The sequence below is a fragment of the Massilia frigida genome, from assembly GCF_011682175.1.
GTDB classification, from domain to species: Bacteria; Pseudomonadota; Gammaproteobacteria; order Burkholderiales; family Burkholderiaceae_D; genus Telluria_A; species Telluria_A frigida.
Genome location: NZ_WHJG01000027.1, coordinates 1 through 108,503 on the forward strand (window position 1 = coordinate 1; position 108,503 = coordinate 108,503).

101 protein-coding genes and 1 pseudogene are annotated in these 108,503 nt (G+C 63.2%); 57 read left to right on the forward strand and 45 right to left on the reverse strand.

The window, feature by feature from the left end; genetic code table 11:
- On the reverse strand, positions 1–184 hold a 184-nt coding region (locus tag F2P44_RS22495), incomplete at its 3' end, for an IS4/Tn5 family transposase DNA-binding protein (protein WP_167089541.1).
- Positions 185–628: 444 nt separating this feature from the next.
- Positions 629–892 carry a helix-turn-helix domain-containing protein gene (locus tag F2P44_RS22500; RefSeq protein ID WP_167089543.1) on the reverse strand — a complete coding sequence of 88 codons (264 nt, stop codon included), beginning with the start codon at positions 890–892 and terminating at the stop codon, positions 629–631.
- A gap of 80 nt (positions 893–972) precedes the next feature.
- Between F2P44_RS22500 and F2P44_RS22505 the strand changes: the two genes are divergently transcribed.
- Positions 973–1,290, forward strand: coding sequence for a hypothetical protein (locus F2P44_RS22505; RefSeq protein ID WP_167089545.1), 318 nt, complete (start codon positions 973–975; stop codon positions 1,288–1,290).
- Between the two features lie 570 nt (positions 1,291–1,860).
- Here F2P44_RS22505 and F2P44_RS22510 read toward each other — a convergent pair.
- A pseudogene (locus tag F2P44_RS22510) lies at positions 1,861–2,721 on the reverse strand (YifB family Mg chelatase-like AAA ATPase); the annotation flags it as partial.
- Between the two features lie 173 nt (positions 2,722–2,894).
- Here F2P44_RS22510 and F2P44_RS22515 point away from each other — a divergent pair.
- Positions 2,895–3,728 carry a hypothetical protein gene (locus tag F2P44_RS22515; RefSeq protein WP_167089549.1) on the forward strand — a complete coding sequence of 278 codons (834 nt, stop codon included), beginning with the start codon at positions 2,895–2,897 and terminating at the stop codon, positions 3,726–3,728.
- A gap of 165 nt (positions 3,729–3,893) precedes the next feature.
- Here F2P44_RS22515 and F2P44_RS22520 read toward each other — a convergent pair whose 3' ends face one another.
- Positions 3,894–4,484, reverse strand: coding sequence for a hypothetical protein (locus F2P44_RS22520; protein ID WP_167089551.1), 591 nt, complete (start codon positions 4,482–4,484; stop codon positions 3,894–3,896).
- Positions 4,485–4,547: 63 nt separating this feature from the next.
- Here F2P44_RS22520 and F2P44_RS22525 point away from each other — a divergent pair, with 63 nt between their 5' ends.
- Positions 4,548–6,023, forward strand: a complete 1,476-nt coding sequence (locus F2P44_RS22525) for a DUF7832 domain-containing protein (RefSeq protein ID WP_167089553.1) — start codon at positions 4,548–4,550, stop codon at positions 6,021–6,023.
- 355 nt (positions 6,024–6,378) lie between these two features.
- On the forward strand, positions 6,379–8,985 hold the full coding sequence (locus F2P44_RS22530) for an alginate lyase family protein (protein ID WP_167089555.1): 2,607 nt from the start codon (positions 6,379–6,381) through the stop codon (positions 8,983–8,985).
- A gap of 208 nt (positions 8,986–9,193) precedes the next feature.
- Here F2P44_RS22530 and F2P44_RS22535 read toward each other — a convergent pair whose 3' ends face one another.
- The gene (locus tag F2P44_RS22535; protein ID WP_167089557.1) at positions 9,194–9,487 is read right to left on the reverse strand and encodes an antibiotic biosynthesis monooxygenase family protein; all 294 of its coding nucleotides are present in this window, start codon (positions 9,485–9,487) and stop codon (positions 9,194–9,196) included.
- A 190-nt stretch (positions 9,488–9,677) separates the two neighbouring features.
- On the opposite strand from F2P44_RS22535, the gene F2P44_RS22540 reads away from it, so the two are divergent.
- Positions 9,678–10,241, forward strand: coding sequence for a TetR/AcrR family transcriptional regulator (locus F2P44_RS22540; protein WP_167089559.1), 564 nt, complete (start codon positions 9,678–9,680; stop codon positions 10,239–10,241).
- A gap of 13 nt (positions 10,242–10,254) precedes the next feature.
- On the opposite strand, the gene F2P44_RS22545 is transcribed toward F2P44_RS22540, so the two are convergent.
- A complete protein-coding gene (locus F2P44_RS22545) occupies positions 10,255–10,509 on the reverse strand; it encodes an accessory factor UbiK family protein (protein ID WP_167089561.1) in 255 nt (84 codons plus the stop codon).
- Between the two features lie 263 nt (positions 10,510–10,772).
- Between F2P44_RS22545 and F2P44_RS22550 the strand changes: the two genes are divergently transcribed.
- The 12 genes from F2P44_RS22550 to F2P44_RS22605 all read left to right on the forward strand — a co-directional run bounded on the left by F2P44_RS22550 (position 10,773) and on the right by F2P44_RS22605 (position 22,469).
- Entirely contained in the window at positions 10,773–11,525 is a 753-nt protein-coding gene (locus F2P44_RS22550; RefSeq protein ID WP_167089563.1) for a TorF family putative porin, read from the forward strand.
- A 10-nt stretch (positions 11,526–11,535) separates the two neighbouring features.
- A complete protein-coding gene (locus F2P44_RS22555) occupies positions 11,536–11,874 on the forward strand; it encodes a P-II family nitrogen regulator (protein ID WP_054266216.1) in 339 nt (112 codons plus the stop codon).
- Between the two features lie 16 nt (positions 11,875–11,890).
- Positions 11,891–13,429, forward strand: coding sequence for an ammonium transporter (locus F2P44_RS22560; RefSeq protein WP_167089565.1), 1,539 nt, complete (start codon positions 11,891–11,893; stop codon positions 13,427–13,429).
- 160 nt (positions 13,430–13,589) lie between these two features.
- Positions 13,590–14,891, forward strand: coding sequence for a glutamate--cysteine ligase (gene gshA, locus F2P44_RS22565; protein WP_167089567.1), 1,302 nt, complete (start codon positions 13,590–13,592; stop codon positions 14,889–14,891).
- A 265-nt stretch (positions 14,892–15,156) separates the two neighbouring features.
- Positions 15,157–16,104, forward strand: a complete 948-nt coding sequence (gshB, locus tag F2P44_RS22570; protein WP_167089569.1) for a glutathione synthase — start codon at positions 15,157–15,159, stop codon at positions 16,102–16,104.
- 12 nt (positions 16,105–16,116) lie between these two features.
- A complete protein-coding gene (locus tag F2P44_RS22575; protein ID WP_167089571.1) occupies positions 16,117–16,524 on the forward strand; it encodes a PTS sugar transporter subunit IIA in 408 nt (135 codons plus the stop codon).
- Positions 16,525–16,595: 71 nt separating this feature from the next.
- Positions 16,596–16,865, forward strand: coding sequence for an HPr family phosphocarrier protein (locus F2P44_RS22580; RefSeq protein WP_166882345.1), 270 nt, complete (start codon positions 16,596–16,598; stop codon positions 16,863–16,865).
- A 32-nt stretch (positions 16,866–16,897) separates the two neighbouring features.
- A complete protein-coding gene (gene ptsP / locus F2P44_RS22585) occupies positions 16,898–18,649 on the forward strand; it encodes a phosphoenolpyruvate--protein phosphotransferase (RefSeq protein ID WP_167089710.1) in 1,752 nt (583 codons plus the stop codon).
- A 185-nt stretch (positions 18,650–18,834) separates the two neighbouring features.
- Positions 18,835–19,956 carry a homoserine O-succinyltransferase MetX gene (gene metX / locus F2P44_RS22590; protein ID WP_229423697.1) on the forward strand — a complete coding sequence of 374 codons (1,122 nt, stop codon included), beginning with the start codon at positions 18,835–18,837 and terminating at the stop codon, positions 19,954–19,956.
- Positions 19,953–20,570, forward strand: coding sequence for a methionine biosynthesis protein MetW (metW, locus tag F2P44_RS22595; protein ID WP_167089575.1), 618 nt, complete (start codon positions 19,953–19,955; stop codon positions 20,568–20,570). The genes metX and metW overlap by 4 nt, the downstream gene beginning before the upstream one ends.
- Before the next feature lie 84 nt (positions 20,571–20,654).
- Positions 20,655–21,560, forward strand: a complete 906-nt coding sequence (locus F2P44_RS22600; protein ID WP_167089576.1) for a M48 family metallopeptidase — start codon at positions 20,655–20,657, stop codon at positions 21,558–21,560.
- A complete protein-coding gene (locus F2P44_RS22605; RefSeq protein ID WP_167089578.1) occupies positions 21,561–22,469 on the forward strand; it encodes an RluA family pseudouridine synthase in 909 nt (302 codons plus the stop codon).
- Between the two features lie 123 nt (positions 22,470–22,592).
- Here F2P44_RS22605 and F2P44_RS22610 read toward each other — a convergent pair whose 3' ends face one another.
- Both F2P44_RS22610 and F2P44_RS22615 read right to left on the reverse strand, forming a co-directional pair.
- Positions 22,593–23,006 carry a VOC family protein gene (locus tag F2P44_RS22610; RefSeq protein ID WP_167089580.1) on the reverse strand — a complete coding sequence of 138 codons (414 nt, stop codon included), beginning with the start codon at positions 23,004–23,006 and terminating at the stop codon, positions 22,593–22,595.
- A gap of 318 nt (positions 23,007–23,324) precedes the next feature.
- Positions 23,325–24,095 carry an exodeoxyribonuclease III gene (locus F2P44_RS22615; RefSeq protein WP_167089582.1) on the reverse strand — a complete coding sequence of 257 codons (771 nt, stop codon included), beginning with the start codon at positions 24,093–24,095 and terminating at the stop codon, positions 23,325–23,327.
- A 67-nt stretch (positions 24,096–24,162) separates the two neighbouring features.
- On the opposite strand from F2P44_RS22615, the gene pyrE reads away from it, so the two are divergent.
- Positions 24,163–24,825: an orotate phosphoribosyltransferase gene (pyrE, locus tag F2P44_RS22620; protein WP_167089584.1), complete on the forward strand. Its 663-nt coding sequence runs from the start codon at positions 24,163–24,165 to the stop codon at positions 24,823–24,825.
- 34 nt (positions 24,826–24,859) lie between these two features.
- Here pyrE and F2P44_RS22625 read toward each other — a convergent pair whose 3' ends face one another.
- From F2P44_RS22625 to gatC, 5 genes are all read right to left on the reverse strand, one after another.
- The gene (locus tag F2P44_RS22625; RefSeq protein ID WP_167089586.1) at positions 24,860–25,300 is read right to left on the reverse strand and encodes a hypothetical protein; all 441 of its coding nucleotides are present in this window, start codon (positions 25,298–25,300) and stop codon (positions 24,860–24,862) included.
- Between the two features lie 465 nt (positions 25,301–25,765).
- On the reverse strand, positions 25,766–26,308 hold the full coding sequence (locus F2P44_RS22630; RefSeq protein ID WP_167089588.1) for an endonuclease V: 543 nt from the start codon (positions 26,306–26,308) through the stop codon (positions 25,766–25,768).
- A 125-nt stretch (positions 26,309–26,433) separates the two neighbouring features.
- Positions 26,434–27,894: an Asp-tRNA(Asn)/Glu-tRNA(Gln) amidotransferase subunit GatB gene (gatB, locus tag F2P44_RS22635; RefSeq protein WP_167089590.1), complete on the reverse strand. Its 1,461-nt coding sequence runs from the start codon at positions 27,892–27,894 to the stop codon at positions 26,434–26,436.
- Between the two features lie 51 nt (positions 27,895–27,945).
- Positions 27,946–29,421: an Asp-tRNA(Asn)/Glu-tRNA(Gln) amidotransferase subunit GatA gene (gatA, locus tag F2P44_RS22640; RefSeq protein ID WP_167089592.1), complete on the reverse strand. Its 1,476-nt coding sequence runs from the start codon at positions 29,419–29,421 to the stop codon at positions 27,946–27,948.
- A gap of 88 nt (positions 29,422–29,509) precedes the next feature.
- Positions 29,510–29,812, reverse strand: coding sequence for an Asp-tRNA(Asn)/Glu-tRNA(Gln) amidotransferase subunit GatC (gene gatC, locus F2P44_RS22645; RefSeq protein ID WP_167089594.1), 303 nt, complete (start codon positions 29,810–29,812; stop codon positions 29,510–29,512).
- Positions 29,813–30,139: 327 nt separating this feature from the next.
- On the opposite strand from gatC, the gene F2P44_RS22650 reads away from it, so the two are divergent.
- The 6 genes from F2P44_RS22650 to F2P44_RS22675 all read left to right on the forward strand — a co-directional run bounded on the left by F2P44_RS22650 (position 30,140) and on the right by F2P44_RS22675 (position 37,155).
- Positions 30,140–31,183, forward strand: a complete 1,044-nt coding sequence (locus F2P44_RS22650; protein ID WP_099874231.1) for a rod shape-determining protein — start codon at positions 30,140–30,142, stop codon at positions 31,181–31,183.
- A gap of 192 nt (positions 31,184–31,375) precedes the next feature.
- Positions 31,376–32,476: a rod shape-determining protein MreC gene (gene mreC, locus F2P44_RS22655; RefSeq protein ID WP_167089596.1), complete on the forward strand. Its 1,101-nt coding sequence runs from the start codon at positions 31,376–31,378 to the stop codon at positions 32,474–32,476.
- Complete coding sequence (gene mreD / locus F2P44_RS22660; protein ID WP_167089598.1) at positions 32,473–32,985, forward strand: rod shape-determining protein MreD; 513 nt, start codon at positions 32,473–32,475, stop codon at positions 32,983–32,985. Before mreC ends, mreD begins: the two co-directional genes overlap by 4 nt.
- Positions 32,986–33,000: 15 nt before the next feature.
- Positions 33,001–34,983 (forward strand): penicillin-binding protein 2, encoded by a 1,983-nt coding sequence (gene mrdA / locus F2P44_RS22665; protein ID WP_167089600.1) that lies wholly within the window; start codon positions 33,001–33,003, stop codon positions 34,981–34,983.
- A gap of 5 nt (positions 34,984–34,988) precedes the next feature.
- Entirely contained in the window at positions 34,989–36,101 is a 1,113-nt protein-coding gene (rodA, locus tag F2P44_RS22670; RefSeq protein WP_167089602.1) for a rod shape-determining protein RodA, read from the forward strand.
- Positions 36,102–36,210: 109 nt separating this feature from the next.
- Positions 36,211–37,155 carry a septal ring lytic transglycosylase RlpA family protein gene (locus F2P44_RS22675; protein ID WP_308610308.1) on the forward strand — a complete coding sequence of 315 codons (945 nt, stop codon included), beginning with the start codon at positions 36,211–36,213 and terminating at the stop codon, positions 37,153–37,155.
- 21 nt (positions 37,156–37,176) lie between these two features.
- Here F2P44_RS22675 and F2P44_RS22680 read toward each other — a convergent pair whose 3' ends face one another.
- Genes F2P44_RS22680 through argS form a run of 7 tightly spaced genes read right to left on the reverse strand, consistent with a single transcriptional unit; the run spans position 37,177 to position 43,425 of the window.
- Complete coding sequence (locus F2P44_RS22680; RefSeq protein ID WP_167089603.1) at positions 37,177–37,950, reverse strand: SPOR domain-containing protein; 774 nt, start codon at positions 37,948–37,950, stop codon at positions 37,177–37,179.
- Positions 37,944–38,696 (reverse strand): type III pantothenate kinase, encoded by a 753-nt coding sequence (locus F2P44_RS22685; protein WP_167089605.1) that lies wholly within the window; start codon positions 38,694–38,696, stop codon positions 37,944–37,946. The genes F2P44_RS22680 and F2P44_RS22685 overlap by 7 nt, the downstream gene beginning before the upstream one ends.
- Position 38,697: 1 nt before the next feature.
- Complete coding sequence (locus tag F2P44_RS22690; protein ID WP_167089607.1) at positions 38,698–39,513, reverse strand: biotin--[acetyl-CoA-carboxylase] ligase; 816 nt, start codon at positions 39,511–39,513, stop codon at positions 38,698–38,700.
- Positions 39,510–40,292, reverse strand: a complete 783-nt coding sequence (locus tag F2P44_RS22695; RefSeq protein ID WP_167089609.1) for an SDR family oxidoreductase — start codon at positions 40,290–40,292, stop codon at positions 39,510–39,512. Before F2P44_RS22695 ends, F2P44_RS22690 begins: the two co-directional genes overlap by 4 nt.
- Before the next feature lie 19 nt (positions 40,293–40,311).
- Complete coding sequence (locus F2P44_RS22700) at positions 40,312–40,980, reverse strand: thiol:disulfide interchange protein DsbA/DsbL (protein WP_167089611.1); 669 nt, start codon at positions 40,978–40,980, stop codon at positions 40,312–40,314.
- A 24-nt stretch (positions 40,981–41,004) separates the two neighbouring features.
- Complete coding sequence (locus F2P44_RS22705; protein WP_167089613.1) at positions 41,005–41,691, reverse strand: SPOR domain-containing protein; 687 nt, start codon at positions 41,689–41,691, stop codon at positions 41,005–41,007.
- Positions 41,692–41,715: 24 nt separating this feature from the next.
- A complete protein-coding gene (argS, locus tag F2P44_RS22710) occupies positions 41,716–43,425 on the reverse strand; it encodes an arginine--tRNA ligase (RefSeq protein WP_167089615.1) in 1,710 nt (569 codons plus the stop codon).
- A gap of 426 nt (positions 43,426–43,851) precedes the next feature.
- Between argS and rsmB the strand changes: the two genes are divergently transcribed.
- The 8 genes from rsmB (at position 43,852) to F2P44_RS22750 (ending at position 52,274) form a co-directional block, all read left to right on the forward strand.
- Entirely contained in the window at positions 43,852–45,273 is a 1,422-nt protein-coding gene (gene rsmB / locus F2P44_RS22715) for a 16S rRNA (cytosine(967)-C(5))-methyltransferase RsmB (protein ID WP_167089617.1), read from the forward strand.
- Between the two features lie 43 nt (positions 45,274–45,316).
- The gene (locus tag F2P44_RS22720; protein WP_370662738.1) at positions 45,317–45,892 is read left to right on the forward strand and encodes a DUF4390 domain-containing protein; all 576 of its coding nucleotides are present in this window, start codon (positions 45,317–45,319) and stop codon (positions 45,890–45,892) included.
- 3 nt (positions 45,893–45,895) lie between these two features.
- Complete coding sequence (locus F2P44_RS22725; protein WP_167089619.1) at positions 45,896–48,181, forward strand: sensor histidine kinase; 2,286 nt, start codon at positions 45,896–45,898, stop codon at positions 48,179–48,181.
- 83 nt (positions 48,182–48,264) lie between these two features.
- The gene (locus F2P44_RS22730) at positions 48,265–48,984 is read left to right on the forward strand and encodes a response regulator (protein WP_054266258.1); all 720 of its coding nucleotides are present in this window, start codon (positions 48,265–48,267) and stop codon (positions 48,982–48,984) included.
- On the forward strand, positions 48,981–49,361 hold the full coding sequence (locus F2P44_RS22735; protein WP_167089621.1) for a GTPase: 381 nt from the start codon (positions 48,981–48,983) through the stop codon (positions 49,359–49,361). Before F2P44_RS22730 ends, F2P44_RS22735 begins: the two co-directional genes overlap by 4 nt.
- Before the next feature lie 69 nt (positions 49,362–49,430).
- Positions 49,431–49,688, forward strand: a complete 258-nt coding sequence (locus F2P44_RS22740) for a BTH_I0359 family protein (protein WP_054266260.1) — start codon at positions 49,431–49,433, stop codon at positions 49,686–49,688.
- A 467-nt stretch (positions 49,689–50,155) separates the two neighbouring features.
- Positions 50,156–50,929 (forward strand): class II glutamine amidotransferase, encoded by a 774-nt coding sequence (locus F2P44_RS22745; RefSeq protein ID WP_167089623.1) that lies wholly within the window; start codon positions 50,156–50,158, stop codon positions 50,927–50,929.
- Positions 50,930–50,999: 70 nt separating this feature from the next.
- Positions 51,000–52,274 carry an EAL and HDOD domain-containing protein gene (locus tag F2P44_RS22750; protein WP_167089625.1) on the forward strand — a complete coding sequence of 425 codons (1,275 nt, stop codon included), beginning with the start codon at positions 51,000–51,002 and terminating at the stop codon, positions 52,272–52,274.
- 37 nt (positions 52,275–52,311) lie between these two features.
- On the opposite strand, the gene F2P44_RS22755 is transcribed toward F2P44_RS22750, so the two are convergent.
- The gene (locus F2P44_RS22755; RefSeq protein WP_167089627.1) at positions 52,312–52,680 is read right to left on the reverse strand and encodes an SPW repeat protein; all 369 of its coding nucleotides are present in this window, start codon (positions 52,678–52,680) and stop codon (positions 52,312–52,314) included.
- A 501-nt stretch (positions 52,681–53,181) separates the two neighbouring features.
- Positions 53,182–56,940, reverse strand: a complete 3,759-nt coding sequence (metH, locus tag F2P44_RS22760; RefSeq protein ID WP_167089716.1) for a methionine synthase — start codon at positions 56,938–56,940, stop codon at positions 53,182–53,184.
- A 261-nt stretch (positions 56,941–57,201) separates the two neighbouring features.
- Between metH and F2P44_RS36180 the strand changes: the two genes are divergently transcribed.
- Positions 57,202–57,438, forward strand: coding sequence for a BrnA antitoxin family protein (locus tag F2P44_RS36180; protein WP_167089629.1), 237 nt, complete (start codon positions 57,202–57,204; stop codon positions 57,436–57,438).
- A 14-nt stretch (positions 57,439–57,452) separates the two neighbouring features.
- On the opposite strand, the gene fmt is transcribed toward F2P44_RS36180, so the two are convergent.
- Together fmt and def are read right to left on the reverse strand one after the other, a co-directional pair.
- Entirely contained in the window at positions 57,453–58,415 is a 963-nt protein-coding gene (gene fmt / locus F2P44_RS22770; protein ID WP_167089631.1) for a methionyl-tRNA formyltransferase, read from the reverse strand.
- A gap of 338 nt (positions 58,416–58,753) precedes the next feature.
- Entirely contained in the window at positions 58,754–59,296 is a 543-nt protein-coding gene (gene def, locus F2P44_RS22775; protein WP_167089633.1) for a peptide deformylase, read from the reverse strand.
- A gap of 282 nt (positions 59,297–59,578) precedes the next feature.
- Between def and F2P44_RS22780 the strand changes: the two genes are divergently transcribed.
- The 5 genes from F2P44_RS22780 to F2P44_RS22800 all read left to right on the forward strand — a co-directional run bounded on the left by F2P44_RS22780 (position 59,579) and on the right by F2P44_RS22800 (position 66,148).
- Positions 59,579–60,682, forward strand: a complete 1,104-nt coding sequence (locus tag F2P44_RS22780; RefSeq protein ID WP_167089635.1) for a LysM peptidoglycan-binding domain-containing protein — start codon at positions 59,579–59,581, stop codon at positions 60,680–60,682.
- A 7-nt stretch (positions 60,683–60,689) separates the two neighbouring features.
- On the forward strand, positions 60,690–61,820 hold the full coding sequence (gene dprA / locus F2P44_RS22785) for a DNA-processing protein DprA (RefSeq protein WP_167089637.1): 1,131 nt from the start codon (positions 60,690–60,692) through the stop codon (positions 61,818–61,820).
- A 66-nt stretch (positions 61,821–61,886) separates the two neighbouring features.
- Positions 61,887–62,351, forward strand: a complete 465-nt coding sequence (locus F2P44_RS22790; RefSeq protein ID WP_099874256.1) for a Smg family protein — start codon at positions 61,887–61,889, stop codon at positions 62,349–62,351.
- A 258-nt stretch (positions 62,352–62,609) separates the two neighbouring features.
- Positions 62,610–65,282 carry a DNA topoisomerase III gene (locus tag F2P44_RS22795; RefSeq protein ID WP_167089639.1) on the forward strand — a complete coding sequence of 891 codons (2,673 nt, stop codon included), beginning with the start codon at positions 62,610–62,612 and terminating at the stop codon, positions 65,280–65,282.
- A 230-nt stretch (positions 65,283–65,512) separates the two neighbouring features.
- A complete protein-coding gene (locus F2P44_RS22800) occupies positions 65,513–66,148 on the forward strand; it encodes a GNAT family N-acetyltransferase (protein ID WP_167089641.1) in 636 nt (211 codons plus the stop codon).
- Positions 66,149–66,937: 789 nt separating this feature from the next.
- On the opposite strand, the gene coaD is transcribed toward F2P44_RS22800, so the two are convergent.
- Together coaD and coaE are read right to left on the reverse strand one after the other, a co-directional pair.
- Entirely contained in the window at positions 66,938–68,092 is a 1,155-nt protein-coding gene (coaD, locus tag F2P44_RS22805) for a pantetheine-phosphate adenylyltransferase (RefSeq protein ID WP_167089643.1), read from the reverse strand.
- 3 nt (positions 68,093–68,095) lie between these two features.
- A complete protein-coding gene (gene coaE / locus F2P44_RS22810) occupies positions 68,096–68,701 on the reverse strand; it encodes a dephospho-CoA kinase (protein WP_167089645.1) in 606 nt (201 codons plus the stop codon).
- A gap of 111 nt (positions 68,702–68,812) precedes the next feature.
- Between coaE and F2P44_RS22815 the strand changes: the two genes are divergently transcribed.
- Complete coding sequence (locus F2P44_RS22815; RefSeq protein ID WP_167089647.1) at positions 68,813–69,421, forward strand: TetR/AcrR family transcriptional regulator; 609 nt, start codon at positions 68,813–68,815, stop codon at positions 69,419–69,421.
- Here F2P44_RS22815 and F2P44_RS22820 read toward each other — a convergent pair.
- The 10 genes from F2P44_RS22820 to F2P44_RS22865 all read right to left on the reverse strand — a co-directional run bounded on the left by F2P44_RS22820 (position 69,418) and on the right by F2P44_RS22865 (position 83,732).
- Complete coding sequence (locus F2P44_RS22820) at positions 69,418–69,912, reverse strand: hypothetical protein (protein ID WP_167089649.1); 495 nt, start codon at positions 69,910–69,912, stop codon at positions 69,418–69,420. The two genes, F2P44_RS22815 and F2P44_RS22820, sit on opposite strands and share 4 nt — an antisense overlap.
- The gene (locus F2P44_RS22825; RefSeq protein WP_167089651.1) at positions 69,909–70,598 is read right to left on the reverse strand and encodes a hypothetical protein; all 690 of its coding nucleotides are present in this window, start codon (positions 70,596–70,598) and stop codon (positions 69,909–69,911) included. Before F2P44_RS22825 ends, F2P44_RS22820 begins: the two co-directional genes overlap by 4 nt.
- Positions 70,595–71,773, reverse strand: coding sequence for a hybrid sensor histidine kinase/response regulator (locus F2P44_RS22830; protein ID WP_167089653.1), 1,179 nt, complete (start codon positions 71,771–71,773; stop codon positions 70,595–70,597). Before F2P44_RS22830 ends, F2P44_RS22825 begins: the two co-directional genes overlap by 4 nt.
- On the reverse strand, positions 71,770–72,372 hold the full coding sequence (locus tag F2P44_RS22835; protein ID WP_167089655.1) for a chemotaxis protein CheB: 603 nt from the start codon (positions 72,370–72,372) through the stop codon (positions 71,770–71,772). The genes F2P44_RS22830 and F2P44_RS22835 overlap by 4 nt, the downstream gene beginning before the upstream one ends.
- On the reverse strand, positions 72,369–73,196 hold the full coding sequence (locus F2P44_RS22840) for a CheR family methyltransferase (RefSeq protein ID WP_167089657.1): 828 nt from the start codon (positions 73,194–73,196) through the stop codon (positions 72,369–72,371). The genes F2P44_RS22835 and F2P44_RS22840 overlap by 4 nt, the downstream gene beginning before the upstream one ends.
- Positions 73,196–76,654, reverse strand: a complete 3,459-nt coding sequence (locus tag F2P44_RS22845; protein ID WP_167089659.1) for a response regulator — start codon at positions 76,652–76,654, stop codon at positions 73,196–73,198. The genes F2P44_RS22840 and F2P44_RS22845 overlap by 1 nt, the downstream gene beginning before the upstream one ends.
- 203 nt (positions 76,655–76,857) lie before the next feature.
- Positions 76,858–80,424 carry an ABC transporter permease/M1 family aminopeptidase gene (locus tag F2P44_RS22850; RefSeq protein ID WP_167089661.1) on the reverse strand — a complete coding sequence of 1,189 codons (3,567 nt, stop codon included), beginning with the start codon at positions 80,422–80,424 and terminating at the stop codon, positions 76,858–76,860.
- 11 nt (positions 80,425–80,435) lie between these two features.
- Entirely contained in the window at positions 80,436–81,326 is an 891-nt protein-coding gene (locus F2P44_RS22855) for an ABC transporter ATP-binding protein (RefSeq protein ID WP_167089663.1), read from the reverse strand.
- A 426-nt stretch (positions 81,327–81,752) separates the two neighbouring features.
- On the reverse strand, positions 81,753–82,949 hold the full coding sequence (locus F2P44_RS22860) for an ABC transporter permease (protein WP_167089665.1): 1,197 nt from the start codon (positions 82,947–82,949) through the stop codon (positions 81,753–81,755).
- 3 nt (positions 82,950–82,952) lie between these two features.
- Positions 82,953–83,732 (reverse strand): ABC transporter ATP-binding protein, encoded by a 780-nt coding sequence (locus F2P44_RS22865; protein WP_167089667.1) that lies wholly within the window; start codon positions 83,730–83,732, stop codon positions 82,953–82,955.
- 99 nt (positions 83,733–83,831) lie between these two features.
- Between F2P44_RS22865 and F2P44_RS22870 the strand changes: the two genes are divergently transcribed.
- Together F2P44_RS22870 and coq7 are read left to right on the forward strand one after the other, a co-directional pair.
- The gene (locus F2P44_RS22870) at positions 83,832–84,320 is read left to right on the forward strand and encodes a hypothetical protein (RefSeq protein WP_229423695.1); all 489 of its coding nucleotides are present in this window, start codon (positions 83,832–83,834) and stop codon (positions 84,318–84,320) included.
- A 30-nt stretch (positions 84,321–84,350) separates the two neighbouring features.
- On the forward strand, positions 84,351–84,995 hold the full coding sequence (gene coq7 / locus F2P44_RS22875; RefSeq protein ID WP_167089669.1) for a 2-polyprenyl-3-methyl-6-methoxy-1,4-benzoquinone monooxygenase: 645 nt from the start codon (positions 84,351–84,353) through the stop codon (positions 84,993–84,995).
- A gap of 122 nt (positions 84,996–85,117) precedes the next feature.
- Here the strand turns inward: coq7 and F2P44_RS22880 are convergent, their stop codons facing one another.
- The 4 genes from F2P44_RS22880 to F2P44_RS22895 all read right to left on the reverse strand — a co-directional run bounded on the left by F2P44_RS22880 (position 85,118) and on the right by F2P44_RS22895 (position 88,972).
- On the reverse strand, positions 85,118–85,540 hold the full coding sequence (locus F2P44_RS22880) for an OsmC family protein (protein ID WP_099874279.1): 423 nt from the start codon (positions 85,538–85,540) through the stop codon (positions 85,118–85,120).
- A gap of 63 nt (positions 85,541–85,603) precedes the next feature.
- A complete protein-coding gene (locus F2P44_RS22885) occupies positions 85,604–86,788 on the reverse strand; it encodes an ABC transporter permease (RefSeq protein ID WP_167089671.1) in 1,185 nt (394 codons plus the stop codon).
- Positions 86,785–87,516, reverse strand: a complete 732-nt coding sequence (locus tag F2P44_RS22890) for an ABC transporter ATP-binding protein (protein WP_167089673.1) — start codon at positions 87,514–87,516, stop codon at positions 86,785–86,787. Before F2P44_RS22890 ends, F2P44_RS22885 begins: the two co-directional genes overlap by 4 nt.
- 16 nt (positions 87,517–87,532) lie before the next feature.
- Entirely contained in the window at positions 87,533–88,972 is a 1,440-nt protein-coding gene (locus F2P44_RS22895) for an alpha/beta hydrolase (RefSeq protein ID WP_370662739.1), read from the reverse strand.
- Positions 88,973–89,300: 328 nt separating this feature from the next.
- On the opposite strand from F2P44_RS22895, the gene rplM reads away from it, so the two are divergent.
- From rplM to erpA, 6 genes are all read left to right on the forward strand, one after another.
- Positions 89,301–89,735 (forward strand): 50S ribosomal protein L13, encoded by a 435-nt coding sequence (gene rplM / locus F2P44_RS22900; RefSeq protein ID WP_054266289.1) that lies wholly within the window; start codon positions 89,301–89,303, stop codon positions 89,733–89,735.
- A gap of 9 nt (positions 89,736–89,744) precedes the next feature.
- Positions 89,745–90,137: a 30S ribosomal protein S9 gene (gene rpsI / locus F2P44_RS22905; RefSeq protein WP_054266290.1), complete on the forward strand. Its 393-nt coding sequence runs from the start codon at positions 89,745–89,747 to the stop codon at positions 90,135–90,137.
- A gap of 586 nt (positions 90,138–90,723) precedes the next feature.
- The gene (argC, locus tag F2P44_RS22910) at positions 90,724–91,761 is read left to right on the forward strand and encodes an N-acetyl-gamma-glutamyl-phosphate reductase (protein ID WP_167089677.1); all 1,038 of its coding nucleotides are present in this window, start codon (positions 90,724–90,726) and stop codon (positions 91,759–91,761) included.
- A 125-nt stretch (positions 91,762–91,886) separates the two neighbouring features.
- Positions 91,887–93,011, forward strand: coding sequence for an FxDxF family PEP-CTERM protein (locus F2P44_RS22915; protein ID WP_167089679.1), 1,125 nt, complete (start codon positions 91,887–91,889; stop codon positions 93,009–93,011).
- Positions 93,012–93,202: 191 nt separating this feature from the next.
- Positions 93,203–94,474 (forward strand): PEP-CTERM sorting domain-containing protein, encoded by a 1,272-nt coding sequence (locus F2P44_RS22920; RefSeq protein ID WP_167089681.1) that lies wholly within the window; start codon positions 93,203–93,205, stop codon positions 94,472–94,474.
- A gap of 32 nt (positions 94,475–94,506) precedes the next feature.
- Positions 94,507–94,869 (forward strand): iron-sulfur cluster insertion protein ErpA, encoded by a 363-nt coding sequence (gene erpA / locus F2P44_RS22925; protein WP_167089683.1) that lies wholly within the window; start codon positions 94,507–94,509, stop codon positions 94,867–94,869.
- Positions 94,870–94,908: 39 nt separating this feature from the next.
- Here erpA and F2P44_RS22930 read toward each other — a convergent pair whose 3' ends face one another.
- Positions 94,909–96,009 (reverse strand): anhydro-N-acetylmuramic acid kinase, encoded by a 1,101-nt coding sequence (locus F2P44_RS22930; RefSeq protein ID WP_167089685.1) that lies wholly within the window; start codon positions 96,007–96,009, stop codon positions 94,909–94,911.
- A 90-nt stretch (positions 96,010–96,099) separates the two neighbouring features.
- Positions 96,100–97,464 (reverse strand): M23 family metallopeptidase, encoded by a 1,365-nt coding sequence (locus tag F2P44_RS22935; RefSeq protein WP_167089687.1) that lies wholly within the window; start codon positions 97,462–97,464, stop codon positions 96,100–96,102.
- A gap of 171 nt (positions 97,465–97,635) precedes the next feature.
- On the opposite strand from F2P44_RS22935, the gene tyrS reads away from it, so the two are divergent.
- The 10 genes from tyrS (at position 97,636) to ruvB (ending at position 106,251) form a co-directional block, all read left to right on the forward strand.
- Positions 97,636–98,901 carry a tyrosine--tRNA ligase gene (gene tyrS, locus F2P44_RS22940; protein WP_167089689.1) on the forward strand — a complete coding sequence of 422 codons (1,266 nt, stop codon included), beginning with the start codon at positions 97,636–97,638 and terminating at the stop codon, positions 98,899–98,901.
- Positions 98,898–99,344 carry a D-aminoacyl-tRNA deacylase gene (dtd, locus tag F2P44_RS22945; RefSeq protein ID WP_167089691.1) on the forward strand — a complete coding sequence of 149 codons (447 nt, stop codon included), beginning with the start codon at positions 98,898–98,900 and terminating at the stop codon, positions 99,342–99,344. Before tyrS ends, dtd begins: the two co-directional genes overlap by 4 nt.
- Positions 99,345–99,392: 48 nt before the next feature.
- Entirely contained in the window at positions 99,393–100,058 is a 666-nt protein-coding gene (locus F2P44_RS22950) for a YbhB/YbcL family Raf kinase inhibitor-like protein (protein WP_167089693.1), read from the forward strand.
- Positions 100,059–100,102: 44 nt separating this feature from the next.
- The gene (locus F2P44_RS22955) at positions 100,103–100,750 is read left to right on the forward strand and encodes a histidine phosphatase family protein (RefSeq protein WP_167089695.1); all 648 of its coding nucleotides are present in this window, start codon (positions 100,103–100,105) and stop codon (positions 100,748–100,750) included.
- Between the two features lie 128 nt (positions 100,751–100,878).
- Positions 100,879–101,904, forward strand: coding sequence for a tRNA dihydrouridine synthase DusB (gene dusB / locus F2P44_RS22960; RefSeq protein ID WP_167089697.1), 1,026 nt, complete (start codon positions 100,879–100,881; stop codon positions 101,902–101,904).
- 92 nt (positions 101,905–101,996) lie between these two features.
- Positions 101,997–102,230: a helix-turn-helix domain-containing protein gene (locus tag F2P44_RS22965; protein WP_054266301.1), complete on the forward strand. Its 234-nt coding sequence runs from the start codon at positions 101,997–101,999 to the stop codon at positions 102,228–102,230.
- Between the two features lie 109 nt (positions 102,231–102,339).
- Positions 102,340–103,911 (forward strand): bifunctional phosphoribosylaminoimidazolecarboxamide formyltransferase/IMP cyclohydrolase, encoded by a 1,572-nt coding sequence (purH, locus tag F2P44_RS22970; protein WP_167089699.1) that lies wholly within the window; start codon positions 102,340–102,342, stop codon positions 103,909–103,911.
- Positions 103,912–104,013: 102 nt separating this feature from the next.
- Positions 104,014–104,550 carry a crossover junction endodeoxyribonuclease RuvC gene (gene ruvC, locus F2P44_RS22975; protein WP_099874293.1) on the forward strand — a complete coding sequence of 179 codons (537 nt, stop codon included), beginning with the start codon at positions 104,014–104,016 and terminating at the stop codon, positions 104,548–104,550.
- Between the two features lie 21 nt (positions 104,551–104,571).
- On the forward strand, positions 104,572–105,150 hold the full coding sequence (gene ruvA, locus F2P44_RS22980; protein WP_167089701.1) for a Holliday junction branch migration protein RuvA: 579 nt from the start codon (positions 104,572–104,574) through the stop codon (positions 105,148–105,150).
- 36 nt (positions 105,151–105,186) lie between these two features.
- Positions 105,187–106,251 (forward strand): Holliday junction branch migration DNA helicase RuvB, encoded by a 1,065-nt coding sequence (ruvB, locus tag F2P44_RS22985; RefSeq protein WP_167089703.1) that lies wholly within the window; start codon positions 105,187–105,189, stop codon positions 106,249–106,251.
- Between the two features lie 9 nt (positions 106,252–106,260).
- Here the strand turns inward: ruvB and yidD are convergent, their stop codons facing one another.
- From yidD to F2P44_RS23000, 3 genes are all read right to left on the reverse strand, one after another.
- Complete coding sequence (gene yidD, locus F2P44_RS22990) at positions 106,261–106,743, reverse strand: membrane protein insertion efficiency factor YidD (RefSeq protein ID WP_229423696.1); 483 nt, start codon at positions 106,741–106,743, stop codon at positions 106,261–106,263.
- Positions 106,744–106,965: 222 nt separating this feature from the next.
- On the reverse strand, positions 106,966–107,490 hold the full coding sequence (locus tag F2P44_RS22995) for a hypothetical protein (protein ID WP_167089705.1): 525 nt from the start codon (positions 107,488–107,490) through the stop codon (positions 106,966–106,968).
- A gap of 12 nt (positions 107,491–107,502) precedes the next feature.
- A complete protein-coding gene (locus F2P44_RS23000) occupies positions 107,503–108,054 on the reverse strand; it encodes a hypothetical protein (protein ID WP_167089708.1) in 552 nt (183 codons plus the stop codon).
- Positions 108,055–108,503: the final 449 nt, after the last annotated feature.

A 108,503-nucleotide genomic window follows, 5' to 3' on the forward strand; every position in this document is an offset into this window, starting at 1 on the left:
TGTTGCTCAGAAAGCGGTAGGCCGCCACCGTCTCGCTCCAGCCCTCGCATGCCGCCGGAATGCTCGCTTGCGGGTTTGCCGCAAATCGTTCCATCAGTATCTTCGCCCTCTTGTTGAGACGACTGTCGCCAAGGTCGAGCCCAGCAAACTCATGATCGGTCCACCGCGTCACTGCCTTGCCCATGTCGTCGTCCAAAAGGCAAGAGTAAACGCCATTTCGCTACAGTTTACAAGTGGCGGCTGTAACTCCTTGAATGTTAACGGGTTTTCTCGTCATGGCGACAGGGAGTTCGGAGTTGTGTATAACGTGATGGGTAAAACTCAATAGAGTACTGCCCATCCCTAACTTATCTAAGCATCTTCGTTTCATGACAGAGCAGCGTGTCTGGCAAAGTTAAAATGCAGAAGTGAGACATATGTAGGTGGTTTCATTTCGAACGTGGATACTTATTTTATTGGAGCCATACCCTCGCACTCGCGTTGTTTTCGGCACCTCATTTTGGGAAGGGGCTCGATGAGAGTGGCGAACAGACTAAGCATGGCTAAGAGGTCCCGTTTTGAGCCTGTTTTGGAGCCACGCAAATCCAAGTTTATGGATCTTTTTCTATGCCTTACAAGCTTGCACTAGTTACCCAGCTGAAATTTTGCTATGGGTAGGATTCCACCACGGCACTTGAGCCATAAAGTCACTGGGAGCTAAGTTCATGGCAACCAGCCAATCTCTCGTCTCGACAACGTCAATCCGCCGGTCGAGATTTTCAACCTTCGCCACATAAGATTGCGGCCTACCGAGGAGATCAGCTAGTTGCATTTGAGTAATTTTCTGGCTCAGCCTAGCTGCGATGAGATACGCAATGAATTCGCAGTAGCGTGGGTCATGGATAGATTTCATCCTCTCATGGGACCACCATGTTACAAATATCCCAAAATGGGATAATATTCACTATCTATCCATCTCTAGTGAGTGTTCACATGGCCTTCCACCGCATTGGCGACTCGATCTACTCTGACGATGAGCTCAGGCACAGAAATGAAGAAGTGATGTCGATTCTTGTGCCTGCGATCGTCACAGCGATTGGAGTCTATTTTTTGCACGCGACTCTCAGTGTACTTCCATTTTTTGTTGTTCATACAACAATGGCGAAGCTCGCCTACATTTCTACCGGGATTGTACTTTTTTGTTTGGGATACACTTTCAGGAAGCTAATTGTGGTCTTGGTTGTTCTGGCTGTGGCCGGAACAATTTTCACCTTGTGCGGGATAGCGTTGTGGCATTGGCTGGTTCATTAAAGAAGAGGGGGTGTTCGTGGCGACATCTTTCCTAGTATTACCAGCTGACTGGCCTCATCGGTTAGCTCAGGCGGCAGACCTAGCGGCGCGAGGCGTCGAGTGTGTCATGTGCGGCGGGACCGGGGGGGGGCCGGGGATTCGGAATTTTGTCGAATGTAGGCCATGCCAAGGCAAAGGATTCGCGCAAGCCCCCGACAATATTCCTGAATAGCCAGTTGCCATTTCAGCGTAAGCCTCGGCGCACCGCCATCTTGAGCCAGCAGTCGAATTGACTGATCATAGCGTCACACCGCTGGGAAGCGGCGTGTTTTCAGAGAGGGGCCAGCTGCCCGGCGTGCCATAGGGGCGTTCCACTTTGCTAAAACGCCGTCGGTCGCATGGCTGCACAAGGGCCAGACGTAACCTCCCATTGAAACCAGCGAGCCACTGAATCGAATGCCACGTCGCTCACCTACGTTCTGAAACCGAACGCGCCAATTTACTGATTTCGTCCCAAGCCCTGGCACCAAAAACGCTCAGGCTCCAGTCGCGCTTACTAATGTATAGTCGCGTTATTTGATGGAATTGACAGCCGCCGCCCACCAGGGCCACGGCGGAGGTGGTGTGATGCGGGCTGCGGAAGGGGCGCACCTTCCAGTTGTCGGCTGAAAAGCCACCGGTGAGCGACTGCACCGCCGCCGATTCCAGCGCTTCCTGGTCCGTCATCGGCGGCAGCAGGCCGGGAAAGCGCGACGCCAGCATGGTCTTGCCGGCGCCGGGCGGCCCCACCATCAGTACGCTGTGCGCGCCGGCGGCGGCCACTTCGAGCGCGCGCTTGCTTGCGCGCTGGCCTTTCACATCGCAAAAATCCGGATAATCGGGCAGGCGCGTGAGCGCGCGCGGTTGATGGCGCGCCAGCCGGCATGGATCGTCGCAGGCGGCAAAATGGGCGCAGACCTGGAGCAGCGTGGCGGCCGGATAAATGACGGCGTCGGCCACCAGCGCCGCTTCGTCGGCATTCGCTTGCGGCAGGATGAAAGCGCGATGCGCGCCGGCTTCGCGCTGCATGGCGAAGGTGATCGCCAGCGCCCCCCGGATCGGGCGCAGCTCGCCCGACAGCGACAGTTCGCCGGCAAATTCGTAGCGCCCCAGTTCCCGCGATGGAATCTGGCCCGACGCGGCCAGGATGCCGATCGCGATCGGCAGGTCGAAGCGGCCCGACTCCTTGGGCAGGTCGGCCGGGGCCAGGTTGACGGTGATGCGGCGCGCCGGGATCTGGAACCCGGCATTTTGCAGCGCGGCTTGTACGCGGTCTTTCGATTCGCGCACTTCGGCGTCGGGCAAGCCGACGATGGTAAATTTGGGCAAGCCATTTGCCAGATGCACTTCGACGCTGACGGCGCGCGCTTCCATGCCGGCCAGGGCGCGGCTTCGCAATACGGCAAGGCTCATACGATTCCTGATCAGTGCGTGAAATTGTCGATGGTGCGGCCGGCCTGGCCTTGTCCGCTTGATGCGAGCCAAAGGTGTGTGCCAGGATAGTCAACATGGGGATGCTGGCAGGCATTTGCCGACCGGAGGTACAAATCCGTCCAGGGGATTGACGTTTTCGGTACCGGTCTCTTGTGGAATCCACCCCAGATGTAGTGCTGAGTCCGTGCCCGAATGCCGGCATCGGCCGCGTTACGCCCCTGACGCCGGTGTACTGGCTGACGGCCAGGAAGACGTTGGGCTTAATTGATGACACGTTCTTGTCGAAGAATCGCGCGTGGGTTGAGCAGAACCCATCCTTCAAAACGCGGCATCACGAGTCAACAATGGCGAGCTTATCGTTTTACGCCCTGGGCTCGGCCTGGCTGGTACTGGTCGTGCTTGCGGGGCGCGCAGGCGCAGCCATTCCTGCCTACTTGACGTTCGCGCCAACCATGGCATGGCTTGTCCTCATTCTCATTTACGCCGCCGTTGCCAACCAGCGCATCGGCCACAACATCCCGCTGCCTGCCAAACGCAGCGTGTTGTTCGCGCGGCGATCACTGCGCGATTTCGTGAGCCCGATGTGGACCACGGCGTGCTTCGTGCTTTTTGCTGTCGCGATCGCGTCCTATGCCGTCGGTTACGCACGCGGTCTTATCGCCACCGACGTCTTCGTCGGCCGAATGGCTGGATTTGCGATCATGTTGCCGACCGCCAGCGTGACCCTGCTTTACTGCTTGCGGCGAAAACAACAGCCGATTGACGACGCAAGGGGCCCCTCCCACCGGCGCATGGAGGTGCGAGGCAATATCGTGGTCCTGTATCTGTGCCTGGTGCTCGTTGCGTGGTGCATGCTGCAGGACTTTTTTGCCGCTCCACCCATCAGCGACGTGGCCTTCTTTTCGGGAGTGAACCTGATGATGCAAGCCGCCTGGCTGCGATTCTTCAACAGTCCGGCGGTAATACAGTTACTGCTTCGCGTTTGAATTTTTCCGCATCAGGTCTCTGCCCGGACAAGACGAGCCACCGAACGTGGCCGTATTCGCCCCAGCCGAAGTCTTCCATGCGAACCACGTCCAGCCTCGATGCCCGCGGCAGCAAGCGCCGGGAGCCGCCAGTTGGACATATCCTCGCCAAAGCGCCAGTCATGCTCAGCTTCCGCAATCGAGCCGGTACAGTGGAGGCGTCCCATTTTCCTGCTGGCTTGCCAAGGTCAGGAATTCGAAAAAATGATGGTCGATGTCATCGAGTTGCTCGACAACTGCATTGTGTAGCAGAAACATCAGCTCTCCTGCAGAGAACGCCACACCATCCGCCGCGGAGAGCGTCACGATGGGCTCGATCTGGTCATCGCCTTCCCAGCATTCGTATTGCACGCGGATCTGGGGGGCTTGCAATTCCAGATGGCCCGGGTCCCAGGATGCGATACCACGAATGTCCTTTTGATATGCTTCGAACTCCGCCTCAAATACCTTACGATCAGTAAAGATGGAACCGCTAAAGCTCCAGCAGCAGTCGCGCATCAGCGTCTTTGGATTCGCCATTTTCCGTCGTTCCCGGGAGGTTGAAAGAGGGCAGATTATGGCATCCCGATTTCCTCGCTCACATTTCTTTTTCCTATCCCATGGCTGGCCCAAGCGGCTCATCTTGCGAGCCGGGCCAACAGCAGCGGCAGCGACGCCCGCCCGGGTGGGGAACAAGATAAACAGTGCGCGCCGACTTAGCGCATACAATGCATCCATACACCCGCCGCCGCGACAGCGCGCGGCGGCGCTCGCACACGCTTTCAGAGAACAGGAATATCGATGGATTTTGACGTAGCGGCATGGGAACAGGAAATCGGCAGGCCAGTACCACCCCTCATGGCCAAATTCTTCACATGGCTCGCGCCCTATGAATACGGGGATCTTGGCTACTTCGAGCTGGCGCCGGCAAACCTGGCCGGCGGTACCGCCTGGGAAGGCATGGAGCGCTGGGGCGCCGACACTTGGGGCTTCATCAGCCTGCCCGATGGTTCCCTGATCGGCCTGTGTGAAGCGGTGCAGCCGCCCGCCGTCGTCCACATCGGTTCCGAAGGCGAACTGAGAACCCTCGCCGAATCGTTCGAAGCGTTCCTGCTGGCAATCGACGCGGGCGAAACCGAGACCGAGATCGACCTCGCCGACGATGACCTTGAACCGGAGCAAGTCGCAGCGCGCAAGGCATTCACCTCCTGGCTCAACAAGAGCAAGATCGCCGCGCCGGCCGTGAGCGGGCAATTCGACTTTTCCGCCTACGCCGCCGGCGACCCGCCCGAACGGCGCGCCCCGCCAACGCAACAGGGCGCCGCGCCCGCCCTGGACCCCGCCTACCTGGACCACATCGACGGCATGGGCGAGCGCCTCAGGATGCTGTGCAGCCTGGTGGGCCGCACGGCCGCCGATCCCGAACTGTGCGCCGTCGCCGAACAGGTCTTCGGCAAAGCGCCGCCCCAGTCCATCGGCAATGCCAAACACGATGACAGCATCTGGCTGACCGCGAAAAAGGCCGACGTCAGCTTTCTGTTCAGCCGCAAGGTATTGAACCCGAACTACGCGCCTGTACCGATCGGCAACAAGGCCATCTGCCCCTTCCTGGAGAGTGTGTTTCTCGGCGAAGCCTATAGCGAGCCAGTCCTGTTCGGCTTGCACGGCGACGCGCTGTGGGACGCCATTGCGCTCAAGCTGCCGCAACTGTACAAGGAAAGCGTCGACGAGGATGGCGAAGTGGAAAAGGCATGCACCTTGCCGCTCGATCCGGCGCGCGACACCGAACTGAGGCTGTGGATGAACAATGGCCGCACCAATGCCTGCGTGCAAATCGCACAGGGACGCGAACTGGCATGGCCCGAAGCAGCCAACCAGGTCCACAGCGGCGCGGGCCTGTTCCTGCAATGGGCACTGGAAAACGGCTGGCTCGAACGCAGCATGTTCCCCGGGCAGGACGAGCTCATCGACGCCATGCGCCGCAGGGAAGCGCGCCCCTCGCAACTGGTGCGGCTGGGCCTGACGCGCGGCTTGTGGGACACCCACCTGACCGACGAACCCGGCCTGCGCCAGTTCGCCTATGTGTACTTCCATAACATGGACGGTATCTGGATCAATGCCGACCTGAAGACCATGTTCGGCAAGCGCCAGGGCCAGTATGGTCATGACGAGCCCGTGCTCGACGACGATCCGGCCGAGATCTGCGACGCGCTGTTCGCTGTCTTCAGCACCCAGTTCGCTGGCTGGAAAAAGGCCAATCCGCAGGAACCGGCCTAAGTTTCGTCGGACCGCACCGGACTCGACATTTAAAGCCTGCCCTTGCGCGCAGGCCGCAATCTTGTCCTGCGGTAGCGATGACATCCCCCCTCCGGTGGGCCGCGACGATGTCATCGCCGCCGCTCACCGCCTTGCCCGGCTGGGGCCGGCAGGCCGCGCCATGCATGCAATGGAGCTATGCCGATAACGCGATTACCTATCCCAATTGCCTATATTGACATGCCGGAACACGGTTGTTATATTCGTCAAAAAATTACATTTGGATAACTTAAGGCATCGAGACACAGCGTGACCGCACACGACTCCGGGCTGATCCATCTATCCATTCATCCCCATTGTCCTGCCGGAGTTCGTAATGCCCCCCGTCATTCATCGCCCCGCCTTGTCCACCCTGGCGCTGTCCCTCGTTCTGGCAGCTTGCGGAGGATCCTCGACCTCGGGCACGCCCGTCTCGGTCAATCTGGCATCGATGATCACGGCGCCCGCGCCGGCCCCGGCAGTACCTGCCGTGCCGCCTCCTGTCGTAAACGATACCGCGCCGGCAGCCGGCCCACCGGAAACCGCGCCTGCCGCGCCGGACGCCGTACCGGTGGCCGATGGCGCCCCGGTTGGCGACGCCGTGGTCGGCAAACCGGGGCCCGTTCCGACACCGCCGGCTGTCCTCGTCCCGACGCCGCCGGCGGTCGTGCCGGTGCCCGCCGCTGTCGTTCCGGCGCCGCTCGTGCCCGTTCCATCGACGCCGCCGGTTGCCGCCGTGCCCGTGAAGCCCGTGCCGCAGCAGGGCGTTCCAGTCACTGTGCCTGTCGTTACCGTCCCGGTCGCCACACCGCCGGTTGCCACACCGCCAGTGATCGCGCCACCGGTCGTCACGCCGCCCGTGGTCGTCCCACCGGTCGTCACGCCGCCGGTGGTCGTTCCTCCGGTCGTCACGCCGCCCGTGGTCACCCCGCCGGCCATCACCCCACCGGCCGTGCCGGTCGCCGTGCCCGCTGCCTGGACCACCGGCGTGAGCAGTTTCGTTCACCCCGGCATTGGCTACAACGCGGCCGACCTGGCGCAATACAAGGCGCACGTGCTGGCCGGCGAAGAGCCATGGGCCAGCGGCTACCACTATCTCGGCGGGCGCACGCCCCTGAACTATGCGATGCTCGGTCCTTTCGCTATCGCCAACCGCAATATCGACTTGAACCGTGGCGCCTTCGAGCGCGACATGCAGATGGCCTACAACCACGCCCTGATGTGGTACGTCTCGGGCAACAGCGCGCATGCGGAAAAATCGATGTCGATCCTCGACGCCTGGGCCACCACCAACACCTCGCTCGATGGCGTCGAGGCGGCGCTGATGCTGGGTGACTATTCCGGCCGCGCCATCATCGCCGCCGATATCCTGCGTGGCCTGTATCCCGGCTGGACCGCAACCCACACCGCGCACATGAAGTCCTGGCTCGAGAACGTCTGGTGGCGCCGCCTGCAGGTCGGCGGCAGTTCCGCGCTCGGCACCGCGCTCGGCAACGGCAGCCTGCTCAAGCCGTGCAACCAGGGCGGGCTGGCGCTCAAGGCCGCGCTGGCGGTCGCGGTCTTCCTCGACAGCCCGCTCAAGTTCGACCAGGTCATCAACGCCTACCTCAGCGATCCGGGCGGACTCGATCAGATGACGTCGACTGGCGAGTTGGGTGACACCGGCCGCGACCAGGGACACGCGCACGGCCAGCTGGCCACCTACGGCGCGATTGCCGAAACCGCGTGGAAGCAGGGCATCGACCTGTATTCGCTGCACAACAACCGTTTGCTGACGGCCGGCGAATACTATGCCAACTACAACCTCGGCAAGCCGTTCACCTTCACCCCGGTCTCGTGCGGCTACGGCTACTACACCCAGATCGGTGCCCAGCCCCTCCAGAGCATGCCGGCCAACTTGTTCGAAACCCTGTACACGCACTACGTGGTGCGCAAGGGTTTGAAGGCGCCGAATGTCACGGAATACCGCGAACTGGCCAAATCGCGCGGCGAAGCCGGTCCGTACAGCGGTCCCTACTCGGGCCAGATTTACCGCCGCACCAAGGATGCCTCGACCGCGCGCGCGATCACGTTCCCGTTCACCGCGCCGGTGATGACGGCGGCGACCAGCTTCACCCAAGCCGACCTGGGCACCGTCAGGACGGCCGGCAGCGCCACCAACACGGGCGCCAACTGGAAGATGACGGCCTCCGGCGCCGGCGCGGAGAAGGGGTATCACTTCGCGTACAAGGAACTCAAGGGCGATGTCGAAGTCATCGCCACCGTCACCGATCCGGGGGCGCTCGCCAGCGGCGTGGCCGGCATCATGCTCCGCAGTTCGCTCGACGCGCGGCCAGCGACCGCTGCGGCGCAGATCTACGTGGCGCCGGCCAGTTCCGGCAACGGCACCCACCTGTTCTGGCGCGTCGGCACGCAGTACTACGGCGGCTACCATGCGGCGCGCCGGTTCCCGACGGCGGTGGCGCCGATGTCGCTCAAGCTGGTGCGGCACGGTCACTTCGTCTATGCCTACCTGTCGAGCAATGGCGGGACCGACTGGACGGCCATCGGCACCATCATTTATCCAGAGCTGTCGGACACCTTGTACGTCGGCATTTTCACGGCCTCGGGCGATCCGGTGGCCACCACCACGGCCACTTTCGAGAACGTGAAGATCGGATCGAAGCCCGGCAGCCTGGTGGCACCGCCCACCAAGGTCAGCGCCAGTGCGCGCAGCGGCGGCATCGGCGTGCAGTGGAGCGCCAGCCCGCTGGCGCGCAGCTACGACGTGTTGCGGGCGACCGCCGCCGCGGGTCCGTTCGAGCGGGTCGGCACCGAGCTGACCGGCACCAGTTTCGTGGACATGGGCGCCACCGCCAATACGGCCTACTTTTATACGGTCAAGGCATCGACTTACAGCGGCCTGAGCGCGCCATCGGCAGTGGCGAGCGTGCCGGCGCGCTAGCGCAGGCAAAAAAAGGCAGCCGGATGGTTTCCGGCTGCGTCGTGTCTGGTGCCGGTGTTCGAGGTCACCGGACTAACCTGTGGGAAATGCAGAGGCATGTCACCAACAGGGTCAGAATAATCCTCCCAGATGACCGGAGCATGACGTACAGCGAACGACAGCGCGCTGAACAACGCGTCGCGTTGCCGGACGCGTCATGCGGATTGCTTTACGCCAGGCTGATGGCGTCGAAACCCTGCGCTTCCGGCGGCCCCGCCAGCAGGGGCATGACCGCGACGATCGGGCCGCGCAAGGCGGGGGCGCTGTCGCCGGCGAGGCGGTCGGCTTCGGTCTCCCACAAGGTAATCGACATGCCTTTGCCGCTGCCCGGATCGGTCAGGAGAAAGGTCGCCTTGAAGCCTTGCAACTGTTGAAGAACCGGCAGCACCGAATCGTTGTACAGCGCGACGACTTCGCCGATTTTTTCCGGCTTGGCTTGAACATGGGTAACTCTTGCAAACATGATGTGCTCCTTGGGATGAAAAACGACCGGACGGGCTTGCTGCGCCCGAACCATACAGTGTGTATGGTTGAGCTATACACGATGTTTGCGCGCTGTCGGGTTTACTGGCGGTAAGCTATGATGCGGACGCATCGAACCGCATGCAGCGGCGCCTTCCCTGGCGCCGGCGTCGTATTTTTTCGGAGTCGCCATGCCGTCCCCCCGTTCCGCAGGACAAAATCGTTTATCGCGCGAGACCTGGCTCGACTTTGGCCTGGCTGTGTTGCGCGACGACGGTCCGCACGCCTTGAAGGCCGATCCGCTGTGCAAGCGCATGGGGGTAAGCAGGGGAAGTTTCTATTGGCATTTCGACAGCGCCGGCAGCTTTGCGCTGGCGGTGCTCGAGCGCTGGGAATCGATCGCCACCGACCAGATCATCCGCGCCATCGAAGAGGCCGAGGCCGATGCGCTGGCGCGGCTGCGTTGTCTGTTGACGAAGGTGGGGGAACTCGATATCGGCCTGTATCAGGCCATCAGCACGCTTGGTGCGCAAGACCCGGGCGCGGCCCAGGTGCTGCGCCGGGTGCACGAGCGCCGTGTCGCGTTCGTGGCGAGCCTGCTGGCGGCGCTCGGTTTCGACGCGGCCGAGGCAGCCACGCGGGCACAACTGATCTATGCCTGGGCCATGGGCGAACTGCTCACGCGCGAACCGGGCCGGAATGCCTTTTCGGCAGCCCAGATCGATGCGGTCGAGCGCCTGCTGATCCGGCGCTAGCCCAGGAGCAGGTTCAGAGCTGCGGTTTGGTGGTCACCAGGCGTTCTTCGAGTTCGGTGACGCGCTGTTCCAGTGCTTCGAGCTTGGCGCGGGTCTTGGCCAGTACCTGGGCCTGGATATCGAATTCCTCGCGCGTGACCAGGTCGAGCTTGGAAAAGCCCTGGGTCATCATGCTCTTGACGTTCTTCTCGATATCCTTGGCCGGCGAACTCTCGATGGCCTGGTTGATCTTGCCCTGCAAGTCGTTGAAAAAGCTGTTCATGTCCATCGCAATCCTCGTGAAATCGGTAGCGCACCGCAGCGGTGCGGCAGGTGGGCCAGTTTGGTGCATTCGTGCCGGCCGCGACCGGAATCGCGGTTGTTTTACTGTTTATTAACAGCAAGTTGGGGCCGCCGGGCGCGAAAACAAGTTGCGCCCTAGCGCAATCGTAGCTGGCATGACTTCTGCTACTGGATAAGCAGTGTGCATGCGCCAAGCTTCATTTTAAACCCCAACCGCCGTCTCTGTTAAAAAACCATAAGGGAACCGTCATGAATAAGCTGTCCACCCGATTGTCTCTCGCCGCCGCGCTGACCCTGGCGCTGGCTACCCTGGGAGCGCCGCTGGCCCAGGCTGCCGAAGAGCCCGTGCCCGACAATGTGGTGAGCTTCAACGCCGCCCTCACCAGCGACTACCGCTACCGCGGCCTGTCGCAAAGCCGCATGAAGCCGGCCGTGCAGGGCGGGGCCGACTACACCCACAATCCGAGCGGCGCCTATGCCGGCGTGTGGGCCTCGACCATCAAGTGGACCCGTGACCTGGGCGGCGACGGCAATGTCGAAATCGACCTGTACGGCGGCAAGAAGGGGGAAATTACCAAAGGCGTCAGCTATGACGTGGGCGGCCTGTACTACGGCTACCCGTCCAATGGCCTGCATCCGAACGCCAACACGTTCGAACTGTACGGGCAGGTCGGCATGGGGCCGGTCTCCCTGAAGTATTCGCATTCGGCCACCAATCTGTTCGGCACCACCGACAGCAAGGGCAGCGGCTACCTGGATTTGAGCGCCAATCTCGACCTGGCCACCGGCCTGGTGCTCAACCTGCACGTGGGACGCCAGCGCGTGGCCCACAACGATGCACTGAGCTACAACGACGCCAAGATCGGCCTGACCAAGGATGTCGGTTTTGCCACGGTCGCGCTGGCCGTCATCAGCGCCAATACCGACATGTATGTCAGCCCGGTCAACGGCAAGGACCTGGGCCGTTCCCGCGCCGTGCTGACCGTGTCAAAAACTTTCTAAGAGGCCAGGTATGAAAATGATCACCGCCATCATCAAACCCTTCAAGCTGGACGAAGTGCGCGAAGCGCTGTCGGCCATCAATGTGCAAGGGATTACCGTTACCGAAGTCAAGGGCTTCGGACGCCAGAAAGGCCATACCGAGCTGTACCGCGGCGCCGAGTATGTGGTCGACTTCCTGCCCAAGACCAAGATTGAAGCGGCCGTGGACGACGCCATCGTCGAACAAGCCATCGAAGCCATCGAAGGCGCGGCGCGCACCGGTAAGATTGGCGACGGCAAGATTTTTGTCTATAACCTGGAACAGGTGGTGCGGATCCGCACCGGCGAAACCGGTAACGAAGCACTTTAAGCTGAGGGGAACACTGATGAATAAAACGATAACAAAGTGGCTCGCCGGACTAGCCGTCCTGTGCGCAATTGGCGGCGTGTTGCCGGCCTCGGCCCAGGACGCGCCTAAGCCGGACACGACGGCAGCAGCCGTCGCGCCGGTCGAGGCACCCGCCACCGCGGTGGCCACGCCCGCCGCCAGCACGGCCAGCACGGCCAGCGTCGCCGCGCCCGCCGCCGCGCCGGCACCGGTGCCGCATAAAGGCGACACCACCTGGATGTTCATTTCCACCGTGCTCGTGATCCTGATGACGATTCCCGGGCTGGCGCTGTTTTACGGTGGCCTGGTGCGCACCAAGAACATGCTGTCGGTGCTGATGCAAGTGTTCGTGGTGTTTGCGCTGATCATCGTGCTGTGGTGCATCTACGGCTATTCCGTCGCCTTTACGCCGGGGAACGCCGTGATCGGCGGCTTCGACCGGGCTTTGCTGTCCGGAATCTATGATCCGGCCAAGGGGGCGTTTGCCTACGCCGCCACGTTCAGCAAGGGCGTGGTCATTCCGGAGTTCATTTATGTGGCCTTCCAGGGCACGTTTGCCGCGATTACCTGCTGCCTGATCGTCGGCGCCTTTGCCGAGCGCATCAAATTTGGCGCCGTGATCGCCTTCATGGTGCTGTGGTTCACCTTCGGTTACCTGCCGATCGCCCACATGGTCTGGTTCTGGACCGGTCCGGATGCCATCACCGACGCCGCCACCCTGGCATCGGAAACCGCGAAAGCCGGCTGGCTGTTCCAAAAAGGTGCGCTCGATTTCGCCGGCGGCACCGTGGTGCACATCAATGCGGCGGTCGCCGGCCTGATGGGCGCCATCCTGATCGGCAAGCGCGTCGGCTACGGCCGCGAAGCCATGGCCCCGCACTCGCTGACCATGACCATGATCGGCGCCTCGCTGCTGTGGGCCGGCTGGTTCGGCTTCAACGCCGGCTCGGCCCTGGAAGCGGGCGACATCGCCGCGCTGGCCTTCATCAACACCCTGCTGGCCACCGCCTGCGCCACCCTGTCGTGGGTATTCGGCGAGTGGATCACCAAGGGCAAGCCATCGATGCTGGGCGCCGCGTCCGGCGCGGTGGCCGGCCTGGTGGCGATCACCCCGGCGGCCGGCTTCGTCGGCCCGATGGGCGGCTTGGTCATTGGTTTGCTGGCTGGTATTATCTGCCTGTGGGGAGTGAACGGCCTCAAGCGCCTGATCGGCGCCGACGACTCGCTCGACGTGTTCGGCGTGCACGGCGTGGGCGGTATCCTGGGTGCCTTGCTGACCGGCGTGTTCGCGGCGCCGTCGCTGGGCGGACAAGGCGTTTTCGACTATGTTGCCAACAAGGCATCGGCGGACTATTCGATCGGCGGCCAGGTGCTCACGCAGCTGACCGCGGTCGGCACCACCATCCTGTGGTCGGCCGTGGTGTCCTTCGCTGCCTACAAACTGGTGGACCTGGTGATCGGTCTGCGCGTACCGGAAGAAGAAGAACGGGAAGGGCTCGACATCACGAGCCACGGCGAATCCGCCTACCATTCCTGATTCACATTTTTGCTCCGGCCCGCGCAAGCGGGTTGTTCCAGGCGCCCCGCGGGGCGCCTTTTTGCTTTCCAGGACACTGCCAGGGCTTTAAAACGCCGGTTCCGCCCCGACTTGTGCAGTTCATCATTTTCATCAAGCAGCCTTTAAGGACGTCTTATTCATGGTTCCCCACCTCGTCACAGCCCTGACCGGACCGCTGCTCGACCTCGAAAAGAAAATCCTGGCGGCAACGCCCGCCATTGAGCGCTGGTTCCGGATGGAGTGGCAGGAGCACACGCCGCCGTTCTATTGCTCGGTCGACTTGCGCAACGCCGGCTACAAGCTGGCCCCGGTCGATACCAACCTGTTCCCTGGTGGTTTTAATAATCTTGCCACCGAGATGCTGCCGCTGGCGGTGCAAGCCGCCATGGCCGCGATCGACAAGTATTGCCCGGACGCCCGCAACCTGCTGCTGGTGCCGGAAGGCCACACGCGCAATCCGCATTACCTGCAGAACGTGGCGCGCCTGATGCAGATTTTCCGCCAGACCGGACTGCACGTGCGCCTGGGTTCCCTGTCGCCCGAGATCACCCAGCCGACGCCGCTGGCGCTGCCTGACGGGAATATGCTGGTGGTCGAGCCGCTGGTGAGGTCAAGCAATGGCCGCCGCGTGGGGCTGAAGGATTTCGATCCCTGCACCATTTTGCTCAATAACGATCTGTCGGCCGGCATTCCTTCGATCCTGGAAAATATCCACGAGCAGTCGCTGCTGCCACCGCTGCACGCGGGCTGGGCGCTGCGCAGGAAGAGCAATCACCTGGCCGCCTACGATGAAGTGGCCAAGAAGTTCGGCAAGCTGATCGATGTCGATCCGTGGATGGTCAATCCCTTCCACAGCAAATGCGGCGCGATCAATGTCGACGAAGACCAGGGCGCGGAATGCCTGGCCGACAATGTGACCATGCTGCTGGCCAAGATCCGCAAGAAGTACAAGGAATACGGGATCAAGGAGCAAAAGCCGTTCGTGATCCTGAAACCCGATGCCGGAACGTATGGCATGGGCATTTTGACGATCAAGGATGCCAGCGAAGTGCGCGAACTGACGCGCGCCCAGCGCCAGAAGATGTCGGTGATCAAGGATGGCGTGGAAATCAGCGACGTCATCATCCAGGAAGGCGTGCCGACCTTCGAAAATATCAAGGATGCGGTGGCCGAGCCGGTCGTGTACATGATCGACCGCTATGTGGTGGGCGGGTTCTACCGGATTCACGCCGAGCGCGGGATCGACCAGAACCTGAACGCGCCGGGCTCGCAGTACGTGCCGCTGGCGTTTGCCCAGCAGCATGCCGTGCCGGACCTGAAGGCCAAGCCGGGGACGGCGGCGCCGAACCGCTTTTATGTGTATGGCGTGGTGGCGCGCCTCGGACTGCTGGCGGCATCGCTGGAGATGGAACGCACGGACCCGAATCCGGAAGTTTACTAGGCTGCGGTGCAAACTCAGGTTCCCGCCTGCGCGGGAACGACGATGTGAGCACCCGTAGCCTTATATCCGTCGTTCCTGCCATTGGCAGAAACGACTTCCCGCGCCAAGGCGGCACTCGGCGGGAACGCATGCGTTCCCCCCAAGTTCCGTGCACCGGCCAAGGATGCAACCGGAATTCCGACCTCCAGCACCCCATCGAGCCTCATCCCAAGCCAACATCGGCGTTTCCGGCTAAAATCAGTCATTACCCTCAATGGAATCGCCCATGAAAATCGCTTTCCTCGCCGATCCGCTGTCCGGCTTCAAGACGTACAAGGATTCGACCTTCGCCATGATGCGCGAGGCGGCCCGGCGCGGCCACGCGGTTTACGCCTTCGAGCAGCGCGACATGGCCCTGGAAGAGGGCGTGGTCAGCGCCGACATCGCCCAGATCACCCTGACCGGCGACGCCGACGACTGGTACCGCGCCGCGCCCAAGGCGGCCATGCGCCTGTCCGAGTTCGACGCCGTCATCCAGCGCAAGGACCCGCCGTTCGACATGGAGTACGTGTACGGCACCTACCTGCTCGAACTGGCCGAAAAACAGGGCGCGCGCATTTTCAACAAGCCGTCCGCGATCCGCGACCACAATGAAAAACTGGCCATCGCCCAGTTCACCGAATTCACCTCGCCCACCCTGGTTACATCGGACGCGGCGCGCCTGCGCGCCTTCCACGCCAAGCACGGCGACGTGATCTTCAAGCCGCTCGACGGCATGGGCGGGGCCGGCATCTTCCGCATCGGCGCCGACGGCATGAACCTAGGCTCGGTGATCGAAACGCTCACGCTCAATGGCGCCCAGACCATCATGGCGCAGCGCTATATTCCGGATATCGTCAAGGGCGACAAGCGCATCCTCGTCATCGATGGCAAGGCGGTGCCGTTCGCGCTGGCGCGCATCCCGCAGGGGACTGAAATTCGCGGCAACCTGGCTGCCGGCGGCATCGGCGTGGCCCAGCCCCTGACCGCGCACGATATCCACATCGCCGAATCGATCGGCCCCTTGCTGGCCGAGCGCGGCCTGTTGCTGGTAGGATTGGATGTGATCGGCGACTTCCTCACCGAAGTCAATGTCACCAGCCCGACCTGCTTCCAGGAGATCACCGACCAGGCAGGCTTCGACGTGGCGGCGATGTTCATCGACGCCGTCGAGCGGCGCAGCAAGGGAAAGTAAGGCAAACATATTATGGTAGGTATTCTGTTGATGACGCATGCACCGCTCGGGCAGGCCTTCGTGGCTGCGGTGGCGCACGTGTTCCGTGGCCCCACCGAGCATTTCGAGGCGATCGACGTCGCCGCCGACCAGGACCTGGCCGAAGTGCACGAGCTGGCGCGCGAAGCGATCTGCCGCCTCGACGACGGCGCCGGCGTGCTGGTGATCACCGACATCAAGGGCGGCACGCCGGCCAACTGCTGCAACTCGCTGGCCGATGCCGGACGCGTGGAAGTCATCGCCGGCATCAGCCTGCCGATGCTGCTGCGCGCGATCACCTACCGGCGCGACACGCTCGACGTGGTGGTGGAGATGGCGCTGGCCGGCGCGCAGAGCGGGGCGGTGCGGGTCGACAATCGTATCAGGGTAGGACCGGCGTAAAAAGCGATTGGGCGGTGGCTGCGGCCACCGGGTGTGCGAATGCAGGATCCGTGTGAAGAGACGACAAAAAAATGATTCAACAAGATCTGGAAATTATCAACAAGCTGGGTTTGCATGCGCGCGCCTCTGCCAAATTCACGCAGCTGGCCGCGAAATTTTCGAGCGATGTCTGGCTCACGCGTAACGCGCGCCGCATCAATGCCAAGTCCATCATGGGCGTGATGATGCTGGCGGCCGGGAAGGGCGCCAAGGTCACCCTGGAAGCCGATGGCGCCGATGAAAAGGAATGTGTCGAGGCGCTCACCGCGCTGATCAACGACAAGTTCGGCGAAGGCGAGTAATGCCGGTCGGACGCACCTCCAGCAGCTTGTCCATGGCATCGTTCACGCTGCACGGCATTCCTGTGTCGCGCGGTATCTCGATCGGCCGCGCGCACCTGCTTACGCCCGCCGCGCTCGACGTCAAGCATTACCTGGTGGCCGAAGAACACCTGGAGGCGGAAGTGCAGCGCCTGCAGAATGCCCTGGCCGAGGTGCATCGCGGCCTGCAGGCGCTGTGGACCGACCTGCCCAAGGATGCGCCGACGGAGCTGGGCGCGTTCATCGACGTGCACGCGCTGATTTTGTCGGACCCGATGATTTCGGAAGCGCCGCTCGACATCATCCGCACGCGCCATTACAACGCCGAGTGGGCGCTGGTGACGCAGATCGACGAATTGTCGGCGCAGTTCGACGAGATCGAAGACCCGTACCTGCGCGAGCGCAAGGCTGACATCCAGCAGGTGGCCGAACGGGTGCTCAAGGTCCTGATGGGCACCGCCCAGCTGGCGCCGGCGCCGCTCACCGACGATCAATTCCAGCCGCAGATGATCGTCGTCGCGCACGATATCTCGCCGGCCGACATGCTGCAGTTCCGCGACCGCTCGTTCATCGGTTTCGTGACCGACGTGGGCGGGCAGAACTCGCACACGGCGATCGTGGCGCGCAGCCTCGATATCCCGGCGGCGGTGGGCATGTCGCAGGCCTCGCAATTGATCGAGCAGGATGACTGGGTGATCATCGACGGCGACGCCGGGGTGGTGATCTGCAATCCGAGCACCCTGGTGCTGGAGCAGTACCGGGCGCGCCAGGCGGCCCAGCTCAAGGCGCGCAAGAAGCTCTCGAAGCTCAAGAAAACCCCGGCGATCACGCGCGACGGCACTGTGATCACGCTGCTGGCCAACATCGAGCTGCCGGACGACTGCCCGCACGCGCTCGAATGCGGGGCCGAAGGCGTGGGCCTGTTCCGTTCCGAGTTCCTGTTCATGGGCCGCAGCGGGCAAGCGCACAAGATTCCGAGCGAGGACGAACAGTTCGAGCAGTACCGCAAGGCGGTGGTGGCGATGAAGGGGCGGCCGGTGACGATCCGCACGCTCGACATCGGCGCCGACAAGCCGCTCGACCAGACCGAGCACACCGCGCTCAATCCCGCGCTGGGACTGCGCGCGATCCGCTATTGCCTGGCCGAGCCGCAGCTGTTCCTGACGCAGTTGCGCGCGATTCTGCGCGCGTCCGCGTTCGGCAAGGTGCGCTTGCTGATCCCGATGCTGTCGCACGTGTTCGAGATCGACCAGTGCCTGGCGATGGTGGAACAGGCCAAGGCGCAGCTGCGCGAGGCGGGGCAGAAGTATGATGTGGCGATCGACGTTGGCGCGATGATCGAGATTCCGGCGGCGGCGCTGGCGCTGCCGATGTTCGTCAAGCGCATGAACTTCCTGTCGATCGGCACCAACGACCTGATTCAGTACACCCTGGCGATCGACCGGGTCGATTACGAAGTGGCGCACTTGTACGATCCGTTGCACCCGGCGATTTTGCAGCTGATCGCGATGACCATCATGGCCGGCAAAAAAGCGGGAATCGACGTGGCGGTGTGCGGCGAGATGGCGGGCGATGTGAAGTTGACGCGCCTGTTGCTGGGCATGGGACTGCGCGAGTTCTCGATGCATCCGGCGCAGCTGCTGTCGGTCAAGCAGGAGATTTTGAATTGCGACCTGACCACCATCACGCCGCACACGCGCAAGATTTTACGCACCACCGAGCCGCATGCGATTGTGGAGGCGGTGCAGCAGTTGCAGGTGATTTGACAGGCGCCCGCTTAGGCCCCTTCGTTCCCGCGAGTCCCCGTCGTTCCCGCGAAGGCGGGAACCCAAGTGCTATCTGGTCAGCGAAATAACTTGGGTTCCCGCCTTCGCGGGAACGACGGACGTAGCGGCATTAACCCATTTTTTCGAATCTCATGTCATCCATTGGAATAGTCTCCCCGCAAGCGATGCGCTTTGCCGAACCGCTGCGGTTGCAGGGCGGTGGTGCGCTGGCCGAGTACACCCTGGTGTACGAAACCTACGGCACCCTCAACGCCGATAAATCAAACGCGGTGCTGGTCTGCCACGCCCTGAACGCTTCCCACCACGTGGCCGGTACCTACGAGGGCGACCCGAAAAACACCGGCTGGTGGAACAATATGGTCGGCCCGGGCAAACCGCTCGACACTGACCGCTTTTTCGTCATCGGCGTCAACAACCTCGGCTCCTGCTTCGGCTCCACCGGCCCGATGCACCTGAACCCCGCCACCGGCAAACCCTATGGCGCCTCCTTCCCGGTGGTGACGGTGGAAGACTGGGTCGCCGCGCAGGCGCGCCTGGCCGACGCCCTCGGCATCGCGCAGTTCGCCGCCGTGATGGGCGGCTCGCTGGGCGGCATGCAGGCGCTCGCGTGGAGCATCATGTTCCCCGACCGCCTGCGCCACTGCGTCGTCATCGCCTCCACGCCCAAGCTGTCGGCGCAAAACATCGCCTTCAACGACGTGGCGCGCCAGGCCATCCTGTCGGACCCGGATTACCACGGCGGCGACTTCTATGCGCACGGCGTGGTGCCCAAGAACGGCCTGCGCGTGGCGCGCATGGTCGGTCACATCACCTACCTGTCGAACGATGACATGGCCGAGAAATTCGGCCGTAAACTGCGTAACGCCGCCGAGAGCAACGACTACAAATTCGACTTCGGCATCGACTTCGAGATCGAGTCCTATCTGCGCTACCAGGGCGACAAATTCTCGGAATACTTCGACGCCAATACCTACCTCCTGATCACCAAGGCGCTCGACTACTTCGACCCGGCGCGCGAATTCGGCGGCTCGCTCACGCGCGCGCTGGCCGGCACCAAGGCCGACTTCTTCGTCGCCTCGTTCACCACCGACTGGCGCTTTTCGCCCGAGCGCTCGCGCGAGATCGTCGAGGCGCTGGTGTGCAACCGGCGCCGCGTGACCTACGCCGAAATCGACGCCCCGCACGGCCACGATGCCTTCCTGCTGGAGGACGAGCGTTACATGAACATGGTGCGCGCTTACTATCAGCGCATCTGGGAAGCCATGCCGGTGAAAGGGCAAGCATGAATTTTGAAGACCTCTCCAGCCTGCGTCCCGACCTGGCGTTCATCGCGCACTGGGTGCCGCAGCAGTCGCACGTGCTCGACGTGGGTTGCGGCGACGGCGCCATGCTGCGCTATCTCCAGAGCGGCAAGGGCTGCACCGGCTACGGCATCGAAATCGCCGACGGCTCGCTGCTGGCCAGCGCGCGGCGCGGCATCAACGTGATCCAGCAAGACATGGAAAAAGGCCTGGGCCTGTTCGGCGATAATTCCTTCGACACGGTGCTGTGCCTGTCGTCGCTGCAGATGATGCAGCACGTCGAGGCGCTGCTGCGCGATATCGTGCGGGTCGGCGCCGAGGCGATTGTCTCCTTTCCCAATTTCGCCTACTGGCCGCACCGCGTGGCGCTGCTCAAGGGCCGCATGCCGGTATCGAAGTCGCTGCCCTACCAGTGGTACGACACCCCCAACGTGCGCTGCGCCACGATTTACGATTTCGAGGAACTTGCGGAAGAATGCGGCCTCGAAGTACTGGAGCGGGTCGCGCTGGCCGACGGCAAGCCGGTTTCCTTCCTGCCCAACCTGCGCGGCAGCCTGGCCGTGTTCCGCCTGCGCAAAAAAACCCAAGCGGCGGTGTGAGCATGGCCGTCAGCCTTATCGTGTGCGACTTTCCGGGATTTCCTGCGATGATGGTGTTATCAAATACACAGCAGGAATTGAAACATGCATAAGATTAAACCCCTTCTCCTTGCCCTGACCTTGGGCGCCTGCACGCTCCTGGCCGGGGCCCAGCCCTTGCCGGCCCCGATCAAAGGCAAGGCGGCCGCGGTGCAGGATGGCATCCAGGTGCGGCCGATGCCGCGCTACCGCGTGCTGGCCTCGGCCGAGAGAATGGATCAGCAGGCGGCGCAGCAATATACGCAGCTGATGGGCCAGGCCCAGCAAAAGGGTGCGCTGGTGCCGGATGACCATCCGCAGGTGGTGCGCCTGCGCACCATCGCCAAACGCATCATTCCGTACGCCACGCGCTGGAATCCGGAAGCCGCCAAATGGAAATGGCAGGTCAATCTGCTCTCGTCCAAGCAAATTAACGCCTTTTGCATGCCGGGTGGACGCATCGCGTTTTTCAGCGGCATCCTCACCACCCTGAACCTGACCGACGATGAAGTGGCCGCCATCATGGGCCACGAAATTTCGCATGCCCTGCGCGAACACGGGCGCGAGCAGATGGTCAAGTCGACCGCGACCAACGTCGGCGCCCGGGTGGGCGGCGCGGTGCTCGCCGCGGTGCTCGGCATCGATCCCGGCATTACCGATACGGTGGCCCAGTATGGCGCGCAGTTCGCCTCGCTCAAATTTTCGCGCGACGACGAACGCGAAGCCGACCTGATCGGCCTGGACCTGGCCGCGCGCGCCGGTTACGACCCGCGCGCCGGCATCATCCTGTGGCAAAAAATGGCGGCGGCGGGCGGCGGGGCGCCGCCGGCGTGGCTGTCGACCCACCCGGGCGGCAAGGAACGCATCCGCCAGATGGAAGAGCACATGAACGTGCTGTTGCCGCTGTATGCGCGCAGCCAGAACACCGCGGTCGCGCAATTGCCGCCGTATCGTAGCAGCGCGTCCAGGTAAATGGGACGCCAGGCCGACGCCAATGCAGTTGTTCCGTTGCCGGTCCGCGATGGCGTCGCGCCCAGTTATTTATGGCTGGACGATAAGCCGCTTGACGGCGCGCTGGCGTTTCTCACGTACCATTTCGCCGACGTGGGCGAGGCGGTCTGGCGCGACCGCATGGCGCGGGGCGAGGTGGTCGACGGCAGCGGCGCGGTGCTCGGCCCCGACAGCGTGCTGCGGCGTGGCATGCGCATCTGGTATTACCGCGAGCTCGATGCCGAGACCCCGATTCCATTCGAGGAAGAAATCCTGTTCCGCGACGACCATCTGCTGGTGGTCGACAAGCCGCATTTCTTGCCGATGACGCCGGGCGGGCGCTTCCTGCATGAAACTTTGCTGGTACGGCTGAAGAGCAAGACCGGCCTGGCCCAGCTGACCCCGATTCACCGGCTCGACCGCGAAACGGCCGGGGTGGTGATGTTTTCGCACCAGGAAGCGACCCGTGGCGCCTACCAGTCGCTGTTCCAGAAACGCAGCGTGCACAAGGTGTACGAAGCGCTGGCCGCGCCCTTGCCCGAGCTCACCTTTCCGCTGGTGCACCGCAGCCGCATGGTCGAGGGAAACCCGTTTTTCCGCATGCAGGAAGTCGACGGCGAGCCGAATTCGGAAAGCGTGATCGATGTGATTGGCGCGCAGGGCGACGCCATGCTGTACCGCCTGCAACCGCATACGGGGCGCAAGCACCAGTTGCGGGTGCACATGGCCGCGCTGGGCGCGCCGATCATCAACGACGCGTTTTATCCCGAGGCGCTGCCGTGCAAGGGCGACGATTTCGCCAACCCGCTCAAGCTGCTGGCGCGCAGCATCGGTTTCGACGACCCCTTGAGCGGCCAGGCGCGCCGTTTCGAGAGCCGGCGCACCCTGTAACTGTCGCGTTCGTACCGCATTCGACGCCGGTTGTGGCGCGGCTTTATCGCGCCGGTTCTGCTTGCATGTAAATCCCGGCCGATGAACGCATCCCCGGCCATTCATGCGCAGGCTGTATGCGCGTCATTCTGGCTGGTGGCACACCGCTTCGATATTATTGCCTTCCGGGTCGATGAGGAAGGCGCCATAGTAATGAGCGTGATAATCCGGGCGCAGGCCTGGGGCACCATTGTCTTTTCCTCCGGCGCTGATCGCCGCATGGTAAAAAGCATCCACTTGCGCACGACTTTCGGCCCGCCACGCCAAGTGACAGCCGGTCGTCGCTGGCGGGCCCCCGTAGGGTGATGGGCCATCGATGAACCATACATCAGCCTTTTTGCCGTCAGGCTCAGAGGAGTCAGGGTAAGCAAACCCCACCATGTTCGCTCCATAGTTGCCTTCAAAGCATACGCTGTAGCCCAGTGGTGCGAGAGCCGCGCTGTAAAACGCTTTAGCGCGACCAATATCGCTAACGCGGAAAGTCATGTGATCAAGCATGGTGAGTCACTCCTGAGGTGGATTTATTGGGTTCGTCCTGCATATATCCACTGTATAGGTATACAGTGGATATTGCAAGAAGCCTAAGCTTGTCCATTCCTCAAGTCCTGCGCTGCGCGTATGCGAGCACGGGCAATCCACGCTCCGCTTCCTGTGCAAGGTGATGGGCGTCAAGACCGATCCCGCATTTCCATTCAAGGGCAGGGCGGCGTAGCGCGAGCGCCCCCCTGCGCTCATGGGCGGTCGATTCCGGCCGAAAGCGGCGTCAAATGCAAGCACCGCCAATCTGAAGCGCGGGGCGCCACAGCTAGCGACGTTCTAGACGCGGTAATCGATGATCAGCGGTGCATGATCCGAAAACCGCTCATCCTTGTAGATGGCCACTTCCTTGGCCTGGGCGGCGATGCCGGGGGTTGCCACGTGATAATCGATGCGCCATCCGACGTTCTTGGCGTAGGCCTGGCCGCGGTTGCTCCACCAGGTGTATTGCTCCGGGCGCTTGTCGATGCCACGGTGTACGTCCACAAAGCCGACTTCATCGAATACGCGCGTCAGCCAGGCGCGCTCTTCCGGCAGGAATCCCGAATTCTTCTTGTTGCCCTTGAAGTTCTTCAGGTCGATTTCATTGTGCGCAATATTCCAGTCGCCGCAAATGACCACTTCGCGGCCTTCGGCGCGCAATTCGAGCAGGTGCGGCAGGAACAATTCCATGAAACGGAACTTGGCTTCCTGGCGTTCCGGCGACGAGGAACCGGATGGGCAGTAAACCGAAATGATGGTCAGGTTGCCGAAATCGCAGCGCACGTAGCGGCCTTCGGCATCGAATTCCGGGCTGCCGAAGCCGATGCGCACGGCGTCCGGCTTGGTGCGGCTGTAGATGCCGGTGCCGGAGTAGCCTTTTTTCTCGGCGTAATGGAAATGGCCGTGATAGCCGCCCGGCGTCAGGAATTCCTCGGTCATGTCGGGCAACTGCGCCTTGAGCTCCTGGACGCAGACAAAATCGGCGGTCTGGGTGGCCATCCAGTTGAAAAAGCCCTTCTTGTGAGCGGAGCGGATCCCGTTCAGGTTCGCGGAAATAATTTTTGGCATGGTTCCAGGGGGTGTGGAGGGTGGCGTAAAATAGCGCCACTTTTCTATATGAACAAATGAGGTCGTCGTGAATAATTTGCGCCAACAGTTTATCGCGTTTTCGGTGTCGGCGGGCGTGTTGCGCTTCGGCGAGTTCAGCACCAAGGCTGGCCGCCTGTCGCCGTATTTCTTCAATGCCGGCCTGTTCCATGACGGCGCCACCCTGGCCCAGCTGGCGCAGTTTTACGCGCAGACCCTGATCGATTCGGGGATCGAGTTCGACATGCTGTTCGGGCCGGCGTACAAGGGCATCACCCTGGCGTCCGCCACGGCGGTGGCGCTGGCGGGCAAGGGGCACAATACCTCGTTCGCCTACAACCGCAAGGAAGCCAAGGACCATGGCGAGGGCGGCACCATTGTCGGCGCCAAGCTGGCGGGCAAGGTCGTGATTATCGACGACGTGATTTCGGCGGGCACGTCGGTGCGCGAATCGGTCGACATGATCCGCGCCGCTGGCGCCGAGCCGTGTGCCGTGCTGATCGCGCTCGACCGCATGGAGCGTTCGGGCAAGGATGGCGAGTTGTCGCCGAGTTCGGCGGTGCAGCAGGTCAGCCAGGAGTTCAATATTCCGGTGGTGTCGATCGGGAACCTGGAGGACTTGTTCACTTACCTGAATGCGGCCGGCGCCGATCCGGAGATGGCGCGGTTCAAGGATGCGGTGTCGGCGTACCGGACGCGCTACGGGGTATAAGGCGTGCGGGCCCGCAGCGCCCTGAGTGCCTTCGTCAGACGGGCTGGTCGGCAGCCCGCTCGCGCTCGGGCGGTGCCGCTTCCGCCGTGCGCCTCTTGCAGGTGAAAATATAGCCGCGCTCGAATTCCTTATCGAAATAGCGACTGTATTTCATTTTCACCATGCCGTGCTCGACGTCATAATCGTCCAGGATGTCATCGAGTTCGTCGTCGTCGGTGTCGATGATGCTGACGTGCGCAATCATCATCCGTTCGGGATTGCTGCACACGGCATAGTATTTATCGACGATATAGCCGATCGCCGCAGGTCCGTGGTCACGATCGGCCCAGTGCGCGGAAACGCTAAGTTCCCATGCTGGCTCTCGCCCGCCCCAAGGCAAAAGCATGGCGAAAAAGGTCAGCTCTCCTTTTTCTTGGGAAATCTCGCGTTCAATTACTGCCAGTTTGTTCAATAAAACCTTCAATTCCTCTTTCATATATTCCTCACTAGAAACGATGCTGAGGCGAGCCTGGCACGGACTTCTTTAGGCACAGCCCCGGATGGCCGATACCTTTCTTCTGCTGACCATTTACTGACATTCGACCAGTGGGAGTTATATTTGGTTCGCACTTTTTCCTGGCAACCGGTCAGGTCGAGCAGTATTTCAAGATCGTGCGTGCGAAGTGATGTCAAGCCTTCGAACTCTTCGCGATTCGGGATACCCATTCCAACGCAAGTTGACGCAAATTCTTGCTTTCAGAATCAGTTCGACGGCATACCCGCTCAGGTAGGCTGCCCCGTCGAACTGTTGTGCGATCAGGAGAGCGGTGGCCTCGTGCAGACGCGTGCGAGAGAGCTTTTCGAGTTCAGCGATGGTGAGCATGATGGGTGGTCGGGAGGATAGGCTCCAACTAGTCTGACCGGGAAAAACGAACGCTTCCCTGCGCCTTCTCAATCGCGCTCAGCTCTGCGGTAAATCCTGCTCAGTACCGGCCGAACCCGCCAGTGCCTGCTCGCGGCAAATCCGGTCGACCGTTTTCAGCAGCACCGGCATGCGGTGCGGCCCGCGCATGGCAGCGATGTGTTCCTTGGCCTCTGCCAGCTCAAGCCCGATGCAGGTGATGAACAACGGCTTGATGCTATCGCCGCGCAGCAGTTTGTAGTCGTCGCCGATGCCGGCATACGCCGTTTTTGCCACGCCGATGACCTTGGCCTTGCCGTCCAGCGCATCGTAAAGGTGCTTGCCCAAGCCCGCGTGTGAATGTCCGTCGAGGAACACGAAGCCGTCGATGACGACGACCTCGGGAAGCTGGCCGAGTTCCCCCAGCAGGGCCAGGATGCACGGCAGCTCGCGCTTGTAGAATTCCCCCGGAACATACTCGCCGACGCCGGCCTGCTGTTTGCTGACCGTCGCCACTGGCGCCACGTCATCCCAGCGCGCGAACAGCAAGCCGGCGGCGTAGCCGCAATCGGCATCGTATTGCACGTCGACTGCTAATATCATCGGGCATTTCTCCTTGGGGACAACGAAGCCGGCCGTCAATATCGCTGAACCGGGGTCTGACCCCGGTTGAGTAACATGGACGGCCGGCATGGATGCGAGCGTTGGCGCAGTGCCTGGGGCGGGTATCAGCCTGCCAGTTTTTTCTTGAGCAGCTCGGTCAGCTCGGCCGGGTTGGCCTTGCCTTTCGATGCCTTCATGGCCTGGCCGATCAGCGCGTTGATGGCCGCTTCCTTGCCGGCACGGTATTGCTCGACCGATTTGGCGTTGGCTGCCAGCACGTCGTCGACAATTTTTTCCAGTGCGCCGCTGTCGGACATGGTCACCAGGTCTTTTTCCTTGATGACGACATCGGCGATGTTTTCATCGTTCGATTTGGCTTCCCACATACCCGCAAACACTTCCTTGGCGCTCTTGTTGGAAATCGTGCCGTCGGCGATGCGCTTGATCATCACGGCCAGTTGCGACGCTTCCACCGGCGAATCGGCGATGTCGACGTTTTCGCGGTTCAGGGTCGAGGCCACGTCGCCCATCAGCCAGTTGGCCACGGTCTTGGCTTGCTCTTTGCCGGTCTTGGCGACCACGGCCTCGAAGTACGCCGCCATCTCTTTCGACGAGGTCAGGAACAGGCTGTCGTATTCCGGCAAGCCGTAGTCGCCCGCGAAGCGCGCGCGCATGGCGGCCGGCAGTTCCGGCATGTCGGCCTTGACGCGCGCGATCCACTCGTCGGAAATGAGCAGTGGCGGCAAGTCCGGATCGGGGAAGTAGCGGTAATCCTGGGCGTCTTCCTTCAGGCGCATCACCGTGGTTTTCTTGGCTTCCGGATCCCACAGCACCGTCGCTTGCTGCACTTTGCCGCCATCTTCGATCAGCTCGATCTGGCGCCGTACTTCATACGCGATCGCTTCTTCCATGAAGCGGAAGGAGTTCAGGTTCTTGATCTCGCAGCGCGTGCCCAGTTCGGTCGTACCAAACGGCCGCACCGAGACGTTGACGTCGCAGCGGAACGAGCCTTCCTGCATGTTGCCGTCGCACACACCCAGCCACACGACCAGGGTATGCAGCGCCTTGGCATATGCCACCGCTTCGGCCGCGCTGCGCATTTCCGGCTCCGAGACGATTTCCAGCAGCGGCGTGCCGGCGCGGTTCAGGTCGATGCCGGTCATGCCGGCGTAGTCTTCGTGCAGCGACTTGCCGGCGTCTTCTTCCAGGTGGGCGCGCGTCAGGTTGACGGTCTTGGTCTGGAACTGGCCATCTTTTTCAAAGCCGAAGGTGATCTTGCCGCCGATGACGACCGGATCGGCGAACTGGCTGATCTGGTAACCCTTGGGCAAATCCGGGTAAAAGTAGTTCTTGCGTGCAAACACCGATTCCGCTGCCACCTTGGCGTCCACCGCCAGGCCGAAGCGGATCGCGCGTTCCACCGCGCCGCGGTTCATCACCGGCAGCACGCCCGGCAACGCCAGGTCGACCGGGCTGGCCTGGGTGTTCGGCTCGGCGCCGAACTGAATCGAACTGCCGCTGAAAATCTTGGAGTTGGTCGTGAGTTGCACGTGGTTCTCAAGACCGATGACGACTTCCCATTGCATAGTGTTCTCTTTTCTTGTCAGGTTGCCGGTGCGCATGCGCACCCGGCGAAATCAGATGCCGGCCGGCGCGCGGGTGTGCCAGTCGGTGGCCAACTGGTACTGGTGGGCAATATTGAGCAGCTTGGCTTCGGCAAAGTAATTGCCGATGATTTGCAGGCCCACCGGGCGCTTGCTGTTTTTCTCGCCCTGGCCGAAGCCGCACGGCACCGACATGCCGGGCAAGCCGGCCAGGCTGGTCGACAGGGTAAAGATGTCGGCCAGGTAGTTGGCCACCGGGTCGTTGGTCTTGTCGCCCAGGTCCCAGGCGACGGTCGGCGCGACCGGGCCCATGATGACGTCGCAGGTCTTGCCCAGCGCGGCCTGGAAGTCGTCGGCGATCAGGCGCCGGATCTTCTGGGCTTGCAGGTAGTAGGCGTCATAGTAGCCGTGGCACAGCACATAGGTGCCGACCAGGATGCGGCGCTGCACTTCCGGGCCGAAGCCTTCGGCGCGCGACTTGCGGTACATCTCTTCCAGGTCCTTGTACTCGCTGGCGCGGTGGCCGTAGCGCACGCCATCGAAGCGCGACAGGTTGGACGAGGCTTCGGCCGGGGCGATGATGTAGTAAACCGGGATCGACAGTGCCGTCTTCGGCAGCGAAATGTCAACCAGGGTCGCGCCCAGTTTCACAAATTCGTCGAGCGCGGCGCGTACCGCCTGTTCGACGTCGGCCGCCAGGCCTTCGCCGAAGTATTCTTTTGGCAAACCGATGCGCAAGCCCTTGAGGGGCGCGTTCAGGTCGCGCGTGAAGTCTTCGCGCACATTGCCCTGTTCGGCGCTCAGGCTGGTCGAGTCGCGCGGGTCGAAGCCGACCATCTCGTTCAGTAACATGGCGCAGTCTTCGGCGCTCTGGGCGATCGGGCCGCCCTGGTCGAGCGAGGAGGCGAAGGCGATCATGCCGAAGCGCGATACGCGGCCATAGGTCGGCTTGATGCCGGTGACGCCGCAAAACGCGGCCGGCTGGCGGATCGAGCCGCCGGTATCGGTGGCGGTGGCGGCCGGCGCCAGGCGCGCCGCAATCGCCGCGGCCGAGCCGCCCGAGGAGCCGCCCGGCACGGCCAGGGTGTCCCACGGATTCTTGACGGCGCCGAAGGCCGAGTTTTCGTTCGACGAGCCCATCGCGAATTCGTCGCAATTGAGCTTGCCCAGGGTGACCATGCCGGCGTGCCTGAATTTGTCGACCACGGTGGCATCGAACGGACTGGTGTAGTTGCCCAGCATCCTGGAGCCGGCGGTCGAGCGCCAGCCCTTGGTGACGAAAATATCCTTGTGCGCGATCGGAATGCCGGCCAGCGGACCGGCATTGCCGGACGCGAGAAGCAGATCGGCAGCTTTGGCTTGTTCAAGCGACAAGGCTTCGTCGACTTGCAGGAAGGCGTTCAGGTCGCTCGCCTTGGCGCGTTGCAGGAAGTGGGTGGTCAGCTCGGTGGCTGAAACCTGTTTCGCGTGCAGGAGCGCGGACAGCTGTTGAAGGGTGTTTGTATGCATGGCGGGTGCTCGGCTGACGTAATTGCTCGGTTTGCTCGGTAAACGGTGGCGCGCTCGGCGCCGCCCGGACGAAGAGGGTGGGCGACCGTTATTCGATCACTTGCGGCACCAGATACAGGCCGTCCTGGGTCTTCGGCGCCGGTGCCTGGTAGGCTTCACGGGCGTTTTCCTCGGTCACGACATCGTCGCGCAGGCGCAGCGGCAGCTTGCCCAGGATGGCGGCCAGCGGGTGCGACAGCGGCTCCACGCCGCGCGTGTCGACGTCCTTCATCTGCTCGGCCAGGGCGAAAATGCCGTTCAATTCCACCAGGGCGGTCGCGGCGTGGGCCTCGTCCATCTCGAGCTGGGCCAGTTTGGCGATACGTACAACTTCTGAAAGTGTCAGGGACATGGAATTTGCGCGGCGCGGGCCGCGTTCAAAATAGTGTGGACGAATAGTGAAGTTTCGATAACAGAGCGCTAAAGCCGATAAAAGCTTCCTAAAGGCCCTGATCTCACAGGGGGAATAGGCGCGCAAAACACCGGTTTTTCAGCATTTAACGCGCAAATTATAAGGTAGAATGGCGGGCTAATGCGTTGTCGGCGCCGAATAGGAGTGGCCGCAGCATGCAAACGGCCGTGCCGGTGCGGGAAGGTAGCGCGCGGCGGCTGTTTATTTCGTAGCGTTTTTCTACTCATTTTAATGCTTACGCGCAGCCCGTTGCGCATCAGGACACTCATGTTTGGTTTTTTACGCAGCTACTTTTCCAGCGATCTGGCCATTGACCTCGGTACGGCGAACACCTTGATTTATGTACGTGGCGAAGGCATCGTCCTGGACGAACCCTCCGTTGTTGCGATCCGCCAGGAAGGCGGCCCGAACGGCAAGAAAACGATCCAGGCGGTCGGCAAACAGGCAAAGCAAATGCTCGGCAAGGTTCCGGGCAATATCGAGGCGATCCGCCCGATGAAAGACGGCGTGATCGCCGACTTCACCGTCACCGAACAGATGCTCAAGCAGTTCATCCGCATGGTGCACAACACCAAGGTATTCCGTCCTTCCCCCCGTATCATCATTTGCGTTCCCTGCGGTTCCACCCAGGTCGAGCGGCGCGCGATCCGCGAATCGGCGCTCGGCGCCGGCGCCTCCCAAGTGTACCTGATCGAAGAACCGATGGCCGCGGCCATCGGCGCCGGCCTGCCGGTGTCGGAAGCGACCGGCTCGATGGTGGTCGACATCGGCGGCGGCACCACCGAAGTGGGCATCATTTCGCTGGGCGGCATGGTCTACAAGGGTTCGGTACGGGTGGGCGGCGACAAGTTCGACGAAGCCATCGTCAACTACATCCGCCGCAACTACGGCATGCTGATCGGCGAACAGACGGCCGAAGCCATCAAGAAGGCCATCGGTTCGGCCTTCCCCGGTTCGGAAGTGAAGGAAATGGAAGTCAAGGGCCGCAACCTGTCCGAAGGCATCCCGCGTTCGTTTACCATCTCGTCCAACGAGATCCTCGAAGCGCTGACCGACCCGCTCAATAACATCGTCTCGGCCGTCAAGAACGCGCTTGAGCAGACCCCGCCGGAACTGGGCGCCGACATTGCCGAAAAAGGCATGATGCTCACCGGCGGCGGCGCCCTGCTGCGCGACCTCGACCGCCTGCTGATGGAAGAAACCGGCCTGCCGGTGCTGGTGGCCGAAGACCCGCTGACCTGCGTGGTGCGCGGCTCCGGCATGGCGCTCGAGCGGATGGACAAACTCGGCTCGATCTTCTCGTACGAGTAAGCCCGGGCGCGCCGCCCAGGCGAGCCGCGTGTGCGCGCTTGCACTGCCGGCGCGGCCGGCGTACCGTTCAGATCTTCGGCTTGCAATGCGTTGTACAACCAGGGACAGACCCGGTCGGACAATGCATGCAAGCCGCAGGTCTGACCCCCGTGCCGCAGCGGGACAGGCTCTTAGCACCGATTATTGGATTTCATGGAATACAGTCCTCCGCCACTCTTCAAGCAAGGCGCCCCTGCCCGGGTCAAGGTGACGGTGTTCGCGTTTATTTCGATCGTGCTGCTGATGGTCGATGCCCGCATCCAAGCGCTGGCAACGATGCGCCAGGTGGCCGGCACCATCCTCTATCCGCTGCAAAAGGCGGCCCTGATGCCGCGCGACGCGCTGGCCGAGATGGGCAGCTATTTCTCTTCCATTTCCTCGCTCAAGCAGGAAGTGCGCGACCTCAAGATCGCCCAGGTCGCCGTCGCCGAAAAACTCCAGCAAGCCCAGCTCCAGAGCGCCGAAAACGCCCAGTTGCGCAAACTGATGGGCGCGCGCGAGCATGTGCCGGTCAAGACCATGCTCAGCGAGATCCTGTACGACGCGCGCGACAGTTCCACCCGCAAGATCGTGCTCGACCGCGGCACCCGGCAAGGCGTGGCGCTCGGCCAGCCGGTGATCGATAACGCCGGCGTGGTCGGCCAGGTCACGCGCGTATTCCCGTTCACCGCCGAAGTGACGCTGCTGACCGACCGCGAACAGGCCATTCCCGTGCAGGTGCTGAGAAATGGCTTGCGCAGCGTGGCCTATGGGCGCGGCCAGTCCGGCACCCTCGACCTGCGCTTCGTGGCGCCGAACGCCGACATCCAGGTCGGCGACGTGCTGATCACCTCGGGCCTGGACGGGGTTTACCCGGCCGGGCTGGCCGTGGCCAAGGTCACCAAGGTCGAGAACAGCGCCGCCGGCGCCTTTGGCGGCGTGGTGTGCCAGCCGCTGGCCGGCATCGACCGCAACCGCCATGTGCTGATCCTGACCACGCTGCCGCAAGTACCGGCCCGCCCGCCTGAAGAGCCGCCGGTGCCGTCCAAGAAGCACCTTCCCAAGATGACACCGATCAAAGAGGGGGCTGTCCCGATTGCCGCCGACGCGCCGAAAGTGCCGGCGCCGGTGGCGCCGGCCGCCAAGACGCCGGCCACGCCGGCCCGCGCGCCGGCACCGGCGCTTCCCGCGCCAGCCGGCGCGGCGCGCCCGGTGAGCGCCGCGGCCGTGCCGGCACCGGCCGCACCCGCGCCCGCACCCAAGGAAGACCGATGAACCGCCCGCACTACATCCTGCTGCCCGTCAGTCCGCTGTTCATTACCTTCAGCCTGACCTGCGCCTTCATGCTCAATCTGCTGCCCTGGGGGCACTGGATCGGCGCGCCCGACTTCGTGGCGCTGTTCCTGGTCTTCTGGGGCATCCACCAGCCGCGCAAGGTCGGCATCGGCGTCGCCTTTTTCATGGGCCTGCTGATGGACGTGCACGACGCGACCCTGCTCGGCGAGAACGCGCTGGCCTATACGCTGCTATCCTACCTGGCCATCATGATTCACCGGCGCGTGCTGTGGTTTCCGGTGCTGACCCAGGCGCTGCACGTGTTTCCGCTGCTGCTCGCCACCCAGGCCATCCAGGTCATCGTGCGCGTGGTCGTCTCGGGCAAATTCCCCGGCTGGATGTACTTCATCGAGAGCGTGGTGGGCATCGCACTGTGGCCCGTGATTACCTGGATGCTGCTCGCGCCGCAGCGGCGCGCCGTCGACCGCGACCATACGCGCCCGATCTGATGGTGCGGCTGCGTCATGACTGAAATAACCAATAACGACCGCGAAATCCACCTGTTTCGCCTGCGCGTGGCGGCGCTGATCGCGCTCGTCTTCGTCTGCTTCGGCGCGCTGGCGGCGCGTCTGGTGTACCTGCAGGTGGTCAAGCACGACGATTTTGCGGCGCTGGCCGAAGACAACCGCATCGCCATCGTGCCGATCGTGCCCAACCGCGGCCTGATCGTCGACCGCAAGGGCGTAGTCCTGGCGCGCAACTACTCTGCCTACACGCTCGAAATCACCCAATCCAAGCTGCGCGCAACGCTCGATTCGGTGATCGACGAGTTGTCGACGCTGATCGAGATCGAGCCCAAGGACCGCAAGCGCTTCAAGACCCTGCTGGCCGAGTCGAAAAATTTCGAGAGCGTGCCGCTGCGCACCCGCCTGACCGACGACGAAGTGGCGCGCTTCGCCGCCCAGCGCTTCCGTTTTCCCGGGGTCGAGGTGCAGGCGCGCCTGTTCCGCCAGTACCCGCTGGGTGAAACCGCCTCGCACGTGATCGGCTATATCGGCCGCATCAACCAGAAGGAAGCCAAGGAGCTCGAAGAGCGGCCCGACAAGGCGAACTACAACGGCACCGACCATATCGGCAAGGAAGGGCTGGAAAAGAGCTACGAAGCGCAGCTGCACGGGCGCACCGGCTACCAGAAGATCATCCGCACCGCCAGCGGGCGCGCGGTCAGCATCCTGTCGCGCACGGAAGCGACCGCCGGCAGCAACCTGATTCTGTCGATCGACATCGAACTGCAAAAGATCATCGAGGAAGCCTTCGGCGAGTACCGCGGCGCGCTGGTCGCCATCGAACCGGAGACGGGCGACATCCTGGCCTACGTGTCGCGTCCCGGGTTCGATCCGAACCTGTTCGTCGACGGCATCGACACCCAGAGCTGGAACGAACTCAATACCTCGCTCGACCGCCCGCTGATGAACCGCCCGCTGCAGGGCACCTATCCGCCCGGATCGACCTTCAAGCCGTTCATGGCGCTGGCCGCGCTGGAACTGGGCAAGCGCACGCAGAACCACACGATTTCCGACGCCGGCTATTTCACCCTGGGCGGCCACACCTGGAAGGATGACAAGGTGGGCGGGCACGGCATGGTCAGCCTGACCGATTCGATCATCGTCTCGTGCAATACCTACTATTACCAGCTCGGCAACGATCTCGGCATCGATGCGATCCACGACTTCATGAAACCGTTCGGTTTCGGCCAGAAGACCGGGATCGACCTGGAGAACGAAAAAATTGGCGTGCTGCCGTCGAAAGACTGGAAGCGGGCGCGCTTCGCCAAAAACAAATTGATGCAGACCTGGGTCGGCGGCGACACCGTCAATATCGCCATCGGGCAGGGCTTCAACAGCTTCACCATCCTGCAGCTATCGCACGCAGTGGCCAACCTGGCCAACAACGGCGTGGTCATGAAGCCGCACCTGGTCAAGATTGTCGAAGACAGCAGCACGCGCGCGCGCGCCCTGACGGTGCCGAAGGAAAGCGCGCGCATCCGGCTAAGCCAGGGCAACATCGATTTCATCAAGCGCGCCATGGTCGGGGTGTCCGAGCGCGGCACCGGCAAGACCGCGTTTGCGAACGCCGGCTACATCGCCGCCGGCAAGACCGGCACCTCGCAAGCGGTCGGCCTGCGCCGCGGCGAAAAATACAACGCCAAGAACGTCAACGAGCGCCTGCGCGACAACTCGCTGTACATCACCTTCGCGCCGGCCGACAAGCCGCGCATCGCGCTGGCCCTGATCGTCGAAAACGCCGGCTTCGGCGGCGCTGTGGCGGCGCCGATCGCGCGCAAGGCGCTCGACTACTACCTGCTGGGCAAGCGCCCGGCGGGCAAGGATGGCACCAAGGTGCCCAAGGAAGACGTGGAACTGCTGCCGCTGGAAGAACTGAAGACCGATTCGGCCACCGAAATGCCATACAAGCCGGGCGCCGAAACGCCGGCACCGAAGGAGTGACGGCCATGCGCATCAACGAACGGCGCTCGCTGTGGCGGCGCGTCAAGCCTTACCTGCTGGTGTTCGACGCGCCGCTGGCCATGGTCATCTTCCTGCTGCTCGGTACCAGCCTGGTGACGATGTACTCGGCCGGCGCCGACTTCCCCGGCCGCGTTGAAGGCCAGCTGCGCAACATGATGATCGCCTTCCTGGTCATGTGGCTGGCGGCCCAGGTGCCGCCGCAAACGCTGATGCGGCTCGCCGTGCCGATCTACACGGTCGGCGTGACCTTGCTGGTGGCGGTGTTCATGTTTGGCGTGATCAAGAAAGGCGCGCGCCGCTGGCTGCACATCGGCTTCGACATCCAGCCGTCCGAGATCATGAAAATCGCCATGCCGCTGATGCTGGCCTGGTACTTCCACCAGAAGGCCGGGTTGGTGCGCTGGCATTCCTTCCTCATCGCCACCGTGCTGCTGGCGGTGCCGGTGGGCCTGATCCAGCTGCAGCCCGACCTGGGCACCTCGCTGCTGGTGCTGGCCTCCGGCTTTTATGTGATCTTCCTGGCCGGGCTGTCGTGGAAGGCGCTGCTTGGCCTGTTCGTGGCCGGCGCCGGCAGCCTGCCGGTGGCCTGGTCGCTGATGCACGACTACCAGCGCGAACGGGTGCTCACCCTGATCGATCCGAACGCCGACCCGCTGGGCAAGGGCTTCCACATCATCCAGTCGACCATCGCGATCGGCTCGGGCGGGATCAGCGGCAAGGGCTGGATGAAGGGCACCCAGGCCCACCTCGAATTCATCCCCGAGCGCACCACCGACTTCATTTTCTCGGTCTTTTCGGAGGAATTCGGGCTGATGGGCTTTCTCGGCCTGCTGCTCCTGTACCTGCTGCTGATCGGGCGCGGCCTGATGATCGCCGCCAATGCGCCGACCCTGTTCACGCGCCTGCTGGCCGGCGCGATCACGATGATCTTCTTTACCTACGCCTTTGTGAACATGAGCATGGTCAGCGGCATCCTGCCGGTGGTGGGCGTGCCGCTGCCGTTCATGAGCTATGGCGGGACCGCTTTTGTGACCCTCGGACTCGGGGCAGGTATACTCATGAGTATCCAGCGGCACCGCAAGCTGGTGCAAACCTGATCCCGGAGACACGATGGCGGTAACACGAACGCTTCCACCTTCCATTGCGCTCTGCGCACTGGCCTTATTACTGACTGCCTGCGGTACCGATTCGGAAGGCCACCGGCGCATGCTGCCAATGCCGGCCCCGGGTACGCCGGCGGCAAAGCATGGCGACATCGGCCAGGACTTGCCGCGCATGCCGCGCGCCGGTTCCGGGCGCGGCGGCTACTACCAGGACGATGGCCCGGGCGACAATCCGCCGCCCAACCTGCGCGACGTGCCGGACGCCGTGGTCAAGGACGAACCGTATGCGCGCTACGCCAACCGGCCCTACGTCGTGTTCGGCAAGACCTACACGCCGATGCTCAACGAGCAGGCCTTCAAGCAGCGCGGGGTGGGCAGCTGGTACGGCAAGAAATTCCATGGCCAGCGCACCTCGTCGGGGGAACTGTACGACATGTACAAGATGACGGCCGCCCATCCGACCCTGCCGATTCCCTCGTACGCGCGCATTACCAGCCTCGATAACGGCAAGCAGGTGGTGGTGCGGATCAACGACCGCGGGCCGTTCCATTCGAGCCGCGTGGTCGACGTGTCGTACACGGCCGCGCTCAAACTCGGCCTGCTCGGCAAGGGCAGCCACATGGTGGAGGTGGAACGGCTGCTGCCCAACGCGCAGGAGCGCATCGCCACCATCCGGCGCATGACGCCCGAGCCGGAAGGAGAAGTGAGCACGATGGCGGCGGACATGCCGCCGCCGGGCGAAAGCAGCGCAATCACGGTGACGGCCACCGCCTTGGCGCCGGCACCCGCGCCGGCGGCGGGCGCAGCGCCAGCTGCGGCGCCGGGGTTTTATCTGCAGCTCGGTGCTTTTGCCCGCGCCGACAAGGCGGCCGACGTGCGCGCGCAGATCGCGGCCACGGGCGGGGCGCTGTCCGCCGTCGAAGTGGTGCAGGGCGGTGCGCTGCACCGCCTGTTCAGCGGCCCGTTCCCGAGCCGGGCCGACGCCATGCAGGCGCTGCGCGACCTGCCGGCCACGCTGCGCCTCAAACCCATCGTCGTGCAGCGCTGATCCGGCCCGGGGCCGCCAGCCTTATTTGCAGCTGCGCGTTTCCTGGCCCGGAAAGCGCGCCACGATCGCATCGACCTTGGCTTTGGCGGCCGGTTCCAGCGCGCGGAAGCGGTAAGCCATCTTGGTCGCCTGGCTGGTGCGTCCGCTCACCTTGGCGCCGGCCACGCCCTGCTTGGTCAGCGTCGCCAGCAGGGTCTGGGCCGACGTCTCCGACTTGAACACGCCCAGCGAAATCGCATACTTCATCGGGCTGTTGTCGTTCATGATAAAGAAGCTGGTGATGCCGAGTTCCTTCAGTTCGGCGGCCTTGCGGTCGGCCGCTTCCTTGCTGCCGGGCGAAGGAATGAACACGATATGGCTGGTCACCTCGGGCACGGCGACGTTTTCCCGCGTCTGGCGCTGGCCCAGGGCCAGCGGCGCGAGCATGGCCTCGAAGCGGCGCGCATCGGCCTGCGCAAAATTCCCAACCGATGTGCAGGCAACCAGGTCCGGCTTCGGTTCCGGCTTGGGTTCCGGTTTGGGTTCCGGCTTCGGCTCGGCGGGCGCCGGCGCGGCCGGCTTGGCCATCACCAGCACCGGTGTCGGCGGCGCGACCACCGGCTCCGGGTCCGCGGCCGCTTCCGCGTCGGGCGCCGGCGGGCGGGCGGCGACCAGCTTGATGTTCTCGGTGCCGAGCTGGTTGCGCATGCGGCCCGGCTCGCGCTCGTTTTCCCTGAAGTTGCCGAGCATGCCCTGGCCGAACGCGAACAGCACGGCATTGATGGCAAGGAGGGTCCAAAATATGAATTTCAACACGGGCTATCCTGGAGTGGCGAAGACGTGACGGTGGAATGAAGGCCGATCAGGACGATATTATCGACGATCCGGTGTTCGATCGGGAGCCTGAGCACGGGAGCGATGTACTGGGCCGCGCCGCCCGAGACGATGCAGGCGCTGGCGCCATGCAGCGCGCAGGCGCGTTCGATGGCGCCGGCCTGCGCCGACAGGCAGCCGGACAGGATGGCGTCGGCGGTATTGTCGGCAAAGCCGGCCGGCAGGGTGGCGCCGGGCGCGACCTGGGGCAGCTGCGCCGTATTGCGCGCCAGCGAAGTGGCCATCAGGCCCAGCCCGGGCAGGATCATCCCGCCCAGGAACATGCCGTCGGCGCTGACCGCGTCGATGGTGGTGGCGGTGCCGCAGGTGGCGACGATGAGCGCCTGGCCGGGCGCCAGCGCACGCGCGCCGAGCGCCGCGGCGAAACGGTCGCACCCGAGCTGGGACGGATTGCGGTAGGCGTTGCGCATGCCGGCCAGTTGCGCGGTCGATGCGAACCAGCTGATCGCGGTGGTCGGAATCATCAGTTGCAGCTGGTCGTGCAGCTTGCTGCCGGCGACGTTCGACACCAGCGCGCGCGTGACGCCGTGCCGGGCCCAGCTGGCCGGCAGGTGATTCAGGTCGGCGTGGGCCACGGCGCCGCTGGCGAGCCAGGTGCCGGGCGCGGCGCCGTCCTCGGCCAGCGCCCATTTGATGCGCGTATTGCCGGCGTCGATCAGCAGCAGCATCTCAGTGCTCCCGCACGCGCAGCGACACGTCGCCGGCGACGATGGCGATGCGTCCGCCGGCCGTGTCGAGCAGCAGGCGCGCGCCATCGTCGACGCCGGCGGCCACGCCTTCATGCAGGGTGACGTCGCGATCGATGATGACGACCGCCAGGCCCTGGTAAGCATGCAGGCGGTTCCAGCGCGCGCAGAAAGGCGCAAAGCCGCCTTGCGCGAACTGGCCGAGGTTCGTGGCCAGCACGCCGAGCAGCTGCGCCATGAGCGCATTGCGCTCCATCTGCGCCAGCCATGGGGCCCCCGCCACGCTGCGCCCGATGCGCTGTTCCATTTCATCGGGCATGAGCAGATTGAGGCCGACCCCGATCACCGCCCACACGCCGCCAGCGGGTGCGGCCTGGGTTTCGATCAGCACGCCGGCCAGCTTGGCGCCGTCGCGCAGCACGTCGTTGGGCCACTTGAGCTGGACCGGCACGCCGAGCGCGCCGAGGGCGTCGGCCAGCGCCACGCCGACCGCCAGCGGCAAGCCGGCCAGCTCGCGCAACGGTCCGGCAAAATGCCAGGCCAGCGAAAACGTCAGCGCCGCACCGGGCGCCGACAGCCAGCTGCGTCCGGCGCGCCCGCGACCGGCCGTCTGGTGCACGGCCACGCGCAGCACGGGGCGTTGCAGACCGGCGGCACGTGCCAGCAGGTCGGCATTGGTCGATCCGGTTTCGGCCACGACTTCGATATCGATGCCGGCCAGCTCCGGCGCACTGGCGTGGAGGGCGATCGCGGCGGCATCCATGCCCAGGCTGGCCGGGGCGGCGAGGGTATCGTTCATGGCGTTTCCTTGCGGGCCTTGCGTGCCTTATGAGGCGCGTTGACGAAGGCCAGGTCGTACAGGGAGTTCGGCAAAAGCCGCAGCAGCTTGGCCACCACGCCCATCTGCCACGGGATCACGCGGTAGCTGGTGCCGGCGGCGATGGCGCGCGCGGCCCTGGCGGCAAAGCGCGCCGGCGACATCAGGAAGGGCATCGGATAGGCGTTATGTCTGGTCATGGGTGTATCGATGTAGCCGGGCGCGATGGTCACCACTTTGACGCCGTGCGGCTTGAGTTCGAGCCGCAGCGATTCGCAATACACGCGCAGCGCCGCCTTGGAGGCGCTGTAGGCGCCGGCGCCGGGCAGGCCGCGCACACCGGCCACGCTGCCGATGCCGACCAGGCGGCACGGCGTGGACTGCGCTTTCATGGTGGCGATGAAGGGCGCAAAGGTGGCCACGGTGGCGCTGACGTTGGTGGCGAGGATGGCGTCGAACACCGGCAGGTCTTCGGCAAATTCGGTCAGGGTGCCGACCGAAATGCCGGCGCAGGCGATGACGATATCGGCGCCGCCCTGGCGTTCGATGAAATCAAGGGCGGCCGCCGTCAGCGCGGCGCGGTCGGTGACGTCGAGCGCATATACCAGATGGCGTTCGGGGTGCGGCAATTGCGCGCGCAGGGCGTCGAGCGCGTCGCGGCGGCGCGCCACCAGGCCCACGCTCGCGCCGCGCGCGGCGTACTCGCGCGCCAGCGCCGCACCGAGTCCGCTCGACGCGCCGGTGATGAACACGCGGTTCATTGGGCGCGCGCCGGCATGCTTATTTCTTTTCCGCTGCCGCTTTGGCGACCAGGTGATCCATCACTTGCAGCGCCATTTGCTGTTGCTGCGCTTCGGTCGCGGCGGTCGCGCTGGCGCCGGCCAGGTTGGGCGAGGTCATGTACTTGCCGCCGATGGCCACCTGCGGCCACTCTTTGATCTGGTACGACGCCACCATGCCGTTGGCGCGCGAGAGCTTGGCCTGGACCCCGAACGAGCGGTAGGCGTCGGTGAATTTGGCGCGCTCGATGCCGGCGCTGGCGGCCCAGTCGAACACCTGTTCGTCGTTGCCGAAGCGCTTGCCCTGTTCGTGCATGGCGCTGAATACCTTGGCGTGGTACTGCGGCGCCAGGCCCATCGATTCGAGCGTGTAGTACAGGCGCTGCTGCGGCACCACGGCCGGGGTGTGGCCGAGGTGGACGCGCTTGAACACGATCTTGTTGCCCTGCTTCCTGACCCACTCGGCCAGCGCCGGCTCGAAGCTGGCGCAGTGAGGGCAGTAGTAGGCGAAAAATTCGGTGACTTCGACTTTCTGGCCGGCGTCGGTGTTCTGCGCCTCGGGCAGGGTCACGTAGTCGGTGCCGCTGACAGGTGCCTCGGGCGACGCCGTTGCGTGGGCGCCGGCGCTGCACAGGGCCAGCGCGAGCATGATCTTGAAGAGAGTAGGCATGCGGGTTTTCCGTGGTGTCGTGGGTTATTTCTGGTTGCGCACGATGGCGACGTCGATGCCGGCGTCGACCAGTTTGGCGCGCGCCTTGTTCATCGCTTCGACCTGGCCGTAGGGGCCGATGCGGACCCGGTGCAGCACGCCGCTGTCGTTGGCGCGCTCGCTGATGACGGCCTCGAAGCCGAGCAGGGCGAGCTTGGCGCGCGTGTTTTCGGCGTCCGCCACTTCGCGGAAGGCACCGGCCTGCAGGTAATAGGTGATCTTTTCCTCGGCCGCTTCGGCAGGCGCGGACGGGACCACGTTCTGGGCTGGCGCGTGGGGGGCGGCGGCCACCTGGGTTGGCGCCGGTGCCGGTGCGGGGGCCGGCTTCTCCGGCTTTTCCTTCATGTTGGCGATGGCCGCGCCCAGCGGATCGGCTTCGGCCGGGGTGGCGGCCTTGGGCTTGTCGGTGATCTGCTTGTTGGCGGCGCGCGCCGCTTCCTTGTTCCCGTACAGCGGCTTGTTCGGATCGGCCGCCTGGCCGGCGGTCGGCTCGCCCATCTTGCCGGCCTTGCCGGTTTTATCGGTGAACGGCGTGGCGCCCTTGGTGATCGCCAGCGCGACCGCGACAGCGATCACCAGGCCCACGATCAGGCCGATGACGATGCCGGTGAGGGTATTGCCTTGCTGGTGCTTGAGCGGTAGTTTGAGCCGAGGGCGGGAATCGCGTGTCATTGGAGCTTTCAATCGAAGTGGCGGTTACATTTTTTCCGGCGCCGACACGCCGATCATGGCCAGGCCGTTGCGCAGTACCTGGCGCGTGGCGACCATCAGCGCCAGGCGCGCCAGTTTGAGCGCTTGGTCGTCGACCAGCACGCGCTCGGCGAAGTAGAAGCTGTGCAGGTTGGCGGCCAGGTCGCGCAGGTAGAACGCCACCTGGTGCGGACCGAGCTCGGTCTGGGCGCGCGCCAGCGTTTCCGGGTAGGCGGCCAGGGTCGCCAGCAGGGTCATCTCGGTCGGCGCGGTGAGCGGCGCCAGGTCGGCCGATGCCAGCGACGCCAGCTCGCCCGTGAACTGTTCGAGCATGCGGCAGATGCGCGCGTGCGCGTACTGCACGTAATACACCGGGTTCTCGTCCGACGTTTTCAGGGCGACGTCGACATCGAATACGAATTCGGTATCGGCCTTGCGCGAGATGAGGAAGAAGCGCACCGCATCGCGGCCCCTGGCGATGTCGCCGTCGCCCGACCATTCGATCAGGTCGCGCACCGTCACGTAGGAACCGGCGCGCTTGGAGATCTTGACCTCGGCGCCGTCTTTCATGACGGTGACCATCTTGTGCAGCACGTAGTCCGGGTAGCCCTGCGGGATCTCCAGGCCGACCGCCTGCAGGCCGGCGCGCACGCGCGCGATGGTGCCGTGGTGGTCGCTGCCCTGGATGTTGATGGCCTGGGTGAAGCCGCGCTGCCATTTGACGACGTGGTACGCCACGTCCGGCACGAAATAGGTGAAGCCGCCTTCGGACTTGCGCATCACGCGGTCCTTGTCGTCGCCGTAGTCGGTGGTGCGCAGCCACAGCGCGCCATCCTGTTCGTAGGTCTTGCCGGCCTTGATCAGGGCCTCGACGGTTTTTTCCACCTTGCCGTCGGCGTACAGCGACGATTCGAGGTAGTAGTTATCGAACTTGACGCCGAAGGCTTGCAGGTCGATATCCTGCTCGTTGCGCAGGTAGGTGACGGCGAACGGGCGGATCGAGTCGAGGTCGTCGACCTTGCCGCTGGCGGTGGCGGGCAGGCCGTCGCTGGCCGAGACGGTTTTGCCGGCCAGGTAATCGGTGGCGATATCGGCGATGTAGTCACCGTTGTAGGCCGACTCCGGCCATTCGGCGTCGCCCGGCTTGAAGCCGCGCGCGCGCGCCTGGACCGAATTGGCCAGGGTGGCGATCTGCACGCCGGCGTCGTTGTAATAGAACTCGCGGGTGACCGCGAAGCCTTGCGAATCGAACAGCGCGGCGAGGGCGTCGCCCAGCGCGGCCTGGCGGCCATGGCCCACGTGCAGCGGGCCGGTCGGATTGGCCGACACGAATTCGAGGATCACTTTCTTGCCGGCGCCGGCATCGCTGCGGCCGTAGGCCTGGCCTTCGGCGAGGATGGTCTTGACCACCGACTGCTTGGCGGCGGCGGCCACGCGCAGGTTGATGAAACCGGGGCCGGCGATGTCGGCGCTGTCGATGAGCGTCTTGCCGGCCGGGTTGTCGAGCAGCGCGGCGACGATTTTCTGGGCCAGCTCGCGTGGATTCATCTTGAGCTGCTTGGCCAGCTGCATGGCGATATTGCAGGCGATGTCGCCGTGCGACGGATCGCGCGGGCGCTCCAGGACGACAGACGGCGCGATGCCGGTACCGTCGAGGACAGGGGCGAGGGCGGCCTGGAACAGGGCGGCGATTTCTTGTTTTTGTGAGGCGAGCATGAGCGGTGATCTGTAGAGTAGTCGAGCGGTGGCGGTGCCACGGGCAATAGTAGCTCAATTATACTGGTTTGCCGCCCCTCTGAGTCCGCCCTCGCAAGCCATCGATAGCGCCCCCACACTCCCAAAAAATCCCCGAACCGGGGTCTGACCTCTGATTAGCAATGAAAACGTTGTCTGTTACATCCTTGGCAGCAATAAGCCGACTTGGCCGCAGCGCACGAGGCGGACACGCCCGAGAGGTCTTTTTTTACATGCAAAAGTGTTGATTCACGGAAAAATATTTCGAATCAGAGGTCAGACCCCGGTTGTGGTGGGAAATCGTTGGACGTTGGAAGAATGTGTTGTCATAAAGGATCGTTTAAGCCTGTGCGGGGGCTAACCCGGTACAATTGCACCTTTATAAAGTAGCGCAAAGCAGACCTGACCATGACCAACAAGCGCCCGACGCTCTCCATCAAACCCGCCGCGCCCAAGGCGGATAAAGCGGCGGCGCCGCGCATGCGCTCCAGTTTCGAGGTCAAGCCCGTGCTGCAGCCCGGCTATCGCCCCGATCTGAAGCCCGATTCGCTCGCGCTGTGCCTGCTCGGGGCGGCGAATGCCGTGGCCCAGGTGCGCGGCGGCGCTGCCTTGCCGCAGGCGTTGCTGACCGCGTTCGGCGTGACCGCCGCCGCGCCCCAGGCGCGCGGGGCGATCCAGGATATCGCTTACCGCACCATGCGCCAGCTCGGCCGCAGCGAGACCCTGCTCGGCCTGATGACGTCGAAGGCGCCGGAACCGCCGATGCTGGCCAGCCTGCTGTGTTGCGCCCTGACCCTGATCGATACCCCGGACGGCGCCGAGCCGCCCTATGAAGTATTTACCGTCGTCGACCAGGCCGTCACCGTGGCCAGTTCGCACCCGGACATGGCGCACGCCAAGGGCATGGTCAACGCCGTGCTGCGCCGCTTCCTGCGCGAACGCGAGGAGTTGCTCGAGACGGCGCTGAGGCAGCCGGTGGCGCAATGGAATTATCCGCAGTGGTGGATCGACGCCGCCAAGGCTGCCTATCCAGGCAACTGGCAAGCGATCCTCGCGGCCGGCAACGCCCAGCCGCCATTGACCTTGCGCGTGAACGTGCGCAAGACCACGGTCGCGGCATACATACAATTGCTGGCCGACGCAGGCATGGCCGCCGCGCAAATCGGGCCGTCCGCCGTGCGCCTCGACAAGGCGCTCGGCGTGGCCCTGATCCCCGGTTTCGACCAGGGCCTGGCCTCGGTGCAGGACGCCGGCGCGCAGCTGGCCGCGCCGCTGCTCGATGTGCAGGACGGCATGCGCGTGCTGGACGCCTGCGCCGCGCCCGGCGGCAAGACGTGCCACCTGCTGGAACTGGCGCAGCTGGACCTGACCGCGCTCGATTCGGACCCCAAACGCCTTGAGCGCGTGGGCGAAAATCTGGAACGCTTAGGCTTGAGCGCGACGCTCAAAGCCTTCGAGGCGCAGACCAACGTGTGGTGGGACGGCCAGCAGTACGACCGCATCCTGGCCGATGTGCCGTGCACGGCGTCGGGCATCGTGCGGCGCCACCCGGACATCCGCTGGCTGCGGCGCAAGGGCGATGCACTCCAACTTGCAACACTTTCGGCCAAAATTCTCGACAACCTTTGGCAGATGCTGCGCCCGAATGGTAAATTGCTGTTCGTGACATGTTCGCTCTGGCCCCAGGAATCGGAGGCGCAGGCCGCCGCATTCGAGGTGCGCCACAATGCGACCCGCCTCGCCGCGCCGGGACAGTTGCTTCCGACCGGTACCGCCGTGCAGGATCATGACGGATTGTTCTACGCCCTGTTTCAAAAAAACGCGACGTAAGGGGTCCTTCGACTATGCGAACCTTTAAGATTCTGGCCCCCCTGTGACACAACGATTTTTCCGCCTTCTTGCCTGCCAGCTGCTGCTGATGTTCGCGTCCGCGTGCGCGTGCGTGCCGGCGTGGGCGGCGGACGTGGTCGACATCACGCATGCGCATATCGAGGCAAGCGACGAGGGCTACCGCCTGGCGGCCAGCTATGCCTTCGAGTTGAACGAGGGGCTGGAAGACGCCATCAAGCATGGCGTGCAACTGTACTTCACCACCGAAATCGAACTGACCCGCCCGCGCTGGTACTGGTATGACGACAAGGCGGTGTCGGCGCGCCAGACCATCCGCATCTGGTACAACGTGCTCACGCGCCAGTACCATGTGTCGGCCCTGGGCAGCATGGCGCAGAGTTTTCTCACCCTGGAAGATGCGATGGTGCTGATCCGCCGCCCCAGCCGCTGGGTGATCGCGCCGAAGGGGGCGCTCAAGCGCGGCGAGACCTACAACGCCACCGTGCGCATGTTCATGGACCGCGAACTGCTGCCCAAGCCGATGCAGGTCAATGCGCTGAATAATTCCGACTGGCGCCTCGCTTCCAAGAACAAGACCTTCCCCTACACGGCGGAATAAGCGGTGAATCAAGCCTTGCGCTATGCAGTGATGGTCGGCGCCGCCGTCGTCAGCATCCTGCTGTTCCTGCTCGCCTCGGCGTCCGACAATTCCGGCTTCTTCGACCGGTACTACACCTGGCTGCTCGGCCTGAACGCGGCGGTGGCCGGGGCGCTGCTGATATTCGTGGTGGTGGCGCTGGCGCGCCTGTATTCGCGCTACAAGAGCGGCAAGTTCGGCTCGCGCCTGATGGCGCGCCTGGTGATCCTGTTCGCCGGCATCGGCATCCTGCCCGGCCTGGTCATCTTCCTGGTGTCGGTGCAGTTCGTGTCCAATTCGATCGAGTCCTGGTTCAACGTGAAGATCGAGGCGGCGCTGGAGTCGGGCGTGAGCCTGGGCGTGGCCGCGCTCGACCAGGCGCGCAGTGAACTGGGGGCCATCGGCGAGATCAGCGCGGCCACCATCGCCGGCCAGGATGTGGTGGCTTCGCACGATATCCTCACGCGCCTGGTTCAGGAGCAGGAGGGCATGCTCAGCGCCGTCATCGTGGGCCAGGATGGCCGCATGGTCACCAGCGCGGCCGAAGGGCGGCGCGACCTGAAAGCCGACTTGCCGACGCCGGCCATGCTGCTGCAGGCGGTGATGCCGGGCGGGTATTCGGTGGCCGAGGGCGGGGTCGAGCGCGACTTCAAGGATGTCAATGGCATCCACGGCGGCAGTGCCAATGCGCTCGACGGCGCCACCAGCCTGCGCCTGCGCGTGGTGCTGGCCATTCCCGAGCCGCCGGGCGCCGCGCCGCGCTTTTTGCAGCTGATGCAGGCGGTGCCGGTCAAGCTGGCGCTCAACGCCGAGGTGCTGCGCAACGCCTACAGCGAGTACCAGGAGCGCTTCGTGGCGCGCACCGGCTTGCGCAAGATGTATATCGAGACGCTCACGTTGACGCTGCTGCTGGCGATCTTCGGGGCGATCGCCAGTGCGTTTGTGATCGCCGGCAAACTGGCGCAGCCGCTGCTGGTGCTGGCCGAGGGCACGCGCGCGGTGGCCGAGGGCGACCTGTCGCCGCGCCCGATCGTGGCCACCTCCGACGAACTGGGCACGCTGACGCAATCGTTCAACACCATGACCGGCCAGCTGTTCGAGGCGCGCAGCGCGGTCGAGCGCAACCGCGCCGCCCTGCAAAGCGCCAAGGCGCACCTGGAGTCGGTGCTGGACAATATGTCGGCCGGGGTGATCGTGCTCGACGCCGACTCGCACGTGGTCAGTTCCAACGAGGCGGTCGAGCGCATCCTGCAGCACGACGTGGCCGGCCACATGGGCACGGCGCTGGCCGCCATCGACGGGCTGGAAGCGTTCGGGGCCGCCATCGCCAAGGCGTTTTCGACCCAGAGCGCGCAGAGCGCGGCCGGCTCGCCGCGAAAGCAGACCCACTGGCAGCAGCAGATCGAAATCCCGCGCCGGCTCGGCACCAGCGACGACCATGACATCACCCTGCTGGCGCGCGGCTCGCGCCTGCCGGTGGGCGCCGGCAGCGGCTACATCGTGGTATTCGATGATATTTCGGATGTGATTTCGGCGCAGCGCTCGATGGCCTGGGGCGAGGTGGCGCGGCGCCTGGCGCACGAGATCAAAAACCCGCTCACGCCGATCCAGCTGTCGGCCGAGCGCATGCAGATGAAGCTCGAATCGCGCCTGCAAGGCACAGACCGCGACCTGCTCAACAAGGGCACGGCGACCATCGTCAACCAGGTCGATGCCATGAAGCGCATGGTCGATGACTTCCGCGACTATGCCAAGGCGCCGCCGGCGGTGCTCGACAAGCTCGACCTGAATGCCCTGGTCGGCGAAATCCTGCATATGTACCTATCCGGCGACGAAAGCGATATTATTCATGCTGAGCTTGCCGCCGGCCTGCCATCGGTGATGGGCGATGCGACGCAATTGCGCCAGGTGATCCACAATCTGCTGCAAAATGCCCAGGACGCGATGAGCGAGCGCGCTCCCGACACGGCGCCGGCGCGCATCGATATCACGACCGAGGCGATTCATTACCAGGGCGCGAACGGGGCCGGCACCGCGGTACGGCTGGCGATTGTCGATAACGGGCCGGGATTCGCTCCTAAAATCCTGTCGCGCGCATTCGAGCCGTATGTCACGTCGAAGGTGCGCGGGACCGGGCTGGGACTGCCGATGGTGAAGAAAATCGTCGATGAACACGGCGGCAAGATCGAGATACAGAACCGCAGTGACGGAACTGGCGCGTCGGTGTTGATTTTACTGTTAAAGTTAGCACCGGCCAGCGTTGTGGCGTAAGCGTTGAACTAAGAATAAAATCGCGGCTGTGAGCGGTATGCGCTGCATGCCATTGGAGCGGGCAAAAAGAGGAAGGCAAACACATGGCAAACATTCTCGTAGTTGATGATGAAATGGGCATCCGCGAGTTACTCTCGGAAATCTTGGGCGACGAAGGCCATGCAATCACGCTCGCTGAAAACGCGCAGCAGGCCCGTGACGCGCGCGCGGCGGGGGCACCGGATCTGGTACTGCTGGATATCTGGATGCCCGATACCGATGGCGTCACCCTGCTCAAGGAGTGGCAGCGCGACGGCTTGCTGACCATGCCGGTCATCATGATGTCGGGGCACGCGACCATCGATACGGCGGTCGAGGCGACCCGGATCGGGGCGCTCAACTTCCTCGAAAAGCCGATTGCGCTGCAAAAGCTGCTCAAGGCGGTGCAGCAGGGCCTCACGCGGGCCCAGGAAGTGGTGCGCGCGCCGGTGATCGCGCCGCGCCCGATGCTGGCCCCCCAGCCCGAGGAAAGCCCGATGACGGCCTCGGCCATGTTTTCGGCGCAAACCCCGCAATCGGCCATCGCGCCGCGCATGGGCGGTTTGCCGAACGGGGAAGGGCATGGCTTCAACCTGAGTTTCGACTTGCCGCTGCGCGAGGCGCGCGATGCCTTCGAACGCATGTATTTCGAGCATCATCTGGGGCGCGAGGGCGGCAGCATGACCCGCGTGGCTGAAAAAACCGGTCTCGAACGCACCCACCTGTACCGCAAGCTCAAGCAACTCGGCGTCGAGCCGGGCAAGCTGGCTAAAAAGAACGGATGACCGCAGCGCCTGCGCGCAGGGCTGCCCTGACCCTGGTCACGGGCGGCTCGGCGCCGCAGCGCGAGGCCGCCATCGCGGCGCGCCTTGCGTCATCGCCGGCTGCCGGCCTGTGCGCCGTGCTGCTCGAAGGGTTGGCGTCCGGCCAGACCCTGCTATCCCCCTCCCACGCGCTGCAAGTGCAGCGGATCGCGCCCGGCTGCCTGTGCTGCACCGGTAATCTCGTTTTGCGTGTAACATTAAATCGGATCCTGCGTCTGCGACCCGAGCGACTGTTCATCGGGCTGGCCGCCACGGACCACCTTGATCAGTTGCGATCGTGGCTGCAAGACCCGCCATACGATCAGCTGTTGGAACTGACAGCGGACCTGCACACTTGAAATCGGTCCGCATAGCCCCACCTGCCCTGATGAGCACAGTGGAACGTCTGATCGAGTGAAGGAGCAAACATGAACATGATCTACAACAGTGAACAGTACAGCGTGGTCGAGTTCGGCGTCGATCACAATCTCGAAGCCTTGCGCTTCGGCGGATATGAAATCGTCGACAAATCCGGTCGCCGTGAAGCATTTATCGGCGGCAAACTTGCGCAATCATTCAGGCGCGACGTCAACAACCTGATCGCCAGCGAACCCACCATGGAAGAAATCGATGATTTCCTCGGTTCGTATGACTCGCTGATGAGCCAACCGGTGTTGTTGCACTAATATTGGGCTGGTGCTGGGACAGTCGCTGGCGGTCTCGCTAGCGCAGCGCTGTTACCGGCAAAAGCCCGTTCCCGCGCGGGGCAGGCTGTCTGGCGCGGGAATGCCAGGAAGAGGCCATGCGACGGCGTAGCGCCTCGTTCCCACTCCTTCGCGCCACCTTGATACGCGCCGATCCCGCCACCGGCCGAGCCAAAGGCTTCAGTCAGGCGTCCCTCCCGCTACGGCCCGAGCCAACCGGGTTCAGTCAGGCATCCCTCCCGCCACGGCCCGAGTCAACCGGGTTCAGTCAGGCATCCCTCCCGCCAGCGGCCAAGCCAAAGGGTTGAGCCAGGCGCCCGCAACAATCGCGCCGTGTAAAACGCATCCCGGCCTGGACCGGAACGCAAGGCGGATTGCCGCTTGCCGCGCAGCCACCGCAGGCGCTTGCCAGGTCTCAGGCTTGCACCCGAACATGGTATTCTGGCGTCATGTGCCAACTCCTTGGAATGAACTGCAATGTCCCTACCGACATTGTTTTTAGCTTTACCGGCTTCGCCATGCGCGGCGGCCGCACCGATACCCACCACGATGGCTGGGGCATCGCCTTTTTCGAGGGCGCCGGCGTGCGCCATTTCGTCGATCACCTGGCTGCCGTCGAGTCGCCTGTCGCCGAACTGATCAAGCGCTATCCCATCAAGTCGAAAAACGTCATTGCCCATATTCGCAAGGCAACCCAAGGCCACGTGGCGCTGGAAAACTGCCATCCCTTCGTGCGCGAGCTGTGGGGCCGCTACTGGGTGTTTGCACATAACGGCGACCTCAAGGAGTTTGCGCCGACCCTGAACGGGCCGTATCGCCCGGTCGGCAGCACCGACAGCGAAAAAGCCTTCTGTTTCCTGCTGCAGGAATTGCGCAAGCGCTTCGGCGACACGCCGCCCGCAATGCCCTTGCTGCGCGCGGCGCTCAAGGAACTGGTGGCCGCCGTTGCCGTGCATGGGACCTTTAATCTGATGCTGTCGGACGGCTCGGCCCTGTTCGTCCATTGCTCGACCAAGCTGCATTATGTGGTGCGCCAGCATCCCTTTGTCACGGCCAGCCTGTCCGACGAAGATGTCAGCGTTGATTTTTCTCAAGTCACCACACCGCAAGACCGGGTAGCCATTATCGTCACCGAACCGTTGACGACCAACGAACAGTGGACCGCCTTCGCGCCCGGCGAATTCAACGTGTTCGTGGACGGGATGTCAATACAAGAGCGCTAAGTATTTCCTCCACGCACTGGTATTAATTAGGTTACATTACCGGCTGTTATTATCCATATTTACAGGACAGATGAGCCACGACTCCGACCTAATGGCGCAGCAGATGCCAGTGCGGGATTTCTATCTGGGGCGCCAGCCAATCCTCGACCGTCAGCAAGGGCTGTACGGTTACGAAATGCTTTTTCGCAACGCGCCGGGTGACGTGGCCGAGATCGACAGCGACGTCGCCGCCACCGCCACGGTGATTGCCCACACCGCCCAGCTGGGGCTGGAAAAAGTCATCGGTGATGCGCTCGGCTTCCTGAATGTGGACGCCGAAGTGCTGATGAGCGACATTTTCGTGTTCCTGCCGCGCGAACGGGTGGTGCTGGAACTCGTCGAGAGCATGGTAGTCACCAAATCCGTGCTCGACCGCATTGCCGACCTGAGCGCGCATGGCTTCCACTTTGCGCTCGACGACGTACGCGTCGACGCCCCCGACGTGCAACTGCTGTTGCCGATGGTCGAATACGTCAAGCTCGACGTGCGCGCCATGCCGCTCGCCTCGCTGACGCAGCTTGCGCCACGCTTCAAGCGCCAGCACAAGAAGCTGATCGCGGAAAAGGTCGAAACCCGCGAGGAATTCGATGCCTGCCTCGGGCTGGGCTTCGACTATTTCCAGGGCTACTATTTCGCCCGGCCGGCGGTGATCAGCGGGCGCAAGCTGTCGCCGTCGCAGCTGACGGTGCTCGAACTGATGAGTCTGGTAACCTCGGATGCCGACAATATCGAGATCGAACGTGCCGTCAAGCGCGATGTGACCCTGGCTTTCAACCTGCTGCGGCTGGTCAACACTCCGGCGATCGGCATGCGCCACCGCATCGATTCGATCAGCCAGGCGGTCACCATTCTCGGCCGCCGCCAGTTGCAGCGCTGGCTGCAAATCATGCTGTACGCCGAACCCACGCGCCGGGGCAGCAGCATGTCGCCGCTGCTGCTGCTGGCCACCACGCGCGGCCGCCTGCTCGAACTGCTGGCGCAACGCTTGCGCCCGGGCCAGCGCAACGTGGCCGAAATCGCCTTCACGGTCGGCATCATGTCGCTGATGGATGCCCTGTTCGGGATGTCGATGACGGTCATCGTCGAGCAGATTCCCGTCATCGACGAGGTGGCGCACGCGCTGCTGCAGCGCACCGGCTTCTTCGGCGACCTGCTGCACCTTGCCGAGTGCATCGAGCGCATGGAAGAATGCGACGACCAGGTGCTGCCCGCATTGCGCGAACTGGCTATTTCCAGCGAAGAACTGATCGAGCTGGAAGTAGCCGCTTTCGAGTGGAGCGACAAGGTGGTGCGTTTCGCCATTTGAGTGCGGGCGGGGCCGCTGGCTCCGCCCGTGGCACGTGCTATGTGCCGCCCGCCCATTGCTTGTGCAGGTCCGGATCGCTGCGCAACTCCCACAAGGCCAGGACGATGACGGCGATGCCCACGATGAGGCTATTGTTCATCATGGGTCCGCGGTCGGCCACGGCCGGAATCCACGGTGAGACGGCTACCCACACACCCGCCAGCAGGTTGACGACGACGGCCCAGACGTAGGTTTTGACCAGGTCGAACGCGGCGAGCACGGCGATGACCGCGCCCGCGATCCAGGCATTCATGGCCTGCGGAGTGTTGGCTGGGTAGGCCAGCACCCAGGGTGAGACGAACAGCCAGAGTCCGAGCAGCAGGATCGCCTGATCCTGCCACCGCCTGGCGGGGCGTTGGATTTCCATATTACCTCCTGAACGCGATGTCCGGCGCGGAAAAACATGACCAGGGAGATGCGCCGCTACTCCCGGGCGTACAGGGAGTTAGGCAGGAAATGCGGGGGAAAGTTCATTTGTGGGGAGGCCGGCGACAGCGTTGCCGTGGCCACTGCCCCCCGTCGTCTCTGGCATTGCCGGAACCGACTTCCCGCGCAGCCTCCGGTTTCTAAGAAACTCCTCCAATTCCGTGGAACCGGGCCAGTCCAGAGCTTCATACCGATAACTTACGCTCCGTCATTCCCGCGCAGGCGGGAATCCAAGTCCGACGCTCAGCCGACGGCTACGGAACAAAATTGGATTGCCGTGGGGCGTCTAGCCCTCCGCGGGAAGTCATTTCTGCCAGTGGCAGGAAGACGGAGGCCAATTCCTGGAGAGGCGGGAACGACGGTGACTTGGGTTCCCGCCAAGTGCCGCCACGGCGTGGTAAGTCGTTTCTGGCAATGCCAGGAACGACAGAGGCGCTGCGTTTTACGACAGATTCGGCGCCAGCCAGCGTTCCAGGTCTTCTTTCGGCACACCACGGCGCGCCGTCATATCGTTCAACTGGTCTTCGCCGATCTTTCCGACCACGAAATACTTCGCTTCCGGATGGGCGAAATAGAATCCCGACACCGCCGCGCCCGGGAACATGGCGAACGACTCGGTCAGTTCCATGCCGATTTCCTGCGCCTGCAATACCTTGAACATATCGGCTTTCACCGTATGCTCCGGACAGGCCGGATAACCCGGCGCCGGACGAATACCCGCGTAACGCTCGCCGATCATGTCTTCATTCGACAGATTCTCGCCCGCCGCATACCCCCACAAATCGGTGCGCACGCGCTCGTGCATATATTCGGCGAATGCTTCGGCCAGGCGGTCGGCCAGCGACTTGAGCATGATCGACGAGTAATCGTCGTGCGCATCCTCAAAGCGCTTCTCGTATTTTTCAATTCCCAGCCCGCTGGTCACCGCGAACATGCCGATATAATCCTTGATGCCCGATGCTTTCGGCGCGATAAAATCGGCCAGGCACTGGTTCGGCCGCTGCACGCCATCGACCAGCGGCTTGACGCCCTGCTGGCGCAAACCGTAATACGTGAATGCCACCGTGGCGCGGGTCTCGTCGGTATAAACCTCGATATCGTCGTCGTTCACGCTATTGGCCGGCAGCAGCGAAATGACGCCATTGGCGGTCAGCCAGCGCCCTTCGATGATTTTCTTGAGCAGCGCCTGGCCTTCCTCGAACACCTTCGATGCCGCTTCGCCGACCACCTCGTCAGTCAGGATCGCGGGGAAGGGGCCGGCCAGGTCCCAGGTCTGGAAGAACGGACCCCAGTCGATATACCTGGCCAGCGTGCCCAGGTCGACGTTCTTGAATTCGCGCCGGCCGATGAATTTCGGGCGCACCGGCTCGAACGCCAGCGCCATCTTGTTGGCGCGCGCGGCGGCCAGCGACAAGATCGGCAGCGCCTTCTTGTTGGCGTGCTGCTCGCGGATGCGCACATAATCCTGGGCGATGTCGTCGATGTACTGGTCGCGGCTTTCCGGCGTGAGCAGCGACTGCGCCACCGATACCGAACGCGATGCGTCCGGCACGTACACCACCGGGCCGTCGTAGTTGTGGGCGATCTTCACCGCCGTGTGGGCGCGGCTGGTGGTGGCGCCGCCGATCAGCAGCGGGATCTTGAGCATGCGGAAGTGCGGGTCGCGCTGCATTTCCTTGGCCACGTGCGCCATCTCCTCCAGCGAGGGCGTGATCAGGCCAGAGAGGCCGATCATGTCGGCGTTTTCGACCTTGGCGCGCGCCAGGATTTCGGAGCAGGGCACCATCACGCCCATGTTCACGACCTCGAAGTTATTACACTGCAGGACCACCGACACGATGTTCTTGCCGATGTCGTGGACGTCGCCCTTGACGGTGGCGATGACGATCTTGCCTTTCGGTTTGGCGACGATGCCGGTGCGTTTTTCTTCCAGCAGTTTTTCTTCTTCGATGAAGGGAATCAGGTGGGCCACGGCCTGCTTCATCACGCGCGCCGATTTGACCACCTGCGGCAAGAACATTTTCCCTTGTCCGAACAGGTCGCCGACCACGTTCATGCCATCCATCAGCGGGCCTTCGATCACGTGGATCGGTCGCCCGCCGTTGTGCAGCAGTTCCTGGCGCGCTTCCTCGGTGTCTTCCACGATCCACTGGGTGATGCCATGCACCAGCGCGTGCGAGAGGCGCTGCTGCACCGTGCCTTCGCGCCAGGCCAGGGTCTGCACGTCCTGCTTGTCGCCGGCTTTCAGGGTGCCGGCGATCTCGATCATGCGTTCGGTGGCGTCGTCGCGGCGGTTGAGCACCACGTCTTCGACGCGCTCGCGCAATTCGGGTGCGATGTCGTCGTACACGCCCATCATGCCGGCGTTGACGATCCCCATGGTCATGCCTGCCTTGATCGCGTGGTACAGGAACACGGTGTGGATCGCTTCGCGCGCCGGGTCGTTGCCGCGGAAGCTGAATGAGACGTTCGAGACGCCGCCCGAGATTTTCGCGTGCGGCAGGTTATCCTTGATCCAGCGCGTGGCGTTGATGAAGTCGACCGCGTAGTTATTGTGTTCTTCGATGCCGGTGGCAATCGCGAAGATGTTCGGGTCGAAGATGATGTCTTCCGGCGGGAAGCCCACCTGTTCGGTCAGCACCTTGTAGGCGCGCGCGCAGATTTCCGTCTTGCGCGCGAAGGTGTCGGCCTGGCCCTGTTCGTCGAAGGCCATCACGATTACGGCGGCGCCGTAGCGGCGGCACAGGCGCGCCTGGCGGATGAATTCTTCCTCGCCTTCCTTCATCGAGATGGAATTGACGATGGCCTTGCCCTGCACGCATTTGAGGCCCGCTTCGATCACCGACCACTTGGACGAGTCGATCATGATCGGCACGCGCGAAATGTCCGGCTCGGAGGCGATCAGGTTCAGGAAGCGTTCCATCGCCGCCTTGGAGTCGAGCATCGCCTCGTCCATGTTGATGTCGATGACCTGGGCGCCGTTTTCCACCTGCTGGCGCGCCACCGACAGCGCTTCGTCGTACTGCTCATTCAAAATCATGCGCGCAAACGCCTTGGAACCGGTCACGTTGGTGCGCTCGCCGACGTTCACAAAAAGAGAGTCGCCGTCGATGGTGAAGGGTTCCAGGCCCGACAGGCGCTGCGCCACCGGGATCTGCGGGATCGCGCGCGGCTTGGTGGTGGCCAGCATGTCGGCAATCGCCTTGATGTGGTCGGGCGTGGTGCCGCAGCAGCCGCCGGCAATGTTGATAAAGCCGCTGTCGGCAAATTCGCGCAGCAGAGACGAGGTGTCAAGCGGCAGTTCGTCGAAGCCCGTGTCGCTCATCGGGTTGGGCAGGCCGGCGTTCGGGTAGATGCAGACAAAGGTGTCGGCGATCTGCGACAGTTCCTCGGCGTAGGGGCGCATCAGGGCCGCGCCCAGCGCGCAGTTCAGGCCAATGGTCAGCGGCTTGGCGTGGCGCACCGAGTTCCAGAAGGCGGGCACGGTCTGGCCCGACAAGATGCGGCCCGAGGCGTCGGTCACGGTCCCGGAAATCATGATCGGCAAGCGTTCGATGGCCGGGTGTTCGGTGAAATACAGGTCGATCGCGAACAGCGCCGCCTTGCAGTTCAAGGTATCGAAGATGGTTTCGACCAGCAGCACGTCGGAGCCGCCTTCGACCAGGCCGCCCACCTGCTGGTGGTAGGCCGTCACCAACTGGTCGAAGGTCACGTTGCGCGCGGCCGGGTCGTTCACGTCGGGCGAGATCGAGGCTGTTTTCGGGGTCGGTCCGAGCGCGCCGGCCACGAATCGCGGCTTGTCCGGGGTGCTGTACTTGTCGCAGGCGGCGCGCGCCAGCTTGGCGGCGGCCACGTTCATCTCGTAGGCCAGGTGGCCCATGTGATAGTCGTCCTGGGCGATGGTGGTGGCGCCGAAGGTGTTCGTTTCGATCAGGTCGGCACCGGCCGCGAGGTAGCGCTCGTGGATTTCCTGGATGATGTGCGGCTGGGTCAGGGTCAGCAATTCGTTGTTGCCCTTGACGAACAGTTCGCGCGCGCCGCTCCCGGCCGGGGCGGCGAAGCTGGCGAAGCGCCCGTCCGGGCCGCCGCGGTAGGCCGTTTCATCGAGTTTGTACTGCTGGATGATGGTGCCCATCGCGCCATCGAGGATCATGATCCGGCGCGACAGGATGTCGCGCAGCCGGGTTTCAGTCTTGGACATGGCGGGATGGGCGGTAGTCATGGTTGTGCTTTCGTTGGGCGGGTCAGGAGCCGGCCGGGACCGGGTCTAAAATTATACGTCATCGTGCCCTTTTGGTTTTCCGGGGGCTTAATGATCAGTTCGCTTTGTATCGTTTTGTATTTAAACAGGTGCTTGATACAAGTTGATACAAAATGTAGCGTGTCTGCAATCTTTACGTTACATGGGCAAACGACAATCGCTCCGATGACGCCGCAGTGCGTCTTTACGGGGAATACAAAAATGAACGATGATTTTCAAACCAGCTGGTCCGAGCCAGTATCCACGCAGCAGGGTGACACCAGCACCGTGCAGCGCCCGCCAGTTGCCGCACCGCTCAAGCAGATCGTCACGATCCGCCTCGACGTCGACATGCTGAAATGGTTCAAGGCTGCGGGTCCGGGCTACCAGACCCGCATCAACCAGATCCTGCGTGAACATATGGAAGCGCAGCAGGCCGAGCGCGACGCGGCTCAGTAAGCTGGCGGAAGGGCTCAGTCGAGGCTGAGTCCTTCCAGAGGGAAACCCTTGAGAAACTCGGCCGCAGGCAGACGCTTGCCGCCGGGTTTTTGCAGTTCCGTCAGGCGCAGGGTGCCTTGTTTGCAGGCGATGACGATGCCGTGCTGGGCATCGGCGGCCAGCACCTGGCCGGGGGCGGCGTCGCTGCCGGCTTGCAGCGCCTCGGCGCCCCAGATCTTGATGACCACGCCGTTGACCTCGGCGTGGGCGCCGGGGAAGGGGTTGAAGGCGCGGATCTTGCGGCCCAGTTCGGCCGAGGAGAGGGAAAAGTCGAGTGCCGCTTCTTCCTTGCTGATCTTGGCGGCGTAGGTGACGCCCGCTTCGGGCTGGGGCTGGGGCACCGGGTGCAGCGTCCCGGCCGCGCGCGCGCGCAGGGCGTCGACGATCATGCGCGCGCCCAGGGCGGCCAGGGTGTCGTGCAGGGTTCCGGTGGTGTCGGTGGGGGCGATCGGCACCCGTTCCATCATCAGCATGGGGCCGGTGTCGAGGCCTTCTTCCATTTCCATGATGGTCACGCCGGTCTCCAGGTCGCCCGTTTCGATGGCGCGGTGGATCGGCGCGGCGCCGCGCCAGCGTGGCAGCAGGGAGCCGTGGATGTTGATGCAGGGCTTGATGTCGAGGGTGCTGCGCGGCAGGATCAGGCCGTAGGCGGCGACCACCATCACGTCGTAGTCGGTGGCCAGCAGGCGCGCGTGGGCGGCGGCGGCCTGGGCGGCGCGTTCGGGGTCCTTGCTGTCGAGGCGCAGGGAGAGCGGCTGCAGCACTTCGATGTCGTGGGCCAGGGCGAATTGCTTGACGGCGGAGGCGTGCAGCTGCATGCCACGGCCGGCGGGACGGTCGGGCTGGGTCAGGACGAGTGGAATCTCGAAGCCGGCAACATGGAGGGCCTGGAGGGCGACGGCGGCAAACTCCGGCGTGCCGGCAAAGATGATTTTCATGGGATTCCTGGGTTAAAACAGTTCAAAGTACAGGTGGACTGTATGTCGAGAGCAACACTAAAAATTGGCGGCAACGCTAAAACCGGCAGCGACGCTAAAACCGGCAGCAACGCTAAAACCCGGCAGCAACGCTAAAAACCGTCGTTCCCGCGAAGGCGGGAACCCAAGTCCGTTGCTCAGTTCTCGACTGCGCTGATAACTTGGGTTCCCGCCTTCGCGGGAACGACGGCTCTACGGTTCTACGGTCGTATGGTTCTACGGTTCCAACGGGCACGGGCGACGGCGGATGACTAACGGTCTGTCACCTGCGTACAAACCTACCTGCCGGCAGCCTGCGATCAGTGGCGGCGACCCGATGCCCGCAGCGCCGCTTCGCGTTCCATCCCGCGCTCTTCCTTGAGCATCTTGGCCTTGATCCGGTTGCGCTTGAGCGGCGACAGGTATTCCACGAACACCTTGCCCATCAAATGGTCCATTTCATGCTGGATGCACACGGCCATCAAGCCATCCGCGCTCAGCTCGAACGGCTTGCCCTCGGCATCGAGCGCGCTGACCTTGATCTGGGCAGGGCGCTCCACACCGTCGTAAATGCCCGGTACCGACAGGCAGCCTTCATCGTAGACTTGCTTCTCAGCACTTGCCCAAACGATTTTAGGATTGATGAACACGCGCAGATCGTCCTTGGTCTCGGACGTGTCGACGATGATCAGTTGTTCATGCACATCAACCTGGCTCGCAGCCAGGCCCACGCCGGGCGCGTCGTACATGGTCTCGGCCATGTCGGCCACCAGCTTGGTGAGGCGCTCGCCGAATTCGGTGACCGGCTTGGCCACCTTGTGAAGACGTGCGTCCGGGTAGCGGAGAATATTCAGTATTGCCATAGGTCTAGTAATTTCGATAACAATTCGGTGATAATTTCAAGTCCTCATACGCATAAGATTCTAAAACACAACAAAAACACAACAGACCCGCAACCGGGTTGAGTATGGTTTTTCTTGCTAGTTCAAGGATTTATGTGCAGAATTTGATCCAGTTCGGCAAGCCTTATCATCGATATCGTCGATAGGGTAGCGTTAAATCGCGCTGTCTCTTGCGCTGTGGCTGGCAAGGTGACGTGTCCAGCTAGCAATTCCGTGTTAATGCCGCACTTTACGGACATCTCAATGAAAAATTTTAGCACAGTCGGCGTCCGCGTAGCGGTTGTGGCGCTTTTTGCGGGACTGCTCGCAGCCCCGACCCAAGCGGCCACCTGCGAATTCCGGCCCAATGCCCCTGACCAGCATCTGGTGGTCAAGGGTGATACCTTGTGGGATATTTCCGGCAAGTTTCTGGAGCACCCATGGTGCTGGCCCCAGGTATGGGGACTGAACAAGGAAGAGATCCGCAATCCGCACTGGATTTATCCGGGGCAGGTGATCTACTTCGACCGCAAGAACAACCGCTTGTCGCTGACCCGTCCGGGTAGCGGCGATGGCTCCGGCAGCGCCAATGGCGTGCTGCGCCTGTCGCCGCAGGTGCGTACCGAAGGCTTGGGCAAGGATGCGATCCAGGCCATTCCGTCGGGCGTGATCGAACCGTTCCTGTCGCAGCCGCTGATCGTCGACGCCGACGAGCTGAAAGGCTCGCCGCGCATCGCGGCCGCCCAGGAAGGCCACGTTTATCTCGGCAAGGACGACAAGATCTACGTCCGCGGCAACCTCAAGGGTGGCAGCTCGTTCCAGGTGTTCCGTCCGGGCACCCCGCTCAAGGATCCGGAAACCGGCAAGCTGGTCGCCTATGAAGCGGTGTACCTGGGCACGGCCAAGCTGTTTGCCGAAGCCAAGCCGGGCGTCGACGCGCACACCTTCGTGGTGGCCACGTCCAAGCAGGAAATCGGCGTGGGCGACCTGCTGATTCCGGCGCCGCCGACCGTCATGCGCAACTACATGCCGCATCCGCCCGATCAAAAGGTCGACGCGCGCATCATGGGCGTGTATTCGGGCGTGACCCATGCCGGCCAGAACCAGGTGGTCAGCATTAACCGCGGTACGCTTGACGGGGTCGATGTCGGCACCGTGCTCCAACTGTACAATATCGGCAAAGTGGTGGCCGATCCGGGTGCGCCGAAACGCGGCATCCTGGGCACCAAGAAAACGATGATCAAGCTGCCGGACGAACAATCGGGCACGCTGTTCATTTTCCGCACGTTCAAGCGCGTGTCGTACGGCTTGATCATGCAGGTAACCGAGCCGGTTGAAATCGGCGACGTGGCCAGATCACCGGAGTAAAACCGCCGTGCAAGACACGGACCCCGCCAACCCCGCCAGCCCGGCCGCACGCCTGGCTGCCTGGGTACGCCTGGAGCAAACCCCGGGCGTGGGGTCCGCGACGGCGCACCACCTGCTGTCCCGCTTCGGCACCCCGCAGTCCATCTTTTCCGCTTCCCACCTGGCCTTGCGCGAGTTCGTCTCCGACAGCGTTGCGCGCGCCCTGTGCGGGCCCATGCCGGACGCTTGCGCCGCCTACCTCGATAGCGTGCACGACTGGCTGGCCCAGCCCGGTCACACTCTTCTCACTCCCGACCACGCCGCTTTTCCGCCGCTGCTGCGCCAGCTGGCCATGCCGCCCCTGCTGCTGTATGCCGCCGGCAGGATCGCGCTGCTGTCGGTCCCGGCCGTGGCCGTGGTCGGCAGCCGCAATGCGACCGGGCAGGGCGTGGCCAATGCGCGCGCTTTCGCCGCTGCGCTCAGCGCCGCCGGCCTGACCGTCGTCTCCGGGCTGGCGCTGGGCATCGATGCCGCCGCGCACGACGGCGGCTTGCGCGGCCGCGGCTCGACCGTGGCCGTGACCGGCACCGGCGCCGACCGCATCTATCCGCGCCGCAACGAAGCCCTGGCCAGACGGATCGCCGAAGAGGGTTGCCTCGTCAGTGAGTACCCACTCGGCACCGGCCCTTCGCCCGGCAATTTCCCGCGCCGCAACCGCCTGATCAGCGGCCTGTGCTGCGCCGTGCTGGTGGTCGAGGCCGCCGCTGGCTCGGGTTCGCTGATCACCGCCAAGCTTGCCGCCGATCAGGGGCGCGATGTGTTCGCCATTCCCGGATCGATCCATGCGCCGCTGTCCAAGGGCTGCCATAGCTTGATCCGCGACGGCGCCACCCTGGTCGATTGCGTCGACGACATCCTCATTCCCCTGCAGGTGGCGCCCCTGGCCAGCCTGGCCGTGGCGGTGCCCGAATGCGGCGGCTGCGACGCCGGCCAGCTGGCGCTGCTCGACGCGCTGGCGTACGAACCGGTCGGCGCCGATGCGCTGGCCGTGCTGGCCGGAAGCGAGCCGGGTGTGCTGGCTGGCCAGCTGCTGGCGCTGGAACTTGCCGGCCATGTCGAACGATTGCCGGGGGGATTGTTCCAGCGTGTAAAGCGGTAAGAAAGCGCGCAAGAGGCGCGTGGACGGGGCTTGTGTCATAGCGAGCTTAACTGATAGAGTAGAGCCATGTTCGATATCCTGGTCTACCTTTACGAGACGTACTACCGCCCCGATGCCTGCCCCGAGCCGGCTGCGTTGGCGCGTAAACTGTCCGCTGTCGGTTTCGACGATGTCGAAATTTCGGAAGCGCTCGTGTGGCTGACCGACCTGACTGAAATGGCGGGCGACGAAACCAATCTGTCGTTCACTTCCAGCGGTACCCGTTTTTACGTGCAGCAAGAATACGATGCCCTCGGCAGCGCCGCGGTCGGCTTCATCCAGTTCCTCGAAAGCGCGAGCGTGCTCAGCCCTGTGCAGCGCGAAATCGTGATCGAGCGCGCGCTGGCGCTGGAAGAGTCGCCGGTAGGCCTGGGCAAGCTGAAGATCATCGTGCTGATGCTGCTGTGGAGCCAGGGCAAGGAACCGGACGCGCTGATGTTCGACGACCTGTTCGGCTCCGACGACGAGCAAGCTCCCCGCCTGCTGCATTGAGCCAGGCCCGCGCCGCCCGCGTTGAGCCCGGCGGCGTCCCGTTTTCCCTTCCACGCAACGGTTTTGCCCCACTCGCGGCACGATTGTGGCCTTTGGCATGCAGTGGCTACTTGCGGATTTCCCGACAACCCGCTTATCATTGGCCGCTCTATCGGCTTGTTACAATTTCGATATCGGGTTGGCAAAACGCCGCCTGCTGCGGCCAAGCATGTATGATGCGCGAGCCCAACCACTTAATATAGTACGACGAGAAAACCTATGACCAAAACCCTCATCATCGCCGAGAAGCCCTCCGTCGCGAACGATATCGCCAAGACGCTGGGCGGCTTCACCAAGCACGATGAGTACTTCGAATCGGACGAATACGTCCTGTCGTCGGCCGTCGGCCACCTGCTGGAAATCGCGGTGCCGGAAGAGCACGACGTCAAGCGCGGCAAGTGGAGCTTTGCCCACCTGCCCATGATTCCCCCGTATTTCGCGCTCAACCCGATCGCCAAGACCGAGGCGCGCCTCAAGGTCTTGAACAAGCTGATCAAGCGCAAGGATGTCACCCAGCTCATCAACGCATGCGATGCCGGGCGCGAAGGCGAGCTGATTTTCCGCCTGATCGCGCAAAACGCCAAGGCCAAGCAGCCGATCAAGCGCCTGTGGCTGCAATCGATGACGCCGGGCGCGATCCGCGACGGTTTCACGCAACTGCGCAGCGACGAAGAAATGCTGCCGCTGGCCGACGCCGCGCGCTGCCGTTCGGAAGCGGACTGGCTGATCGGCATCAACGGCACCCGCGCCATGACCGCCTTCAACTCCAAGGAAGGCGGCTTCTACCTGACCACCGTGGGCCGCGTGCAAACGCCGACCCTGTCGATCGTGGTCGAGCGCGAAGACAAGATCAAGAAATTCGTCTCGCGCGATTACTGGGAAGTGCGCGCCGAGTTCGTGTGCGCCGCCGGCGTGTATGAAGGGCGCTGGCTCGACCAGGCCTTCAAGAAGGACGAGAACGACCCTGAGAAGCGCGCCGAGCGCCTGTGGAGCAAGGCGGCGGCCGACAGCATCGCCATGGCCTGCAAGGGCCGCCAGGGCAATGTAACGGAAGAATCGAAGCCGACCACCTCGATGGCGCCGGCCCTGTTCGACCTGACCAGCCTGCAGCGCGAAGCCAACGGCCGTTTCGGCTTTTCGGCCAAGAACACGCTCGGCCTGGCCCAGGCGCTGTACGAAAAGCACAAGGTATTGACCTACCCGCGTACCGATTCGCGCCATCTGCCGGAAGACTACGTGAGCACCGTCAAGGACACCATGGTGAGCCTGGCGGAAAACAATAATTACCACCAGTTCGCCAAGCAGATCACCGACAAGGGCTGGGTCAAGCCGAACAAGCGCATTTTCGATAACACCAAGATCTCGGATCACTTCGCGATCATCCCGACCACGCTGGCGCCGAAGAATCTGTCGGAGCCGGAACAGAAGCTGTACGACCTGGTGACGCGCCGCTTCATGGCCGTGTTCTTCCCGCCTGCGGAATTCCAGGTCACCACCCGCTTTACCGAAGTGTCCGGCCATCAGTTCAAGACTGAAGGCAAGGTCATGACCAATCCGGGCTGGCTGGCGATCTACGGCAAGGAAGCGTCGACCGACAGCGACAAGGACGACAACACCGGCGGCAACCTGGTGCCTGTGGCCAAGGGCGAAAAAGTGCAGACCGAAAAAGTCAGCCCGAACGCCCTGGTCACCAAGCCGCCGGCGCGCTATTCGGAAGCGACCTTGCTGTCGGCCATGGAAGGCGCCGGCAAGCTGATCGACGACGATGAATTGCGCGACGCCATGGCCGGCAAGGGCCTGGGCACGCCAGCGACGCGCGCGGCCATCATCGAAGGCTTGCTGGGCGAGCGCTACCTGCTGCGCGAAGGACGCGAACTGATTCCGACCGCCAAGGCATCGCAACTGATGACTTTGCTGCGCGGCCTCGGGGTGAACGAACTGACCGCGCCGGAACTGACAGGCGAATGGGAATACAAGCTGTCGCAAATGGAAAAGGGCAAGATTTCGCGCGAAGAGTTCATGCGTGAAATTGCCCAGATGACGCAAATCATCGTCAAGCGCGCCAAGGAATACAACAACGACACGATTCCGGGCGATTACGCGACCTTGCACACGCCGTGTCCGAACTGCGGCGGCGTGGTCAAGGAAAACTACCGTCGTTTCGCCTGCACCAAATGCGAATTCAACATGAGCAAGACGCCTGGCAGCCGCCAGTTCGAGATTGCCGAAGTTGAAGAGTTGCTGGAAAAACGCACGATTGGTCCGATGCAGGGATTCCGCTCGAAGATGGGGCGTCCGTTTGCCGCGATTCTGCGTATCGTGCGCGATGAAGAGATCAAGAATTGCAAGCTGGAGTTCGATTTCGGCCAGAACGATGAAGGCGGCGAAGATGGCGAAGGCGTCGACTTCACGGGCCAGACCGCGCTCGGACCGTGCCCGAAATGCGCCGCCGGCGTGTTCGAAATGGGCCTGGCGTATGTGTGCGAGCACAGCGTGGCCAAACCGAAAACGTGCGACTTCCGCAGCGGACGCATCATCTTGCAGCAGGAAATTTTGCCTGAGCAAATGGTCAAGCTGCTCAACGACGGCAAGACCGACCTGATGCCGGGCTTTGTGTCGCAGCGTACGCGTCGTCCGTTCAAGGCTTTCCTGGTCAAGGGCAAGGATGGCAAGATCAGCTTCGAGTTCGAGGAGCGCAAGGCCAAGGCGCCGGCCAAGGGCAAGGTTGCGGCGGTAGCCGATCCCGAGGGCGACGAGGCGGCACCGGCCACGGCGAAGAAAGCCGCACCGGCCAAAAAAGCGGCGGCCAAGAAGGCGCCTGCCAAGAAGGCTGCTGCGAAGAAGCCGGCAGCGAAGAAAGCCGCTGTCAAGAAAGCTGTCGCGGAAGAATAATCCGCTGTACCGCTTGGTGCCAGGTCTGCCATCCGGATACGGGCCCGTCTGTAGAAACCGCATTGCGGCTTTTATGGCCGGGCCCGTGTTCGTTTGTCAATGTCAGTTTTTTTGAGGCGGTCACAGATTGTGACCACCTCCTGGTCTTCCGCGCCCGTCTACTGGAACGTGAATCGGACGGGAAGCGTCGTGCTGTACTGGCACCCATCACCATGTTGGAGACACAATTCATGATCGTCGATTTGAGCCTTCTTGAACGCTGGCTGACTGGCTGGAGCCTGGCCCGCGGTGTGCCGCTTCCCAGGCACCACGGGGGAGGATTGGCAGTGGACGTCGGTTGGCCCGACCAGTGGCGCCGTCACGTCTTTGTCGATGCGGGTGAAGCGCTTCAAGAATGTGCATCGCACATCCACGAGCCCTTCGTCTATCTGAAGGCACCGGTCGACCCCGATCATATGCGCCGCGCGCTTCCCGCCCGCTGGACGATCGAAACTCCCCACTATCTCATGTACCGGTCCACGCCGATATCCGCATCGGCCGCACCGCCAGCAGGCTACACGGCCAACATGGAAGAGGAAAATGGGGCATCCCTGATCCGCCTGCTTGACGCGGCAGGGCAGACGGCGGCAATAGGGCGCGTGGTGCTGAACCATGGAACTGCCGTATTCGACCGCATCGAAACCGTCGAGTCCCATCGCAGAAAGGGCCTTGCCCGCGCACTGATGATCGCGCTCGACGCCCTGGCCGAACAAGCCGCAACCACAGAGCGCCTGCTAGTGGCCACCGAGGCCGGACGTGCGCTGTATCTCTCCCTGGGCTGGCGCGTGCTGGCGCCGTATTCCACGGCCGTGCTTGCGGCGCCATAGCTGTAGCAGCTGGCGTTTCAGATCGACCGTGCTCGCATTCGACGCCGATGTCGGTTGGAATTTACTGCAAACGAAGGCAGGTCCGTGCTCACTCTATCTACAAATGCGCTTGCAATCGACGGCGCCGGCTCGCATTCCATGACCGCCGGCCACGCTAACTGCAAATGATGGCCCGTATCGCCCCCCTTTCGGTCTGCGCGAAGGGGTTGCCGTCGACCCCATACCAGACACTTGCTCTTGGCAGCAGGATTGGAACAGTGACGTTGTGATTTTTCGACCGACAGCCTTAACTGTCGATCACAGCGTTCTTTGGGAGGGCATCAACGATTGAGCCGTTGTGCGAACAGGTTGCCCCTTGAGAACTTGCGACATACGGGGGGAGTGAAAGGAAATGAAACTGTCAAAAGGCGAATTGAGTTCGATTTTCCATGCGAATGAGGAGTATCCGTTCGGAAAGGTAAATATTTCTCGACGAAGCTCTTGAATCGTCATAGGTTGGAGGGATGCAGAGCATGAGGCGTAATCGATAGAGATTACTAAATCTGTAACCTCAAGGAAGACGAGTTCAGCGGACACCACAACGAACGAAAATTGCCCTTCTTGACCCGTTGGCGGAATCCATTCGAGGATGTAGTCGATGTCTAGTGTCAGTTGACACAGGGGGACCACTGCAACCGTCGTCTCCCTCAGTGATACGAAATGCATGGATAGCGTTGTCATGAGCCGAAAGGGCCAGCGCTCGTTTTCGCCCCTACTGGGCATCTCGAATTACCAGTAAATTCGGCGTCATCACGGGCACTCGCCCGCAAACGACTGGCGCTCGCGCAGCGTTTCCAGTTCGCGTGCCAGGTTCTCGCGCGCGCGCTCGTTGTACAGGTCCGCGAAATACCCATTCGGATACAGCGTGCCCGCTTTTGCCTGCGCATGAAAATGCGCCAGGATGCGTTCGCGCCCGGCCAGGTAGTCGGTTTCCTCGACGTGCTGGTACTCGGCCCGCACCGAGCGCGCATAGCCGTCATAGACATCCGCAGCCTGGCCCAGGATCGCCAGGTCCACGCCCTGCATCACATCCTGCAGCGCATGCCGCGCCGCCACCGGCGCCAGATGTTCGGTGGCGCGAATCAGGCTGGCCACCTCAATCGCCACGTCGCCGCTGTCGAGGCTTGAGGCAAGCCACAGCTGCGCGCTCTGTTCTTCGTTCGATCCCGTCCCCGTGCCGCCGCCATACACCGCGTCGTGGAACCAGAAGGCTTTTTTGAGCGTCGCCATCTGCGCCGCGCTGGCGCCGGCGTTGGCCGCCCACACGGTGATTTCGGTCAGCCCGTGCACCAGATGATCGAGGTTGTGATACGGGCGCGCGCCGGAGCCGTAGGCGCTCTCGCTGGTGAGCCGCGCGAACCAGGCCGCCGCGTTGGCGTCGTCGGCCCGCCACAGGCTGTCCCAGTCCTTGCGCAGCCAGTCCAGGATCCACGCGGCGTAGGCCGGCGCCGGCATGAACTGGCGCGTGGTCCAGTGCCAGCCGACCGGTCCCTGCAAGCCGCGCACGAAACTCGAACTGACCGAGCCCAGATCGCGCGGCGGCATCACGAACAGCGTTTTCGCACCGTGCAGCACGTCGACATTGGCTTGCTGGATCAGGTTCTCGTAATCGAAGTCGGAGGTGTTGCGGATGCCGCGGATCAGGAAGTCGATGCCCAGCCGCTTGGCCGCGCGCGCCGTGTAGTCGCCGCGCACCAGCACCACGCTGACATTGGTCCAGCCCTGCGCGGCCACGCTGCGTTCGACGATGTCCTTGCGCGAGGCGGCATGGAACTGCGGCTTCTTGAACGGGTTTTCTGAAATCAGCACAACGACTTCGTCGGCCAGTTCGCGCGCTTCGCCGATTACCCACAAATGGCCGTTGGTGATCGGGTCGAGCGTGCCGGAGAATGCGATTTTTTTCAAGGTTCAGCTCCACAAGTCGGTGTATCGATGATGCAGTTGCAAGGCCAGTGCGCGCACCTCGTCGAGCGTGCCGTCGTTCTGCACCACGTCGTCGGCACGTGCCAGGTAATCGGCACGGGGCAGTTGCAGGGCGATGATGCTGGCCACCTGCCCGCGCGTCCAGTCGGGATTGCGCAAGGCGATGCGCGCCGCCCGGCTGCGGTCGGACGTATCGACCACCAGCACCCGCGTCGCGGGTAGCGCCTGGTCCATCGCCAGCGCCGATTCCCACACCACATAAGGCGACTGCTGCCTGCGCGTCCAGTCGTCGGCCAGCGCCAGCACGGCCGGGCGCAGGATGCGCTTCAATTCCTCGTTGGCGGCCGGGTCGAGCGCGAACACGCTGCGCAGGGTGCCGCGCGCCAGGCTGCCATCGGGCGCCATCGCTTGCGGAAAGGCGCGGCCGATTTGCACGGTGGCCGGATGCGCCGGATCCTGGTGCACGGTGCGCGCCAGCGCATCGGCGTCGAGGCAGGGCACGCCGAGCGCTTCAAAGGCCCGCGCGAAGGTCGACTTGCCGCTGCCGATCCCGCCGGTCAGCACCAATACCTTGGGAGGAGTGAAGCTCATCGTGTGGTCCGTTCAATTGTTTGGTTGAGCATCCAATATTGTCAGGTTAGCGAAAGACGCAAGGGAAAACAAGTATAATTTGGTCATTCAACCAATTTAAGTGATGCACGCATGTCGAGGAAGCCCAATTCGGAACAGCGCCGCGCGCAGATCGTGCAAGCCTTGCTGGACACGATGGCCGAGCATGGCTACGACAAGGCCACCATTGTGCTGATCGCCCGCCGCGCGGGACTGACTCCGGGCCTGCTGCACTACCATTTTCACAGCAAAGCCGATATCTTGCTGGCGCTGGTGAAGGCGCTCGCCGCAGCGGCGCAGCAGCGCTACCTTGCGTTCGCGCAGAACGCGGTCAATGCCGACCAGCGTTTGAATGCCTACATCGATGCGCGTCTTGGTTTGGGTGAGGGCGCCGATGCGGGCGCGGTCGCGGCCTGGGTGGTGATCGGTGCCGAAGCCGTGCGCCAGCCCGAGGTACGCGCCGCCTACCAGCACGCGATCGATACCGAGCTGGCGCTGCTGCGCGAACTGCTTGCGGCCAGCCTGGCCGCGCAGGGGAGAAGCACCGGCAACGTGCACGCGCTGGCCGCCGCCTTGCTGGCCATGATGGAGGGGACCTTCCAGCTGGCCAGCGCGGCCCAGGCCAGCATGCCGATCGGGTACGCGGCGCCAATGGCCGCGCAACTGGTGCGCCGCTTTATCGACGCCGAGCCGCCGGCCTAGCCGTCGGTGGCGCTCACGTGCCAGCCGCTTCCGGCCTCCGGCGGCAGCGCCGCCGTCTCGCCCCGGGCGATGCTGAACTGCGCCATGCCGCCGGGATGGCCGTGCGCCCACGCCATCCACTCGGCGCCGGTGATCAGCCAGGCCAGCGCGCCACCGTCGCGCTGGAGCCGCTGCGCGCGCACCGGGCCGGCGTCGATGCGCACCCACAGTTCGCGGTAGCTGCCGTCGATGCCGGTTTCTTCGACCTTGTCCACGCCGTCAAAGCGCATCGTTCCCGCATCGATACCGGGGCCGAGCGCGGGGAAGGCAATCTCGGGATGCCATTCGCAGCGTGCACCTTCCACCACGGTGCTGCCGGCAAAGCCGCGCGAGTCGATGTGCCAGCGCGCCGACTGGAACCACAGCACCTGCGTCGTGGTGTCGCTGCTGCCGTCGCTGCGCCAGATGCCTTCGCGCCGCCACAGGCCGTGGTATTGAAGGGGCACCGTCATGCCAGGTCGGCCTTGTCGAAATAGATGGTGCCGAGGACGCGCGCTCCACCCAACTGACGCGCCAGGGCGGCGGCAGGGGTTTGTTCAAGCGCCTTTTTCGGCACCTCGACCGGATCGGCAGGCGCACCCGGGCGCGTGCGGAACGCGACGATATGGTCGAAGTCGGGGCGGCTGTCGATCTGCTTGACCAGGAAGCGCGTGCCGCCGCCGCCCACTTGCAAGTAGCGTGCCGTGGCGCTGGCCGCGAAGACGGACAGCAGGGGACGGAACGCCAGCACCTTCTCGACCAGCACCGTCGCGGCTGTGTGGCGGGTGGTGCCGCCGCGCTCGAAGTGGCCCTGCACCAGGTCGGCCTTGAAGGCGCGTAGCGGGTCATCGCTGTCGGGTGCGAGCCGGTCCAGGTCGAAATTTTCGGGGGCGATGGTCCACAGCGCTGTCTTTCCATCGAGACGGCGCCGCAGCGCCGCATCGAGTGCCATGTCGGCCAGCCGGATTTGCAGGATCACCTGGCGGTCGTGCGGCGCATGCAGCATTGGCAGGTGCGAAGCATACAAGCCATCGGCGCCGCCAAACAGCACCATGCCATGCTGGCCAAGGTGCGGCTTGATGCACGCAGCGGCGCGGCCGACACAGGCCAGCAGCGCCACGGCGCCAACCCCACGCAGGACGAGACGGCGCCCGTTCATGCGTGCGATCCGCAGAGCGGCAGGGTAAGGCGGAAGGCCGCACCCTGGTTCGGCGCGCTGTCGACATCGAGCGTGCCGTCGTGCGACTCGGCCAGCTGGCGCGCGATGTACAGGCCAAGGCCGAGGCCCTCGCGCACGTCCTTGGTGCCGGCCCGCTCGAATGGGGCGAAGATGCGCAGCTGGTCTTCCGGCGCGATGCCCACGCCCTGGTCGCGCACCACGATGATGGCGTAGCCGTCGCGCGCGTCCAGGCTGATTTTCACAGGTTTGCTGCCGCCGTAGCGCAGCGCGTTGGTAAGCAGGTTGATGATGATCTGCTCGACCCGGAACTCATCCCACACACCCGCCACCGGCTCCGGCGCATGCAGCTCGACGGTGCAGCCGGCCGCCTCGGTGCGCTGCGCCAGGTCGCTGACGATGCGCGCCAGCAGCGCCGACAGCTCGGTTTCGGCCGGGCGGATCGACAGCTTGCCGCTGCGGATGCGCGACACGTCGACCATGTCGTTAATCAGCCGGATCATGCTCTGGATCTGGCGGCCGTCGCGCGCCACCATCTTGCGCATGTTCTCTTCGTTGAAGACGGCCATGTTGCCCTTGTCGAGCTGCATGCCGCGCAGCTGGGTTTCCAGGAACAGGGTGTTGAGCGGCGTGCGCAGTTCGTGCGCGACCATCGACATGAAGTCGTCGCGCATCTTGAGCGAGCGTTCCAGTTCGACCTGGGTGGCGCGCAGCTCGCGCCGGCTCTCTTCCAGTTCGGCCACCTGGCGCTTGACCTCATTGCGCTGCTGGCACAGGGCCACGAACACATTCACCTTGCTCTTGACGGCCGCGATGTCGAGCGGCTTGTAGAGGAAATCGACGGCGCCCGTCTCGTAGCCCTTGAAGGCGTAATTGAGTTCGCGCCCGGCCGCGCTGACGAACACGATCGGCACGTTGCGCGTGCGCTCGGTGCCGCGCATCAGTTCCGCCAGTTCGATGCCGTCCATCCCCGGCATCATGACGTCCAGGATGGCCAGTGCGAAGTCGTGTTCGAGCAGCAGCGACAGCGCCGCCTCGCCCGAACTGGCCTGGTAGACGATGCGGTCATCCTGTTCGATGATCTTGCTCAGCGCGAGCAGGTTCTCGGGCAGGTCGTCGACGATCAGGAGCTTGATTTTTTGTTGGTCGCTCGTCATTGGATCTCCTTCATCGCGGCCATCAGCGCGCCGATGGCGGGCACGGACAGCACCGCGTCTGGTGCGCGCAGCCGGATCGCGGCCAGGGGCATGGTCGCAATCTCGGCGTCGAGCGGGTCCTGCACCACGGTCAGGCCGCCGCAGGCGGCAATGCGCGCCATGCCGGCGGCGCCATCGGCGCTGGCGCCGGTGAGCAGGATGCCGGCCAGGCGCTTGCCGTAGGCGTCGGCGGCGGACTCCATCAACACATCGATGGCGGGGCGCGAAAAATGCACCGGGTCTTCCTGGCTCAGCGAAAAACTGAAGTCGCGTTCGATCGACAGGTGGTAGCCGGGCGGGGCGAAATAGACGCTGCCCGCTTCCAGCGGCATCTTGTCGTCGGCCTGGCGCACCGGCATCGCCAGTCGCTGCTGGAAGACTTCGGCCAGGCGGCTGTCGCGGTCGTCCGGCAGGTGCAGCACCACGGTCACCGAAAAGCCGAATTGCCGTGGCAGCGCCGGCAAAAGGCGCAGCAGGGCGTCGATGCCGCCGGCCGAGGCGCCGATCACCACGGCGTCGATCCTGCGCCCGGCCAGCAGTGCGTCATGGACGGCGCTCATGGCGCCACCTTGCGAAACACGCGCTCGGCCTTGACCAGCGGTTCAAAGGCGTCGGCATGCGCCGAGAAATCGAGGCTTTCCTTGCTGCCCAGGCCAAGAAAGCCGCGGTAGCACAGGGATTCGTGGAACAGGCCAAGCGCGCGGTCCTGCAGCTTGCGGTTAAAGTAGATCATCACGTTGCGGCAGCTGATTAGATGGGTTTCGGAGAACACGCTATCGGTCGCCAGGCTATGGTCGGCGAAGATGACATTGTCCACCAGGCTGCGGTCGAACAGGGCGCCGTCGTAGGCGGCCGTGTAGTAGTCGGAAAAGGCGGCCCGGCCGCCCGCCATCTGGTAGCTGGCGGTGTAGGCGCGCATGCGCTCGAGCGCGAACACGCCCTTGCGCGCGCGGTCGAGCGAATGCGGGTTGATGTCGGTGGCGTAGATGATCGAGCGTTCCAGCAGCCCTTCTTCCTTGAGCAATATCGCCATCGAGTAGATTTCCTCGCCGGTGCTGCAGCCGGCGATCCAGATCTTCAGCGACGGGTAGGTGGAGAGGTGCGGCATCACGTGCTCGCGCAGCGCCTGGAAGTACGAGGGGTCGCGGAACATCTCGCTGGTCGGAATCGTCAGGTACTGCAGCAGCTGCATGAAGGCGTCCGGGTCGTGCAGCACGCGCGATTGCAGCTCGGAGATGCTGGCGCAATCCATCTGGTGCAGCGCATGCAGTACGCGGCGCTTTTGCGAGGCTCCCGAGTAGTCGCGGAAGTCGTAGCTGTATTTCAGGTAGATCGCCTCCATCAGCAGGCGCAGCTCGATGCTGATGCTGTCCGGTGCATTCATCAGAGCCGCTCCATGCTCGGCAGCCAGACGCGCAGCAGGGAGTACAGGCGGTCAAGGTCGATCGGCTTGGCCAGGTAGTCCGACGCGCCGGCTTTCATGCACTGTTCCTGGTCGTCCTTCATGGCCTTGGCCGTGATGGCGATCACCGGCAGCTTGGCGAAGCGCGGGTCGGCGCGCAGGCGGCGCGTCGCTTCCAGGCCATCCATCCCGGGCATCATCACGTCCATCAGCACCAAGTCCATGTCGGGGATCTGGTCGAGCCGTTCGAGCGCCTCGAAGCCGTTGCGGCCCACTTCGACCGTGATGCCTTTCTGTTCCAGCGCGCTGGTGAGCGAGAAGATGTTGCGCACGTCGTCGTCCACCAGCAGGATGCGGCGTCCGTCGAACACGCGGTCGCGGCTGCGCACCGTCTTGAGCATGCTCTGGCGCTCGGCCGACATCTGCGACTCGACCTTGTGCAGGAACAGGGTCACTTCGTCGAGCAGGCGCTCGGGCGAGCGCGCGCCCTTGATGATGATCGAGCGCGAATATTTCAGCAGCTCGGCTTCCTCGGTACGGGTCAGGTTGCGCCCGGTGTAGACGATCACCGGCGGGAACGAGACGATTTCCTCGGCCGCCATCTTGCGCAGCAGTTCGTGGCCCTGCATGTCGGGCAGTTTCAGGTCGATGATCATGCAATCGTAGACGCTGGCCTGCAGCAGCGCAATGGCTTCGCCGCCGCTGGCCACCGCAGTGATCTCGACGTCGGCGTCGTCGATCAGCTGGACCACGCTCTGGCGCTGGCGCTCGTCGTCTTCGACCAGCAGCACGCGTTTGAGCTTCTGGGTGAATTTGCCTTCGAGCGTGCGGAATACCTGCTTGAGGCGGTCGCGCGTGGCCGGCTTGATCACGTAGCCGATCGCGCCCAGTTGCAGGGCGGCCTCGGCGCGGTCGTTGGCCGAGACGATATGCACCGGGATGTGGCGCGCGCGCGGATTGTCCTTGAGCTTTTGCAGCACGTCCAGGCCCGAGCCGTCGGGCAGGCCAAGGTCGAGCAGGATGGCGTCGGGCAGGAAGTCGTTGGCGGCCTGCAGGCCGTCGGCGGCGCTGTGCGCGACCAGGCAGCGGTAGTGCATTTCGTGCGCCAGGTCGAACAGGATGCGCGCGAACGCGGCGTCGTCTTCGATCACCAGCACGCTGCGGCCGGTCGCCACGTCGTGGCCGCGGTCGTCGGCAAACACCGGCGCGCGCAGGACAGATGCAGGCGCTGGCGGTGGCGCCAGGGTAGCGCGCGGGGCTTCCGGTGCGGCGGAGACGGGCAGGCCCGGGGTGCCGGCCGGCAGCATGGCCGGCATCAGCAGGGTAAAGGTGCTGCCCTTGCCGGGCGCGCTGGCAATCGCGATCGAGCCGCCCAGCAGGGCCGCCAGGTCGCGCGAGATCGACAGGCCCAGGCCCGTGCCGCCGTAGCGCCGGCTGGTGGTGCCATCGGCCTGGCGGAACGCCTCGAAGATGATCGCGTGCTGGTCGGGCGCGATGCCGATGCCCGAGTCGCGCACGACGAAGGCCAGCTTGCCGTCCGGGCGCGCTTCGATGGTCAGCGAGACCTGGCCGGCATCGGTAAACTTGATCGCGTTCGACAGCAGGTTCCTGAGAATTTGCTGCAGGCGCTGGCCGTCGCTGTGCAGCGTGAGCGGAGCGCCCGCTTCCACGGCGCAGGTGAAGGTGAGCTGTTTCTGGCCGGCCAGCGGCCCGAAGGTGTGGCGCATGGTGTCGGCCAGCTCGGACAGGGCGATGTCTTCGGGCGACAGTTCGAGCTTGCCCGCTTCGACCTTGGAGATGTCGAGGATATCGTTGATCAGGTTGAGCAGGTCGTTGCCGGCCGCGTAGATGGTGTTGGCGAACTGGATCTGCTCCGGTTCGAGGTTGCCCCTGGCGTTCTCGGACAGCAGCTTGGACAGGATCAGGGAGCTGTTCAGGGGCGTGCGCAGTTCGTGCGACATATTGGCCAGGAACTCGGATTTGTATTTGCTGGCGCGCTGCAGGTCGAGGGCGCGCTCTTCCAGCTCGTGCTGGATCACGCCCAGGGCGCTGTTTTTTTCATCGAGCGCATTGGCCTGTTCGGCCAGGCGTTCGTTGGTCTGCTCCAGTTCCGCCTTCTGGTTTTCCAGGATGGTCTGTGATTCTTCCAGCACGCGCGATTGTTCTTCGAGTTCCTCGTTGGCGGTGCGCAGCTCTTCCTGCTGCACCTGGAGTTCTTCGTTGAGCTGCTGGGTTTCGGCCAGCGCATCGTGCAGGCGGCGGCGCGCCAGGGCCGCTTCGATGGCGCGGCCGATGTTCGGCGCGACCAGTTCCAGGAATTCCAGGTCGCGCTTGCGCGGTTCGTTCAGGAAGCCCAATTCGATGACGCCGTTGGCCACGCCGTCATTGTCGACCGGGATCAGGACCAGGTGGCGCGGGCTGCCGCTGCCGATGCCGGAGCTGACCTTCAGGTAATGGTCGGGCAGGTTGCCCAGCACGATAGGGCGTTTGGACAGCAGCGCCTGGCCGACCAGGGTGTCGGCGCCGTTGAAGCGCACTTCGCGCTCGGCTTCTTCGCGGCTCATGCCGTAACCGGCGATGCGGCGCAGGCTGCCGTCTTCGTCGCGCGCGTACAGGGCGGCGACAGCCGCGCCGGTGTATTCGGCCATGAAGTCGAGCGCGGCGCGGCCGAGGCTGGAAAGACTGTTGTGGCCGATGCTGCGTTCGGCCAGCTGGGTCTGGCCGCTGCGCTGCCAGGCCTGGCGTTCCAGCGCTTCGCCGTGGGTGCGGTGCTGGTCGATGGCGTCGCCGAATACCCCCGACAGGTGCACCAGTTCGCGGCGGCCGAAATAGGCCAGCAGGCCCGATAGCAGCAGGCTGACCAGCAGGTACAGGCCGACGCCCCAGCGCGTGACGCTTTGGGCCGACTCGTTACGCTGTTGCAGCAGGCGCTGTTCGACCGCGAGAAACTCGTTGAAGGTGGTGCGGATTTCGTCGAAGGCGACCCTGCCGCGCCCGCTGCGTACCAGCGTGATGACATCATTATTGGCGCGCCGCAGCGCGATGGCGTTGTTGGCGTAAATGTTCCACTGCTCCTGCATCGCCATGATCTGGCGCAGGCGCTCGACCTGGGGTGGGTTGTCCGACACCAGCTTGGTCAGCGCTTCCATGGTCGCGGAGGTTTTGCCTTTTGAGAGCGTATAGGGGGCGAGAAAAGCCTCGTCATTGCTCAGAAGATAGCCGCGCAGGCCGGATTCCTGGTCGACCGACAGCTTGGCCGCTTCGTTGGCATGGCCGATCACCTTTTCGCTGTGTTCCACCATGCTCAGCACCGACAGCAGGTAAGTGATGACGGCCACGAAAATGAGCGCACTGCCCACGCCGATTGCCAGCGGTAACGCGACGTTGCGGGCGAGGATGCGGCGAAATCCTGTCTGATCCATCGTTTTGGCGCTGGGCATGCGATCTTCCACGTAAAAGGTGGAAGTTTATACGAAAAGAAATATTTGCCGCGCAAGATTCGGGGCGGACCTTGTATAAGTGTTAGGGCACCGTTCCCGGGTGCAGTTCAGGGTCGACTGGCGTCTAGAGGCCAGCATCAGCCGTGCGGGGACAGCGTTGCGCTGTGCGCTACGCCATCCCATGTCTCCCGCCCCACGCTGCCCTACTGCTCCACCTCGATCATATTGTCTCCCGGCTTGCGGTCGATCAGCTTGTTGTCCGGATCGATCCCGGCCTTGTATGGTCGCGCGCTCACCACCATCGTCACGCTCATGGTATTGCTGTCGACAACGCGCCGCTCGCGCAGCAGCGGCTTGCCATCCTTGTCGTCGACGCCGAACTCGATCACGTCTTTCAAGGGAACTTCCGTCTCGTCGCCCAATTTTCCCGCACGCATTTTGACGCTGCTGGCGCGCAGCGTCACCTCATATTTGCCATCCGCGCGCCTGGTCGCCATGGCCGACGTGGCCCGGTTCTCGTACAGGACGATGTGCTCGAACAGGTCGTCGATCAGGTAGGCATGTTCGGGCGGCGTGGCGAGGCGCAAGGCATCGGTCAGCACCAGCACGCTCGGATACGGCGCGCCGTGGAAGGCGTGGCGCGTCAGCAGCTCGTGCAGCACGGTGTTGATCTTGTCCTCGCCCAGCACGTCCTGCAGCCAGTACATGGCCAGCGCACCCTTGCGATAGTGGATGTAGCCCTGGTTTTCGTTCAGCGCCAGCGGCAGCTCGTACTTGGTTTCCAGCGCCCGTCCCATCAGATACTTGTCCAGGTTGTAGCGCAGGAAGCGGCGCATGCGCTCCGGGCCGACCTGCTGCTTCATCACCATCAGGGCCGCATATTCGGACAGGGTTTCGCTCAGCACCGTGCTGCCGCGCGTGTTCGACCCTACCAGCTGGTGGCCCCACCACTGGTGCGCCACTTCATGGGCCGCCACGTAGAAGGGGTAATCGATATCCTTGGGATTGTTGTCGTCGACCCGCGCGATGAAGCCGATGCTCTCCGAAAACGGCACCGTGCCGGGAAACGATTGCGCGTACGCGTCGTAGCGCGGAAACTCGACCACGCGCAGCACCTTGTGCTGGTAAGGGCTGAAATGCTTCGAGTTGTATTCCAGGGCGGCCTTGACTCCGCGGATCATGCGCTCGACGTTGAAGTCGTGGCCCGGATGGTAATACACGTCGATCATCACATCCTGCCAGCGGTCGTGCCGCACTTCGTAGCGGGCCGACTGGAAGGCGTAGAAATTCAGGATCGGCTTGTCCATGCGGTAATGGAAGTAGCGCCGTCCGGCCGACATCCATTCCTTTTCCAGGGTGCCGGGGGCAATCGCCAGCTGGTCCGGACTGGTGCTGATGACGGCATTGAAGTTGATCCAGTCGGCGTCCACGCTGAGCGCATTATTCGCCTGTCCGGCCGGGTCAATGGGCGAGCGCAGCGGCGCATGCGGCGCCAGGCCGTGGCGCCTGCGGTCGCGGTCGTTTTCCAGTTCGAGCGCCGGCTGGTAGCCGATGCGCGGCAACTGGCCATTGTTGAAGAAGCTGCCGTTGCTCAGCACCGGGGTGTCCGATTCCAGTCCGAGCACGCCGCGCGCCTCGAATTCCACGTCGAATTCGAGCGGCATGCTTTGTCCCGGCGGCAACGGTGTGCTCAGCTGGTAGCCATAGAAGCCGTGCTCGCGGTCGCTGACCAGGGGCGTGATTTTCTGGCCGAAGCGCACCTTGAGGCTGGCCAGCCGGTCCTGGCTGATGAATACCTGGGTGATCGGGGCCGTGCCCTTGTTGTCGAGCTGGTAGACGCCGGTGACGGTCAGGCGGCGCTGTTCGGGCACGATCGCCACTTTCAGGTCGACGCCGCTCACGCGCGGCTGCGCCAGCGCCGCGTATTTCTTGTAGCGCAGCTCGTACTCGGCGCGCGTGCGGTCCTTCTGCCACGCGGTCTGGTAGTCGCCTTCGATGTGCAGGTTGTAGTAGAGCAGGGCGCCGCTGCCGGCGAAGATCGCCAGCCCGGCCGCGAAGGTGGCCATGACCGGCAGGCTCAGGTTGCGGCGCGCCAGCTGGATGCGGCTGCCCAGTTCGGCGTTGCAGCCGCGCGGCCAGAACACCAGCGACGCGACCATCAGCATCAGCGCCGCGCCGGCCCAGTACAGCTCGAACCAGCGTTCGCGCACCAGGAAGTGGCCGTAGCCGTTCATGTCGGAATACATGAAGGAGGGCGAGGTGCCGTACAGCAGCATCGGATGGTCGAGGCCGAGCGAACTGAAGGTGAGCGTGGCGAAGTAATACACGATCATCGCGAAGTAGGCCAGGTACTTGTGGTTGATCAGCACTTGCAGCGCGATTGCCAGCACCGCCACCAGCGCGTACTGGGGCAGGTGGATCAGGAACAGGGTTTGCAGGTACAGGCCGACATCGATGGCGAAGTAGCCGCGGAACAGCTGGATCAGCATGCCGGCGATCATCACCAGCACCAGCATCAGCACTTGCAGGCCGATCAGGGCAAACAGCTTGGCCAGCATCGGCAGCCAGCTCGGCAGCGGCAAGGCGTCGAGCATCTGGCCCACGCGCGCTTCGCGTTCGCGCCAGACCAGTTCGCCCGCGTAAAAGGTGGTCACGACCAGCATGAACAGCGCGAAGGCCTCGCTGATCAGTTCAAGCACCTGGTAGGTGACCGGATAGGTATTGGTGCCGTACATGGAACCGAGCTTGAGCGAGGCGCCGAACACGGCCAGTACGCCGGCCAGGGCGATCACGGCGAAGTAGACATCCTTGACCGATTCGCGCCAGTTGAGCCAGGTCGACCTGAACAGCAGCAGGGCCAGGCTGCGGCGCAGGAAATCCGGCGTTTCCTGGGAATCGATGGCGCTGTGCGACAGTTGTTGCGGGACGTCGCCCTCGGCGCGTCCGGCCGGGCGGCTGGCGGCGCTGGCGCTGAACTGGAAGCGCCAGTAGCCGAGCATCAGCACCACCAGCGCGAAGCCGCACCACAGGACGCGGTTGTACAGAACCACGCCGTCGAAGGGAATGGCGCGGCCGTTGCGCTCGGCGATGGTCCAGTATTCGGTGATGCGGATCAGGGCGGTGGTGCCGAAGGGATCGATCAGCGCGGCCAGGGTCTTGTAGTCGAGGTCGCGCGCCAGCGAGGGCGCCACGATGTAGCCGATCATCATCACCACGCTAGCTACGTACACCGGCAGCATGCGCCGCGTCAGGGCCGCCAGCACGAAGAAAATCGCGCCGAAGATGACGATGTTGGGCAGGGTCAGGAGCAGGTAGGGCCACAGGTACATCCAGGCCCCGGACGGGCCCAGGCGGTCGGCTTCGATGCCGGGGATGTAGGTGCCCAGCCAGGCGCCCAGCACGATGCTGGAAAACACCACCGCCAGGGTCAGCGCGGCGCCGAGAAAGCGCCCGAACACATAGTCGTGCTTGGCGATCGGCGCGCTGAAGAAGAAATGGTGCATATCGTATTCAAAATCCTGCTGCACCGAGCGCCCCATCATGGCGGCCATCACCACCACGCCCAGGCAGCCGAGGAAGGCCACCGTCAGCGCAATCGAGCGCGGGGAGTTGATGAACAGGCGCCCGCCGAAGGTGACGTAGGCATCCTTGAACACGCCGCCGGCGGCCGCCATCCACAGCATGGCCAGCGCGAAGAACATGCCGAAGTAGACCCAGGTCGAGAGTAGCTTGAGCCGCTGGCGCGCTTCAAACAGGGCGATTGCCAACATGGAGGCCACCTTCAGCAGTTGCTGGCCGCGACGTGGCGTCCGGCGATGGTGGCGAAGTAGACATCTTCGAGGTCGCCGGCGGCCGGCTCGAAGCCATCGCCAGGATCTTGTTCGGAGTACACGTGGATCAGGGTGCGGCCGGTCAGCAGGCGGGTCGAGATCACCGCGTGCTCTTTCTGGAAATGGGCCAGCTCGTGCTTGGCGACGAAACGCGCCCAGATGTGGCCGTCGATATCGTCGATCAGCTTTTGCGGCTCGCCGCACAGCAGCACGTGGCCCTTGTTGATGATGGCCATGTTGGCGCACAGATCGGACACGTCCGACACGATGTGGGTCGACAGCACAACCGTCTTGTCGTCGCCGATGTCGGACAGCAGGTTGTGGAAGCGCACCCGTTCCTGCGGGTCGAGGCCGGCGGTCGGTTCATCGACGATGATCAGTTGCGGGTCGCCCAGCAGGGCCTGGGCGATGCCGAAGCGCTGGCGCATGCCGCCCGAAAAGGTGCCGAGGCGCTGGTTGCGCACTTCGAACAGATTGGTTTGCTGCAATAGGCCGTCGACCACTTCGCGGCGCCGGCCGCGATGCGACAAGCCCTTGAGCACGGCAAAATGGTCGAGCAGTTCGTAGGCGGTGACCTTGGGGTACAGGCCGAAGTCCTGGGGCAGGTAGCCGAGCAGGCGGCGGATGTCGTCCTTGTCGTCGAGCACGTCGAGGTCGCCGAAGAAGACTGAACCAGCGTCGCACTCCTGCAAGGTGGCGAGGGTGCGCATCAGGGTCGACTTGCCCGCCCCGTTCGGGCCGAGCAGGCCGAACATCCCGCTGGGGATGGTGAGGGTAACTTTATCCAAGGCAACTACGCCATTGGCATAGGTCTTGGATAAATTCCTGATGCGTAATTCCATGCCTGACTCCTGATACGGTCGCAGTACGTACGTTTGGCGGGTAGCCGGGCGCACTTCTAGAGTTGCATTGTATAAAATTTGACCGCGCCACGGCCGCCTGTTGCGACGTACCGCAATTTGACGTGCTCAGATTGCACAAATAGGGGAGTAGATGAGTGGCCTCCATCGCCTGCCGCCCGCTCCGCCATCGCCCGCCAACCGCCGCCCGCTGCCCGCTGCCCGCTCCGCCGTCGCCCCCGCGCAGGCGGGAACGCATGCGTTCCCGCCAAGTTCGCTCCGCAGCCGACGACTGAGCTGACAACTTGGGCCCCCGCCTGCGCGGGGGCGACGGTGGTGAGGCCTGCGACGGTGGTGAGGCCTGCGACGTTGGTGATACTGATAGCGGTTCAACGGCGGCTGCGACGATGTCGAGGTGAGCAGTCAACCTTAACTCCGAAACAACACATCCTCCCGGTTGAACCACCACCTGCACCACGCCAGCAGCGCCCCGGCGATCAGGGTGGTGGACAGCAAAATGGCCGAAAACATGCGGTAATCCATGGTCCCCTTCACCAGTTCCTTCATCGCCAGCGAGACATTTGTCAGCGGCACCATCGACCAGAACCAGTTCAGCTCTACCCCGGGCAGCATGGCCACGACAATCGGCACGATCAGCAGCATCATCAGCGGCGAAATCATGCCCGACGCTTCCTTGTAGCTCTTGGCGTAAATCGAAATCGACAGCAGGATCGAGGCGAAGATGGCGGCCGTCGGCACCAGCATCAGCGCCACCATGGCCAGGTCGCGGGCGCCGATTGCGCGCACCATCTGGGCCAGGCCGCCTTCGAACGAGCCGCCGAACAAGGCCAGCAGCAAACCCATGCTGGCCACCATCAGCAGCGCCGAGGTCAGGCCCACGGTAAACAGCACCAGGAACTTGGCCAGCACCAGCGCGGTGCGCGAAATTGGCGCCAGCAGCAAGGTTTCGAGCGTGCCGCGCTCCTTCTCGCCGGCGCCCAGGTCAATCGCCGGGTACATGGCCGCCATCAGGCATACCATCAGCAAAATGTAGGGCAAAAATCCCCCCACCAAAGCCCCCATGCGCTCGCGCGTGCCGGCGGTCGACAATTCTTCCAGCTCGATCGGATTGAGGGCAAAGCGCAGCTCGGCGCGGCTCATGTTCATGGCCGACAAGGCTTGCTCGCGCAGCGCGCCGTTATGCGCGTCGATCACGGCCGCCACCCGCTTGTGGGTCATGTCCAGCGCCACCGCATTGTTGTAGTGCAGCGTGACGCGCGTCTGGCGGTGCGCCGCCATCGCTTGTTCGAATCCGGGCGGAATGACGATGGCAAAATGGATGCGGTCGGCGTCGATGGCGGCCTTGATCGCGCCTTCATCGGCCAGCGCCACCTCGCGCAAGCCTTTCTCGCGCGCGAAGCGCTCGCTCAGCCCGGGCGCGTTGTCCTTGCCGAACAGGGCGTAGGTCAGCTCCTTGTGCTGGGCTTTCTTGAAAATGGTCGAGGACAGGTAGCCCAGGCCGCCGAAGATCATCGGCATGGCGATGATCGGCAGCAGCAGGGTAAAGATGAAGGTCTTGCGGTCGCGCAGCAGTTCCAGCAATTCCTTGAGATACACGGTCCACATGGCTCAGCCTTCCTGATTGATGACGTGCACGAAGGCGTCGTACAGGTCGTGGCTGCCGCCCAGCTCGCGCAGCTCGGCGACGCTGCCATTGAAGGCGCTGCGGCCGCGGTTGATGATGCAGACCCGGTCGCACAGCTTGTCGACCTCGTGCAGATGGTGGGTCGAGAAAATCAGGGGAATGCGCAGGGCCTTGTAGCTGGCGATGAATTCGAGCAGCACGCGCGCCGACATCACATCGAGCCCAGTGGTCGGTTCGTCCAGGATCACCACCTGCGGCTCGTGCACGACGGTGCGCGCGATGGCGCACTTCTGCTTCATGCCGGTCGACAGGTCGTCGGCGCGCTTGTGGGCGTAGGCGTGCATGTCGAGCTGCTCGAACAGGTCGTCGCAGCGCTGCTTGAGGCGGGCCGGGGCCATGCCGTGCAGGCGCCCGAAATACTCGACGTTCTCGCGCGCGCTCAGGCGCCCGTACAGGCCGGTCGAGCCGGACAGGAAGCCGACCCGCTGGCGCGCCCGGATCGGGGCGGCCACGATATCGATATCGTCGATGAAGGCGCTGCCGGCGTCCGGACGCAGCGCGGTCGAGAGAATGCGCAGGGTGGTGGTCTTGCCGGCGCCGTTCGGTCCCAGCAGGCCCAGCACTTCGCCAGGCGCGCAGGAAAAACTGACATCGCGCACTGCATGGAACCAGCCATCGCTCTCGCGCACGTCGCGCTGGCGGGCGCGCCGCTCCTTGTGCACCGTCGCGGCGAAGCGCTTGGCCAGGTGTTTCACCTCGATCATCGGGTTCCTTCTCTCAAAGCGTGTGGGTAGCACGCACAAATTCACGGCCGCAAGCACGGCAGGCCGCCACAGCGGGCCGGAAATGTGGATAATGGGTCCATGGACAGTGCCATCAAAGAAAAAGTACTCGCCGTCGCCGGCAGCGGGCGCAATGCGGCCGAATGGACCGCGTACTTCCGCGTCACCCTCGGCCTGTACTACCTGGCCGGGCTGATGACGTCCGACACCATCGATTTCAAGAAGGTCGACCGCGCCTTCAACCAGTTCATCTACCATACCATCGGCAAGGGGCACACGATCACCAGCGTGCTGCAGTTCATGAGCGGGGCGAAAGTGGTGCCGGTGGTGTCCGCGCCGCGCTTCATCGCCGCGTTCACCGAACATTGCCCGGATGTGCCGTCCGACACCATTCCATTTTTGCTGCAGCTGAACCTGGGGGTGGCGAAAAACATTTCCGGCATCGATGTCGCCGGTCCGCTGCTCGACTGGATCGAACGCCAGACGGCCTTGGCCACGGCCGGGGGCACGGACGACGGCGCGGCGGCCATGCGGGCAGCGGGCGACCCGCCCGGGCCGGACGTCCTATAATGGCGTTTTATCGCTACCGGGACAGCGCGTATGCCAGCACAACGATCCATCAATCCACTCGACCAGCTGATCGTCAGCATGGACAAGGCCCTGCGCGTGATCGCGGGCGTGGCATCGGCATCGCGGCCGACCCCGGCGGCGCATGCCGATGACGGCCAGCTCGACGAAGCCGAACAGCGCCACAGCGCCGGCCTGATGCGGGTCAACCACGTGGGCGAAGTGTGCGCGCAGGCGCTGTACAACTCGCAATCGCGCTTTGCCCGGACCGAGGAGATGCGGCAGCAGTTCGCCGAGGCCGGGCGCGAGGAAGAGGATCACCTGGCGTGGACGGCCCAGCGGCTGGCCGAGCTGGGTTCGCGGCCGAGTTTGCTTAATCCCTTGTGGTATGCGGGGGCGTACGCGCTGGGCACGGTGGCGGCGCAGCTGGGCGATGCGCGCAGCCTGGGGTTTGTGGTCGAGACCGAGCGCCAGGTGGAGGCGCATCTGAACAGCCACCTCGATTTGCTGCCGGTGCAGGATAGCAAATCGCGCGCGATCGTGGACCAGATGCGGCTCGACGAGATCGCGCACGGGGCGGCGGCACAGGCGCTGGGCGCGGTGGAAGTGCCGCTGCCGGTGCGCGGCGTGATGAGTGCGATGGCCAAGGTGATGACGACGACCGCGTATTACGTTTGATGCTGCCGTAAGCGCTGCCGCTGGCACTCGCCGTTTACCGTCACTCCGTTGCCGTCGTTCCTGCCACTGGCAGAAACGACTCCCCGCGCCGAGTGCCGCCTTGGCGCGGGGACGACGCGGCTTTACCCTTCGATAATCTCGAACGAATGCGTGATCTCGGCCATCTTGGCCAGCATGATCGACGCTGAGCAGTATTTGTCGTGCGACAGGCTCACCGCGCGCTCCACCGCGCCCGGCTTCAGGTTCTTCCCCGTCACAGTGAAGTGAAAATGGATCTTGGTAAACACCTTGGGATCGGTTTCCGCGCGCTCGGCCTTCAGGCTCACGTCGCAGCCGCGCACATCCTCGCGGCCGCGCTTGAGAATGAGCACCACGTCATAGGCCGTGCATCCGCCGGTACCGAGCAGTACCATTTCCATCGGCCGCGGCGCCAGGTTGTGGCCGCCGCCTTCGGGCGCGCCATCCATGCTGACCATGTGGCCCGACCCTGTCTGCGCCCGAAAACTCATGCCCGAGGGACCGTTCCAGCTGACTGTGACTTCCATTGCATTCTCCGATGATTGTGTCGGCCTATTGTAATGGAGCCCGCGCGCCCGCGCTGGCGGCAGCTACACCGACAGCACGTAGCGCTCGCTCTTCATGCGCCAGCTGGCGAACGCCACCGCCGCCAGGGCCGGCAGCATCGAACTGAGAAAGGTCAGCACGAACGGCAGCGCGCCCAGGTCCTGGCCCTTGGCCAGTTCGCGCAAGAGGGTCTGGTTCGACAGCATCGGCACCACATACATCCAGGTCGCCGTCTTCAGGTCCAGCACCGACACCGCCACCCCCGGCAGCATCGGCACCAGGATCACCATGCTGAGCATGCTCTGGGCTTCCTTGAACGATTTGGCATTCATCGCCAGCGCGATGTGCAGGCCGGCCGCGAACAGCGACAGCGGAATGGTGGCCACGCACACCAGGGCCAGCTGGGCCGAGGTAAGGCGCCAGCTCATGCCGATTTCTTCCAGCGGCAGCCAGGACAGCACGGCATGGGCCAGCGCCAGTTCCAGCGTGATGCCGATCACGGCCAGCGAGCCGGCCGCCAGCCACTTGCCAGTGATCAGCGACCACGGACTTGCCGGCTGGGCCATCAGCACTTCGAGCGAGCGCCGCTCGCGTTCGCCGGCGGTGCTGTCGACCGCCGCCGACAAGCCGCAAATAAACGCGGGGAAAAACAGAAAGCCGAGAATGGCGCCGATCAGGCCGGCCGAGCGTGCCGCCGTGCTGCCGGTATCGAAACGCTGCAGGCGCACCGGCGCCATGGTGGCCGGCGAGACCCCGTGCGCCAGCAGGCGCGCGCTGCTGATGTTCGAACTGTAGCTATGCAGGACCTCTTCGACGTCGCGCTGGCGCTGGCTGTTGTCGCTGGCCGAGTCGTACCACAGCTCGATGCCGGCCGGCCGCATGGCCTGGTAGTGTTCGCCAAACTTGGGATCGAGGCGCAGCAGGGCCACCACCTTGCGTCCGCGCAGCAGCTCGGCGATGGCGTCTTCCTTCATCTCGCCCATCGGCACGATGGTGATGTTCTTTTGCTTGAGCTGGGCCATCAGGTTGGGCGCCTGGGCGGCATTGACCACGGCCAGTTCCATGCCTTCGCGCTCGGAGCGGGTGGCGCGTCCGATCTGCTGGTTGAGCATGTAGCCGAGCATGAGCGGGTACATCAAGGTGAACAGGGCCAGCAGCACCAGGGCGCGCCGGTCGCGCAGCGTTTCCTTGAATTCCTTGAGAAAAACGACCAGGAAGGCCGGCTTCATGCTGCGATTCCTTCTTCGCCGACCAGGCTGACGAAGGCGTCTTCGAGATTGGCGATGCCGGTGCGCCGGCACAGTTCCTGGGGCGAACCCTGGGCCACGGTATGGCCCTTGGCGATGACGATCACGTCGTCGCACAGGTGCGTCACTTCCTGCATCACGTGGGTGGCCATGATCACGCAGCAGCCGTCGCGCCGCAGGGCGGTGAGGGCGGTGCGCAGGGCGCGCGTGCTCATCACGTCCAGCCCGCGGCTCGGTTCGTCGAGCAGCAGGTGGCGCGGCTTGTGCAGCAGGGTGCGCGCCAGCGCGACCTTGATGCGCTGGCCTTGCGAAAAGCCCTTGGCGCGCCGCTCCAGGATGTCTTGCATGGCCAGCAGGTCGGCCACTTCATCGATGCGGCGCTGCACCGTGGCCATGCTCATGCCGTTCAGCTCGCCGAAATAGGCCAGGTATTCGCGCGTGCTCAGGCGCTCGTACAGGCCGAACTGGTCGGTCAGGAAGCCGATATCCTTGCGCACCGCCATCGGATCGATGGCCGGGTCGATGCCGCCGATGCTGATGCTGCCCTGGTCGCGCTTGAGCAAGCCGACCAGCAGGCGCAGCAGGGTGGTCTTGCCGGCCCCGTTCGGACCGAGCAGGGCCGTGATCTGGCCGTCGGCGGCCGTGAAGCTGACGCCGCCCAGCGCTTGCAAGGTGCCGAACTGTTTGCGTACATCGTTTACTACAATCATCGTGGCCTCGGGCTATTCAAGGATGCGGACCGGCGCTGCCGATCTGGAAGTTGGCGGCCGGAATGTCATTCAGGCAATGGGCGATCACTGGTTTCTGCGGCGCGTCGAGAAATTCGCGCAGCAGGCGCGGCGCGCAGCCGAGCGCGGAAATGCCGTGGCCGGCGTTGGCCACCACCAAGTGCTGGGCCTTGGGAATGTGGCGCGCGGCGGCCTCGGCGCGGCGCGGGGGCGTCACCGGATCGAGCGCGCCCGACAGCAGCAAGGCCGGCGCCAGGATCGGGCTGGGCGCGCGCCAGACGACCGCCGGGACCTTGATCGACTTGCACAGCGCGATCAATTGCCCCACGCGGCCACCGCCGAGGAAGGAATTGCGGGCATCCTCGGCCAGCAATTGCGGCGTCATGCGTGGATAATCCTCGGCACAGATCACGGCCATGTGCAGCACCAGCGCGGTACCGCCTTCGCCCGCCAGGTCGGTGGCGACGTTGCGGCGCGCTACAAACGGCGCCCAGCGACCCAGATGGGCGCTGTGGATCAGGAACGGCAGGCGGCGTGCGTCCAGCGCCGAATACAGCACATTGTGCACGGTGCTCAGGAAGCGCTCCTTGGTCAGGTTCATCTGCAAGGGCTCGGCGGTGCGCGGATTGGACAGGGTCAGCGGCACCGGAGCGGCGCTGACCTTGGCCAGCAAGCCGTCGAACTCGGCGCGCAGCGCGGGGTAAGCCTTGTTGCAGTCGGCGTCGGCCGTGCATTGGCGGAACAGGGCTTCGAGCGCTGCCTGGCCGTCGCGCCCGCCGGCCGGGATGACCTGGTCGGGCGCGGCCACGCCATCGAGCACCAGGCTGCGCACCGCGTGCGGAAAGGCGCGCGCGTACGCCTGGCCGAGGCGGGTGCCGTACGAGGCCCCCCACACGTTAATCGTCTGGTAGCCGAGCGCCAGGCGCACCTGTTCGATATCGCGCGCGGCGTGTTCGGTGGTGTAGGCCGACAGCGGCTGGCTGACGCCGGCCAGGCAGGCGCGCACGGCGGCCATCTGCTCGTCGTCGTTGAGGTTGTCGGGCAAGGTGGTGTCATCACAGTCGAGCTTGCCAGAGAGGCCGGTGCCGCGCTGGTCGATGAACACGATGTCGCGCGTGGCGCGGGTGCGCCGGAACATGGCGTTCAGCACCGGCAGCACATCGCTGCCGGCCTGGCCGGGGCCGCCCGCCAGCACGAACAGGGGATCGGGGCGCGCCGATTCGCGGAAGGCCGGCGCCACGGTGATGTGCAGCGCCAGGGTCGGGCCGGTCGGCTGGCGGTAATCGAGAGGCACGGCCAGTGTGCTGCAGCGCAAGCCTTCTTCGGAACCGGGCAGGTGGCAGGTGCGGCTGGCCGGGGCCGCGCCGGCCAGGCAGGGCGCGGCCAGCGCCGCCAGCAAGGAGAGCAGTGAAGCGGCAAGGCGATAGGTCAATGTCACGAGGTCTCCCGACGATAAGTGCTCAGGCATAGTAGATTGACACTGTTTCCGGGGTCAAGAAAGTTTTTTTCGGTTAATGAAACAGGCACTGTGGTGCAGTCTAGGATGGGGCATGGCGCCGGCGTTTGCGATTTCTCTAGAGAATGTGCCGATGTCATTTCGCTACCGCCGCAACAGGCGTGGAAGGGCTTGACTCGGCCATGGCGAGTACGCTATAGTAGCCGGCTTTCCGTTTGCTCAGGAAAAGACAATAAGGCAGAGTCCGCGGGCAGTCCAAGCGGAACCACCATTTGAGCGATTTAATAAGTTTTATATTTAGGAAGTCAACATGAAAACTTTTTCCGCTAAGGGACATGAAGTCCAGCGCGATTGGTTCGTGGTTGACGCGACGGATCTGATCCTCGGACGTGTTGCCAGCGAAGTGGCACTCCGGTTGCGCGGCAAACACAAACCCGAATTCACTCCGCACGTCGACACGGGCGATTTCATCGTCGTGATCAACGCAGGTAAACTGCGCGTGACCGGTACCAAGGCAACCGAGAAGACGTACTACCGTCACTCGGGCTACCCAGGTGGTATCTACGAAACCAACTTCAAGAAAATGCAAGAGCGTTTTCCTGGTCGCGCGCTTGAAAAAGCGGTCAAGGGCATGCTGCCTAAAGGCCCGCTTGGCTACGCCATGATCAAGAAGCTCAAAGTGTACGCGGAAGGTTCCCACCCGCACGCTGCCCAGCAACCTACAGCACTCGTGCTGTTCAAGTAAGGAGCTGACATGATCGGTAACTACAATTACGGCACCGGCCGTCGCAAGAGTGCAGTCGCTCGCGTCTTCATCAAAGTTGGCACTGGCCAGATCATCGTTAACGGCAAACCAGCCGCTGACTACTTCTCGCGCGAAACGGGCCTGATGGTCATCCGTCAACCGCTGGAACTGACCGGCAATGTCGAGCGTTTCGACATCAAGGTCAACGTTCACGGTGGTGGCGAGTCCGGCCAGGCTGGCGCGGTCCGTCACGGCATCACCCGTGCACTGATCGACTACGACGCATCGTTGAAGGGCGACCTGGCACGTGCCGGTTTCGTTACCCGCGATGCACGTGAAGTCGAGCGTAAAAAAGTTGGTCTGCGCAAAGCACGTCGCGCAAAGCAATTCTCGAAGCGTTAATTCGCCTCCAGCGCGCACTTCGGTGCGCCGCTCTCAAAAAAGCCGCCGACTGCGAAGTCAGGCGGCTTTTTTGTTTTTGTTTCCCAGCCGCTGACAACCGGGGTCAGAGCTCTGATTCGCAATTAATTGCCGACTCGCACTGAATTGGTGAGCGACCTTGCTGCTGACGGCCGACAATCGCGCATGTCCGGACAAACGCGCTGACAACCGGTGACAACCGGGGTCTGACCTCCGACAACCGGGGTCAGAGCTCTGATTCGCAATTAATTGCCGACTCGCACTGAATCGGTGAGCGACCTTGCTGCTGACGGCCGACAATCGCGCATGTCCGGACAAACGTGCCTAACTTCGCCGTGGTGAGGCAGCATCCGCCGATGTGCGAGCCCGGATTTCCCCAAATGTTGCTAGTCAGAGCTCTGACCCCGGTTGTGCAACAAATTGCAATCGTCAAAGATGTTGCTAATCAGAGGTCAGACCCCGGTGTGGCGGTTTTTGGGGTTCGGTAGCGCTGCGCAGCGTTTTGCTTGCGCTGTTAGAATCACCATCTTTCGGGCCAGGCCCCACCATTTACTCTCAAGGAATAGATATGATCAAAGTTGGCATCGTCGGCGGTACGGGTTACACGGGCGTGGAATTGCTGCGACTGCTGTCGGTCCACCCTGATGTGGAGCTGACCGCGATTACCTCGCGCAAGGAAGATGGCTTGCCTGTCGCGGATATGTTTCCTTCGCTGCGCGGCAAGGTCAACCTGGCGTTTTCCGCCCCCGACAAGGTCGACCTGAGCAAGTGCGATGTGGTCTTCTTCGCCACCCCGCACGGCGTGGCCATGGCCCAGGCGCCCGCGCTGCTGGCCGCCGGCGTCAAGGTCATCGACCTGGCCGCCGATTTTCGCCTGAAAGACCAGGCGACCTTCGAGCAGTGGTACAAGATTCCGCACACTTGCCCGGACCTGCTGGAAGAGGCCGTCTACGGCTTGCCGGAGCTGAACCGCGAAGCCGTCAAGAATGCGCGCCTGATCGCTAATCCGGGTTGCTATCCGACCACGATGCAGCTGGGTTTCGTGCCGCTGCTCAAGGCGAACCTGATCGATGCCAGCGCCCTGATCGCGGACGCCAAGTCGGGCGTGTCGGGCGCCGGCCGCAAGGCGGAAATCGGGACCCTGTTCTCCGAGTCGAGCGACAATTTCAAGGCTTACGGCGTGTCCGGCCACCGCCACACCCCGGAAACCGTGGCTCAGCTGCAGCGTTTCACCGGCTTGCCGGTACGCCTGATCTTCACGCCGCACCTGGTGCCGATGATCCGCGGCATGCATTCGACCCTGTACGCGCGCCTGACCACCGAGATCAGCAACGAGGCGTTGCAGGAATTGTTCGAGAGCACCTACAAGGACGCGGCTTTCGTCGATGTAATGCCGTTCGGCTCGCATCCGGAAACCCGTTCGACGCGCGGCTCGAACATGTTGCGCCTGGCGCTGCATCGTCCGGACAACGGCAATACCTTGGTCATCCTGGTGGTCCAGGATAATCTGGTCAAGGGCGCTTCCGGCCAGGCGATCCAGTGCATGAACCTGATGTTCGGCCTGGACGAAACGCTGGGCTTGCAGCAGGTCGCGCTGCTGCCGTAAGGCATTACAATAGCGGGAAGCGCCGCCGCTTCCCGCTGCCCGCAATATTGAATTTTAATTAAACTTTCAATTTAGCCAAGTAGTCTTTATGATGGGTCGTGTTTACTCACCATCGAAAGACGCTCATGCGATTCGTCCGCTCCCTGTTGTCCGCCCTCGTGCTCGGCATCTTCGCCGCGCCCGCGCTTGCCGCCCCCTCCTACGCAGTCACGACGCTCAATACCGGCCAGTATGATCAATGGCGCCTGATCGACAACGCCGGCACCCTGTACGGTTCGTCAAACTGGCGTACGGCATTTCATGCCGGCGGCAGCACCACGGTGGTGCATGTCAGCACGAGTCCGTTTCCCACCGGTGAAATCACGGCCATCAGCAATGCCGGCCATATGGCCAGCTACGAATACTGGACCACCATTGGCGACGTCGTCACAGCCAGTGGCTACCTGACGGTCAACGGCGTTACCACGGACCTCGGTGGGTTCAGCCATCAAAGCGGCCCTGCGGACACGTTTTCCCATGGGGTCAACAATGCCGGCACGGTGGTGGGCAGTTCAAGCACCAATCTGCGCCTGCCGGGAGGCGATCCGCATTATCCGCGCTTCGCCAGCCATGCTTATGTGTACAGCGACAATAAAATGAAGGACCTGGGCACGCTGGGAGGCACCCACAGCAGCGCCTTGGGCATCAATGCCGCCGGGACCATCGTGGGCAGCGCTGAAAACGCCAACCACCAGGATCGCGCCTTTATTTATCAGAACGGCCGCATGAGCGACCTGGGCGGCTTCAGTAGCGGCAGCAGTCTGGCAAGCGGCATCAATGATGCCGGCACGATCATTGGCCAGTCCGCACGCGACAGCAGCGACTATGTGAAGTCGGCCTTTGTGTACGCAAATGGCGCGATGACCGATCTGGGCTGGGGGGCGCAACGCAGTTCGACTGCCGTCGATATCAACGAGCTGGGCCAGATCATCGGTTACGGCGCCGATGCGAGCGGCCAGCAACGGGGCTTCATTTATCAACATGGCCAGTTGCTGCAGCTCGACACGGCCCTCGATCCTCTGGACAACTGGATCGTCAAGGCCACCTACAGCATCAACGATCATGGCCTGATCCTGGCCGATGCCTGCAAGCTGGGCGTGTGCGGCACGGTTCTGCTGAGCCCGGTTCCAGAGCCGGAAACCTACGCAATGATGCTGGCCGGCCTCGGTTTGCTCGGGTTTTGCGCACGCCGCCGCGCACGCGCCGCCTAAGCTGCCCAGCGTGCCGCAGGTCGCCCGGCTGGCGTAAAGCGCCACGCCATGGGCAGGGACGGGTCTCACTGGCCGCATTGTCCCTGCCCGTGCCAGCCGCGCCATCGGAAAAATGAATTTTAATTAATATTAACTTTTGGTTATTTTTTCATCTATGATGGCTGGTATTCATCCATCACAGAAAGCCGTTCATGAAATTTGGCCGCTCCCTGCTGTCCGCCCTGTTGCTGGGCATGTTCGCCGCACCCGTGTTCGCCGCCGCCCCTTCCTATTCGGTCACGATGCTCGACACAGGCGCGTACGAAAACTGGCGCCTGATCGACAATGCCGGTACGCTGTATGGCCAGGCCAGGGGCTTTTCCGCCTATCATTCCGGGGGCGCGACCCATGTGATGCATGTCAGCTCGAGCCAGAACCCCGAGGGCAGCGTCACCGCCATCAGCAACGCCGGCCATATCGCCAGTTCCGAATACTGGACGCTTGGGACAGAGATCCCCTCCGTCGACGGCTATCTGACCGTGAACGGCGTCACCACGCATCTTCGCGCGCTGGGCAACTATTACACGCGCCTGGATACCTGGGCAAACGGCGTCAACAATGATGGCACCGTGGTGGGCAGCTCGCGCACCGATATCAGGCTGCCGGGCGGCGACCCGTATTACCCGCGCTTTGCCGTGCATGCCTATGCGTACAGTAACGGTGCCATGAGCGATCTCGGTACCCTCGGCGGCACGCACAGCAGTGCTGCGGCCATCAATGCCGGCGCCACCATCGTGGGCAATGCCGACGACAAGGACGGGCGCAAGCGTGCCTTCATTTATGAAAATGGCCACATGGCCGACCTCGGCGCGTTTGAAGGCGGCATCAGCCGGGCCCAGGATATCAACGACACTGGCCTCATCATCGGACAGTCCACGCACACCCGCGACCAGGGCCTGCTGTCAGCCTTTTTGTATTCCAACGGCGTCATGAACGACCTGGGCTGGTCGCCGCACTACACGTCCAGCGCCGTCGACATCAACAATCTGGGCCAGGTGATCGGTTACGGGGCCGATGCCGACGGCCAGCAACATGGCTTCATTTACCAGAATGGCCAGTTGGTGCAGCTCGACACGGTGGTCGATCCGAGCGCCAACTGGGTCATCAGGAACACCTACAGCATCAATGATCATGGCCTGATCCTGGCCAACGCGTGCAAGCTCGGCGTCTGCGGCACAGTCTTGTTGAGCCCGGTTCCGGAACCGGAAACCTACGCGCTGATGCTGGCCGGCCTGGGTTTGCTCGGTTTTTGCGCGCGCCGCCGTAGCCGCGCCAGAGCGAGCGCAAAGCAATCGCTTGAATTCCAGCCGGATGGCCGCATTGTAGGTACAGTGGCATACCACCGCCCCGGCCTGCGCCGGGGTGTGGCATTTGACGGTCGCCGGCAGTGGTCTGTGAGCGTGACTTGTCCCAACAGTCTATAATGACGCATATCCGTTCCCAGTAGGAGTTCCAAATGAATGCAGTTGCTGAAATACCAGAAGTGATGCCGGCACCGATCGTGTTTACCGATAGCGCCGCGCAAAAGGTTGCACAGCTGATCGAGGAAGAGGGCAATCCCGACCTCAAATTGCGCGTGTTCGTGCAGGGCGGCGGCTGCTCCGGTTTCCAGTACGGCTTCACCTTCGATGAAATCGTCAACGAAGATGACACCACCATGGTCAAGAACGGCGTGCAACTGCTGATCGATTCGATGAGCTACCAGTATCTGGTCGGCGCCGAAATCGACTACAAGGATGACCTCGAAGGCGCCCAGTTCGTGATCAAGAATCCAACCGCCACCTCGACCTGCGGTTGCGGTTCGTCGTTCTCGGTATAAGCCAGTCCAGCCCGGGCCGCTCCACGGCGGCCTGCAAGCTTACGCAGGATAGAGGGCGCCCAGGATCCTGGGTCCCTTCGCCCCCGTCACAAGGGGCAGATTGCCCGCTTCGCGCCTGGTGAAGCGGTAGCCCAGCCACGCGAACGCCAGTGCTTCGACGTGATTCGGGGCCACGCCCAGGGCGTCGGTTGTTTCCACCCTTGTCTTGCCACCCAGTGCTTGCGCCAGTGCGCGCAGCAGCGCGCCGTTGTACGCCCCGCCGCCGCACACATACACCGCTTCCACCTCGCTGGCTTGCTGGCCGATGGCGCGCGCGATGCTCACGGCGGTCAGCGCGGTCAGGGTGGCTTGCACGTCCTCGGCCGGCATGGCGCCCGCCTGCGCCAGGCGCTGCGCCAGCCAGTCGGCGTGGAACAGGTCGCGCCCCGTGCTTTTCGGTGCGGCCAGGCGGAAATAGGGTTCGTCGAGCAAGATGCCGAGCAGGGCCGGGTCGCTGCGGCCGCTGGCCGCCCAGGCACCGTCGGCGTCATAGGCCTTGCCCTGATGCAGGCCGATCCAGTGATCCATCAGTACATTGCCGGGACCGGTATCGAAGCCGCTCACGCTGCCGTCGGCGTGCAGCACGCTGATGTTGGCGATGCCGCCGATATTGATCACCACGCGCGTCTGGCCGGCCTGGCCGAAGCAAGCCTGGTGAAAGGCTGGCACCAGCGGCGCGCCCTGGCCGCCGGCGGCCACGTCGCGCGCGCGGAAGTCGGCGATGACGTCGATGCCGGTCAGCTCCGCCAGCAGGGCGGGGTGGTTGAGCTGGCGCGTGTAGCCCAGCTCGGGCCGGTGGCGTACCGTTTGCCCATGCGCGGCCAGCGCTTGCACGGGGCCGGGCGCGGCCGGCAGCAGGGCCGCCACGCACTCGGCGTAGCAGCCGGTCAACTGGGCGGCGGCCAGCGCTTCGCGGGCGATTTCATTGTCGCCGCTGCTTTGCAGGGCCATCAGGTCGGCCCGCAGCGTGGCGGGGAAGGGCACGAAGGCCGCTTGCAGGGTGCGGATGGCGCCGCCGGCAAAGTCGGCCAGCACGCCGTCGACGCCATCCATGCTGGTGCCGGACATCATGCCGATATATAGCGTCGAGGGTGTGCTCATGTCTGCTCCAATCCTGATAACAGGGCGAAAAAAAAGGCAGGAGCCGGAGTCAATGATCCGGTTCCTGCCCCTGTTGGTGCGCGCTGAACCTTAGCGCGCCATGTTCGAGCCGCTGGTCGGACGCAGCAGGGCGAAGCGGTGCGACATGTCGGCCGCGGCGATCTGGAAGCGGGCCCGCTCGGCCTGCGTCATCGGGGCCTGTGCCAGCACCTTGATCGACATCGGATCGACGGCATCGTTGTTGACGCGGAACTCGTAGTGCAAGTGAGCGCCGGTCGACCAGCCGGTCGAGCCGACATAACCGATCACATCGCCCTGGCTGACCTTGCTGCCCTTGCGGATGCCTGGCGCGAAACGGCTCATGTGCGCATACGCGGTGGTGTAGTTGGCCCAGTGCTTGATGGTGACGAAGTTGCCGTAGCCGCCTTGCACGCCGGCGAAGTCGATCACGCCATCGCCCGAGGCGCGGATCGGGGTGCCGTTGGCGGCCGCGAAGTCGACGCCCTTGTGCGCTTTCCAGGAGCCCGAAATCGGATGCGAGCGCATCGAGAAGCCGGACGAAATACGCGAGAATTCCAGCGGCGACTTGAGGAAGGCTTTTTTCAGCGCCTTGCCGTCGAAGGTGTAGTAGCCGCCCTGCTTGCTGACCGGATCTTCGTACCATACGGACTGGTAAGTCACGCCGCGGTTGACGAATTCGCCCGCCAGGATGCGGCCGGCGCGCACCATTTCGCCGTCTTGCCAAAACGTTTCGTAGACCACGTTGAAGCGGTCGCCGCGTTTCAGGTCGGAACGGAAGTCGATACTGGTGGAGAACATTTCGATGATCTGGGCGACGATGGCGTCGGGCAGCTTGCCGCCGTCGGTGGTGGCGTCGGTCGCCGAGTAGAGCGAGTTGGTGATGTCGCGGGCGCGCATTTCGATGCGTCGTTCGAGCAAGGCGGGCAGTTCCTCGGCAGTGAACTTGTCACCGTCGCGGGTGATCGAAATCCGTTTCACCGGGTTGTCGCGGCCGTCGACGACGGTGGCGTGCAGCCATTGCAGTTCGCCATTTTCGCCCGTCTGCGCCTGGACCCGCTTGCCGGTCTTGAGCTGCATGACGCCTTTGGCGATCTTGTCGGACTTGATGAAGTTGACGGCGGCGGCATCGTCCACGCCCAGACGGGTGAGCAGGGCGGCCAGCGTATCGCCGGGACGCACCTTTTCTTCGTGGATGAATTGCTGGTCGTCCTTTTGCAGCGCGGTAATCTGATCGGCCAGGTTCGGCAGTTCGAGATTTTCCGCGATCGATTTGACCGGCAGGTCGGACGCATCAGGGGCCAGGGGCGCTACGCCCGCGGCACCAAATGCGCACACTGCAAGAAAGATCGCGCCAGCGCTGATGATGCGCGCCTTTCGCGTTGTTCCTAGCAGGCCGGTCAAGCGTTTGCCTGTGAATTTATTTGTAGGGTCCATGCAATCAGTTAAAATTTGCCGCTTGAACATTCGCGTTGAGCACTTAACTATTTCTTGTTATTGTTTTGATTAGTTTTCATTAGGCAAGATTAATCGGATCGAGCAGTATATCAAACTTTTGAATCCGCCCAACAATTTCGACACTTTGCTACAGATTTATTACAGAACCCTATGACGATTCCTGCCACCTCCAAGCCTGCTGCCCCTGCGCAAGGTGCTCCTAAATTGCCGCTGACGGACACCGTGCTGGAAGCGCTGGCCATCACCAAGCGTGGCGTCGACGAGCTGCTGATCGAGAGTGAGTTCGCGCAAAAGCTGGCCCGTTCCGAACAAAGCGGCACGCCGCTGCGCATCAAGCTCGGCCTCGATCCGACCGCGCCCGACCTACACCTCGGCCATACCGTGGTGCTGAACAAGATGCGCCAGCTGCAAGACCTGGGGCACCAGGTGATTTTCCTGATCGGCGACTTCACCTCCATGATCGGCGATCCGTCGGGCCGCAACGTCACGCGTCCGCCGCTGACCAAGGAGCAGATCGAGGTCAACGCGATGACTTACTTTAAGCAAGCCTCGCTGGTGCTGGACCCGTCGCGCACGGAAATTCGCTACAACTCCGAGTGGTGCGACCCGCTCGGCGCGCGTGGCATGATCCAGTTGTCCTCGCGCTACACCGTGGCGCGCATGATGGAACGCGACGACTTCACCAAGCGCTTCAAGAGTGGGACACCAATATCGATCCACGAGTTCCTTTATCCTTTGATGCAGGGCTACGATTCGGTCGCCTTGAAGGCCGATCTTGAGCTGGGCGGCACCGATCAGAAGTTCAACCTGCTGGTCGGACGCGAGTTGCAGAAGGATTACGGCCAGGAACAGCAGTGCATCCTGACCATGCCGCTGCTCGAAGGGCTCGATGGCGTGGACAAGATGTCCAAGTCCAAGAACAATTATATTGGCATCACCGAACCGGCCAACACGATGTTCGCCAAGCTGATGAGCATTTCCGACGTGATGATGTGGCGTTACTTTGAGCTGCTGTCGTTCCGCTCGATCGCCGATATCGCCGCGCTCAAGGCCGAAATCGATGGCGGACGCAACCCCCGTGATGCTAAAGTAGCTTTGGGGAAAGAAATCGTGACGCGTTTCCACTCGGCCCAGGCGGCGGACGATGCGCTGGCCGACTTCGTCAACCGCTCCGCTGGCGGCATTCCCGACGATGCGCCCGAAATGACGGTCGATGGCGCGCCGATGGGCATCGCCCACCTGCTCAAGAAAACCGGGCTGTGCGCATCGACCTCGGAAGCGATGCGCATGGTCGAGCAGGGCGGGGTGCGTATCGACAGCGCCGTCGTCAGCGACAAAGCCTTGAAAATCGAGGCCGGCAGCTTCGTGCTGCAGGTTGGGCGCCGCAAGTTTGCGCGCGTGACCTTCACGGCATGATTGCGCTGCTGCAGCGGGTCAGCCACGCCAGCGTGGTCGTGGACGGCGCCACCATCGGCGCCATCGACGCCGGCTTGCTGGTATTGTTGTGCGCCGAAAAGGGCGACAGCGAGAAGGAAGCTGACGCCCTGTTGACCAAATTGCTGGGCTACCGGGTATTCGGCGACGAGGCCGGCAAGATGAACCGCAGCCTGGTGGACGTCAATGGCGGCCTGTTGCTGGTGCCTCAGTTCACCCTGGCGGCCGACACCAACTCGGGCACGCGGCCGTCGTTTACGCCCGCCGCCAGCCCGCAGGATGGCTTGCGCCTGTTCGACCACGTGGTGTGCCAGGCCCGCGCGCGCCACGCCACGGTCGAGACCGGGCAGTTCGGCGCCGACATGAAAGTGTCGCTGACGAATGACGGTCCGGTCACTTTCTGGCTGCAAGTGCCTCCAAAATGAAACCAAGCGGGCCGTTTGTGGTCAATATCATGAGTGCAGGAGGTTGCGATGAGACTCTGGAGTGATTCCTTTACCGATGGTGGCCTGATTCCCGCCCGGTGCGCTTTTGCCATGATCGACCCGGACCAGCATGCGCGCCTGTCGGCCAACCGCAATCCGCACTTCGCCTGGGATGACGTGCCGTCCGGCACGCAGTCGCTGATCCTGTTTTGCTACGATATCGACGCGCCTACCGTCGCCACCAATGTTAACAAGGAAGGCCTGTTCGTGCCCGAAGCGTTGGCGCGGGCCGACTTCTATCACTGGACCCTGGTCGATATTCCCGTGGCCATGCGCTCGATTGGCGAAGGCAAGTTCTCGGAACTGGTCACGCCGCACGGCAAACCGGGACCGCTGCTGCCGTTTTCCATCAAAAACGGCACCGAACATCAATTGCGCCAAGGTGTAAACGATTACACGAGCTGGTTTGCGAGCGATCCGGACATGGCCGGCGAGTATTTCGGCTACGATGGCCCTTGCCCGCCCTGGAACGACCTGCGCGTGCACACCTATTTATTCTGTGTCTATGCGCTCGACGTGCCGCGCCTGGCCCTCGAAGGCCGCTTCACCGGGCCGGAGGCGCGCCTGGCCATTCGCGGGCATATCCTCGACGAGGCGCAGATGTACGGCGTGTATTCGCTCAATCCCGACCTCGCGGCCACCCTGGTTCCTTAAAGAACGCACTTATTTAGTCCGGGCCCGGCGTGCCCGGCTTTCCCATGTCCCCGACCAATATCATTCTTATCCGCCATGGCGAAACCGCCTGGAACGCCGAACGCCGCCTCCAGGGCCATATCGACATTGCCCTCAATGACGAAGGCCTGCGCCAGGCCGCCGCACTGGCGGATGCGCTTAACGTCGAGCAGCTCGACCTGGTCGTTTCAAGCGACTTGCAGCGCGCCGCCCAGACCGCCGACGCCGTGGCCCGCTTGCGTGCCATGCCGGTCCAGCGCGACCCCTTGCTGCGCGAACGCTGCTTCGGCGGCTTCGAGGGCTTGCTGTACGCCGAGATCGAACAGCGCTTCCCGGTCGAGTTCGCCGCTTGGCAGGCGCGCCAGATCGATGCGCCGATGCCGTCCGGCGCCCGGGTGGCCGAAACGTTCCGCCAGTTTTACCAGCGCGCCGTCGCCGCCATCATCGAGTGGGGCCGGGCGCACCCCGGCCAGACCCTGGCCCTGGTGGCCCACGGCGGCGTGCTCGAATGCGCCTACCGTGCCGCCCTCGGCCTGTCGCTCGAAACGCCGCGCGACTTTCCGGTGCTCAACGCCAGCATCAACCGCTTCCGCGTGCTTGACGGTAAGCTGAGCCTGGTCAGCTGGGGCGAGGTCGGACACCTGCAACCGCGCGTTCTCGACGAGCTTAGTTGAGGCTTGTCAAGCGTGCACGATCCCGTTTTTGTGGCCGCGCGGTGCTGTCAAATGAAAAATAGTGCTTATTAATTGAGCAGCACTTCGGGTAAAATAGAGGGTTCCCGCAAACTCCGAGCGTCCCGCCTGTGCAAATTGGTCCTTACTTGCTGAGTAATAATGTTTTCGTTGCTCCCATGGCGGGCGTGACGGATCGTCCTTTCCGACAACTGTGCAAACAGCTGGGCGCCGGCTATGCCGTCTCCGAAATGGCCGCCTCGAACCCGCGGCTGTGGGCCACCGAAAAAAGTTCGCGCCGCACCGACCACGCAGGCGAAATGGAGCCGAAGGCGGTCCAGATCGCCGGTGCCGACCCGCAAGACCTGGCTGATTGCGCCAAATTCAACGTCGACCGTGGCGCCCAGATCATCGATATCAATATGGGTTGTCCGGTCAAGAAGGTGTGCAACAGCTGGTGCGGCTCGGCCTTGCTGCAGCACGAAGACCTGGTCGAAAAGATCCTGCACGCCGTGGTGCGCGCGGTGGACGTGCCGGTCACGCTGAAATTTCGCACCGGCTGGAACCGCGAAAACAAGAACGCGCTGCGCATCGCCCGCATCGCCGAACAGGCCGGCATCCAGATGCTGACCCTGCATGGACGCACCCGGGCCGACGGCTACAGCGGCGACGCCGAGTACGAGACCATTGCCGCCGTCAAGGCGTCGGTGGGCATTCCGGTGGTGGCCAATGGCGACATCACCACCCCCGAAAAGGCCAAACACGTGCTGGCCGTGACCGGGGCCGATGCGGTGATGATCGGACGCGCCGCGCAAGGGCGGCCGTGGATTTGCCGCGAAGTCGACCATTACCTGCGCACCGGCCTGCATCTGCCGGCACCAGCGGTGGAGGAAGTACGCGCGCTCATGAACGAACATTTGCAGGCGCACTACGCGTTTTACGGCGAATTTTTGGGCGTGCGCACGGCGCGCAAGCACATCGGTTGGTATGTGCGCGACCTGATCGGCGGCGAAGAATTCCGCCAGCAAATGAACCTGCTGGAATCGACCGATGCACAGTTGCGCGCGGTCGATGCCTTTTTTGAAACGCAACATGTTCATGGGGAACGGTTACAATACCGGCCCGCAGGCCTTGCTCAAATGGCATTGGCAGCCTGACACGGCACAGCTAGCAAGACCAGATACTGGAACGACCGCTGCCTGCAGAGCCGCGGTAAAACATTTAATCCGCAGAAAAGCACCAACATAATATGAGCAAAGAAAGTATCCAGGAAGTTGTCCAGAAGAGTCTTGAAGAGTATTTCAACGACCTGGGCGAGCAGCAGGCATCGAACATCTACGACATGGTGGTCCTGACCGTCGAAAAACCGATCCTCGAAGTCGTCATGACGCGAGCGGAAGGCAACCAGTCGCACGCGGCCCAGATGCTGGGCATCAACCGCAATACCTTGCGGAAGAAATTGCAGGAACACGGATTGCTGTAATTAGTCTCATTAGCACACACTGAGTGGCCGTGCTATCGAGCGCGAGCCCATCGCGCCCGAGGGGTGCGCCAGTGCAAACACCGAATACTCCACAACCAGGCCACTCACCATGATCAAACAAGCCCTCATTTCCGTTTCCGACAAGACCGGCGTGCTCGACTTTGCACGCGCGTTGTCCGCGCTCGGCGTCGGTATCCTGTCCACCGGCGGCACCGCCAAGCTGCTGGCCGACAACGGCGTGGCCGTCACCGAAGTGGCGGATTACACGGGCTTTCCGGAAATGCTCGATGGCCGGGTCAAGACCTTGCACCCGAAAGTGCACGGCGGCATCCTGGCGCGCCGCGATTTTCCCGAGCACGTCGCCAAGCTGAGCGAGCACGACATTCCAACCATCGACATGGTGGTGGTGAACCTGTATCCGTTCCAGGCGACCGTGGCCAAGGATAGCTGCTCGCTGGAAGACGCGATCGAGAACATCGATATCGGCGGCCCGACCATGCTGCGCTCGGCTGCCAAGAACCACAAGGACGTGATCGTCATTTGCGATCCGACCGACTACGCGCAAGTGCTGGCGGAAGTGACCGCCGGTGAAGTGCCTTACGACACCAAGTTCCGCCTGGCGAAAAAAGTGTTCGCTCACACCGCGCAATACGACGGCGCCATCACCAATTACCTGACCAGCCTGGGCGAAGACAAGCTGCACGCCACGCGCGCGGCTTATCCGCAAACGCTGAACATGACGTTTGAAAAAGTGCAGGACATGCGCTACGGCGAAAACCCGCACCAGTCGGCCGCGTTTTACCGCGACCTGGCGCCGGCTGCCGGTTCGCTGTCCGCCTACAAGCAATTGCAGGGCAAGGAACTGTCGTACAACAATATCGCCGATGCCGATGCGGCGTGGGAATGCGTCAAGTCGCTGGGCGGCCTGGGCCAGCCGGCCGGCTGCGTGATCGTCAAGCACGCCAATCCGTGCGGCGTGGCGATCGGCACCAATGCGCTCGACGCCTACAGCCGCGCGCTGCAGACCGATCCGACGTCGGCCTTTGGCGGCATCATCGCGCTGAACGTTGAGCTGGACGGCAAGACGGCCGAAGCGATTGCCAAGCTGTTCGTGGAAGTGCTGATCGCGCCATCGTTCTCCGCTGAAGCGCGCGCCATCATGGCGGCCAAGCAGAACGTACGCCTGCTGGAAATTCCGCTGGGCGCGGCCAACAATCCGTTCGACGTCAAGCGCGTCGGCGGCGGCTTGCTGGTGCAATCGCCCGATGCCAAGAATGTCGGCCTGGAAGAACTGCGCGTAGTCACGAAGAAGCAGCCGACCCAGCAGCAGTTGCAGGACATGATGTTCGCCTGGCGCGTGGCCAAGTTCGTCAAGTCCAACGCTATCGTGTTCTGCGCCAACGGCATGACCCTGGGCGTGGGCGCTGGCCAGATGAGCCGCATCGATTCGGCCCGTATCGCGTCGATCAAGGCCCAGAACGCCGGTTTGACGCTGGCTGGTTCGGCCGTGGCGTCGGATGCCTTCTTCCCATTCCGCGACGGCCTCGACGTGGTGGTCGATGCGGGCGCGACCTGCGTGATCCACCCGGGCGGTTCGATGCGCGACCAGGAAGTGATCGACGCCGCCGACGAGCGTGGCGTGGTGATGCTGTACACCGGCGCGCGCCATTTCCGTCATTAATGTCATTGCGGGCGCAAATTAGGCTCTCCTAATTTTGCGTGCCGATATGAGCGTTCACTAATTAGGTATACCTAAGTTTCTCCGGCGGTATACCATTCGCTCATGATTATTCTTGGCATTGACCCTGGCCTGCGCACCACAGGCTTCGGGCTTATCGAAAAGCAGGGCAACAAGCTGCGCTACATCGCTTCCGGCACCATCAAGACGGTGTCGGAAGGCGAGCTTCCCGGCCGCCTCAAGGTGATCCTGCACGGGATCGCCGAGATCGTCCGCACCTACCAGCCCGATTGCGCGGCGGTGGAAAAAGTCTTCGTCAACGTCAATCCCCAATCGACCTTGCTGCTCGGGCAAGCGCGCGGCGCCGCCATCACGGCGCTGGTCGGCGCCGACCTGTCGGTGGCCGAGTACACGGCGCTGCAAGTCAAGCAAGCCGTCACGGGACACGGCAAGGCGGCCAAGGAGCAGGTGCAGGAAATGGTGGCGCGCCTCTTGGTGCTGCCCGGCCTGCCCGGCACCGATGCCGCCGATGCGCTCGGCGTGGCCATCTGCCATGCCAACAGTGTCGACGCGCTGGCGCTGATCGGCGCGCTGGCGCCTTCGCTTTCCGGCCTGCGCATGAAGCGCGGCCGTCTCGTTTAACCTTGTTTTAAGGTCTACCCCATGATCGGACGTATTTCCGGAATTTTGCTCGAAAAAAATCCGCCGCAGTTGCTGATCGATTGCAATGGCGTCGGGTATGAAGTCGATGTGCCGATGAGTACCTATTACGACTTGCCCGCGCTCGGCGCGCAGGTCACCTTGTTTACCCATCAGGCGATCCGCGAAGATGCGCATTTGCTGTTTGGCTTCGGCAACGTGGCGGAGCGCGCCGTGTTCCGCCAATTGATCAAGATCACGGGTGTGGGTGCGCGCACGGCGCTGTCGATCCTGTCGGGCATGACGGTGAACGACTTGGCCCAGGCCGTGACCTTGCAGGAAGCCGGCCGCCTGGTGAAGGTGCCCGGCATCGGCAAGAAGACGGCGGAACGCTTGCTGCTGGAACTGAAGGGCAAGCTCGGCGCCGACCTCGGCTCGGTGGGCGGCGTGGTGCAGCATGATGCGAAATCTGACATCCTGAACGCGCTGCTGGCCTTGGGGTATTCTGACAAGGAGGCCACGGCCGCGCTGAGGAATATGCCGGCCGGCAGCACTGTGTCGGACGGCATCAAGTTCGCGCTCAAGGCGCTGTCCAAAGGCTGAGCGTCTTTGCGCTAACATTTACACGAAGGTTCATTCATGAGTATCCAGACCGACGATTTCAGCGAGCAGCGCATCATCGCGCCCACGCCCGCATCGCCCAACGAAGAGGCGATCGAGCGCGCGCTACGGCCCAAGCAGCTCGACGAATATGTCGGCCAGGAGAAGATCCGCGGCCAGCTTGAGATTTTCATTTCGGCCGCGCGCAAGCGGCGCGAAGCGCTCGATCACACCTTGCTGTTCGGGCCGCCGGGGCTGGGCAAGACCACCTTGGCGCACATCATCGCGCGCGAGATGGGCGTCAATTTGCGCCAGACTTCCGGCCCGGTGCTGGAGCGCCCGGGCGACCTGGCCGCGATTCTCACCAATCTCGAAGCGAACGATGTGCTGTTTATCGACGAGATTCACCGCCTGTCGCCGGTGGTGGAAGAGATTCTGTATCCGGCGCTGGAAGACTACCAGATCGATATCATGATTGGCGAAGGGCCGGCGGCGCGTTCGGTCAAGCTGGACCTGCAACCGTTCACGCTGGTTGGCGCCACCACGCGCGCCGGCATGCTGACCAACCCGCTGCGCGACCGTTTCGGCATCGTGGCGCGGCTGGAGTTTTATAACACGTCGGAATTGACCCGGATTGTGACGCGCAGCGCGTCGCTCTTGAATGCGCCGATTGTGGAAGAGGGCGCGCGCGAGATCGCGCTGCGCGCGCGTGGCACCCCGCGTATCGCCAACCGCCTGCTGCGGCGTGTGCGCGATTACGCGGAGGTGAAGGGGACTGGTGAAATCACCAAACCCATGGCCGATGCCGCGCTGGTGATGCTCGACGTCGATTCGGTGGGTTTTGACGTCATGGACCGCAAGCTGCTCGAAGCGGTGCTGTTCAAGTTCGGCGGCGGGCCGGTCGGCATTGGCAACCTGGCGGCCGCCATCGGCGAGGAAAGCGATACGATTGAGGATGTGCTCGAACCGTATCTGATCCAGCAGGGCTATTTGCAGCGCACGCCGCGCGGGCGCATCGCCACGCCGCTGGCGTATCAGCATTTCGGCCTGGCCGCGCCGCGCACCAGCCCGACGGGCGACTTGTGGGATAACCTGGGGGGCTGAGCCAGCCGGTTACGTGCGTCGGCGGCCGTTTCTTCTGGGCGGGATATGCGTGGCCTCTTCGCGCTTGCGCTCGCGTCGCTTGTTCCACCAGTCGCAGCAGTGGGCGCCGTCGCCGCAGCCGGAGAAGCAGTCGCATGCCCGGCTGGTCGTCGGCGTCGGCAGATCGCATGGGCATTCGCCCGGGACGTCGCAGGGAACGTCGCAAAATCCTGCCTGGTGGTTGGCGGAGAGCAGCCGTGACGGAGCAGGTTGTGCTGCCGTGGGGGGCCCCACCATGGGCCGATAGCGGCGATAGGCAATGCCGCATTTGCGCAGGCGCCCGTTCAGGATCGCCAAGCCATCCCACAGCCCGAAGCGGCGAATGGCGCGTGCGCCGAGGTGCGAGCAGCTGGCGTTGCCGGTGTAGGCGCAGTAGGCACAGCGAAAACCCTTGTATGGCGACAGATGACGCTGGTAGAAACCGATGGCCGATAGTGCGAGTGTTTTCATCATGGTGCGGTATCACCGTCTCTTGCAACGGCGCCTGTTTGATTGCCAAGAAGAACATTCCGCACAAAGTATGGTCGCCGCATTCTTCCAGAACAAGCAGGTATTTACGAGGCTTTTCTACCGTAAACTAGGAGTAACGTTCGATGGAAGCACAGTCTGTGAGCGCGTCAGACACGCCGATGCATTAAATCCGCGCCGTATATGACGACGCGACCATCCGCGTTGTCACGCCGAGTTTTCGCTCCATCGTTTCATATCTATTGGTGATATTTTTGGTTCCGCTACGCCAAATTTATTTTCGGAAAAATCGAAATAGGTTTTTCCAGTAGGTTCTATTAACGTATTTCGAATAATATTTTCAATAACCATCTTTCGTGGGTCGCCAACTCCAGTAATGGCCGCCTTGATTAACCTCAGGTTGTTGAAAAAATCGTCAGGGAGAATGACATCACTTTCTTCATCACGCAGTTGTGAGGTAGATGTGTAAATTTGATGCGGCCTCATAACGAAATTCGTACCAATCTCCACTGGGAGCCCTGCCTCTACCAATGCCCGAATTTCTTTCCGATCATTTATCCAATTATTAAAGGAATATAGTATCTCCATATAAATATTCGCTATCTCTTCTGAGGCGAATTTCCTTATTATAAATCGTCCGGTTTGGTCCGCGCTGTAATACATATCACCAATGCCACTAGGCATGTACTCTATGAGCACCCGTTCCTGGGAAATTTCTTTAAAAGTTCTCATTTTTAGTATCCTTTAAAGTCCGTCAATCCATATAATTTTTTCATTTGCCGGAGACCAGTGGAAGTTCGCTGATGGTTTAGGGCGGTTCAATCGCTTTGCCAAATCCAGCAAAGCGGGGTGTTGATTGCCTGCGAGTCCATTGCGCGTACGCTCCAAAGCCGATGCGGCCTTTGGATTATCCAGCGCATCCTTTAGATGCAGTGAGTCTGGATAGAAGTCACGCAGTACCCAGTCTGGTCCTTTTTCATAAACTTTGGCTACGTCAAGCGTATTTTTCAATGCCGGATCTCTACGGACAACTCTCCCCGCATCTTCCAAAATTGTAGCTGATTCATTGAGGTCACTAATTCGTTTTTGATACCATCTCTTCAACGCTATGTTTGGATTATTTTCAGATAAAAATAATAGACCTTTACCCATGTCGTTATACACATCTTTTTTTATAATAAAATCAACGACTTGCGCCTGACATCGGTAGGGCGCCGTCGACATGAAACGACAGAGAGTCAGTGCGGTTGATCTTAAAATACCCGCATTTCGCTTAATTTTTAGGCAAAACCTCATGGAAATCGCCGCCCCGGGTTGAAATGACGTTGCGCGGAAAAAGATGTGTATAACGATATGGGTCAGAGGCCAATCCTCCCAAGTTAAGGAGTCCGCACCCCCTCAACATGGTTTTTGCGTCATGAATTTGTGCGGCTTCGGTCTGGATTTGCGCGGTTTCGATAGATTTTCTCGATGAAGGTATGTGTGCTTCCCAAGCAATTTGAGCAGTTTGTGCAAGTGCATGGCGATCTGTTTTCCCAGCAATAGTGCCGGCATCACGGGTTTCAGTGCGGTATGGGCGTAGGCGTGGTTGATGCGGTCGACGGCACGCAGGTCAGCCCATGCCCTTATACATAAGTCCGTAGCGTTCCAAAAAGTCGTTTACATTCAATGAGTTGCCAGAGGGGCTTGTAAACTTTGCCAAGATCGCGTTTACTCTTGCCTTTTGGGTGGCGCACTTGGACAAG

Coding starts and splice junctions, on each gene's coding strand:
- F2P44_RS22500 (WP_167089543.1), bottom strand. CDS start 892: ATGAAATCTATCCATGACCCACGCTACTGCGAATTCATTGCGTATCTC.
- F2P44_RS22505 (WP_167089545.1), top strand. CDS start 973: ATGGCCTTCCACCGCATTGGCGACTCGATCTACTCTGACGATGAGCTC.
- F2P44_RS22520 (WP_167089551.1), bottom strand. CDS start 4,484: ATGGATGCATTGTATGCGCTAAGTCGGCGCGCACTGTTTATCTTGTTC.
- F2P44_RS22525 (WP_167089553.1), top strand. CDS start 4,548: ATGGATTTTGACGTAGCGGCATGGGAACAGGAAATCGGCAGGCCAGTA.
- F2P44_RS22530 (WP_167089555.1), top strand. CDS start 6,379: ATGCCCCCCGTCATTCATCGCCCCGCCTTGTCCACCCTGGCGCTGTCC.
- F2P44_RS22535 (WP_167089557.1), bottom strand. CDS start 9,487: ATGTTTGCAAGAGTTACCCATGTTCAAGCCAAGCCGGAAAAAATCGGC.
- F2P44_RS22540 (WP_167089559.1), top strand. CDS start 9,678: ATGCCGTCCCCCCGTTCCGCAGGACAAAATCGTTTATCGCGCGAGACC.
- F2P44_RS22545 (WP_167089561.1), bottom strand. CDS start 10,509: ATGGACATGAACAGCTTTTTCAACGACTTGCAGGGCAAGATCAACCAG.
- F2P44_RS22550 (WP_167089563.1), top strand. CDS start 10,773: ATGAATAAGCTGTCCACCCGATTGTCTCTCGCCGCCGCGCTGACCCTG.
- F2P44_RS22555 (WP_054266216.1), top strand. CDS start 11,536: ATGAAAATGATCACCGCCATCATCAAACCCTTCAAGCTGGACGAAGTG.
- F2P44_RS22560 (WP_167089565.1), top strand. CDS start 11,891: ATGAATAAAACGATAACAAAGTGGCTCGCCGGACTAGCCGTCCTGTGC.
- gshA (WP_167089567.1), top strand. CDS start 13,590: ATGGTTCCCCACCTCGTCACAGCCCTGACCGGACCGCTGCTCGACCTC.
- gshB (WP_167089569.1), top strand. CDS start 15,157: ATGAAAATCGCTTTCCTCGCCGATCCGCTGTCCGGCTTCAAGACGTAC.
- F2P44_RS22575 (WP_167089571.1), top strand. CDS start 16,117: ATGGTAGGTATTCTGTTGATGACGCATGCACCGCTCGGGCAGGCCTTC.
- F2P44_RS22580 (WP_166882345.1), top strand. CDS start 16,596: ATGATTCAACAAGATCTGGAAATTATCAACAAGCTGGGTTTGCATGCG.
- ptsP (WP_167089710.1), top strand. CDS start 16,898: ATGGCATCGTTCACGCTGCACGGCATTCCTGTGTCGCGCGGTATCTCG.
- metX (WP_229423697.1), top strand. CDS start 18,835: ATGCGCTTTGCCGAACCGCTGCGGTTGCAGGGCGGTGGTGCGCTGGCC.
- metW (WP_167089575.1), top strand. CDS start 19,953: ATGAATTTTGAAGACCTCTCCAGCCTGCGTCCCGACCTGGCGTTCATC.
- F2P44_RS22600 (WP_167089576.1), top strand. CDS start 20,655: ATGCATAAGATTAAACCCCTTCTCCTTGCCCTGACCTTGGGCGCCTGC.
- F2P44_RS22605 (WP_167089578.1), top strand. CDS start 21,561: ATGGGACGCCAGGCCGACGCCAATGCAGTTGTTCCGTTGCCGGTCCGC.
- F2P44_RS22610 (WP_167089580.1), bottom strand. CDS start 23,006: ATGCTTGATCACATGACTTTCCGCGTTAGCGATATTGGTCGCGCTAAA.
- F2P44_RS22615 (WP_167089582.1), bottom strand. CDS start 24,095: ATGCCAAAAATTATTTCCGCGAACCTGAACGGGATCCGCTCCGCTCAC.
- F2P44_RS22625 (WP_167089586.1), bottom strand. CDS start 25,300: ATGAAAGAGGAATTGAAGGTTTTATTGAACAAACTGGCAGTAATTGAA.
- F2P44_RS22630 (WP_167089588.1), bottom strand. CDS start 26,308: ATGATATTAGCAGTCGACGTGCAATACGATGCCGATTGCGGCTACGCC.
- gatB (WP_167089590.1), bottom strand. CDS start 27,894: ATGCAATGGGAAGTCGTCATCGGTCTTGAGAACCACGTGCAACTCACG.
- gatA (WP_167089592.1), bottom strand. CDS start 29,421: ATGCATACAAACACCCTTCAACAGCTGTCCGCGCTCCTGCACGCGAAA.
- gatC (WP_167089594.1), bottom strand. CDS start 29,812: ATGTCCCTGACACTTTCAGAAGTTGTACGTATCGCCAAACTGGCCCAG.
- F2P44_RS22650 (WP_099874231.1), top strand. CDS start 30,140: ATGTTTGGTTTTTTACGCAGCTACTTTTCCAGCGATCTGGCCATTGAC.
- mreC (WP_167089596.1), top strand. CDS start 31,376: ATGGAATACAGTCCTCCGCCACTCTTCAAGCAAGGCGCCCCTGCCCGG.
- mreD (WP_167089598.1), top strand. CDS start 32,473: ATGAACCGCCCGCACTACATCCTGCTGCCCGTCAGTCCGCTGTTCATT.
- mrdA (WP_167089600.1), top strand. CDS start 33,001: ATGACTGAAATAACCAATAACGACCGCGAAATCCACCTGTTTCGCCTG.
- rodA (WP_167089602.1), top strand. CDS start 34,989: ATGCGCATCAACGAACGGCGCTCGCTGTGGCGGCGCGTCAAGCCTTAC.
- F2P44_RS22675 (WP_308610308.1), top strand. CDS start 36,211: ATGCTGCCAATGCCGGCCCCGGGTACGCCGGCGGCAAAGCATGGCGAC.
- F2P44_RS22685 (WP_167089605.1), bottom strand. CDS start 38,696: ATGCTGCTGCTGATCGACGCCGGCAATACGCGCATCAAATGGGCGCTG.
- F2P44_RS22690 (WP_167089607.1), bottom strand. CDS start 39,513: ATGAACGATACCCTCGCCGCCCCGGCCAGCCTGGGCATGGATGCCGCC.
- F2P44_RS22695 (WP_167089609.1), bottom strand. CDS start 40,292: ATGAACCGCGTGTTCATCACCGGCGCGTCGAGCGGACTCGGTGCGGCG.
- F2P44_RS22700 (WP_167089611.1), bottom strand. CDS start 40,980: ATGCCTACTCTCTTCAAGATCATGCTCGCGCTGGCCCTGTGCAGCGCC.
- F2P44_RS22705 (WP_167089613.1), bottom strand. CDS start 41,691: ATGACACGCGATTCCCGCCCTCGGCTCAAACTACCGCTCAAGCACCAG.
- argS (WP_167089615.1), bottom strand. CDS start 43,425: ATGCTCGCCTCACAAAAACAAGAAATCGCCGCCCTGTTCCAGGCCGCC.
- rsmB (WP_167089617.1), top strand. CDS start 43,852: ATGACCAACAAGCGCCCGACGCTCTCCATCAAACCCGCCGCGCCCAAG.
- F2P44_RS22730 (WP_054266258.1), top strand. CDS start 48,265: ATGGCAAACATTCTCGTAGTTGATGATGAAATGGGCATCCGCGAGTTA.
- F2P44_RS22735 (WP_167089621.1), top strand. CDS start 48,981: ATGACCGCAGCGCCTGCGCGCAGGGCTGCCCTGACCCTGGTCACGGGC.
- F2P44_RS22740 (WP_054266260.1), top strand. CDS start 49,431: ATGAACATGATCTACAACAGTGAACAGTACAGCGTGGTCGAGTTCGGC.
- F2P44_RS22745 (WP_167089623.1), top strand. CDS start 50,156: ATGTGCCAACTCCTTGGAATGAACTGCAATGTCCCTACCGACATTGTT.
- F2P44_RS22750 (WP_167089625.1), top strand. CDS start 51,000: ATGAGCCACGACTCCGACCTAATGGCGCAGCAGATGCCAGTGCGGGAT.
- F2P44_RS22755 (WP_167089627.1), bottom strand. CDS start 52,680: ATGGAAATCCAACGCCCCGCCAGGCGGTGGCAGGATCAGGCGATCCTG.
- metH (WP_167089716.1), bottom strand. CDS start 56,940: ATGTCCAAGACTGAAACCCGGCTGCGCGACATCCTGTCGCGCCGGATC.
- F2P44_RS36180 (WP_167089629.1), top strand. CDS start 57,202: ATGAACGATGATTTTCAAACCAGCTGGTCCGAGCCAGTATCCACGCAG.
- fmt (WP_167089631.1), bottom strand. CDS start 58,415: ATGAAAATCATCTTTGCCGGCACGCCGGAGTTTGCCGCCGTCGCCCTC.
- def (WP_167089633.1), bottom strand. CDS start 59,296: ATGGCAATACTGAATATTCTCCGCTACCCGGACGCACGTCTTCACAAG.
- F2P44_RS22780 (WP_167089635.1), top strand. CDS start 59,579: ATGAAAAATTTTAGCACAGTCGGCGTCCGCGTAGCGGTTGTGGCGCTT.
- F2P44_RS22790 (WP_099874256.1), top strand. CDS start 61,887: ATGTTCGATATCCTGGTCTACCTTTACGAGACGTACTACCGCCCCGAT.
- F2P44_RS22795 (WP_167089639.1), top strand. CDS start 62,610: ATGACCAAAACCCTCATCATCGCCGAGAAGCCCTCCGTCGCGAACGAT.
- F2P44_RS22800 (WP_167089641.1), top strand. CDS start 65,513: ATGATCGTCGATTTGAGCCTTCTTGAACGCTGGCTGACTGGCTGGAGC.
- coaE (WP_167089645.1), bottom strand. CDS start 68,701: ATGAGCTTCACTCCTCCCAAGGTATTGGTGCTGACCGGCGGGATCGGC.
- F2P44_RS22815 (WP_167089647.1), top strand. CDS start 68,813: ATGTCGAGGAAGCCCAATTCGGAACAGCGCCGCGCGCAGATCGTGCAA.
- F2P44_RS22820 (WP_167089649.1), bottom strand. CDS start 69,912: ATGACGGTGCCCCTTCAATACCACGGCCTGTGGCGGCGCGAAGGCATC.
- F2P44_RS22825 (WP_167089651.1), bottom strand. CDS start 70,598: ATGAACGGGCGCCGTCTCGTCCTGCGTGGGGTTGGCGCCGTGGCGCTG.
- F2P44_RS22830 (WP_167089653.1), bottom strand. CDS start 71,773: ATGACGAGCGACCAACAAAAAATCAAGCTCCTGATCGTCGACGACCTG.
- F2P44_RS22835 (WP_167089655.1), bottom strand. CDS start 72,372: ATGAGCGCCGTCCATGACGCACTGCTGGCCGGGCGCAGGATCGACGCC.
- F2P44_RS22840 (WP_167089657.1), bottom strand. CDS start 73,196: ATGAATGCACCGGACAGCATCAGCATCGAGCTGCGCCTGCTGATGGAG.
- F2P44_RS22845 (WP_167089659.1), bottom strand. CDS start 76,654: ATGCCCAGCGCCAAAACGATGGATCAGACAGGATTTCGCCGCATCCTC.
- F2P44_RS22850 (WP_167089661.1), bottom strand. CDS start 80,424: ATGTTGGCAATCGCCCTGTTTGAAGCGCGCCAGCGGCTCAAGCTACTC.
- F2P44_RS22855 (WP_167089663.1), bottom strand. CDS start 81,326: ATGGAATTACGCATCAGGAATTTATCCAAGACCTATGCCAATGGCGTA.
- F2P44_RS22860 (WP_167089665.1), bottom strand. CDS start 82,949: ATGTGGACCGTGTATCTCAAGGAATTGCTGGAACTGCTGCGCGACCGC.
- F2P44_RS22865 (WP_167089667.1), bottom strand. CDS start 83,732: ATGATCGAGGTGAAACACCTGGCCAAGCGCTTCGCCGCGACGGTGCAC.
- F2P44_RS22870 (WP_229423695.1), top strand. CDS start 83,832: ATGGACAGTGCCATCAAAGAAAAAGTACTCGCCGTCGCCGGCAGCGGG.
- coq7 (WP_167089669.1), top strand. CDS start 84,351: ATGCCAGCACAACGATCCATCAATCCACTCGACCAGCTGATCGTCAGC.
- F2P44_RS22880 (WP_099874279.1), bottom strand. CDS start 85,540: ATGGAAGTCACAGTCAGCTGGAACGGTCCCTCGGGCATGAGTTTTCGG.
- F2P44_RS22885 (WP_167089671.1), bottom strand. CDS start 86,788: ATGAAGCCGGCCTTCCTGGTCGTTTTTCTCAAGGAATTCAAGGAAACG.
- F2P44_RS22890 (WP_167089673.1), bottom strand. CDS start 87,516: ATGATTGTAGTAAACGATGTACGCAAACAGTTCGGCACCTTGCAAGCG.
- rplM (WP_054266289.1), top strand. CDS start 89,301: ATGAAAACTTTTTCCGCTAAGGGACATGAAGTCCAGCGCGATTGGTTC.
- rpsI (WP_054266290.1), top strand. CDS start 89,745: ATGATCGGTAACTACAATTACGGCACCGGCCGTCGCAAGAGTGCAGTC.
- argC (WP_167089677.1), top strand. CDS start 90,724: ATGATCAAAGTTGGCATCGTCGGCGGTACGGGTTACACGGGCGTGGAA.
- F2P44_RS22915 (WP_167089679.1), top strand. CDS start 91,887: ATGCGATTCGTCCGCTCCCTGTTGTCCGCCCTCGTGCTCGGCATCTTC.
- F2P44_RS22920 (WP_167089681.1), top strand. CDS start 93,203: ATGAAATTTGGCCGCTCCCTGCTGTCCGCCCTGTTGCTGGGCATGTTC.
- erpA (WP_167089683.1), top strand. CDS start 94,507: ATGAATGCAGTTGCTGAAATACCAGAAGTGATGCCGGCACCGATCGTG.
- F2P44_RS22930 (WP_167089685.1), bottom strand. CDS start 96,009: ATGAGCACACCCTCGACGCTATATATCGGCATGATGTCCGGCACCAGC.
- F2P44_RS22935 (WP_167089687.1), bottom strand. CDS start 97,464: ATGGACCCTACAAATAAATTCACAGGCAAACGCTTGACCGGCCTGCTA.
- tyrS (WP_167089689.1), top strand. CDS start 97,636: ATGACGATTCCTGCCACCTCCAAGCCTGCTGCCCCTGCGCAAGGTGCT.
- dtd (WP_167089691.1), top strand. CDS start 98,898: ATGATTGCGCTGCTGCAGCGGGTCAGCCACGCCAGCGTGGTCGTGGAC.
- F2P44_RS22950 (WP_167089693.1), top strand. CDS start 99,393: ATGAGACTCTGGAGTGATTCCTTTACCGATGGTGGCCTGATTCCCGCC.
- F2P44_RS22955 (WP_167089695.1), top strand. CDS start 100,103: ATGTCCCCGACCAATATCATTCTTATCCGCCATGGCGAAACCGCCTGG.
- F2P44_RS22965 (WP_054266301.1), top strand. CDS start 101,997: ATGAGCAAAGAAAGTATCCAGGAAGTTGTCCAGAAGAGTCTTGAAGAG.
- purH (WP_167089699.1), top strand. CDS start 102,340: ATGATCAAACAAGCCCTCATTTCCGTTTCCGACAAGACCGGCGTGCTC.
- ruvC (WP_099874293.1), top strand. CDS start 104,014: ATGATTATTCTTGGCATTGACCCTGGCCTGCGCACCACAGGCTTCGGG.
- ruvA (WP_167089701.1), top strand. CDS start 104,572: ATGATCGGACGTATTTCCGGAATTTTGCTCGAAAAAAATCCGCCGCAG.
- ruvB (WP_167089703.1), top strand. CDS start 105,187: ATGAGTATCCAGACCGACGATTTCAGCGAGCAGCGCATCATCGCGCCC.
- yidD (WP_229423696.1), bottom strand. CDS start 106,743: ATGATGAAAACACTCGCACTATCGGCCATCGGTTTCTACCAGCGTCAT.
- F2P44_RS22995 (WP_167089705.1), bottom strand. CDS start 107,490: ATGAGAACTTTTAAAGAAATTTCCCAGGAACGGGTGCTCATAGAGTAC.
- F2P44_RS23000 (WP_167089708.1), bottom strand. CDS start 108,054: ATGAGGTTTTGCCTAAAAATTAAGCGAAATGCGGGTATTTTAAGATCA.